General features: G+C 63.8%; 101 protein-coding genes and 2 pseudogenes (1 of these 103 only partly in view). 55 read left to right on the top strand and 48 right to left on the bottom strand.

What is annotated here, in order from left to right:
* The 16 genes from AAEZ08_RS07715 to dctM all read left to right on the top strand — a co-directional run.
* Positions 1-483 carry the 3' end of an ABC transporter permease gene (locus AAEZ08_RS07715; protein ID WP_036991303.1) on the top strand. It extends 666 nt beyond the left edge of the window, so the window shows 483 of its 1,149 coding nt (coding positions 667-1,149); the start codon falls outside the window, past its left edge; the stop codon is at positions 481-483.
* Complete coding sequence (locus tag AAEZ08_RS07710; protein WP_003282449.1) at positions 480-1,265, top strand: ABC transporter ATP-binding protein; 786 nt, start codon at positions 480-482, stop codon at positions 1,263-1,265. The genes AAEZ08_RS07715 and AAEZ08_RS07710 overlap by 4 nt, the downstream gene beginning before the upstream one ends.
* 2 nt (positions 1,266-1,267) lie before the next feature.
* Complete coding sequence (locus tag AAEZ08_RS07705; protein WP_020309177.1) at positions 1,268-2,206, top strand: MlaD family protein; 939 nt, start codon at positions 1,268-1,270, stop codon at positions 2,204-2,206.
* A complete protein-coding gene (locus AAEZ08_RS07700; protein WP_003282446.1) occupies positions 2,203-2,829 on the top strand; it encodes an ABC-type transport auxiliary lipoprotein family protein in 627 nt (208 codons plus the stop codon). The genes AAEZ08_RS07705 and AAEZ08_RS07700 overlap by 4 nt, the downstream gene beginning before the upstream one ends.
* Before the next feature lie 116 nt (positions 2,830-2,945).
* Positions 2,946-4,022, top strand: coding sequence for an HlyD family secretion protein (locus tag AAEZ08_RS07695; RefSeq protein ID WP_045632427.1), 1,077 nt, complete (start codon positions 2,946-2,948; stop codon positions 4,020-4,022).
* The gene (gene rbbA, locus AAEZ08_RS07690; RefSeq protein ID WP_181067027.1) at positions 4,019-6,763 is read left to right on the top strand and encodes a ribosome-associated ATPase/putative transporter RbbA; all 2,745 of its coding nucleotides are present in this window, start codon (positions 4,019-4,021) and stop codon (positions 6,761-6,763) included. The genes AAEZ08_RS07695 and rbbA overlap by 4 nt, the downstream gene beginning before the upstream one ends.
* Before the next feature lies 1 nt (position 6,764).
* Positions 6,765-7,880 carry an ABC transporter permease gene (locus tag AAEZ08_RS07685; protein WP_003282442.1) on the top strand — a complete coding sequence of 372 codons (1,116 nt, stop codon included), beginning with the start codon at positions 6,765-6,767 and terminating at the stop codon, positions 7,878-7,880.
* A gap of 203 nt (positions 7,881-8,083) precedes the next feature.
* The gene (rfbB, locus tag AAEZ08_RS07680) at positions 8,084-9,154 is read left to right on the top strand and encodes a dTDP-glucose 4,6-dehydratase (protein WP_003282441.1); all 1,071 of its coding nucleotides are present in this window, start codon (positions 8,084-8,086) and stop codon (positions 9,152-9,154) included.
* Positions 9,151-10,023, top strand: coding sequence for a glucose-1-phosphate thymidylyltransferase RfbA (gene rfbA / locus AAEZ08_RS07675; RefSeq protein ID WP_181067028.1), 873 nt, complete (start codon positions 9,151-9,153; stop codon positions 10,021-10,023). Before rfbB ends, rfbA begins: the two co-directional genes overlap by 4 nt.
* A complete protein-coding gene (gene rfbC / locus AAEZ08_RS07670) occupies positions 10,020-10,565 on the top strand; it encodes a dTDP-4-dehydrorhamnose 3,5-epimerase (protein WP_049341010.1) in 546 nt (181 codons plus the stop codon). Before rfbA ends, rfbC begins: the two co-directional genes overlap by 4 nt.
* A complete protein-coding gene (gene rfbD / locus AAEZ08_RS07665) occupies positions 10,562-11,476 on the top strand; it encodes a dTDP-4-dehydrorhamnose reductase (protein WP_058063295.1) in 915 nt (304 codons plus the stop codon). The genes rfbC and rfbD overlap by 4 nt, the downstream gene beginning before the upstream one ends.
* A 136-nt stretch (positions 11,477-11,612) precedes the next feature.
* Positions 11,613-13,421: a sensor histidine kinase gene (locus tag AAEZ08_RS07660; RefSeq protein ID WP_500124009.1), complete on the top strand. Its 1,809-nt coding sequence runs from the start codon at positions 11,613-11,615 to the stop codon at positions 13,419-13,421.
* Positions 13,418-14,812 carry a sigma-54-dependent transcriptional regulator gene (locus AAEZ08_RS07655; RefSeq protein WP_013981242.1) on the top strand — a complete coding sequence of 465 codons (1,395 nt, stop codon included), beginning with the start codon at positions 13,418-13,420 and terminating at the stop codon, positions 14,810-14,812. Before AAEZ08_RS07660 ends, AAEZ08_RS07655 begins: the two co-directional genes overlap by 4 nt.
* 345 nt (positions 14,813-15,157) lie before the next feature.
* Positions 15,158-16,153 carry a C4-dicarboxylate TRAP substrate-binding protein DctP gene (dctP, locus tag AAEZ08_RS07650; protein ID WP_500124008.1) on the top strand — a complete coding sequence of 332 codons (996 nt, stop codon included), beginning with the start codon at positions 15,158-15,160 and terminating at the stop codon, positions 16,151-16,153.
* A gap of 264 nt (positions 16,154-16,417) precedes the next feature.
* A complete protein-coding gene (locus AAEZ08_RS07645; RefSeq protein WP_103457624.1) occupies positions 16,418-17,044 on the top strand; it encodes a TRAP transporter small permease in 627 nt (208 codons plus the stop codon).
* Positions 17,044-18,324, top strand: a complete 1,281-nt coding sequence (gene dctM / locus AAEZ08_RS07640; RefSeq protein ID WP_003282430.1) for a C4-dicarboxylate TRAP transporter large permease protein DctM — start codon at positions 17,044-17,046, stop codon at positions 18,322-18,324. Before AAEZ08_RS07645 ends, dctM begins: the two co-directional genes overlap by 1 nt.
* Before the next feature lie 66 nt (positions 18,325-18,390).
* Here dctM and AAEZ08_RS07635 read toward each other — a convergent pair whose 3' ends face one another.
* Positions 18,391-18,999 (bottom strand): 2OG-Fe(II) oxygenase, encoded by a 609-nt coding sequence (locus AAEZ08_RS07635; RefSeq protein WP_058063291.1) that lies wholly within the window; start codon positions 18,997-18,999, stop codon positions 18,391-18,393.
* A 154-nt stretch (positions 19,000-19,153) separates the two neighbouring features.
* Between AAEZ08_RS07635 and AAEZ08_RS07630 the strand changes: the two genes are divergently transcribed.
* Positions 19,154-19,918: a DUF2059 domain-containing protein gene (locus AAEZ08_RS07630; protein WP_003282428.1), complete on the top strand. Its 765-nt coding sequence runs from the start codon at positions 19,154-19,156 to the stop codon at positions 19,916-19,918.
* Positions 19,919-19,936: 18 nt separating this feature from the next.
* Here AAEZ08_RS07630 and bipL read toward each other — a convergent pair whose 3' ends face one another.
* Positions 19,937-20,875 (bottom strand): phospholipase BipL, encoded by a 939-nt coding sequence (bipL, locus tag AAEZ08_RS07625; protein ID WP_500124007.1) that lies wholly within the window; start codon positions 20,873-20,875, stop codon positions 19,937-19,939.
* An 85-nt stretch (positions 20,876-20,960) separates the two neighbouring features.
* Between bipL and AAEZ08_RS07620 the strand changes: the two genes are divergently transcribed.
* From AAEZ08_RS07620 to AAEZ08_RS07595, 6 genes and pseudogenes are all read left to right on the top strand, one after another.
* Positions 20,961-21,530, top strand: a complete 570-nt coding sequence (locus AAEZ08_RS07620; protein WP_003282425.1) for a DUF6436 domain-containing protein — start codon at positions 20,961-20,963, stop codon at positions 21,528-21,530.
* 111 nt (positions 21,531-21,641) lie between these two features.
* A pseudogene (locus tag AAEZ08_RS07615) lies at positions 21,642-23,704 on the top strand (TonB-dependent receptor plug domain-containing protein).
* The gene (locus AAEZ08_RS07610; RefSeq protein WP_500124006.1) at positions 23,704-24,696 is read left to right on the top strand and encodes an ABC transporter substrate-binding protein; all 993 of its coding nucleotides are present in this window, start codon (positions 23,704-23,706) and stop codon (positions 24,694-24,696) included. Before AAEZ08_RS07615 ends, AAEZ08_RS07610 begins: the two are co-directional and overlap by 1 nt.
* Positions 24,693-25,484 (top strand): ABC transporter permease, encoded by a 792-nt coding sequence (locus AAEZ08_RS07605; protein WP_019340816.1) that lies wholly within the window; start codon positions 24,693-24,695, stop codon positions 25,482-25,484. The genes AAEZ08_RS07610 and AAEZ08_RS07605 overlap by 4 nt, the downstream gene beginning before the upstream one ends.
* Positions 25,481-26,305: an ABC transporter ATP-binding protein gene (locus AAEZ08_RS07600; protein ID WP_102821290.1), complete on the top strand. Its 825-nt coding sequence runs from the start codon at positions 25,481-25,483 to the stop codon at positions 26,303-26,305. The genes AAEZ08_RS07605 and AAEZ08_RS07600 overlap by 4 nt, the downstream gene beginning before the upstream one ends.
* Complete coding sequence (locus AAEZ08_RS07595; protein WP_003282417.1) at positions 26,299-27,552, top strand: NnrS family protein; 1,254 nt, start codon at positions 26,299-26,301, stop codon at positions 27,550-27,552. Before AAEZ08_RS07600 ends, AAEZ08_RS07595 begins: the two co-directional genes overlap by 7 nt.
* A 182-nt stretch (positions 27,553-27,734) precedes the next feature.
* Here AAEZ08_RS07595 and AAEZ08_RS07590 read toward each other — a convergent pair whose 3' ends face one another.
* The 3 genes from AAEZ08_RS07590 to AAEZ08_RS07580 form a co-directional block, all read right to left on the bottom strand.
* Complete coding sequence (locus AAEZ08_RS07590; RefSeq protein ID WP_003282415.1) at positions 27,735-28,505, bottom strand: MetQ/NlpA family ABC transporter substrate-binding protein; 771 nt, start codon at positions 28,503-28,505, stop codon at positions 27,735-27,737.
* Positions 28,506-28,703: 198 nt separating this feature from the next.
* On the bottom strand, positions 28,704-29,381 hold the full coding sequence (locus AAEZ08_RS07585; RefSeq protein WP_003282413.1) for a methionine ABC transporter permease: 678 nt from the start codon (positions 29,379-29,381) through the stop codon (positions 28,704-28,706).
* The gene (locus tag AAEZ08_RS07580) at positions 29,381-30,388 is read right to left on the bottom strand and encodes a methionine ABC transporter ATP-binding protein (RefSeq protein WP_003282411.1); all 1,008 of its coding nucleotides are present in this window, start codon (positions 30,386-30,388) and stop codon (positions 29,381-29,383) included. The genes AAEZ08_RS07585 and AAEZ08_RS07580 overlap by 1 nt, the downstream gene beginning before the upstream one ends.
* Positions 30,389-30,614: 226 nt before the next feature.
* On the opposite strand from AAEZ08_RS07580, the gene katE reads away from it, so the two are divergent.
* Both katE and AAEZ08_RS07570 read left to right on the top strand, forming a co-directional pair.
* Positions 30,615-32,789: a catalase HPII gene (gene katE, locus AAEZ08_RS07575; RefSeq protein WP_500124096.1), complete on the top strand. Its 2,175-nt coding sequence runs from the start codon at positions 30,615-30,617 to the stop codon at positions 32,787-32,789.
* A gap of 202 nt (positions 32,790-32,991) precedes the next feature.
* A complete protein-coding gene (locus AAEZ08_RS07570; RefSeq protein WP_003282408.1) occupies positions 32,992-34,476 on the top strand; it encodes a DASS family sodium-coupled anion symporter in 1,485 nt (494 codons plus the stop codon).
* Between the two features lie 41 nt (positions 34,477-34,517).
* Here AAEZ08_RS07570 and AAEZ08_RS07565 read toward each other — a convergent pair whose 3' ends face one another.
* From AAEZ08_RS07565 to zur, 4 genes are read right to left on the bottom strand one after another with little or no spacing between them, the layout of a single operon-like run.
* Positions 34,518-35,039 (bottom strand): YgjP-like metallopeptidase domain-containing protein, encoded by a 522-nt coding sequence (locus tag AAEZ08_RS07565; RefSeq protein WP_003282407.1) that lies wholly within the window; start codon positions 35,037-35,039, stop codon positions 34,518-34,520.
* Positions 35,039-35,824 (bottom strand): zinc ABC transporter permease subunit ZnuB, encoded by a 786-nt coding sequence (znuB, locus tag AAEZ08_RS07560; protein WP_042926635.1) that lies wholly within the window; start codon positions 35,822-35,824, stop codon positions 35,039-35,041. The genes AAEZ08_RS07565 and znuB overlap by 1 nt, the downstream gene beginning before the upstream one ends.
* A gap of 1 nt (position 35,825) precedes the next feature.
* Positions 35,826-36,596: a zinc ABC transporter ATP-binding protein ZnuC gene (znuC, locus tag AAEZ08_RS07555; RefSeq protein WP_102821285.1), complete on the bottom strand. Its 771-nt coding sequence runs from the start codon at positions 36,594-36,596 to the stop codon at positions 35,826-35,828.
* Complete coding sequence (zur, locus tag AAEZ08_RS07550) at positions 36,593-37,078, bottom strand: zinc uptake transcriptional repressor Zur (RefSeq protein ID WP_003282403.1); 486 nt, start codon at positions 37,076-37,078, stop codon at positions 36,593-36,595. Before zur ends, znuC begins: the two co-directional genes overlap by 4 nt.
* 64 nt (positions 37,079-37,142) lie before the next feature.
* Between zur and znuA the strand changes: the two genes are divergently transcribed.
* On the top strand, positions 37,143-38,135 hold the full coding sequence (gene znuA, locus AAEZ08_RS07545; protein ID WP_500124005.1) for a zinc ABC transporter substrate-binding protein ZnuA: 993 nt from the start codon (positions 37,143-37,145) through the stop codon (positions 38,133-38,135).
* Between the two features lie 201 nt (positions 38,136-38,336).
* On the opposite strand, the gene aptA is transcribed toward znuA, so the two are convergent.
* The gene (gene aptA / locus AAEZ08_RS07540; RefSeq protein WP_125023987.1) at positions 38,337-39,662 is read right to left on the bottom strand and encodes an omega-aminotransferase AptA; all 1,326 of its coding nucleotides are present in this window, start codon (positions 39,660-39,662) and stop codon (positions 38,337-38,339) included.
* A 191-nt stretch (positions 39,663-39,853) separates the two neighbouring features.
* On the opposite strand from aptA, the gene AAEZ08_RS07535 reads away from it, so the two are divergent.
* Positions 39,854-41,347: an aldehyde dehydrogenase gene (locus AAEZ08_RS07535; protein WP_500124004.1), complete on the top strand. Its 1,494-nt coding sequence runs from the start codon at positions 39,854-39,856 to the stop codon at positions 41,345-41,347.
* Between the two features lie 101 nt (positions 41,348-41,448).
* On the opposite strand, the gene AAEZ08_RS07530 is transcribed toward AAEZ08_RS07535, so the two are convergent.
* The 10 genes and pseudogenes from AAEZ08_RS07530 to AAEZ08_RS07485 form a co-directional block, all read right to left on the bottom strand.
* Positions 41,449-42,852, bottom strand: coding sequence for a glycosyltransferase family 2 protein (locus tag AAEZ08_RS07530; protein WP_500124003.1), 1,404 nt, complete (start codon positions 42,850-42,852; stop codon positions 41,449-41,451).
* Entirely contained in the window at positions 42,849-43,973 is a 1,125-nt protein-coding gene (locus AAEZ08_RS07525) for a HEAT repeat domain-containing protein (RefSeq protein WP_017245987.1), read from the bottom strand. Before AAEZ08_RS07525 ends, AAEZ08_RS07530 begins: the two co-directional genes overlap by 4 nt.
* Positions 43,963-45,099: a YaiO family outer membrane beta-barrel protein gene (locus AAEZ08_RS07520; RefSeq protein ID WP_279646714.1), complete on the bottom strand. Its 1,137-nt coding sequence runs from the start codon at positions 45,097-45,099 to the stop codon at positions 43,963-43,965. Before AAEZ08_RS07520 ends, AAEZ08_RS07525 begins: the two co-directional genes overlap by 11 nt.
* Complete coding sequence (locus tag AAEZ08_RS07515) at positions 45,096-45,485, bottom strand: response regulator transcription factor (protein ID WP_011911301.1); 390 nt, start codon at positions 45,483-45,485, stop codon at positions 45,096-45,098. The genes AAEZ08_RS07520 and AAEZ08_RS07515 overlap by 4 nt, the downstream gene beginning before the upstream one ends.
* Positions 45,482-48,358: pseudogene (locus AAEZ08_RS07510) on the bottom strand (CHASE3 domain-containing protein). Before AAEZ08_RS07510 ends, AAEZ08_RS07515 begins: the two are co-directional and overlap by 4 nt.
* A gap of 127 nt (positions 48,359-48,485) precedes the next feature.
* Positions 48,486-50,126, bottom strand: coding sequence for a diguanylate cyclase (locus tag AAEZ08_RS07505; RefSeq protein WP_500124002.1), 1,641 nt, complete (start codon positions 50,124-50,126; stop codon positions 48,486-48,488).
* Complete coding sequence (locus AAEZ08_RS07500) at positions 50,119-50,508, bottom strand: response regulator (protein WP_003282388.1); 390 nt, start codon at positions 50,506-50,508, stop codon at positions 50,119-50,121. Before AAEZ08_RS07500 ends, AAEZ08_RS07505 begins: the two co-directional genes overlap by 8 nt.
* The gene (locus AAEZ08_RS07495) at positions 50,505-52,916 is read right to left on the bottom strand and encodes a PAS domain S-box protein (protein ID WP_500124001.1); all 2,412 of its coding nucleotides are present in this window, start codon (positions 52,914-52,916) and stop codon (positions 50,505-50,507) included. Before AAEZ08_RS07495 ends, AAEZ08_RS07500 begins: the two co-directional genes overlap by 4 nt.
* Positions 52,917-52,989: 73 nt before the next feature.
* Entirely contained in the window at positions 52,990-53,376 is a 387-nt protein-coding gene (locus tag AAEZ08_RS07490; RefSeq protein ID WP_058063269.1) for a response regulator, read from the bottom strand.
* Positions 53,377-53,424: 48 nt separating this feature from the next.
* Complete coding sequence (locus AAEZ08_RS07485; protein ID WP_058063268.1) at positions 53,425-56,403, bottom strand: PAS domain S-box protein; 2,979 nt, start codon at positions 56,401-56,403, stop codon at positions 53,425-53,427.
* A gap of 356 nt (positions 56,404-56,759) precedes the next feature.
* Between AAEZ08_RS07485 and desA the strand changes: the two genes are divergently transcribed.
* Positions 56,760-57,950: a delta-9 fatty acid desaturase DesA gene (gene desA, locus AAEZ08_RS07480; protein WP_125023975.1), complete on the top strand. Its 1,191-nt coding sequence runs from the start codon at positions 56,760-56,762 to the stop codon at positions 57,948-57,950.
* Positions 57,951-58,078: 128 nt separating this feature from the next.
* Complete coding sequence (locus tag AAEZ08_RS07475) at positions 58,079-59,080, top strand: GGDEF domain-containing protein (RefSeq protein WP_058063266.1); 1,002 nt, start codon at positions 58,079-58,081, stop codon at positions 59,078-59,080.
* A 44-nt stretch (positions 59,081-59,124) separates the two neighbouring features.
* Here the strand turns inward: AAEZ08_RS07475 and AAEZ08_RS07470 are convergent, their stop codons facing one another.
* From AAEZ08_RS07470 to AAEZ08_RS07450, 5 genes are all read right to left on the bottom strand, one after another.
* The gene (locus tag AAEZ08_RS07470) at positions 59,125-59,529 is read right to left on the bottom strand and encodes a VOC family protein (protein WP_003282377.1); all 405 of its coding nucleotides are present in this window, start codon (positions 59,527-59,529) and stop codon (positions 59,125-59,127) included.
* 49 nt (positions 59,530-59,578) lie between these two features.
* Positions 59,579-60,685 (bottom strand): agmatine deiminase, encoded by a 1,107-nt coding sequence (gene aguA, locus AAEZ08_RS07465; protein WP_500124000.1) that lies wholly within the window; start codon positions 60,683-60,685, stop codon positions 59,579-59,581.
* 66 nt (positions 60,686-60,751) lie between these two features.
* Positions 60,752-61,633 (bottom strand): N-carbamoylputrescine amidase, encoded by an 882-nt coding sequence (gene aguB, locus AAEZ08_RS07460; RefSeq protein WP_003282373.1) that lies wholly within the window; start codon positions 61,631-61,633, stop codon positions 60,752-60,754.
* A gap of 132 nt (positions 61,634-61,765) precedes the next feature.
* Positions 61,766-62,416, bottom strand: coding sequence for a TetR/AcrR family transcriptional regulator (locus AAEZ08_RS07455; RefSeq protein ID WP_500123999.1), 651 nt, complete (start codon positions 62,414-62,416; stop codon positions 61,766-61,768).
* A gap of 59 nt (positions 62,417-62,475) precedes the next feature.
* Positions 62,476-63,852, bottom strand: coding sequence for a glutamine synthetase family protein (locus AAEZ08_RS07450; protein ID WP_085987874.1), 1,377 nt, complete (start codon positions 63,850-63,852; stop codon positions 62,476-62,478).
* A 237-nt stretch (positions 63,853-64,089) separates the two neighbouring features.
* On the opposite strand from AAEZ08_RS07450, the gene AAEZ08_RS07445 reads away from it, so the two are divergent.
* The 9 genes from AAEZ08_RS07445 to AAEZ08_RS07405 all read left to right on the top strand — a co-directional run bounded on the left by AAEZ08_RS07445 (position 64,090) and on the right by AAEZ08_RS07405 (position 73,457).
* Positions 64,090-64,836 carry a gamma-glutamyl-gamma-aminobutyrate hydrolase family protein gene (locus AAEZ08_RS07445; protein ID WP_003282368.1) on the top strand — a complete coding sequence of 249 codons (747 nt, stop codon included), beginning with the start codon at positions 64,090-64,092 and terminating at the stop codon, positions 64,834-64,836.
* 42 nt (positions 64,837-64,878) lie between these two features.
* On the top strand, positions 64,879-66,237 hold the full coding sequence (locus tag AAEZ08_RS07440; protein WP_003282366.1) for a glutamine synthetase family protein: 1,359 nt from the start codon (positions 64,879-64,881) through the stop codon (positions 66,235-66,237).
* An 86-nt stretch (positions 66,238-66,323) separates the two neighbouring features.
* Positions 66,324-67,682 (top strand): aspartate aminotransferase family protein, encoded by a 1,359-nt coding sequence (locus tag AAEZ08_RS07435; RefSeq protein ID WP_003282365.1) that lies wholly within the window; start codon positions 66,324-66,326, stop codon positions 67,680-67,682.
* Positions 67,683-67,901: 219 nt separating this feature from the next.
* Positions 67,902-68,999: a polyamine ABC transporter substrate-binding protein gene (locus AAEZ08_RS07430; RefSeq protein WP_102821271.1), complete on the top strand. Its 1,098-nt coding sequence runs from the start codon at positions 67,902-67,904 to the stop codon at positions 68,997-68,999.
* Between the two features lie 112 nt (positions 69,000-69,111).
* Positions 69,112-69,261 carry a hypothetical protein gene (locus AAEZ08_RS07425; protein ID WP_157999792.1) on the top strand — a complete coding sequence of 50 codons (150 nt, stop codon included), beginning with the start codon at positions 69,112-69,114 and terminating at the stop codon, positions 69,259-69,261.
* Between the two features lie 16 nt (positions 69,262-69,277).
* Complete coding sequence (locus AAEZ08_RS07420; protein WP_181067050.1) at positions 69,278-70,363, top strand: polyamine ABC transporter substrate-binding protein; 1,086 nt, start codon at positions 69,278-69,280, stop codon at positions 70,361-70,363.
* Between the two features lie 150 nt (positions 70,364-70,513).
* Complete coding sequence (potA, locus tag AAEZ08_RS07415) at positions 70,514-71,665, top strand: polyamine ABC transporter ATP-binding protein (protein ID WP_500123998.1); 1,152 nt, start codon at positions 70,514-70,516, stop codon at positions 71,663-71,665.
* Positions 71,666-71,676: 11 nt separating this feature from the next.
* Positions 71,677-72,558: an ABC transporter permease subunit gene (locus AAEZ08_RS07410; RefSeq protein WP_177333326.1), complete on the top strand. Its 882-nt coding sequence runs from the start codon at positions 71,677-71,679 to the stop codon at positions 72,556-72,558.
* Positions 72,555-73,457 carry an ABC transporter permease subunit gene (locus AAEZ08_RS07405; protein WP_181067052.1) on the top strand — a complete coding sequence of 301 codons (903 nt, stop codon included), beginning with the start codon at positions 72,555-72,557 and terminating at the stop codon, positions 73,455-73,457. Before AAEZ08_RS07410 ends, AAEZ08_RS07405 begins: the two co-directional genes overlap by 4 nt.
* A gap of 154 nt (positions 73,458-73,611) precedes the next feature.
* On the opposite strand, the gene AAEZ08_RS07400 is transcribed toward AAEZ08_RS07405, so the two are convergent.
* Together AAEZ08_RS07400 and treS are read right to left on the bottom strand one after the other, a co-directional pair.
* A complete protein-coding gene (locus tag AAEZ08_RS07400) occupies positions 73,612-74,226 on the bottom strand; it encodes an eCIS core domain-containing protein (protein WP_500123997.1) in 615 nt (204 codons plus the stop codon).
* Positions 74,227-74,306: 80 nt separating this feature from the next.
* Entirely contained in the window at positions 74,307-76,376 is a 2,070-nt protein-coding gene (gene treS, locus AAEZ08_RS07395; protein ID WP_181067054.1) for a maltose alpha-D-glucosyltransferase, read from the bottom strand.
* 189 nt (positions 76,377-76,565) lie between these two features.
* Between treS and AAEZ08_RS07390 the strand changes: the two genes are divergently transcribed.
* Complete coding sequence (locus tag AAEZ08_RS07390) at positions 76,566-78,266, top strand: alpha/beta hydrolase (protein WP_500123996.1); 1,701 nt, start codon at positions 76,566-76,568, stop codon at positions 78,264-78,266.
* Here the strand turns inward: AAEZ08_RS07390 and AAEZ08_RS07385 are convergent.
* The 4 genes from AAEZ08_RS07385 to pbpG all read right to left on the bottom strand — a co-directional run bounded on the left by AAEZ08_RS07385 (position 78,245) and on the right by pbpG (position 83,415).
* Complete coding sequence (locus AAEZ08_RS07385) at positions 78,245-79,768, bottom strand: PepSY domain-containing protein (RefSeq protein WP_003282350.1); 1,524 nt, start codon at positions 79,766-79,768, stop codon at positions 78,245-78,247. The genes AAEZ08_RS07390 and AAEZ08_RS07385 overlap by 22 nt on opposite strands.
* A 5-nt stretch (positions 79,769-79,773) precedes the next feature.
* A complete protein-coding gene (locus AAEZ08_RS07380) occupies positions 79,774-81,822 on the bottom strand; it encodes a TonB-dependent receptor (protein WP_500123995.1) in 2,049 nt (682 codons plus the stop codon).
* A 123-nt stretch (positions 81,823-81,945) separates the two neighbouring features.
* On the bottom strand, positions 81,946-82,338 hold the full coding sequence (locus AAEZ08_RS07375; protein ID WP_500123994.1) for a DUF2946 family protein: 393 nt from the start codon (positions 82,336-82,338) through the stop codon (positions 81,946-81,948).
* Between the two features lie 138 nt (positions 82,339-82,476).
* Positions 82,477-83,415 carry a D-alanyl-D-alanine endopeptidase gene (pbpG, locus tag AAEZ08_RS07370; RefSeq protein WP_003282346.1) on the bottom strand — a complete coding sequence of 313 codons (939 nt, stop codon included), beginning with the start codon at positions 83,413-83,415 and terminating at the stop codon, positions 82,477-82,479.
* 235 nt (positions 83,416-83,650) lie between these two features.
* On the opposite strand from pbpG, the gene AAEZ08_RS07365 reads away from it, so the two are divergent.
* Complete coding sequence (locus AAEZ08_RS07365) at positions 83,651-83,959, top strand: ElaB/YgaM/YqjD family protein (protein ID WP_003282345.1); 309 nt, start codon at positions 83,651-83,653, stop codon at positions 83,957-83,959.
* 12 nt (positions 83,960-83,971) lie between these two features.
* A complete protein-coding gene (locus tag AAEZ08_RS07360) occupies positions 83,972-84,583 on the top strand; it encodes an NAD(P)-dependent oxidoreductase (RefSeq protein ID WP_003282342.1) in 612 nt (203 codons plus the stop codon).
* Here the strand turns inward: AAEZ08_RS07360 and aroE are convergent.
* Positions 84,580-85,392, bottom strand: coding sequence for a shikimate dehydrogenase (gene aroE, locus AAEZ08_RS07355; RefSeq protein ID WP_003282340.1), 813 nt, complete (start codon positions 85,390-85,392; stop codon positions 84,580-84,582). The genes AAEZ08_RS07360 and aroE overlap by 4 nt on opposite strands.
* 43 nt (positions 85,393-85,435) lie before the next feature.
* On the bottom strand, positions 85,436-86,353 hold the full coding sequence (gene hemF, locus AAEZ08_RS07350; RefSeq protein WP_122097639.1) for an oxygen-dependent coproporphyrinogen oxidase: 918 nt from the start codon (positions 86,351-86,353) through the stop codon (positions 85,436-85,438).
* A 152-nt stretch (positions 86,354-86,505) separates the two neighbouring features.
* On the opposite strand from hemF, the gene AAEZ08_RS07345 reads away from it, so the two are divergent.
* Entirely contained in the window at positions 86,506-87,483 is a 978-nt protein-coding gene (locus tag AAEZ08_RS07345; protein ID WP_058063249.1) for an NADPH:quinone reductase, read from the top strand.
* Positions 87,484-87,536: 53 nt separating this feature from the next.
* Here the strand turns inward: AAEZ08_RS07345 and tsaC are convergent, their stop codons facing one another.
* The 3 genes from tsaC to AAEZ08_RS07330 all read right to left on the bottom strand — a co-directional run bounded on the left by tsaC (position 87,537) and on the right by AAEZ08_RS07330 (position 90,469).
* A complete protein-coding gene (gene tsaC / locus AAEZ08_RS07340; RefSeq protein ID WP_058063248.1) occupies positions 87,537-88,094 on the bottom strand; it encodes an L-threonylcarbamoyladenylate synthase type 1 TsaC in 558 nt (185 codons plus the stop codon).
* A gap of 165 nt (positions 88,095-88,259) precedes the next feature.
* On the bottom strand, positions 88,260-89,357 hold the full coding sequence (dprA, locus tag AAEZ08_RS07335; RefSeq protein WP_003282335.1) for a DNA-processing protein DprA: 1,098 nt from the start codon (positions 89,355-89,357) through the stop codon (positions 88,260-88,262).
* Positions 89,358-89,443: 86 nt separating this feature from the next.
* On the bottom strand, positions 89,444-90,469 hold the full coding sequence (locus AAEZ08_RS07330; protein WP_500123993.1) for a LysM peptidoglycan-binding domain-containing protein: 1,026 nt from the start codon (positions 90,467-90,469) through the stop codon (positions 89,444-89,446).
* Positions 90,470-90,617: 148 nt separating this feature from the next.
* Between AAEZ08_RS07330 and def the strand changes: the two genes are divergently transcribed.
* From def to AAEZ08_RS07285, 9 genes are all read left to right on the top strand, one after another.
* Positions 90,618-91,124, top strand: a complete 507-nt coding sequence (gene def / locus AAEZ08_RS07325) for a peptide deformylase (protein WP_058063246.1) — start codon at positions 90,618-90,620, stop codon at positions 91,122-91,124.
* A 53-nt stretch (positions 91,125-91,177) separates the two neighbouring features.
* Positions 91,178-92,122 (top strand): methionyl-tRNA formyltransferase, encoded by a 945-nt coding sequence (gene fmt, locus AAEZ08_RS07320; RefSeq protein ID WP_427703423.1) that lies wholly within the window; start codon positions 91,178-91,180, stop codon positions 92,120-92,122.
* The gene (gene rsmB, locus AAEZ08_RS07315) at positions 92,119-93,441 is read left to right on the top strand and encodes a 16S rRNA (cytosine(967)-C(5))-methyltransferase RsmB (RefSeq protein WP_181067058.1); all 1,323 of its coding nucleotides are present in this window, start codon (positions 92,119-92,121) and stop codon (positions 93,439-93,441) included. Before fmt ends, rsmB begins: the two co-directional genes overlap by 4 nt.
* 74 nt (positions 93,442-93,515) lie before the next feature.
* Positions 93,516-94,889, top strand: a complete 1,374-nt coding sequence (trkA, locus tag AAEZ08_RS07310; RefSeq protein ID WP_003284264.1) for a Trk system potassium transporter TrkA — start codon at positions 93,516-93,518, stop codon at positions 94,887-94,889.
* Positions 94,890-95,227: 338 nt separating this feature from the next.
* On the top strand, positions 95,228-96,085 hold the full coding sequence (ehuB, locus tag AAEZ08_RS07305; RefSeq protein ID WP_500123992.1) for an ectoine/hydroxyectoine ABC transporter substrate-binding protein EhuB: 858 nt from the start codon (positions 95,228-95,230) through the stop codon (positions 96,083-96,085).
* A 120-nt stretch (positions 96,086-96,205) separates the two neighbouring features.
* Positions 96,206-96,865 carry an ectoine/hydroxyectoine ABC transporter permease subunit EhuC gene (ehuC, locus tag AAEZ08_RS07300; RefSeq protein ID WP_500123991.1) on the top strand — a complete coding sequence of 220 codons (660 nt, stop codon included), beginning with the start codon at positions 96,206-96,208 and terminating at the stop codon, positions 96,863-96,865.
* Entirely contained in the window at positions 96,862-97,521 is a 660-nt protein-coding gene (gene ehuD, locus AAEZ08_RS07295; protein ID WP_102826947.1) for an ectoine/hydroxyectoine ABC transporter permease subunit EhuD, read from the top strand. Before ehuC ends, ehuD begins: the two co-directional genes overlap by 4 nt.
* A complete protein-coding gene (ehuA, locus tag AAEZ08_RS07290) occupies positions 97,518-98,354 on the top strand; it encodes an ectoine/hydroxyectoine ABC transporter ATP-binding protein EhuA (RefSeq protein WP_500123990.1) in 837 nt (278 codons plus the stop codon). Before ehuD ends, ehuA begins: the two co-directional genes overlap by 4 nt.
* Before the next feature lie 132 nt (positions 98,355-98,486).
* Complete coding sequence (locus tag AAEZ08_RS07285) at positions 98,487-98,804, top strand: tetratricopeptide repeat protein (RefSeq protein WP_003284258.1); 318 nt, start codon at positions 98,487-98,489, stop codon at positions 98,802-98,804.
* A gap of 25 nt (positions 98,805-98,829) precedes the next feature.
* Here AAEZ08_RS07285 and AAEZ08_RS07280 read toward each other — a convergent pair whose 3' ends face one another.
* From AAEZ08_RS07280 to AAEZ08_RS07270, 3 genes are all read right to left on the bottom strand, one after another.
* Positions 98,830-99,096, bottom strand: coding sequence for a PilZ domain-containing protein (locus AAEZ08_RS07280; RefSeq protein WP_003284257.1), 267 nt, complete (start codon positions 99,094-99,096; stop codon positions 98,830-98,832).
* Positions 99,097-99,138: 42 nt separating this feature from the next.
* The gene (locus AAEZ08_RS07275; protein WP_500123989.1) at positions 99,139-100,026 is read right to left on the bottom strand and encodes a lysophospholipid acyltransferase; all 888 of its coding nucleotides are present in this window, start codon (positions 100,024-100,026) and stop codon (positions 99,139-99,141) included.
* 74 nt (positions 100,027-100,100) lie between these two features.
* Positions 100,101-100,658, bottom strand: coding sequence for a DNA-3-methyladenine glycosylase I (locus AAEZ08_RS07270; protein WP_500123988.1), 558 nt, complete (start codon positions 100,656-100,658; stop codon positions 100,101-100,103).
* A 107-nt stretch (positions 100,659-100,765) separates the two neighbouring features.
* Here AAEZ08_RS07270 and glyQ point away from each other — a divergent pair, with 107 nt between their 5' ends.
* From glyQ to AAEZ08_RS07250, 4 genes are read left to right on the top strand one after another with little or no spacing between them, the layout of a single operon-like run.
* Positions 100,766-101,713, top strand: coding sequence for a glycine--tRNA ligase subunit alpha (gene glyQ / locus AAEZ08_RS07265; protein WP_003284253.1), 948 nt, complete (start codon positions 100,766-100,768; stop codon positions 101,711-101,713).
* Positions 101,710-103,764, top strand: coding sequence for a glycine--tRNA ligase subunit beta (glyS, locus tag AAEZ08_RS07260; protein WP_102821257.1), 2,055 nt, complete (start codon positions 101,710-101,712; stop codon positions 103,762-103,764). Before glyQ ends, glyS begins: the two co-directional genes overlap by 4 nt.
* Positions 103,765-103,768: 4 nt before the next feature.
* Positions 103,769-104,311, top strand: a complete 543-nt coding sequence (gene gmhB, locus AAEZ08_RS07255) for a D-glycero-beta-D-manno-heptose 1,7-bisphosphate 7-phosphatase (RefSeq protein WP_003284249.1) — start codon at positions 103,769-103,771, stop codon at positions 104,309-104,311.
* The gene (locus AAEZ08_RS07250; protein ID WP_500123987.1) at positions 104,308-105,057 is read left to right on the top strand and encodes a lysophospholipid acyltransferase family protein; all 750 of its coding nucleotides are present in this window, start codon (positions 104,308-104,310) and stop codon (positions 105,055-105,057) included. The genes gmhB and AAEZ08_RS07250 overlap by 4 nt, the downstream gene beginning before the upstream one ends.
* A gap of 171 nt (positions 105,058-105,228) precedes the next feature.
* Here AAEZ08_RS07250 and ahpF read toward each other — a convergent pair whose 3' ends face one another.
* The 9 genes from ahpF to AAEZ08_RS07205 all read right to left on the bottom strand — a co-directional run.
* On the bottom strand, positions 105,229-106,791 hold the full coding sequence (ahpF, locus tag AAEZ08_RS07245; protein WP_500123986.1) for an alkyl hydroperoxide reductase subunit F: 1,563 nt from the start codon (positions 106,789-106,791) through the stop codon (positions 105,229-105,231).
* A 550-nt stretch (positions 106,792-107,341) separates the two neighbouring features.
* Positions 107,342-109,729 (bottom strand): TOTE conflict system archaeo-eukaryotic primase domain-containing protein, encoded by a 2,388-nt coding sequence (locus tag AAEZ08_RS07240; protein ID WP_500123985.1) that lies wholly within the window; start codon positions 109,727-109,729, stop codon positions 107,342-107,344.
* A 44-nt stretch (positions 109,730-109,773) separates the two neighbouring features.
* A complete protein-coding gene (locus AAEZ08_RS07235) occupies positions 109,774-110,061 on the bottom strand; it encodes a type II toxin-antitoxin system RelE family toxin (RefSeq protein ID WP_500123984.1) in 288 nt (95 codons plus the stop codon).
* On the bottom strand, positions 110,051-110,290 hold the full coding sequence (locus AAEZ08_RS07230; RefSeq protein WP_170050294.1) for a type II toxin-antitoxin system RelB/DinJ family antitoxin: 240 nt from the start codon (positions 110,288-110,290) through the stop codon (positions 110,051-110,053). The genes AAEZ08_RS07235 and AAEZ08_RS07230 overlap by 11 nt, the downstream gene beginning before the upstream one ends.
* Before the next feature lie 399 nt (positions 110,291-110,689).
* On the bottom strand, positions 110,690-111,022 hold the full coding sequence (locus AAEZ08_RS07225; protein ID WP_090506100.1) for a YegP family protein: 333 nt from the start codon (positions 111,020-111,022) through the stop codon (positions 110,690-110,692).
* A gap of 11 nt (positions 111,023-111,033) precedes the next feature.
* Complete coding sequence (locus AAEZ08_RS07220) at positions 111,034-111,219, bottom strand: hypothetical protein (RefSeq protein ID WP_071535975.1); 186 nt, start codon at positions 111,217-111,219, stop codon at positions 111,034-111,036.
* Between the two features lie 91 nt (positions 111,220-111,310).
* The gene (locus AAEZ08_RS07215; RefSeq protein ID WP_500123983.1) at positions 111,311-111,871 is read right to left on the bottom strand and encodes a DNA-binding protein; all 561 of its coding nucleotides are present in this window, start codon (positions 111,869-111,871) and stop codon (positions 111,311-111,313) included.
* A gap of 23 nt (positions 111,872-111,894) precedes the next feature.
* Positions 111,895-112,977, bottom strand: coding sequence for an ATP-binding protein (locus AAEZ08_RS07210; protein ID WP_500123982.1), 1,083 nt, complete (start codon positions 112,975-112,977; stop codon positions 111,895-111,897).
* A 91-nt stretch (positions 112,978-113,068) separates the two neighbouring features.
* Positions 113,069-114,030, bottom strand: a 962-nt coding sequence (locus tag AAEZ08_RS07205) for a Wadjet anti-phage system protein JetD domain-containing protein (RefSeq protein ID WP_500123981.1), incomplete at its 5' end; no start/stop codon positions are given.

Here is a 114,030-nt window from a genome sequence, read left to right as displayed (position 1 = left end):
CTGCTGGCGGCGATTCTGCTTGCCGGGCGCAGCGCCAGCGCCTTCGCTGCGCAGATCGGTTCGATGAAATCGAACGAGGAGATCGACGCGATCCGCACCCTAGGTTTGAGCCCCATCGAGCTATTGGTGCTGCCGCGAGTGCTGGCGATGCTGATCACGCTGCCGATCCTGACCTTCGTCGGCATGCTCAGCGGCATCGCTGGCGGGCTGGTGGTGTGCGTCCTGGCGCTGGACATCTCACCAACGATGTTCTTCAACATCATGGCGCGCGACATCGCCGTCAGCCATTTTCTGGTTGGGCTAGCCAAAGCACCGGTGTTCGCCTTTGTAATCGCGGTGATCGGTTGCCTGGAAGGCTTCAAGGTCACCGGCAGCGCCCAATCAGTTGGCGAGCACACCACTTCAAGCGTGGTCCAGGCGATCTTCATGGTGATCCTGCTGGATGCCATCGCCGCGCTGTTCTTCATGGAGATGGGCTGGTGACGGGCAACGACGCGCTGATACAGGTACGCGGACTGGTCAATCGCTTTGGCAGCCAGACCGTGCACGAGAACCTCGACCTGGATATTCGTCGCGGCGAGATCCTCGGCGTCGTCGGCGGCTCGGGGACCGGTAAATCAGTGCTGCTGCGCAGCATCGTCGGCCTGCGGCGGCCGAATGCCGGCAGTGTGACGGTATTCGGCGAGAATTTGCTGGAGCTGTCGGCCGAGCGCCGTTCCCAGGTGGAGCGGCGCTTCGGTGTGCTGTTCCAGCGTGGCGCGCTGTTCACCTCGCTGAATCTGCAGGAGAACGTTGCCCTCTCGCTGATCGAGCACGCCGGCCTCGAGCGCAAGGATGCCGAGCACCTGGCGCGCTTGAAACTGGCGCTGGCTGGCCTGCCGGCGGACGCCGCCTGCAAATACCCCGACGAGCTGTCCGGCGGGATGGTCAAACGCGCCGCACTAGCCCGCGCGCTGGCGCTCGACCCGGAAGTACTGTTCCTCGACGAGCCCACTGCCGGCCTCGACCCCATCGGCGCGGCCGCCTTCGATCAGCTGATCCTGACCCTGCGCGATGCGCTGGGCCTGAGCGTATTTCTGGTGACGCACGATCTGGATACGCTCTACACCATCTGCGACCGGGTCGCGGTGCTGTCGCGCAAGCGCGTGCTGGTGGCCGATCGCCTGGAGGTGGTGGAAGCCACCGACGACGCCTGGATCCGCGACTACTTCCACGGCCCACGTGGCCGGGCGGCGCAACAAGCCGCCGACTTGCTGGAGAACTGAAAATGGAAACCCGTGCCCATCACGTGCTGATCGGTCTGTTCACCGTACTGGCGGTCGGTGGCGCCTTGCTGTTCGCCCTCTGGCTGGGCAAGTCGAGCATGGATCGCGAGTACAACTATTACGAAATCAGCTTCAATCGGGCGGTCAGCGGTCTGTCCAACGGCAGCGCGGTGGAGTACAGCGGTATCAAGGTCGGTGACGTCGAGGCACTATGGCTCGAACCGGACGACCCGCGCAAGGTGCGTGCACGCATTCGCATCTATTCCGGCACCCCAATCAAGCAGGACACCCGCGCCCGCCTGGCTCTGGCCAACATCACCGGCAGCATGATCATCCAGCTGCACAGCGGCACTCCGCAGAGTCCGCCACTGGAAGGCAAGCGCGGCGAGCCACCGCTGATCGTCGCGGACCCGTCGCCGCTGAGCGCGCTACTGGAGAACGGCGAAGACCTGATGACCAACATCAACAATCTGCTGCGCAGCGCCAACCTGATGCTCTCCGAGGACAATGCCGGGCGCATCGGCCGCACCCTGGCCAATCTCGAGCAGGCCACCAGTGTGCTGGCCGAACAGCGTGGCGACCTCAGCCAGGCGCTGACCCAGCTCAGCCAACTGGGCCAACAGACCAACACCGCGCTGGCGGAGATCACCCGGCTGACGCAGAACGCCAATGGCCTGATCGATGACGAAGGGCGCCAGCTGCTGAGCAGCGCCGGCGAATCCATGGCCGCGCTGGAGCGCGCCACGTCGCGCCTGGACGAGCTGCTGTCGAGCAACCAGGGCGCATTGAACAACGGCCTGCAGGGCTTCAGCGAGCTGGGCCCGGCGATCAACGAGCTGCGCGGCACCCTCGGCGCGCTGCGTCGCGTCACCCAGCGCCTCGAAGACAATCCCAGCGGCTTCCTGCTCGGTCGCGAAAAAATCCAGGAGTTCACCCCATGAGCCGTCTTGCGCTGATCCGCTCTTTTGCCGTGGCAACGCTGCTCGGCACGCTTTCGGCCTGCACGCTACTGCCCGAGGCCGAGCCGATTCGGGTGTTTTTGCTGCCGACCAGCGAGGCCCAGACGAACCAGGCCGCGGGCACGTTGCGCCAGGCACTGCGCATTCATACCCCGCACGCCAGCAGGATTCTCGCTGGGCCGCGTATTGCCGTGGTGCCCGATGGCAATCAGATCAGCAGCTATCAGGGTGCACGCTGGGGCGACACGGCGCCAACCCTGCTGCGTGATCGGCTGATCGAGCAGTTCAGACAAAGCGGGCAACCGACCCCAGTGAGCAATGAGGAAAGCAATCTGTTCGCCGAACTGGAGCTGTTCAGCGATTTGCGGGCATTCCAAAGCGAGTACGTCGACGGCAAACCCCACGTGCGGATTCGTCTGGACGCGCAGCTGGCATCGAGCGCAGATCAACGCATCCTCGCCAGCCGTCGCTTTGAAATCCTCCAACCGAGCGGCAGCCCGCAGCTGGAAAGCGTGGTCGAGGCGTTCGGCCACGCCAGCGACCAGCTCAGCCAACAACTGCAAGGCTGGATATTGCAGATAGCAAAAAGCCAGCCTATGCAGTGAATTGCCGCGAAATGGTCAGATAACGCAATAAGTGCGCTTTTATTGACTCAGGCTAAACGCAACCTTCATGACAATCGCTTAGCATGCGAACTATTGCTTCACGATAAGGAATGCCCATGAAAGCGCCAGCCCAGAAAAACCTCCGCCGCGCACTGTTAGGTCTCGTCGTAGTCGTGATCGTCGGTCTGCTCGCCTGGTCTGAGCTACGCACCGACGGCCTGGGCGAGGGCTTCGCCAGCGGCAACGGGCGCATCGAAGCCACAGAGATCGATGTCGCTACCAAATTGGGCGGCCGCATCCGTGAAATCACCGTTGACGAAGGTGACTTCGTACAACCGGGCCAAGTCATTGCGCGCATGGACACCGAGGTGCTGGACGCCCAGTTGAACCAGGCCCGCGCCCAGGTGCGCCAGGCGGAAAACGCCATCCTTACCGCCCAGGCGCTGGTCACTCAACGCGAGAGCGAAAAGGCCACGGCCGAAGCAGTAGTACTTCAGCGCCGCGCCGAACTGACCGCCGCGCAGAAGCGCCATCAGCGCACCGAGACGCTGGTCGGCCGTAACGCCATGCCGCGCCAGCAGCTGGATGACGACCTCGCCGCCATGCAGAGCGCCCAGGCTGCGCTGGCCGCTTCGCGCGCCCAGGTGCTGTCCGCCGATGCCGGTATCGCGGCTGCCAGGTCGCAGGTGATCGAGGCGCAGTCGGCGCTGGAGGCAGCCCAGGCCAGCGTGGTGCGTCTGCAGGCGGACATCACGGATAGCGAGCTGAAGACCGACCGCGTGGCCCGTGTGCAGTACCGCGTGGCGCAACCGGGCGAGGTGCTCGGCGCCGGCGGCAAGCTGCTCAATCTGGTCGACCTGGCCGACGTCTACATGACCTTCTTCCTGCCCGAGCGCCAGGCCGGCCGTGTCGCCATGGGTTCGGAGGCGCGCCTGGTGATCGATGCCGCACCGCAGTACGTGATTCCCGCCCGGATCACCTACGTCGCCAGCGTCGCGCAGTTCACACCGAAAACCGTGGAAACCGAGAGCGAGCGCGAGAAGCTGATGTTCCGGGTCAAGGCGAGGATCGATCCCGATTTGCTGAGAAAGCACATGGAGCAGGTCAAGACCGGCCTGCCGGGCGTCGCCTACCTCAAGCTGGACGCGGACGCCGAATGGCCGGCCCACCTGCAGATCAATGTCGGCCAATGAACCCGTCATCTGCCCCGGTCGCCGAAATCAGCGGCGTCAGCCTGCAATACGGCAAGACCCGCGCGCTGGATGACCTCAGCCTGAGCCTGCCGGCACGCTGCATGGTTGGCCTGATCGGCCCGGACGGGGTCGGCAAGTCCAGCCTGCTGGCGCTGATCGCCGGTGCGCGCAAGCTGCAGCAGGGCCATGTGCAGGTGCTCGACGGCGACATGGGCGATGCCGGCCACCGCCGCGCGGTCTGCCCGCGCATCGCCTACATGCCCCAGGGCCTGGGCAAGAACCTCTACCCGACGCTGACGGTGTTCGAGAACCTCGAGTTCTTCGGCCGACTGTTCGGCCAGGACGCCGCCGAGCGCCGCTGGCGCATCGCCGAGCTGACCCGCAGCACGGGCCTGGCGCCCTTCGTCGAGCGCCCGGCGGGCAAGCTCTCCGGTGGCATGAAGCAGAAGCTCGGCCTCTGTTGCGCGCTGATCCACGACCCCGACCTGCTGATCCTCGACGAGCCCACCACCGGCGTCGACCCGCTGTCGCGCGCGCAGTTCTGGGAGCTGATCGAGCGCATCCGTGGCGAGCGCCCACAGATGAGCGTGCTGGTGGCCACCGCCTACATGGACGAGGCGCAACGCTTCGATCATCTGGTGGCGATGGACGCAGGGCGAATTCTCGCCACCGGCACGCCGGCTGAACTGCTGACGCGCACCAACAGCGACAGCCTGGAGGAGGCGTTCATTCGCCTGCTGCCGGAAGAGAAGAGTCGACGCCATCGCGCGCTGGAAATCCCACCGCGCCAGGCCAGCGACAGCATCGCCATCGAAGCCCACGACCTGACCATGCGCTTCGGCGACTTCGTTGCGGTGGATCGCGTGAATCTGCGCATCGAGCGCGGGGAGATCTTCGGCTTTCTCGGTTCCAACGGCTGTGGCAAGACCACCACCATGAAGATGCTCACAGGTCTGCTGCCGGCCACCGAGGGGCAGGCCCTGTTGTTCGGCAAGCCGGTGGATCCACATGACATGCAGACCCGCCAGCGGGTCGGCTACATGTCCCAGGCCTTCTCGCTGTACAGCGAATTGACGGTACGGCAGAACCTCGACCTGCATGCTCGGCTGTTCCACCTGCCGGCCGAGCGCCGTGAGCCGCGCATTCGGGAAATGCTCGAACGCTTCGAGCTCGTCGAGGAGGCCGACAGCCTGCCTGAAGCCTTGCCGCTGGGCGTGCGCCAGCGCCTGTCGCTGGCGGTGGCGGTGATCCACGCACCGGAAATGCTGATTCTCGACGAGCCCACTTCGGGTGTCGATCCGGTGGCCCGCGACGGCTTTTGGGAGCTGCTGGTGCAACTGTCGCGCGAAGACGGCGTGACCATTTTCATTTCCACCCACTTCATGAACGAGGCGCTGCGCTGTGACCGCATGTCGCTGATGCACGCCGGCCGCGTGCTCGACAGCGATACACCGCAGGGCCTGATGGACAAGCGCGGACTGCCGACTCTCGAGGCAACATTCATCGCTTATCTCGAAGACGCCATGGCCGAAAGTGCGGCAAAGGCGCCACCGAGCACCATTGCTACACCCGATAGCCAGCGCCCGGCACAAGTCGCGAGCAGCGGAGCACCGCAGGCACGCTTCAGCATGCGTCGCCTGCTCAGCTATACCCGCCGCGAATCCATGGAGCTGCGCCGTGATCCGATCCGGGCAACGCTGGCCATGCTCGGCACGGTGGTATTGATGTTCATCATGGGCTATGGCATCAGCCTGGACGTCGAGGACCTGACCTACGCGGTGCTCGACCGCGATCAGACTACAGCCAGTCAGGCCTATGCGCTGAACATCGCCGGCTCACGCTATTTCATTGAAAAGACGCCGCTGACGAGCCCCTCTGACCTCGACCAGCGCATGCGCAGCGGCGACATCGCTCTGGCCATCGAGATCCCGCCCAACTTCGGCCGTGACGTCAAACGCGGTGCCGTGCCGCAGATTGCGTTCTGGATCGACGGCGCCATGCCGATGCGCGCCGACACCATCAAGGGATACGTACAGGGTCTGCACATGAGCTACCTGCAAGACCTGGCGCGCAGCGCCGGCGTGGACAGCAGGGCGGCGGCCAACGTGGCCATCCGTTATCGCTACAACCCCGATGTGCAGAGCCTGCCGGCGATGGTGCCGGCGATGATCCCGATCCTGCTGATGATGATTCCGGCAATGCTGACGGCACTCGGGGTGGTACGCGAGAAGGAGCTGGGTTCGATCACCAATTTCTACGTCACGCCAGTCACCCGCCTGGAATTTCTGATTGGCAAGCAGCTGCCCTATATCGCCCTGGGCATGATCAATTTCGTCACGTTGGTACTGCTGGCGGTATTCGTCTTCGGCATTCCAATCAAGGGCAGCCTGTTCACCCTGGTGCTGGGTGCGCTGCTTTACGTCACTTGCGCCACTGGTCTGGGCTTGTTGATGTCATCGGTGCTCAACAGCCAGATTGCGGCGATCTTCGGCACCGCCATCGCCACCCTGCTGCCAGCTGTGCAGTTCTCCGGACTGACCTATCCGGTTTCGGCGCTGGAAGGCTTCAGCGCTTTTCTCGGCCAGATCTACCCGACCAGCCACTTCCTGGTAATCAGCCGCGGGGTCTTCTCCAAGGCCCTGGGCATGGCCGACCTCTATTGGTACTTCATCCCCTTGCTGCTGGCGATCCCACTGCTGACCCTGCTCAGCGTCGCCGGCCTGCGCAAGCAGGAAAAATGACATGCGTACACTCAGCAACGTCTTCCAGCTGGGGCTCAAGGAGCTACGCAGCCTGTACCGCGACCCAGCGTTGCTGGTACTGATCGTCTACGCCTTCACCCTGGCCATTTACACCGCTGCCACCGCGTTGCCCGAAGCGCCTCACCGCGCCACGCTCGGGGTGGTCGACGAGGATCAGTCCCAGGCATCGCGGCGCATACTCAATGCCTTCCAGCTGCCCTATTTCCTGCCACCGGTGCCCATCGACCTGCGGCAGATGGACAGTGGTATGGACGCGGGCCTGTACACCTTCACGCTGAACATTCCGCCAGGGTTTCAGGAAGACCTGCTGGCCGGACGCAATCCGACCATTCAGCTCAACGTCGATGCCACCCAGGTCAGCCAGGCCTTTACTGGCGCCGGGCATATCCAGCAGATCATCAACGACGAAGTCACCGCTTTCGTTAAGCGTTATCGCGCCAACACCGCCCTGCCGGTCGAAGCCGTGGTGCGCACCGCGTTCAACCCCAATCTCACGCGTTCCTGGTTCGGTGCCGTCAACGAGGTGATCAACCAGATCACCATGCTCTCGATCATTCTCACGGGCGCGGCGCTTATCCGTGAGCGCGAACACGGCACCATCGAGCACCTGCTGGTCATGCCGGTCACACCGTTCGAGATCATGCTGGCCAAGGTCTGGGCGATGGGGCTGGTGGTGCTACTGGCGTCAGCATTCGCTCTGCGTTTTATTGTCGAGGGCTGGCTGCAGATTCCGATCCAGGGTTCGCTGATGCTATTTGTGGTTGGCGCAGCGCTGCATCTGTTTGCCACCACATCCATGGGTATCTTCTTCGGCACCGTGGCACGCTCGATGCCGCAACTGGGCCTGCTGATCATTCTGGTGCTGATGCCGCTACAGATTCTCTCCGGCGGCATGACCCCACGCGAGAGCATGCCCCAGCTGGTGCAGAACATCATGCTCGCGGCCCCCACCACGCACTTCATCGAACTGGCCCAGGCGATTCTGTTCCGTGGTGCGGGCGCATCGGTGATCTGGCCGCAATTGCTCGCGCTGGCATTCATAGGCACGGTGTTTTTTCTTGGCGCACTGTCGCGCCTGCGCCAGTCCTTGCGATAGCCGCATCAGGTCGTCCGACGGCTGCCCGAGCTCTCTATCCTGCGCCTTTCTGGCATTACGCCAGTACCGTATGGTTACCTTGGTAACCATACGGTTACCCAACACCACGAGGCGCTCGGGAATTTTTGTATCAGAGGCCGGTCTATCGTGCCGACATGCTAAGAGCCTGACGCTCGACAGCGCGCCAAGGAAGCCACATCACTATGCGCATTCTCGTTACCGGTGGAGCCGGATTCATCGGCTCCGCACTGATCCGCCATCTCATTCTCGATACCGAGCACAGTGTGCTCAACCTGGACAAACTGACCTATGCCGGCAACTTGGAGTCGCTGGCAACTGTGGAAGACAACCCACGCTATCAGTTCCTTCAGGCCGACATCGCCGATCGTGAGCGGGTCAGCGAGGCGCTGCTGGAATTTCAGCCGGACGCCATCATGCATCTGGCCGCCGAGTCCCACGTCGATCGCTCCATCGACGGTCCGGCCGAATTCATCCAGACCAATATCGTCGGCACCTATCAGCTGCTGGAAGCTACCCGGGCGTATTGGCAGAGCCTGCCCGCCGAGCGGCGCGAGGCCTTCCGCTTCCACCATATTTCCACCGACGAGGTGTATGGCGATCTGCACGGTGTCGACGATCTGTTCACCGAAACCACGCCCTACGCGCCCAGCTCGCCCTACTCGGCCAGCAAGGCCTCATCGGATCACCTGGTTCGCGCCTGGCAGCGTACTTATGGGTTGCCGGTGCTGATCACCAACTGCTCGAACAACTATGGCCCGTATCACTTCCCCGAGAAGCTGATCCCGCTGGTCATCCTCAATGCCCTGGACGGCAAGCCGCTGCCTGTTTACGGCGATGGCTCGCAGATTCGCGACTGGCTATTCGTCGAGGACCACGCCCGCGCGCTGTTCAAGGTGGTCAGCGAAGGCAAGGTCGGTGAGACCTACAACATCGGCGGCCACAACGAGCAGAAGAACATCGAGGTAGTGCGCGGCATCTGCGCACTGCTGGAAGAACTGGCGCCGAGCAAGCCTGCCGGGCTTGCGCGCTATGAAGACCTGATCACCTTCGTCAAGGATCGTCCTGGCCACGACCTGCGCTATGCGATCGATGCCAGCAAGATCGAGCGCGAACTGGGCTGGGTACCGGAAGAGACCTTCCAGACCGGCCTGCGCAAGACCGTGCAGTGGTATCTGAACAACCTCGAATGGTGCCGTCGCGTTCAGGACGGTAGCTATCAACGCGAGCGCCTTGGCGCACTGGAGAACGCATGAAAGGAATCATCCTCGCCGGAGGCTCCGGCACACGTCTGCACCCCATTACCCTTGGCGTATCGAAGCAGCTGCTGCCGATCTACGACAAGCCGATGGCCTATTACCCGATTTCGGTGCTGATGCTCGCTGGCATCCGCGACATCCTGCTGATCTCCACCCCGCAGGATCTGCCGCAGTACAAGAACCTGCTGGGCGACGGCAGCCAGTTCGGCGTCAATTTCACCTATGCCGAGCAGCCTTCACCGGACGGCCTGGCGCAGGCGTTCCTGATTGGCGAAGAGTTCATCGGTGATGACTCGGTTTGCCTGATCCTCGGCGACAACATCTTCCACGGCCAGCACTTCACCGAGAAGTTGCAACGTGCCGCGGCCCAGCCGACCGGCGCCACCGTATTCGGCTACTGGGTCAAGGACCCGGAGCGTTTCGGCGTGATCGACTTCGACGAGACTGGTAAAGCCCTGTCCATCGAAGAGAAGCCGAAGAAGCCCAAGTCCAGCTATGCGGTGACCGGCCTGTATTTCTACGACAACGACGTAATCGGGATCGCCAAGTCGATCAAGCCTTCGCCACGCGGCGAGCTGGAGATCACCGACGTCAACATGGCCTACCTCGAGCGCGGCGACCTCAATGTCGAGCGCTTCGGCCGCGGCTTCGCCTGGCTCGATACCGGTACCCACGACAGCCTGCTGGAAGCCTCGCAGTACGTGCAGACCATCGAGCATCGCCAGGGTCTGAAGGTCGCCTGCCTGGAAGAAATCGCCTACCAGAACAAGTGGATCGACCGCGAGCAGCTGCTGCGCCGCGCCGACGCCCTGGGCAAGACCGGCTACGGCCAGTACCTGTTCAAATTGGCGGGTGAAGACGCATGAAAATCATCGAAACCAGCATTCCCGACGTACTGATCATCGAGCCCAAGGTCTTCGGCGACGAACGCGGTTTCTTCTACGAGAGCTTCAATGCGGCCGCCTTCGAGGCGGCCACGGGGCTCCAGCGGCAGTTCGTCCAGGACAACCACTCCAAGTCCCAGCGCGGCGTGCTGCGCGGGCTGCATTACCAGATTCAGCAACCGCAGGGGAAACTGGTGCGCGTGGTGGCCGGCGAAGTCTTCGACGTCGCCGTCGATCTGCGCAAGAGCTCGCCGAGCTTCGGCCGTTGGGTCGGGACTCACCTGAGCGCGCAGAACCAGCGTCAGCTGTGGATCCCAGAGGGCTTCGCGCATGGTTTCGTGGTACTCAGCGAAAGCGCCGAGTTCCTCTACAAGACCACCGACTACTACGCGCCAGAGCACGAGCGCAGCCTGTTGTGGAACGATCCGGAGCTCGGCATCGAATGGCCGTTCGACGAACCGCCACAGCTGTCCGCGAAGGACCAGGCTGGCAAGTGCCTCAGCGATGCGGAGCTCTTTGCATGAAAATCCTGATCACCGGCAGCAAGGGGCAACTTGCCCGCGAGCTGCAGTTGGAGCTGGCGAGTGCCGGCAAGCTGCTGGCGCTTGGGCACAACGCACTGGATCTGGCTGATCCGGAACAGATTCGCGAACAGGTGCGCCTGTTGCGGCCGGACCTGATCATCAATGCGGCGGCCTACACCGCCGTCGACCCGGCGGAAAGCCATCGCGAGCTGGCCTTCGCGGTCAACGCGCGAGGGCCGCAGGTGCTCGCCGAAGAAGCTGCGCGCCTTGGTGTACCGCTGATCCACTATTCCACCGACTACGTGTTCGACGGCCGCAAGAGCGAACCCTACAGCGAAACCGACGTGCCCCAGCCGCTGAGCGTTTATGGCGCCAGCAAGCTGGCCGGCGAACAGGCGATTCAGGCGGTCGACGGTGAGTACCTGATCCTGCGGACCAGCTGGGTGTATTCGCAGCACGGCAAGAACTTCCTGCTGACCATGCAGCGCCTGCTGCAGGAGCGCGACGCGCTGTCGGTCGTCAGCGACGAGATCGGCGCACCGACCTGGGCCGCCACCATCGCCCGCACCACGGCAGAAATGGTGCGCAAACGAAGTGCAGGCGAAGCAGGCCCGAGTGGGCTGTATCACCTCACCGCCAGCGGCGAGACCTCCTGGTACGGCTTCGCGTGCAGCATCGCTGAACAACTGCGCCAGCAGGGCCTTCTGCGCGCAGAGATCACACCCATTCAGTCGAAGGACTATCCGACTGCGGCGCAGCGCCCACTCAACTCCCGCCTGAACTGCTCACGCCTGCAAAGCGACTGGGGTATCCGCTTGCCGGACTGGGAAACAGCACTGCACGAGTGCCTTGCCCAATCACACCGCTTCGGCACCACGAATGCCCCGCAGGCCGCAGCTGCCGGCCGCTGACCCGAGCAGCGGTCGGGCTGCGCACAGAAGCCGCCACAACCGGTCCTACCCTACCCTCGCGATCGGTACGGAAATCGACGGCTGAACGCAGGCATGCTCTGCGTGCATAATGCGCCCGACATCCAGGCGCCCTCGCATGACTGCAATGCATCCTCCTCGCCGCCCCCGCTGGCGCAACCTCGCCCTGCTGGCCTTGCTGCTCGCGCCTCTGCTCTGGCCGCTGCAACAGCTCGCCGAGCGCTATTACCGCAATGAACTGATCGAACAGAACCGGCAGACCCTCGACCTCTACGTGGCCAACCTGCTCGGCACCCTGAACCGCTACGAGGTGCTGCCACGCATCCTGGGCGACCTGCCGGCATTGCGCGCCGTGCTGCAGCAGGGTGATGCACCGGCCATACGGGACAACGCCAACCGGCTGTTAAAGCGCCTGCGCAACCAGACCGGTGCCGACGTGATCTACCTCATGGGTACCGACGGCAACACCCTGGCTGCCTCGAACTGGGACGAGGAAGACAGCTTCGTCGACCGCAACTTCGCCTTCCGCCCCTATTTCCGTCAGGCCATGGACGGTCACCTCGGACGCTTCTTCGGCCTTGGCACCACTTCCGGCAAGCGCGGCTACTACTTCGGCGCCGCCGTACGTGACGACAATGGCATCCTCGGCGTACTGGTGGTCAAGGTCGACCTGGACCACACCGAGACGCTCTGGGGCAGCACGCCGGAGCAGCTGCTGGTGACCGACAATTTCGGCGTGGTGATCCTCACCTCGCGGCCCGACTGGCGTTTCCGCGCCACCCGCGGGCTGGGCGTGGACGAGCGCGAGCAGATCGCCTTCGATCAGCCCTACCCGACGCTCTACCCGCAGGACCTGACGCTGAACATCGACGCCTGGCTGATCCAGAGCCGCGAGCTGAAGGAGACCGGCTGGACGGTGCGCATCCTCGCGCCGGTCAGCCTGGTCGAGCGCCCGGTGCGCACCGTGGTCGCGATCGGCGCCGCCACCCTGCTGGCGCTGCTGCTCTGGCTCGGCCTGCTGATGCAGCGTCGCCGACATTTCCTCGAACGGCTGGCGCTGGACAGCCAGGCACGCCAACAGCTGGAGCAGCGCGTGCTCGAGCGCACCCGCGACCTGGAGGCGCTGAACAGCCGACTCAAGGTCGAGGTGCTCGAGCGCGAACAGGCCCAGCAGGAGCTGGTGCGCGCCCAGGACGAACTGCTGCAGGCCGGCAAGCTATCGGCGCTGGGCACGATGTCGGCGAGCATCAGTCACGAACTCAACCAGCCGCTGGCAGCGATCCGCAGCTATGCCGACAACGCCCGCGTACTGCTCGACCATGAGCGTGTCGACGAGGCGCGCGACAACCTGCGGCTGATCAGCGAGCTGACCGCGCGCATGGCCTCGATCATCGCCCACCTGCGCGCCTTCGCCCGTCGCGATCAGCACGCACCGGAACGGGTCGCGCTGCAGCCCGCGCTGGACGATGCGCTGGCACTGCTGGCCAAGCGCCGCCAGGCCATGGGCGTCGAGCTGATCCGCGACCTGCCGGAGGCGACGCTGTGGGTGCAGGCTGGCGAAACGCGGCTGCGGCAGATCCTCGCCAATCTCCTGGCCAACGCTCTCGACGCCCTCGGAGAACGGCCCCAGCCGCGACGCATCTGGCTGCGCGCCGAGCTGGAGGGTGACGGCGTGCTGCTGACCCTGCGCGACAACGGCCCGGGCTTCTCCGCCGACGCGCTGCAGCGCGCCCGCGAACCCTTCTTCACCACCAAGACCAGCACCCAGGGCTTGGGCCTCGGCCTGGCGATCTGCGATACCCTCACCCGCGCCCTGGGCGGCGAGCTGCGCATGAGCAATCATGCCGAGGGCGGCGCCCAGCTCGGTCTGTTCCTACGTAGCGCCGAACCCGGCGTGGCCTTTCCCACCGAGGACCATTTCCAATGAGCAGCGACACCCCGATCAGTACCCAGGCCCAGGTGGTGCTGATCGACGACGATCCGCATCTGCGCCAGGCACTGAGCCAGACCCTCGACCTGGCCGGGCTCAAGGTGGCCAGCCTGGGCGACGCCCGCGATCTGGCCGCACGTCTGCCGGCGGACTGGCAGGGGGTGGTGGTCAGCGACATCCGCATGCCTGGCATCGACGGACTGGAGCTGCTGCAACAGTTACGGGCACGCGACAGCGAGCTGCCGGTGATCCTCATCACCGGTCACGGCGACATCCAGCTGGCGGTGCAGGCCATGCGCGCCGGTGCCTACGATTTCCTGGAAAAGCCCTTCCCCAGCGAGGCGCTGCTGGACAGCGTGCGGCGTGCCCTGGCGCTGCGCCAGCTGGTGCTGGACAACCGCTCGCTGCGCCTGGCCCTGGCCGACCGCCAGCAGCTGTCGGCACGCCTGCTCGGCCAGTCCCGGGCGATGCTGCGCCTGCGCGAGCAGATCGGCGCATTGGCCGGAACCCAGGCCGACGTGCTGATTCTTGGCGAGACCGGGGCCGGCAAGGAGGTGGTGGCGCGCGCACTGCACGACCTGTCGAACCGCCGCAACGGCCCGTTCGTGGCCATCAACGCCGGTGCCCTGGCCGAGTCGGTGGTGGAGAGCGAGCTGTTCGGCCACGAGCCCGGCGCGTTCACCGGCGCGCAGAAACGCCGGATCGGCAAGTTCGAGTTCGCCAACGGCGGCACCCTGTTCCTCGACGAGATCGAGAGCATGAGCCTGGATGTGCAGGTCAAGCTGCTGCGCCTGCTGCAGGAGCGCGTGGTCGAACGCCTCGGCGGCAACCAGTCGATCGCCCTGGATATCCGTGTCATCGCCGCAACCAAGGAAGACCTGCGTGTCGCCGCCGACCAGGGCCGCTTCCGCGCCGACCTCTATTACCGGCTAAACGTCGCACCCTTGCGCATTCCTTCGCTGCGTGAACGCAGCGAGGACATCCTTCTGCTGTTTCAGCACTTCGCCGAGGCCGCCGCCCAGCGCCACGGCCTGCCGGTTCGCGAACTGCAGCCCGAGCAGCGTGCCACGCTGCTGCAGCACACCTGGCCGGGCAACGTGCGCGAGCTGCAGAACACCGCGGAGCGCTTCGCCCTCGGGCTCGGCCTGGGCCTGGAGCGGCCAGGCAGCGAGCCGAGCGCCAGCCTGGCCGGCGGCGGCAGCCTGGGCGAGCAGGTCGAAGCCTTCGAGCGCGCGCTGATCGCCGCTGAACTGAACCGTCCCCACGGATCGCTGCGCAGCGTTGCCGAAGCCCTCGGCCTGCCGCGCAAGACACTGCATGACAAGCTGCGCAAGCATGGCCTGAGCTTTACCGATGCTGGCGGAAGCTCGCCCGACGAAAACGACTAGATGGCGGAAATCCGCCATCCTTGACCGCCGCATCGAGCCTCGACTGCCAATCCCGTCCCTCCCTGCAATGCCAACCGCGGATGGCCTGCTCACCCCGCGCAAAGGTGCGACCTAGACGCGCTTGTTGGCAATTGGCCATTCAAACCTTCATCTATTGCTGGGTAAACTCGCTGGCTTCAGGTGCCTGTGCCAGCGGTTGGCACAGGCATTGCTCCTGAAACCCGATGAACCGGATGGATCGAGTCGCGATCGTGCATCGCATCCAGGCCATTGCGCCTAGACTTGCCCAGCTGGTTACTGCCGGGATGCCCCGAGGCCTCCCACCCACAACAAGAGGAAACATCAATGTTCAAACTGACTGCCAAGGCGCTGGCATGCGCCCTGTCGCTGAGCATCGCTGGTCTGGCCCACGCGGCTGACCCGATCACCATCAAGTTCTCTCACGTGGTCGCCGAGAACACGCCGAAAGGCCAGGGCGCCCTGATGTTCAAGAAACTGGTGGAAGAGCGTCTGGCCGGCAAGGTCGAGGTACAGGTTTACCCGAACTCCTCGCTGTTCGGCGATGGCAAGGAAATGGAAGCCCTGCTGCTGGGCGACGTTCAGCTGATCGCGCCGTCGCTGGCCAAGTTCGAACACTACTCCAAGGGCGTTCAGGTCTTCGACCTGCCGTTCCTGTTCGACGACATCGCAGCGGTCGACCGCTTCCAGCAAGGTGAAGCCGGCCAGAGCCTGCTGCGCTCGATGGAAGACAAGAACATCACCGGCCTGGGCTACTGGCACAACGGCATGAAGCAGCTGTCGGCCAACAAGCCGCTGCGCGAGCCGAAGGACGCCCGTGGTCTGAAGTTCCGCGTACAGGCTTCCGCCGTACTGGACGAGCAGTTCAAGGCCGTGCGCGCCAACCCGCGCAAGATGAGCTTCGCCGAGGTCTACCAGGGCCTGCAGACTGGCGTGGTGAATGGTGCCGAGAACCCCTACTCGAACATCTACTCGCAGAAGATGCACGAAGTGCAGAAGTACATCACCGAGTCCAACCACGGTCTGCTGGACTACATGGTGATTACCAACACCAAGTTCTGGAACGGTCTGCCGGCTGACATTCGCAGCGAACTGGAGACCATCCTGGACGAAGTGACCGTCGCGGTGAACAAGCAGGCTGAAGAGCTGAATCAGGGCGACAAGCAGCGCATCGTCGATGCTGGCACCACTGAAATCATCGATCTGACCCCAGAGCAGCGCGAAATGTGGCGCGAAGCCATGAAGCCGGTCTGGAAGAAGTTCGAAGGCGAAATCGGTGCTGACCTGATCAAGGCTGCCGAAGCTGCCAACCAGGCTCAATAAGCCTTTGCCGAGGGGCGGTTACTCCCGCCCCTTTGCTGCACCACCAGAGAAACCCGACAGCTCAGTGAAAAAACAAAGCAGCTAGCGAAGACCAAGCCCGCACCCAAGGGCAGAAAGGCCAGGCCGAGGTGATCCCGGGCCACGCCGCTTCGATGGCGACAACAAGAGTTTTTCATTGCTCTGTCCCCCAGCCTGCCCCGGCTGGTCCACGGCGCACCTCCGTGCTGCCTTCGCACAACAGCAGTCCATCGGGAGATGTCATCCATGAACGCCCTCTGGCGCGTCTGGGATCGCTTCGAGGAAGGTTTTATCGCCTTTCTGCTGGCCGCCATGACATTGGTGACCTTCGTCTACGTGATCCTCAACAATCTCTACACGCTCTTCTACGATCTGGGCGACCGGTTCGAAGGAAGCGCCGACTTCTGGTTCGGCATCGGCGACTTCATCATCGGCCTGGCTCAGGCCATGACCTGGAGTACCGCGCTGACCAAAGCACTGTTCGCCTGGCTGATCTTTTCCGGCCTTGCCTACGGCGTGCGCACCGCTGGCCACATCGGTGTCGACGCCCTAGTCAAGCTGGCGCCGCGCCACATTCAGCGCGTCATCGGCATCGTTGCCTGCCTGTTCTGCCTGGGTTACGCGGGCCTGCTGACCGTCGCCAGCTTCGAATGGATCCAGGCACTGTTCATCGCCAACATCGGTGCGGAAGACCTCGGTCATGTCGGCATCAAGCAATGGCACATAGGCATGATCGTCCCGTTTGGCTTCGCCATGGTGTTCATCCGTTTCGCCGAGATCTTCGTGCGTATCCTGCGCAACGAGCAGACCGGCCTCGGCCTCGCCGATGAAGCGGCCGATGCCATCAAGCTCGGCGAAGAGGAGCCCAAGTAATGACCATTCTGTTCCTGTTCGTCGCCCTCTTCGCACTGATGTTCATCGGTGTGCCGGTGGCCGTTTCCCTGGGCCTGGCCGGTTCGCTGACGATCATGATCTTCAGCCAGGATTCGGTGCGCTCGCTGGCGATCAAGCTGTTCGAGACCTCCGAACACTACACGCTGCTGGCGATCCCGTTCTTCCTGCTGGCTGGCTCATTCATGACGACGGGCGGCGTAGCCCGTCGCCTGATCGATTTCGCCAACGCCTGCGTCGGCCACATTCGTGGCGGCCTGGCAATCGGCGCAGTACTGGCGTGCATGCTGTTCGCCGCGTTGTCCGGTTCGTCACCGGCAACCGTGGCCGCAGTCGGTTCCATTGCCATTGCGGGCATGGTGCGCTCCGGCTACCCGCAGGCTTTTGGCGCCGGCATCGTCTGTAACGCCGGCACCCTGGGTATCCTCATCCCACCATCGGTGGTGATGGTGGTCTACGCCGCTGCTACCGAGCAGTCCGTGGGCAAGCTGTTCATGGCCGGCGTGATACCGGGCGTTCTGCTCGGCCTGGCACTGATGGTGGCGATCTACATTATCGCGGTGAAAAAGAACCTCCCGGCCCTGCCGCGCGCATCTTTCCGCGAGTGGCTCTCGGCTGCACGCAAGGCGCTCTGGGGCCTCCTGCTGATGGTGATCATCCTCGGCGGCATCTACTCCGGCATGTTCACACCCACCGAGGCTGCAGCCGTGGCGGCGGTGTACTCGGCATTCATCGCGCTGTTCGTCTATAAAGACATGACGCTGCGCGAATGCCCGAAGGTGATTCTGGAGTCGGGCAAGCTGAGCATCATGCTGATGTTCATCATCGCCAACGCCATGCTCTTCGCCCACGTGCTGACCACCGAGCAGATTCCGCAGGCAATCACCGCTTGGGTGATCGAAGCAGGCCTGCAACCCTGGATGTTCTTGCTGGTGGTGAATATCGTCCTGCTAGTGGCCGGTGCTTTCATGGAGCCGTCGGCAATCATCCTGATCCTGGCGCCGATTCTGTTCCCGATCGCCATTCAGCTGGGCATCGATCCGATTCACTTGGGCATCATCATGGTGGTGAACATGGAGATCGGATTGATAACACCACCCGTGGGGCTAAACCTGTTCGTCGCCTCGGCGGTGACGGGTATGCCGGTTACCCAGGTCATCCGCGCGGTGATGCCGTGGCTGGCGCTGATGCTGAGCTTCCTGGTGGTCATCACCTACGTGCCATCGATTTCCTTGGCACTGCCGAACTGGCTGGGCATGTAACCCACAACGCTTACTTCCCTTTAGCCCGGCGTATGCCGGGCTTTTTTTCGGCTGGAGAAAGGTTCGTCAGATCGCCAGCACATCCGCCGGGCGCCGCCGGAACCAGCCGGTCAACGACAGACGATCGGCCTGGGTGACCAGCACCTCATGGGGGAATTCACCGGAGAGGAAGACCACCAGGTTGCCGGCCAGCGGCGGCACATCCATCTGCCTGCCGTCGGGGAAGTGCATGCGCAGCTCACCGGCGTGGCTGGGCTGCCAGTCCGGATTCAGGTACAGCACTGCAGTGACCGCACGACTGTCGTCATCGCGAAAACGGTCCAGATGCGTCTGGTAGAAGGCGCCAGGCGGATAGAAGGCAAAATGGCACTCGAACTCCTCCAGACCGAGGAACAGCTCGCGATTGAGCGTCTGACGCAGCTCATCCATCACCGTGAGGTAGTGATCGCACACCACAGCCTGGCCCGGCTCCAGCCACTGAATATGATCGCTGCGAATGCCCTCGCGCACTGCCTGCGCTTCGCCACGGCCAACTCCCGCAGGCGCCAGCGCCCCTTCGGCCTCACGCTTGCGGCACTCGTCGGCCAGCTTGTGGGTCACATCACTGGGAAGGAAAGAACTCTTTAGCGACCAGCCGCGCTCGGCCAGGTCGTCGATGATCGAAGAGAACTGCAAGGAAGTGACTCCGAAGGGATACCGCAGGAGTCTAGGGTCTGTTGAGACTCCGCCACAAGCACCGTCGCTGCGCCAGATGTCTGCAGCACTTGTACGCCTCGACAAGCATGCGCCGGGGCACGGAAAATGAACCGCCCGCCAGACAGGAGCTTCCATGCGCACCCTCTTAGCCTGTGTACTGCTGACATTGAGCTTCACCAGCTTCGCCGACACCTACAACGAACTCTACGAAACCGCCGGCTGGACCGAACAGCGAGCCAATTTCGCCGATGCGCTGACCGCAGCCCAACAGCGCTACAAGGACACCCTGCCCCCAGCGGTATTCCAGGCCCTGGTGACCAACAGCAATCGCCGCTTCGCCTCCCATGCAATCGACCAACGCGCACAACGGGCGTTGCGCGAAAACCTGGCCGAGCCGCAACCAGCGCTGGAGTTCTTCCAGAGCCCGCTGGGCCGCAAGATCGTTTCCGCTGAAGTGCTCGCCGCACGTCGGGAGCAACTGGCACAGCATGCCAATGGCCTGCCGCGGATGGAGGCAGGAAGCAATCGACAACTGCTGATCCGACACCTGGCGACGGCCATTCCAGCCAGCGAAGCGGGTGCCGAGGTCAGTCTGGCGCTGGCCGGTGTCGCCGCCGACAGCCTCAGCCAGATGATTCCAGGCTTGCTCGGCGGCAATCAGGCGCAAGGTCTGCTGAGCAGCCAACGCCAGCGCTTGATCGAGCAGGCCGAGGCCGAGCTCGATAACACCCTGCTCTACGTCTACCGCGATTTGTCCGATGCAGAATTGGAAGAATACGTGGCATTCGCCCAATCGGACGAGGGCCAAGCCTACTACCAGGCTGCGCTGAAAGCGTTGCGCGCGGGACTTGCGGTGGGTATGAGCGGAACCGAGCTGGAACCGCAGCAAGGCATCTGATTGGCGACGTGCGCGGCGCTAGTTCAGGCGCTCGCGCAGAAAGTCGAAATACGCCTGGCGCAACTCTTCACGCTCGTTCACCAGATGGTGGCGAGCACCGGGCAGACGCAGAACCTCCGCGCCGGCGAACTTGCGCTCGAGGATCGGCAGGTTGTACTGCCAGTCCACCGTCATGTCTGCCTCACCTTGAATGATCAACGGCGAGTGCGCACTGTCAGCCGCTCCCTCGATACGTGGGATCCAGCGTGACAGCGCACCGACCCAGGCCGTGGGCAGGATGTCCGGCTGCAGCGGATCCCGGCTCTGAACGAACTCGAGGAAAGCGGGATCACTGGAGTTCTCGCTGAACGTCCGCGGGATCTGCTGCACGAAACGCCGCAACAGTTCGTAGCTGACACGCGAGCGCAACCATGCGCGCGGTCGAACCAGCGGAGCGAGCAGAATGGTGCGGCCCAGGTCCGGATTGTCGGCCTGGTGCAGCAGGTGATCCAGCGCGATGGCACCACCAGTGCTCTGGCCAAGCAGATGCCACGGCCGCGGCAGATCCAGCTGGCGCGCCTGCTCGAACAACCCGGTCAGCACGGCCTGATATTCGTCGAATTCGTTGATACTGGCGCGCGGGCCGCTGGACAGCCCGTGGCCCGGCAGGTCGCAGGCGAGCACGGCGAAACCCATCTCCAACCCCCAGTCAACCACATGCCGGTACAAGCCCATGTGATCGTAGTAGCCATGCAGGATCAGCAGGCTGGCGTGGGGCTGCTCTGGCCACCAGGCCTGGGCAACCACATCGTAGTCATGCACGCGAAAACGCCCGAGTCGCCGCTGCACATTGCCCCGATGCGGCATGTCCAGGCCGTAATAGGCCTGGTAGTGCAACGTTTCGGCGGATGCGTCAGCTGCTTCGCGCAGGGCGGGCAGGCTGTTACGCAGGCGATCGGGCTGGATACGCGCGGGCATGGACTTTCTTCGGTTGGCAAGGACTCGGGATATTCAGCTCTGCGCCGCGCCATGGCAAGCTTGCGCACCCACATCGGAGCCAGCCATGAGTGCTCGTCGCAAATACCTGATCGCTGCACTGATCGCCCTGCTCTGGGGCGGCGCCATGCTGGCTGCGTTCTGGTGGTTCGAGGCGCGCTATCTGCGCACCTTCGATGGCGAACGTGCCGAGCTGTTCTCCGGCGACGCACTGCGCCTGCCCGCCGAACTACAGGGCCCGGGGCCGGTGCGCTTCGTGCATTTCTGGGACCCAAGCTGCCCCTGCAATGTCGGTAACCAACAGCACCTGGAGGAGTTGTTGAAGCGCTTCGCCGGGCAACCCGTCGACTTCTACGAAGTACGCAAGCCGGGCAGCAAGGGCCGCCTGCCGCAGCCGCTGTTATCGCTCAAATCCCTCGGCGCCCTGCCCGGCTCCGATCAACTGCCGGCCAGTCCTGCTGTGGGCATCTGGGACCAGAGCGGCGAGCTTGTCTATATCGGGCCTTACAGCGAGGGCGCTGTGTGCAGCTCGGACAACAGCTTCGTCGAGCCAATCCTCGACGCGGTACTCGCCGGCCGTAAGGTGCGCGCTACGCATTCGCTGGCCGTGGCCTGCTTTTGCGACTGGCAACAATAAGGCGGCGAGCGGCAAACTTGATCCCGATCAAATGATAATTATTATCAACTAAACGAGAATCGCTCCCATCCAGTCGGTTTCGCAGCCGACGAACCACCTGGGAGCCGCTCGATGATTCTCCGCCTTCACCCGCTAGCCCTGGCCTGCCTGGCCGTCAGCACCTCTTCCGTACTCGCCGCCCCCTGGAGTTGCAGGAAACGGTCGTCACCGCCAAGGGCTACGAGGCCGCGACGCAGGACATTCCGCAAGCCATCGAGGTCCTGCAAGCACAGCCAACTGAAACGGCAGCACCGGCCGGCAGCCTGTTCCGCGGAAAGCCGGGCCTGGCCGTGCACAGCGACGGCGCTTGGGGCCAGAACCCGGTGCTACGCGGTATGAAGAAGGAAAGCGTGGTGCTGATGGTCGACGGCGTACGGGTCAACTCCGGCCAGCCGCAGGGCTCGCTGGCCTCCATGCTCGATCTCGGCCTGCTGGAACGCGCCGAGGTGGTCAAGGGGCCGGGCTCGGTGCTGTACGGCAGTGGGGCCATGGGCGGGGTGGTCAACCTGATCACGCCGCAGGCACGCTTCACCGAGCAGGACGAGCGCAGCGGACGTTTCTCCACCAGCGCCAGCAGCGTCGACAAGGGCTTCACTGGCGCCACGCTGCTGCGCGACTCCAGCAGCGATCATGCGCTGGTGCTGGGCGTTGCCGGGCGCAAGGTCAACGACTACAAGAGCCCCAACGGTACCGAAGAGAACACCGGCTACAGCTCCGATACCCTGCTGCTCAAGTACAAGCAGCGCCTGGCCGAGGATGTCAGCGTCAACCTGAACGTCCAGCGCCACACCGACCGCGACGTCTGGTACCCGGGCTCGGCGCGTACCGGTGGCCAGCCGGGCGGTGCCGGCATCCCGGTACCACTCGGCACCGCGACCATCCATTCGCCGGAACAGCAGCGCGAGCTATTCCAGATCGGCCTGGAAAACGGCCTCGGGGAAGGCACCCTGACCACCGAACTCTATCGTCAGGAGGTCTACCGGGAGATACGTGCCTACTCCGAACGGCTCGATCGCGACTACGTACGCAATAACGTCAGCTTCATCACCCACGGGCTGCGCTCGAGCTGGGTCGTGCCGGTCGCCGATCACCTGCTGACGGTGGGCGTCGACGGTTGGAAGATGACCGGCGATCCGGAGCGCTACGTGGATGGCCCGCCGACCTTCAACAACAACCAGCGCAACGACCCCTTCAAGGATGCCGAGATCGAGTCCTACGGACTGTTCGTGCAGGATGAATTCGACCTCGGCCAGACACGCCTGACGGCCGGCGCCCGCTACGACCGCATCAGCGCCGACGCCCGAGCCAAAGGCAACGGCCCGTCGTTTAGAACCAGCGGCCTGGACAGCACCGACCACAACCTGTCGTGGTCGCTGGGCGCGCTGCATCCGCTGACTGACACCCTGAACCTCTACGCCAACGTCGGCCAGGCCTACCGCGCCGCCGACATGCGCGAGCGCTACGACGATGCGCCGCGCGGCGACGGCTACTTCCACGTCGGCAACCCGCAGCTGGACCCGGAGCGCTCCACTAGTTTCGAGCTCGGCCTCAAGGGTAACGATGGCGATTTCACCTATCAGCTGGCGGCCTTCCACACCCGCATCGACGATTACATCGCCGGTCGTGTGACCGGCACCAACGCCCCGAACGGGCTGCCGATCAAGCGCACCGAGAACCTCGACAAAGTGGTGATCTACGGCCTTGAAGGCAGCGCCAGCAAGGGCGTCGGCGCGTTCGTGGTGGACGGCAGCTTCACCTGGCTGCGCGGCGAGAACAAACAGGACGACGAACCACTGCACCAGATGCCAGCCCACGAGTTGACCCTGGGCATCGGCCAGCCAGCCGAGCGCGGCCTCTACTGGCATGCGCAGCTGCGTGCCGTCGCCGAGCAGGATCCTGTAGCGACCGAGTTCACCCGCGGCGGCGAGGACCGTACCGCAGGCTTCGTTACCGCCGATGCCAGCCTCGGCTGGGGCTTCGGCAGGATCGGCGTGCTGCAGACCGCCAACCTCGATGCGCGCCTGAGCAACCTGTTCGACAAGGCCTACCACGAGCATCTGGCTGACGGCATCAGCGGCAACGAGCTGCAAGCACCCGGGCGCGGCATCACCGTCGCGCTGAGCGGGAGCTTCTGATGCTCCGCCATCTGCTGATGGTCGTCCTGCTGGCTGCCGGTACACCGGCACTGGCGGACAAGCTGCCGCGCCTGGTCCTGGCCGGCCCTTCTTCGTCGGTATCGAATCCGCTGATCCACATGGTCGAATCCGGAGCACTGGACGACCTGGCGGACAAGGTGGAATTCGTTAGCTGGCGCGACCCCGACCAACTGCGCCTGCTGGCGCTGAACCAGCAGGCGGACGTGCTGGCCATGCCGGTCAACGTCGCGGCCAACCTCTATAACCGCGGCGCCAAGCTGCGCATGCTCAACGTTTCGACCTGGGGTCTGCTCTGGCTGGTGTCCCGCGAACAGGGCCTGAGCACCCTCGACGACCTGCGCGGCAAGGAAATCGCCATGCCGTTCCGCGGCGACATGCCGGACATCCTCTTCGGCCTGCTGGCCGAGCGTGCCGGCATCGATGTGCGCAAGGACCTGCGTTTGCGCTACGTCGCCACGCCCATCGACGCCATGCAGCTATTGCTGATGCGCCGTACCGACCACGCCCTGCTCGCCGAGCCGGCCATCTCCATGGCCCTGCGCAAGGCCAGCGAAGGGCCGCTGGGACTGGTCGCGCCGGATCTGTATCGCAGCGTCGACCTGCAACAGGAATGGGGCCGTCTGTTGCAACGCGAAGCACGCATCCCGCAGGCTGGCATCGCGCTGATGGCCAGCGTGAAAGACCAGCCGCAAATCGCCGCGCGAATCGCCCAGGCCTACGCCGACTCGCTGCAATGGTGCGGCGCCAACGCCGAGCGCTGCGGCCAGCTGGTCGCCAGGCATCTGCCGATGCTCAGCGCCGAAGCGGTGAGCGATTCGTTGGCCGTGGCGCAGATGGAGGCCGTGCCCGCCGCCGAGGCGCGGGCGGAAGTGGAGTTTCTGTTCGAGCTGCTGTTGCAAAAGAATCCGGCGCTGATCGGCGGCAAGCTGCCGGCCGATGACTTCTACTCGCCAGTCAGCGATCAGCCATGAGCCTCCTGCGCAGCTGGCTGACCAGCCTGCCCGGCTATCTGTGGAGCGGCTGGGGCGCGCTGGCCAGCCTGTTTCTGTTGCTGGCCGCCTGGGAGGCAGTGGCCAGTCACTATGGCGCGCTGGTGCTGCCGGCGCCGCTGGAGACCTTTTCCCGCCTGCTCCAGCTGATCGATGAAGGTGCCGCCTGGCCGGAGCTGCTGGCCACCAGTCGCCGGGCGCTGCTCGGCTTTGCCCTGTCCGTGGCAGTCGGCAGCGTGCTCGGGCTCGCCGCCGGTGTCTCCATGACCGCCTCGATGATGGCGCGGCCGCTGGTCACCGTGCTCATGGGCATGCCGCCAATCGCCTGGCTGGTACTGGCGATGCTCTGGTTCGGCGCCAGCGACGGCACTCCGGTGTTCACCGTGTTCATCGCCAGCTTTCCGCTGGTGTTCGTCGGCGCACTGCAAGGCACCCGCACGCTGGATAACCAGCTCAAGGACATGGCCCTGGCATTCCGTCTGCCGCGGCGGATGCTGTTGCTCGATGTCTATCTACCGCACGTCGTCTCCTACCTGTTCCCCGCGTGGATCACCGCGCTCGCCATGGCCTGGAAGATCGTGGTGATGGCCGAACTGCTGGCCACCCAGGATGGCGTCGGCGCCGCCCTGGCGGTGTCACGCTCGCACCTGGACACCAGCGCGACCATGGCCTGGATCACCGCGGTGGTCGGCCTGCTGCTGGCGGTGGAGTACCTGCTGCTGGAACCGATCAAGCGCGAAGTCGAGCGCTGGCGCGAGGTGCCTTCATGACGCAATTGCATATCCACGGCCTGGCCCACGCCTTCGGCCGCGACGAGATCTTCAGCGGCATTGACTTCAACCTGGCAGCGGGTGAAGTGGTCGCCCTAGTCGGCCCCTCCGGCTGCGGCAAGACCACCCTGCTGCACCTCTGTGCCGGACTGCTGGACGTACAGCAAGGACGCATCGACAACGGTTTCGGCAACCCCGCCAGCATGTTCCAGCAACCGCGGCTGCTGCCGTGGAAGACCACGCTCGACAACATCGCCCTGGGGCTCAAGGCGGCCGGCATGGCGCGGCAGCAACGCCTGCAGCAAGCCAGTTCCCTCGCGCTGCGCCTGGGCCTGGCCGCGGGCGATCTCGGCAAGTTTCCGCACCAGCTTTCCGGCGGCATGCAGAGCCGCGTCTCCCTGGCGCGGGCGCTCGTGCTGCAGCCGGATCTGCTGCTGCTCGACGAACCCTTCGCCGCGCTGGATATCGGCCTCAAGGAAGACCTTTATGCCCTGCTGCTGGCCGAGCAGGCCGCACGCGGCATGGGCGTGCTGATGATCACCCACGACCTGATGGAAGCCGTGCGCCTGGCCGACCGCATCCTGGTCATGGCGGCGGCGCCGGGGCGCATCGTCAGCCACCTGGAGCTGGATCTGCCAGCCGTGCAGCGCAGCGATGCCTGGATCTACCAGCACACCGCCGAGCTGCTGCAGTTGCCGGCCGTAAGAGAGAGTTTCGGCCTGGCCACCCGCGCGCCGCAGACCTTGCCTAACGCTGCCAAAGTCGCCATTCGCGAGGCGGCACCCTTACCCCTCGCCAGCAGAGCACGCTCACGATGCTGAAAACCTTATTGCCGCGACTCGCCAACTGGTCGCTGCTGCTGTGCAGCTTCCGCCCGCTGTTTCTCGCCACCGTGCTGCTGGCTGCGGTGGGTGTTGCACTCTGGCTGGGGTTTCTCGGTTTCGGGATACCGCTGCCAGGCGTGCCGGGCGGTCCGCTGGTCTGGCATGCCCACGAAATGCTGCTCGGCTTCGGCCTTGCGGCAGTCGCCGGCTTCGTCCTCACTGCGGTGCCGGAATTTACCTCCACCGCGGCATTCGGTCGGCAGGTAGGTTTCGGCTTTCTACTGCTGTGGCTAGCGGCTCGGCTGAGCTTCTGGCTTTCCGGCGTCATCGGGCCGTGGCCGGCGGCGCTGTTCAACAGTGCCTTCGCCATCGCCCTGGTTGTGCTGCTCGCCCCGCGCCTGCTGGGCGACCCGCTACGCCGGCAGTACGGCTTTTTCGGTGGACTCGGCGCGCTGGCGCTGGTGACTGTGGGCTTTCATGTCGACGCCGTCGCCGGCCAGTACCCGATGCGCTGGCTGTATGCTGGCATCGGCGTGATGATGGTGCTGATCGTGGTGGCCATGAGCCGAATCTCCATGCGCATCCTCAACGACGCCATTCAGGCACGCCGGGATGCCGGGCACGAAGTGGACGAGGACTACCGCGCGCGCGCGCCACGACGCAACCTGGCGATCTTCTGCATCAGCCTGTTCACCCTCGCCGAATGGCTGGCCCTCCCGGCGCCGCTGAACGGCTGGCTGGCCCTGGCCGCAGCCGCCGCGATGTTCAACCTGCTCAACGACTGGCACATCGGCCGCGCGCTGCTGGAGCGTTGGTCGCTGATGCTCTACAGCGTGTACTGGCTGATGGCGCTGGGCTATGGCGCACTGGGTGTCTCGCTGCTCGCTGACGGTTTTGCCAGCAGCGCCGGGCGCCATCTGCTGACACTTGGGGCCATGGGCGTATCGATTCTGGCCGTGCTGTGCATCGCGGGGCGTACTCACAGCGGTTACGCACTGGATCAGCGGCGCTGGGTACCGATCGCAGCCTGCCTGCTGGTGCTCGCCGCGCTGCTGCGTGCCCTCGCCGGGCTGCCCGGCGCTCCCGTACCCCTGCTGAACATGCTCGCCGGGCTTGGTTGGCTGACAGCCTTTGCCCTGTCCATGGGCTACTTGGCGCCGATCTGGCTGAAAGGTCGGCCTGATGGTGGGCAGGGTTGTGACGAGCCGGTGGGAGCGGATGCAGGAGGTGGCTGCCGCGTCTGATGGTCTTGTCCCGGTCTCGCATGATGATCTGGAGCGAAACGCAGCTTGGTATTGGCGTTGCAGCTTGCCCCGCCAAGCACGGCACCCACGGCTCGGTCAGCCCAGCTTCGCGACGGCGACCCGCTGGATATAAAAAACCCCGCCGAGGCGGGGTTTTCTGTCACTGGGCAATGCTGTCGCGGTCAGAAGGCCGGAACGACGGCGCCCTTGTATTTTTCCTGGATGAACTGACGCACTTCCTCGCTGTGCAGCGCGGCGGCCAGTTTCTGCATGGCGTCGCTGTCCTTGTTGTCCGGACGGGCCACCAGAATGTTCACGTAGGGCGAGTCGCTGCCCTCGATCACCAGCGCGTCTTCAGTGGGATTCAGCTTGGCCTCCAGCGCGTAGTTGGTGTTGATCAGCGCCAGGTCGACCTGGGTCAGCACGCGCGGCAGGGTCGCGGCTTCCAGCTCACGCACCTTGATGCGCTTGGGGTTGTCGGCAATGTCCTTCGGCGTGGCAGTGATGCCGGCGCCATCCTTGAGGCTGATCACGCCGGCCTTGGCCAGCAGCAGCAGGGCGCGGCCGCCGTTGGTGGCGTCGTTGGGGATGACCACGTTGGCGCCATTGGGCAGCGCATCCAGCGACTTGTGCTTGCTGGAATAAGCACCGAAGGGCTCGATATGCACGCCGGCTACGCTCACCAGATCGGTGCCCTTGCCCTTGTTGAATTCATCCAGGTAAGGCTGATGCTGGAAGAAGTTGGCGTCCAGGCGCTTCTCGGCGACCTGGATGTTCGGCTGCACGTAGTCGGTGAAGACTTTCACGTTCAGCGTTACGCCTTGCTCGGCCAGTTGCGGTTTGACGAACTCCAGCAGCTCGGCGTGCGGTACTGCGGTGGCAGCCACGTTCAAGGTTTCGGCCTGCGCGGAAAATGCGGCAACGGCGGCCAGGGCGACAATCAGTTTCTTCATCGTTCGGTTCCTTCGTAGGTAGATCAGGGTGCGAAGTTCGCTCGCCCTAGCAAGCCGTCGAAAAACTAGCTGCGTTGGCAATACTGCGTTAAAAACAGGCTCGGACTGCTCATTTAGAGTACTAAACTCCGCGTCCTCGCCTGTTTTTGCCTTGTCTTGCCTGCCTCGCCTACGTTTTTTCAACGGCCTGCTGATGGTTCATTTGCGCGAAAAATGGGTGACCAGCCTGTCGCCGACGCTTTGCAGCACCTGCACCAGCACCAGCAGCAGGACCACGGTGACAACCATCACGTCGGTCTGGAAACGCTGGTAGCCAAAGCGGATGGCCAGATCACCGAGGCCGCCGGCCCCCACCACACCGGCCATCGCGGTGTAGGAGACCAGAGTGATGGCAGTGACGGTAATGGCGGCGATGATGCCCGGACGCGCTTCCGGCAGCAATGCGCTGAATATGATCTGCCGCGTCGTCGCGCCCATGGCCTGGGTCGCCTCGATGATGCCGCGGTCCACTTCGCGCAGTGCGGTTTCCACCAGGCGGGCGAAGAACGGAGCGGCGCCCACCACCAGTGGCGGGATGGCCCCAGCGACGCCCAGCGAGGTGCCGGTGATCAGCACGGTGAACGGAATCATAACGATCAGCAGGATGATGAACGGCAGCGAGCGCAGCACGTTGACCACGAACGACAGCGCGGCATACAGCGGGGCATTCTCGAACAGCTGGCGCGGGCCGCTGAGAAACAGCAGCACGCCCAGCGGCAGGCCAAGCAGGATGGTGAACAGCAGCGAGCCGCCGAGCATCAGCAAGGTGTCCAGCGTGGCCAGCCAGATCTCGTACCAGTCCACATTCCCCAACAAAGAGCTGAAAAGGGCTTCCATCAGCGCAGCACCTCCACATGCACATCAGCGGCCTGCAGTCGCGCCATTGCCGCGGTCATGTCACCGCCGATCAGCGCCAGGGTGAGCTGGCCGTAGGGGGTGTCCTTGATGCGGTCGATGCGCCCGGAAAGGATGCTGTAGTCGACGCCGGTTTCGCGGGCGACGGTGCCCAGCAGCGGCTTGTAGGTGGAATCGCCCTGGAAGGTCAGACGCAGGATGCGGCCCGGCACGTGGGCGAAGTCATCGTGCATCTCGCTTTCGTCCATCGCCTCGTCTTCCAGCACGAAGCGCTGGGTGGTCGGATGCTTGGGGTGCAGGAACACCTCGGTCACCGGGCCCTGTTCGACGATGGCACCGGCATCCATCACCGCGACGCGGTCGCAGACGCGGCGGATCACGTCCATCTCGTGGGTGATCAGCACGATGGTCAGCTTCAACTCGCGGTTGATCTCGGCCAGCAGTTGCAGCACCGATGCGGTGGTCTGCGGGTCGAGGGCGCTGGTGGCCTCGTCGCAGAGCAGGATGCTCGGCTCGGTGGCCAGCGCGCGAGCGATGCCGACGCGCTGCTTCTGGCCACCGGAGAGCTGCGCAGGATATTTGCGTGCGTGGTCCTTGAGGCCGACGCGGTCAAGCAGGGCGGCGACGCGGGCGTCGATCTCGCTGCGCGAGCGGATGCCGGCCAGGCGCAGCGGCATGGCGACGTTGTCGGCCACGGTCTTGGACATCAGCAGGTTGAAGTGCTGGAAGATCATCCCGACGCGCTGGCGAAAGCGCCGCAGACCGTCGGCATCGAGCGCGGTGACATCTTCACCGTTGACCAGGATGCGCCCGCCGGAGGGTTCCTCGAGGCGGTTGATCAGACGCAGCAGCGTGCTCTTGCCGGCGCCAGAGTGGCCGATCAGGCCGAAGACTTCACCGGCGGCGATCTCCAGCTGCGTCGGCTGCAGGGCAGGGACGTCTCTGCCGCCGGTCCGATAGGTTTTGTGGACTTGATGGAATTCGATCACGGGCGAACCTTGTGGGTGCGGCGTTCGTTGCCGGGATATTCGGCGAAAGCCGGGCATTCTACCCGTTTGGCGGCGAGGTCGCTTGCCTGACCCGCTGCCATTGACTAAGTGCATGGCAGTGATAGTCAAAGCAAATCGAATATTTGGGCAACCATGCAGGCGATGTTGGGGTCATTAACCGGGTACGCCGTGAAAAGATCGTGTAACTGGCCTCGATTGTGGCCCGATCGCTCGCGGTTCAGCTCACCGCAAATGGAGGCCCATCATGACCGACAAGACCCCTAAACAGAGCGAACTGGCCGGCACCGATACCGTCGACCGCGCCAATCACAACGCCAAGCTCGATCAGCTGGAAGAGTTTCGCAGCGACGCCACCGGCGAGGCGCTGCGCACCAATCAGGGCGTGAAGATCGCCGACAACCAGAACACTCTCAAGGCTGGCGATCGTGGGCCCTCGCTGCTCGAAGATTTCATCATGCGCGAGAAGATCACCCATTTCGACCATGAGCGCATCCCCGAGCGCATCGTGCATGCCCGCGGTGCCGCGGCGCACGGCGTGTTCCAGAGCTACGCCGATCACAGCTGGTTGACCAAGGCCTCGTTCCTTTCCGCCGAAGGCAAGGAAACCCCGGTCTTCACGCGCTTCTCCACCGTGCAGGGTTCGCGCGGCTCGGCGGATACCGTGCGCGACGTGCGCGGCTTCGCCACCAAGTTCTACACCGACGAGGGCAACTTCGACCTGGTCGGCAACAACATGCCGGTGTTCTTCATTCAGGACGCGATCAAGTTTCCCGACTTCGTGCATGCAGTCAAACCTGAGCCGCACAACGAGATCCCGCAGGCGCAGTCGGCCCACGACAGCTTCTGGGACTTCGTCTCGCTGACGCCGGAATCGGCGCACATGGTGCTCTGGACCATGTCCGACCGCGCCCTGCCGCGCAGCTACCGGGCGATGGAAGGCTTCGGCGTACACACCTTCCGCCTGATCAATGCCGAGGGCATCAGCCGCTTCGTCAAGTTCCACTGGAAGCCGGTGGCCGGCGCCTTCTCGCTGGTCTGGGACGAAACGCTGAAGATCGCCGGCAAGGACCCGGACTTCAACCGCCGCGACATGTGGGAGTCCATCGAGATGGGCGACTACTTCGAGTGGGAGCTGGGCGTGCAGGTGGTGGAAGAGGCCGACGAGCACAAGTTCGATTTCGACCTGCTCGACCCGACCAAGATTATCCCCGAGGAGCTGGTGCCGGTGCAGAAGCTCGGCAAGATGACCCTCAACCGCAACCCGGACAACTTCTTCGCCGAAACCGAGCAGGCCGCCTTCCACATCGGCCACATCGTGCCGGGCATCGACTTCACCAACGATCCGCTGCTGCAGGGCCGGTTGTTCTCCTACACCGACACCCAGCTGCTGCGTCTCGGTGGGCCGAACTTCCACGAGATCCCGATCAACCGTCCGCTGTGTCCGTTCCACAACAACCAGCGCGACGCCTTCCATCGCCAGACGATCCACAAGGGCCGCGCCAACTACGAGCCGAACTCGATCGACAGCGGCTGGCCCAAAGAAACCCCGCCGGCAGCTCAGGGCGGCGGTTTCGAGAGCTATCCCGAGCGCGTCGAAGGCCACAAGATCCGCAACCGCAGCGAGTCCTTCGGCGACCACTTCTCCCAGGCCACGCTGTTCTGGAACAGCATGAGCGGCCCGGAGAAGGAGCACATCATCGGCGCCTATACCTTTGAGCTGGGCAAGGTGGAGCGGGTGTTCATCCGCGAGCGTCAGGTCAATGAAATCCTCGCCAACATCGACCTGGAGCTGGCCCGCCGTGTCGCCGAAAACCTGGGTCTGCCGGCGCCGAGCGCACCGACCGTCACCACCAAGGCTTCCAGCGTGCAAAGTTCGCCGGCACTAAGCCTGATGAACCATGCGCCGGGCAATATCAAGTCGCGCAAGGTGACCATCCTGGTAGCCAACGGCGTCGATGGTGCGGCGATCGACGCCTTCAAGGCCAAGTTGGCCTCGGAGGGCGCGCTAGCCAAGATCATCGGGCCGTCACCGGCTCCGGTGAAAACGGCGGACGGCAAGATGCTGCCGGTGGATGCCGCGATGGATGGTATGCCCTCGGTGATGTTCGATGCCGTGTTCGTCCCGGGCGGCGCCGATGCGGCGGCAGCCATGGCCAAATCCGGCGAGGCCAAGCACTACGTGCTGGAGGCCTACAAGCACCTGAAACCTATCGTCATGCTCGGCGCCGCGCGTCCGCTGCTGGCGACCCTGGGCCTGCAGCCCGACGCTGGTCTGCTGGAAGGCGATGATGTGGATGGGGTGTTCGGCAACTTTGCCCAGGCACTCGGTCAGCATCGCGTCTGGGCGCGCGAGACCGCCGCGGAGGCCATCCCCGCCTGAGGTTTGCGCCAGGTTCGAGCAGGCGCCAGCCCGCTCGAACCTGGCTGTGAGCCATCGACCACAGAACGCCGGCGCATGCCGGCGTTCTGCTTTTTTTATTTGGTTAACTCGGCGCAAGGGCCTGCAATAGACCCAGGTCATGGTTGCGGCTGCCTGGCTTGCCCATGCTGTAAGCGTATCTGTCAGCGGATGGAGCCTTACCATGAGCGATACCCAAAATGCAGCCCGTCAGGGACTGCTCGGCATTCCCATCGGCCTACTGGTCGCCGTACTGGCCTTGATTGGCGTGCTGCTGATGCCGTTGCCTGCCGATCTTCCCGTGGCTGGCCAGCGGGTGCTGGCCATCCTTGTGTTTGCAGTGGTGGTGTGGATCACCGAAGCGGTGTCCTACGAGGTCAGCGCGATCATGATCACCGCGCTGCTGGCGTTTCTCGTCGGCACGGCGCCTACGCTGGAAAACCCTGAGGTGGTCTACGGCACCTCCAAAGCGATTAGCATGGGGCTTTCCGGTTTCGCCAATCCGGCATTGGCGCTGGTCGCGGGCGCCCTGTTCATCGCTGCGGCGATGACGCTTACCGGGCTCGACCGTCGCATTGCGCTGATGACCCTCTCCAGGGTCGGCACCAGTTCGCGGCACATTCTCGGCGGTACGCTGGTGGTCATCGTCCTGCTCAGCCTGGTGGTGCCCAGCGCCACGGCGCGCGCCGCCTGCGTGGTGCCGATCATGCTCGGCATCATCACCGCGTTCGGCATCGACAAACGCTCGAATTTCGCCGCCGGCATGATGATCATCGTCGCCCAGGGCACCAGCATCTGGAACATCGGCATCCAGACCGCGGCGGCACAGAACCTGCTGCTGGTGGGCTTCATGGACAAACTGCTAGGTGAGCGAGTCAGCTGGATCGACTGGCTCATCGCCGGCGCACCCTGGGCCGTGCTGATGTCCTTCGTGCTGCTGTTCATCGTGCTCAAGCTGCTGCCGCCGGAAACCGAGCGGATAGCCGGTGGCAAGGAAGCCGTGGCCCGCTCGCTCGCCGAACTCGGGCCGATGACCTCGGCGCAGAAGCGCCTGCTTGCCGTGTCCATCGGGCTGCTGCTGTGCTGGGCCACCGAGGGCAAGCTGCACAGCTTCGACACCACCAGCACCACCTACGCCGGCCTGGTAATCCTGATGCTGCCGCGCATCGGCGTGATGAACTGGAAGGAGGTCCAGACGCGGGTGCCATGGGGTACGGTGATCGTCTTCGGTGTCGGGATCAGCCTCGGCACGGTATTGCTCACGACCCAGGCCGGACAGTGGCTCGGCGCGCAGGTGGTAGCCCACACCGGGCTTGGCGTGGTGGGGCCGCTGGGCATCTTCGCCATCCTTGGCGCCTTTCTCATCGTGATCCACCTGGGCTTTGCCAGTGCCACGGCGCTGACCTCGGCGATGCTGCCGATCCTGATTTCGGTGTTGCTGAGCCTGCCGGGCGACTTCAGCCGGCTGGGGATGACCATGCTGCTCGGTTTCGTCGTCAGTTACGGCTTCATCCTGCCAATCAACGCACCGCAGAACATGGTCTGCCTGGGCACTGAAACCTTCAGCGCCCGGCAGTTCGCCAAGGTCGGCGTGCTGGTGACGCTGATCGGTTATTTGACCATGTTGTTGTTCGCGGCAACCTGGTGGCGCTGGCTGGGCTGGATCTGAGCGCTGCCGGCATGCAACCGCACGCCTGGCGCCATTGGGCGTCAGGCGTAGCCGCCGGGTTCGGCATCCTGGGCCCGCAGCTCGCGCCAATGCAGGAACAGCCGCAGGTCGAACTCGATCTGCCCGTAGCCCGGCAGCATGTGTTCGCACAGCTTGTAGAAGGCGCGGTTGTGCTCGCTCTCGCGCAGGTGGGCGAGCTCGTGCACGACGATCATCCTGAGAAACTCCGGAGCCGCGTCGCGGAACAGCGCGGCGACGCGGATCTCCTTTTTCGCCTTGAGCTTGCCGCCCTGCACCCGTGACACCGCGGTATGCAGGCCCAGCGCCCGATGGGTCAGGTCCAGCCGATTGTCGTAGAGCACCTTGTCGATTGGCGGCGTGCTTTTCAGGTATTCCTGCTTGAGCGTCTGCACGTAGCCGTACAGCGCCTTGTCGTTCTGCACCTCATGCCGTGCGGGGTAACGCCGCTGCAGATAGTCGCCCAGACGCTGCTCGGCGATCAGCTGACGCACCTGAGCCAGCAGCGGCTCGGGGTAGCCGCGCAGGTATTTCAGGTCGCTCATCAGGCGCGTTTCGGCCAGGCGAAGCTGAGCAGGAACAGTGCGGCGGCGCTGACCACGATGGACGGGCCGGCCGGGGTGTCCTCGTACCAGGACAGCGTCAGCCCCAGGCACACGGCGACGATTCCCAGGATGCTCGCGCCCAGCGCCATCTGCTCCGGCGTGCGCGCATGGCGCTGTGCGGCGGCGGCAGGAATGATCAGCAGCGAGGTGATCAGCAGCACGCCGACGATCTTCATCGCCACGGCGATCACCACGGCGATTAACAGCATCAGCGCCAGGCGGATGCCCGCCACCGGCAGGCCTTCGACCTTGGCCAGCTCCTCGTGCACGGTGATCGCCAGCAGCGGCCGCCACAGCGGGATCAGCATCAGCAGCACCAGGGCGCTGCCGCCAACGATCCAGGCCAGATCGCTCGGCCCGACGGCGAGCAGGTCGCCGAACAGATAGCCCATCAGGTCGACGCGCACATCCTTCATGAAACTAAGCGAGACCAGGCCGAGCGACAGCGTGCTGTGGGCCAGGATGCCAAGCAGGGTGTCGGAGGCCAGCGGCTGGCGCTGCTGCAAGGTCACCAGCAGCAGGGCGAGCAGCACGCAGCCGACAGTCACCGCCAGCGTCAGGTTGACGTCCAGCATCAGGCCGAGGGCGACGCCGAACAGCGCGGCGTGGGACAGGGTGTCGCCGAAATAGGCCATGCGCCGCCAGACGACGAAGGAGCCGAGCGGGCCGGCGACCAGCGCCAGGGCGAGGCCGGCGAGCAAGGCGTTGAGTAGGAAATCGGGCATGTCAGTGCTTGCAGTTCGGGCCGTGGACGTGGGGTTTGCCGATCACCACGCTGCCGTGCAGGTCGTGGCTGTGATCGTGCTGATGGTGGTAGATCGCCAGGCTGCGCGCATCCTGGCCGAACAGCTCGACGAAGGCCGGGTCGCTGCTGACCTGCTCCGGATGCCCCGAGCAGCAGACGTGCCGGTTCAGGCAGACCACCTGATCCGTAGCGCTCATCACCAGGTGCAGGTCGTGGGAGACCATCAGCACGCCGCAGCCATAGCGGTCGCGCAGCACGCCGATCAGCCTGTACAGCTCGGCCTGGCCGGAAACGTCGACACCCTGCACCGGTTCGTCCAGCACCAGCAGCTCCGGTTCGCGCAGCAGGGCGCGGGCGAGCAGCACACGCTGCATTTCGCCGCCGGAAATCTTCTGCAGCGGGCTGTCGATGACGTGTTCGGCACCGACTTCACCCAGCGCTGCGAGGGCGCGGACGCGGTCGACGCCGGGGACCAGGCGCAGAAAGCGCAGTACCGACAAGGGCAGGGTGGGATCGACGTGCAGCTTCTGCGGCATGTAGCCGACACGCAGCTTCGGCTTGCGCCAGACCTGCCCCTGATCGGGTTTGAGCAAACCGAGCACGGCACGCACCAGGGTGGTCTTGCCAGCGCCGTTAGGGCCGATCAGGGTGACGATCTCGCCGCGATGCACCTGCAGTTGCGCGCCTTCCAGCACGTTCTGATTGGCAAAGCGCACGTGGATGTCATCCAGCCTCAGCAGCACTTCGCTCATGCGGCTTTCCGGCAGTTCGAGCAGAGCCCGACGACTTCCACGGTCTGGCCCTCGACGGCAAAACCGACGCTGCCGGCGGCGCTGTCGATGGCGGCGGCGATGGCCGGCTGCTCAAGCTCGATGGCGGTGTGGCAATTGCGGCAGATGAGGAACTGGCCCTGGTGCGGATGCTCCGGGTGGTTGCAACCCATGAAGGCATTGAGCGACGCGATGCGATGCACCAGGCCGTTTTCCAGCAGGAAATCCAGCGCACGGTAAACGGTGGGCGGCGCTGCACGACGGCCATCCTGCTCGCTCAGCACGGCGAGAATGTCGTAGGCGCCGAGCGGCCTGTGGCTTTGCCAGACCAGCTCCAGCACGCGCTTGCGCAAGGCGGTCAGGCGTACGCCCTGGCGTGCGCAAAGGCTGTCGGCTTCGGCCAACGCATGGCTGACGCAGTGGTCGTGGTCGTGGGGCGTGCAGGCCAGTGGAGTCTTGGACATGGGCGGCGACGTGTAAGGGGAGAGACGTTATTATGTACCAATTCTTTCCGTTCGAGTGATGCCCGTGAATCGTCTTTGCTCCCTTCCGTTGCTGGCGGCGCTGCTCGCTGGCGCCGCCTCTGCCCAGGCTGAAGTCCGTGTACTGACCAGCATCAAGCCGCTGCAGCTGATCGCCGCAGCGGTACAAGACGGCGTAGGCGAACCCGATGTGCTGCTGCCGGCCAGCGCTTCGGCGCACCATTACTCGCTGCGCCCGTCCGACGTACGGCGGCTGCGCGATGCCGAGCTGTTCTACTGGATCGGCCCTGATCTGGAGAGCTTCCTGCCGCGTGCGCTGAGCGCTCGCGAAGGCACGACCGTGGCGGTGCAGGACCTGCCGAAGCTGACCCTGCGCCGCTTCGGCGATGCGCATGTCCATGCTGAGAACGATCACGACGAGCACGGCCATGACGACCACGGCACGCATGAAGGTCATGATCATGACGAGCATGACCATTCCGCTCACGCCGACGAGCACGATCACGACCATCGCCCTGGTTCACTGGATGCGCACCTGTGGCTGTTGCCCGCCAACGCTCTGGTGATCGCCGAGCGCATGGCGGAGGATCTGGCTGCAGCCGATCCGGCGAACGCAGAGCAGTATCACGCCAATACGGCGATTTTCGCTCAGCGCATCGCGGCGCTCGATGCGCATCTGAAGCAGCGCTTCGCCAAGGTGCAGAACAAACCATTCTTCGTCTTCCACGAAGCCTACGACTACTTCGAAGCCGCGTACGGCCTGCGCCACGCTGGCGTGTTCAGCGCCGGCGGCGAGGCTCAGCCGGGTGCACGCCACGTCGCGGCGATGCGCGAGCGCCTGCAGCAGGCCGGGCCGAGCTGCGTGTTCAGCGAACCGCCAGCACGACCGCGTCTGGCCGAAACGCTGACCGCCGGCCTGCCGGTGAAGATGGCGGAACTGGACATATTGGGCGTCGGCCTGCCGACGGACGCCAAGGGTTACGAGCGCTTGCTCGAAGGCCTCGGCGACACCCTCGCCGACTGTCTGGAGTCGCTGTGACGTTTTGCGGCCGCTTCGGCTGACCCCTCGCTTCACGGGCAGACCTGCGGCCTGCATCGCCGCGAGGGGCGCCTCCCACGATGAGTGGTTGGCGCAGGCTATTTATTGAGCGGGAGGCATCACTGCGACACAAGCCTTTCGGTTTTGTGCAAACCTGCAGCATGCGAGCGTTGCGGGACGATGCCTCCTCACAAGTGAGCCTCAGCCCGCCTTGCGGATGCCGTCGGCGAGCAGCTCCATCATCTGGTCGATCTCGGCCTTCTCGACGATCAGCGCCGGCGACAGCGCAATGGTGTCGCCGCTGGCGCGTACCAGCAGCCCCTTCTCGAAACACTCGCGGAACACTTCGTAACCGCGCTTGCCGACGCCATCGGCATGGGCGGCGAACTGGATACCCGCGACCAGCCCGACCGTGCGGATATCGATCACGTTGGGGAGGTCGCGCAGGCTGAAAAGCGCTTCCTGCCAGTAGGGCTCCAGGTCGATGGCCTTCTGGAACAGGTTTTCCTGCTGATAGATCTCCTGCGTTGCCAGCGCCGCCGCGCAGGCCACCGGGTGCCCGGAATAGGTGTAACCGTGGAAGAACTCGATGACGCTTTCCGGGCCCTTCATGAAGGCATCGAACAGGTGGTCGGCGACCAGTACCGCCCCCATGGGGATCGCGCCGTTGGTCAGACCCTTGGCGCAGGTGAGGATGTCCGGCGTGACGCCCCAGCGCTGCGCGGCGAAGGCCTCGCCGACACGGCCGAAGCCGGTGATGACCTCATCGAAGATCAGCAGGATGCCGTGTTTGGAAGTGATCTCACGCAGCCGCTGCAGATAGCCAACTGGCGGCAGGATCACCCCGGCCGAGCCGGACATTGGCTCGACGATCACCGCGGCGATGTTCTCCGCACCATGCAGCGTCACCAGCCGCTCCAGCTCATCGGCGCGCTCCACGCCATGCTGCGGCAGGCCCTTGCTGAAGGCGTTGCGCTGCAGATCGAGGGTATGCGGCAGGTGATCGACACCCGGCAGCATCGGGCCGAAGGCGCGGCGGTTGTTGGCCATGCCACCCACCGACATGCCGCCGAAACCGACGCCGTGATAGGCCAGCTCGCGGCCGATCAGCCGCGTACGCGAGCCCTGACCGATGGCGCGCTGATAGGCCAGGGCGATCTTCAGCGCGGTATCCGCCGACTCCGATCCGGAGTTGGTGAAGAACACCCGGTTCAGTCCTTCGGGGCTGATGGCGGCGAGTTTCTCGGCCAGCTCGAAAGGTAGCGGATGGCCCATCTGAAAGGTCGGCGCGAAGTCCATCTTGGCGATCTGCTTGCTCACCGCTTCGCTGATCTCGCGTCGGCCATGGCCGGCATTGCAGCACCAGAGCCCGGCCGTGCCGTCGAGTACCTGGCGGCCGTCGCTCGCCGTGTAATACATGCCCTCGGCGCTCTCCAGCAGGCGCGGCGTGGCCTTGAACTGGCGGTTGGCGGTGAAGGGCATCCAGAAGTGATCGGGCGAGGCGTTGGGATGGAAATCCTGTGACATGGGGCTGGCTCCGGGTGGCGAGCGGCTATGCTGCGACGGCGAGCCGCAGGGTTTTCATCGAGTCTATGTTTAATAAAACGAACAAAACAAGGCGATTGACCGGCCGTTCGTAAAAAATATTGATAGGGTCCGCGCCGCTGGTTTAGGGTGCCTTTTCCACAGCCCGAAGACCTGACTAGAGAGGATGCACCATGCCCACCCTGACCCTCGCCGACTGGCAACAGCGTGCCCGCGACCTGCACATCGAAGGTCGCGCCTTTATCCAGGGTGAGTATTGCGCCGCGGCGGACGGAGGCCAGTTCGACTGCATCAGCCCGGTGGACGGGCGAGTGCTGGCCCAGGTCGCGAGCTGCGACCAGGCCGATGCCGAGCGTGCAGTGGCCAGCGCCCGTGCCGCATTCGAGGCAGGCAGCTGGGCGAAGCTGGCGCCGGCCAAGCGCAAGGCGGTGCTGATCCGCTTCGCCGATCTGCTGGAAGCGAACCGCGAGGAACTGGCCCTGCTGGAGACCCTCGACATGGGCAAGCCGATCGGCGACTCGCAGGCGGTGGACATTCCCGGTGCCGCGCGGGCGCTGCGCTGGAGCGGCGAGGCGATCGACAAGATCTACGACGAGGTAGCGGCTACGCCCCATGACCAGCTCGGCCTGGTCACCCGCGAGCCGGTCGGCTTGGTGGCGGCCATCGTGCCGTGGAATTTCCCCCTGATGATGGCCTGCTGGAAGCTCGGCCCGGCGCTGGCCACAGGCAACTCGGTGGTGCTCAAGCCCTCCGAGAAGTCGCCGCTGACGGCCATCCGCATCGCCCAGCTGGCGATCGACGCCGGCATTCCGGCCGGCGTACTGAATGTTCTGCCGGGCTACGGCCACACCGTCGGCAAGGCGCTGGCGCTGCACATGGACGTCGATACCCTGGTCTTCACCGGCTCCACCCGCGTAGCCAAGCAGCTGATGATCTATGCCGGCGAGTCGAACATGAAGCGCGTCTGGCTGGAGGCGGGCGGCAAGAGCCCGAACATCGTCTTCGCCGACGCGCCCGATCTGCAGGCGGCAGCGCAAGCCGCGGCCGGCGCCATTGCTTTCAACCAGGGCGAGGTCTGCACCGCCGGCTCACGGCTGCTGGTGGAGCGATCGATCAGGGAGCGCTTCCTGCCCATGGTGGTCGAGGCGCTCAAGGGCTGGAAACCGGGCAATCCACTGGACCCGGCGACCAACGTCGGCGCGCTGGTGGATACCCAGCAGCTGAATACCGTGCTCGGCTACATCGACGCCGGGCGTGAGGCGGGGGCGCAGGTGCTGATCGGCGGTCAGCGTACGCTGGAGGAAACCGGCGGGCTGTACGTCGAGCCGACCATCTTCGATGGCGTCGACAATGCGATGAAGATCGCTCAGGAGGAAATCTTCGGCCCGGTGCTGTCGGTGATCACCTTCGACAGCGCCGAGGAAGCGGTGGCGATCGCCAACGACACGCCCTACGGCCTCGCTGCGGCCGTGTGGACCGCTGACCTGTCCAAGGCACACCGCACCGCGCGGGCGTTGCGCGCCGGCAGCGTGTGGGTCAATCAGTACGACGGCGGCGACATGACCGCGCCGTTCGGCGGCTTCAAGCAGTCCGGCAACGGTCGCGACAAGTCACTGCATGCCTTCGACAAGTACACCGAGCTCAAGGCGACCTGGATTCAGCTCTGACGGCATCCGTAGGGTGGATGTCGCTTTTTACATCCACCTTGTTGCACGGCCATGGTGGATCGATGAAGCGTGATCCACCCTACGGTTTTTTGAGCGTTCAGCTAGCTTTGCCCCCACTGCCCGCTGCGACGCATTGCGCCCCAGTGGTGCTTGCGTCGCGAGAACCATTGCCAGAGCCCGCGGCAGCGCCAGACGGTATTCAGCTGGCGGTAGCCGAAGTTCTCCAGCACGGCCATCAGAAACAGCTGCAGCATGTCACGTCGGCGGCTGTAGACGCGGAACGACATGGTCTCCAGCAGCAGGCCGTTGACCGACAGCAGGATGCCCATGCCGATCGCCACCAGCAGGAAGGCTGCCAGCGCGGCGTAGGACACCGCACCAAAGGCAAAGCCCCCGAGCATGAAGCCGTAGCCGACCAGTTCGATCAGCGGGCCGATCCACTCGAACAGTGCCATGAACGGCCAGGCCAACCAGCCCGGCGTACCGCCACGCAGGCTGAAGGCCAGCCGCGCATGCCGGCTCAGGCTTTCGGCCAGGCCGCGTTGCCAGCGGCTGCGCTGGCGGCCGAGGGTGCCGAGGTCTTCCGGGCATTCGGTCCAGCAGATCGGATCGGGCAGGTAACGAATGCGGTATGGGATGCGTCTTTCGCGGTGATAGCGGTGCAGCCGCACCACCAGTTCCATGTCCTCGCCGACGGTATCGGTGCGATAGCCGCCGACCGCCATCACCCGTTCGCGGTCGAACAGGCCGAAGGCCCCGGAGATGATCAGCACGGCATTGAGCGGCGACCAGCCGAGACGGCCGAAGAGAAACGCACGCAGGTATTCGACGATCTGGAAACGCGCCAGCCAGTTGCGGGGCAACCCGGCCTGGATAAGAAAGCCGCCACGCACCTGCGAGCCGTTGGCGATGCGCACGGTGCCGCCGGCGGCAATGGTGCGCTCGTCTTCGAGGAAGGGCTGCACCACGCGCAACAGGCTGTCGCGCTGCAGGATCGAGTCAGCGTCGACACCGCAGAACAGGCCGTAGCGCGCGGCATTGATACCGGCATTCAGCGCATCGGCCTTGCCGCCGTTGGCCTTGTCCACCACCCGCAGATTGGCGTAGCGGCGCGAGCGATAGATGGCCTGCACCGGCTGGTGGGCGACGGCCTGGCGCAACGGCTCGGGGTGCGGCACCAGGTCGAATTCCTCGATGAGCACGGCCAGGGTGCGGTCCTTCGAACCGTCGTTGATCACCACGATCTCGAATTCGGGGTACTGCAGCTGCAGCATCGAGCGCACCGAGGTGCGGATCGTCGCCTCTTCGTTGAAGGCCGGCATGAGCACCGACACCGGCGGTTCGACGCCGAGATAAGGCGCCAGCTCGCCGGTTTCTGCGCGCTGGCGGATGTAACCCATCAGGCTGCCCATCGACAGCAGGTTGAGCAGCAGGTACATGCCGTTGAGCAGCAGGAAATAGAGGATGAAGGCGACCTGCAGCCACCACAGCCAGTCGACCGTCACCGGCGCACCTCCGCGATGGCCCGGCGCAGGGCGTCCCTGCCGTAGCGGTCGTGCACCTGCTCGAGCAGCTGCTGCAGCGCGTCCGGGGATGCGCCGGGCAACGTCGCCAGGCTGTCGGCGGCGGCCTGGCGCACCCACCAGCTGCGGTCGGCGAGCAGCGGCAGGAACAGCTCGCTGTCTTCCCGACGTGCCTGCTTGTGCAGCGCCAGCAGGGCGGCCAGGCGTACGCCCTCCTGCTCGTGGCCGAGGGCGCGCAGCAGGCGCGGGCGGTCGCGTGGGTCGCCAAGCTCGCTGAGGCAGCGCAGCGCCACCTGCAGCTGCTCGACAGGCGCCCCCTGGTCCAGCCGTGCCCGCGCCCAGGGCGCGGCATGGCGCGGGTCGCCATGCACCAGCAGGCCGACCAGTCGCTCGCGGCGCGGGTCTGGCGAGCTGGACAGCACGATCAGTAGCGGCGTGGTCACTGCCTGCTCGCCGGCCTGCTGGCACAGGCTGACCAGGCGCGGCAACGCCCAGTCGGGGCGTTCCACCGCCGCCGGCAGGATCAGCTGCATGGCCTTTGCCGGGTCCATGGCCACCAGCGTCTGCGCGGCGGCCAGGGCGACGATGGCGTTGCGGCTGAGCAATAGCGGCTGCACCGCGTCCCAATGGGTAGGGTCGGCCAGATGGCGCAGGCAGGTGAGGCCGATCAGCTTGCTTCGCACCCGCCCCCGTAACAGGAGCAGCGCCTGACGATCCATCCCCAGGGCGACCAGTGCGCGGTTCATGCGCTCGCGGGCGGCGCCGCGCAACTGCAGCTGGGTGCGGTTCCACTGCAGCAGAAACCAGAGCTGATGCCGCCGCGGCAGCGACGCGTGGGATGTCGGCACGTCATCGCTGAGGCTGCAGAGGGCGAAGTAGGGGCGCCACTGTTCGTTGAACTGCTGCCGGCGCACCGCTCGCCGGCGCGACAGTTCGCCGAGCAGCAGCACCTGCAGCAGCACCAGCAGCGTCAGCGCCCCGAGGCCGAAGGCGCAGTACAGCGCCAGCTGCAACATGCGGTCTTCCGGCCAGACGTGCAGCCAGAGCCGAGCGGGCGCCTCGCACAGCCAGGGAGGGCAGCCGGTCAGCAGGTCAGAACGCATGGCGCAGGCCGATCTGCAGCCACTGTCGGTCGTAGTAGCTGCCCTGCTGGTGATAGCCGACTTCCCAGCTCAGCGCCCAGCGGCTGTCGAACCAGTGGCGGCCCTGCAGGCTGATGGCGCGCACGTCGCTGGTGATCAGCTGCTGCTCTTCCACCGCTTCTTCCTCGCCCACGGTCAGGCGCAGGCCGGCGTAGCTCAGCCCCCGGTAGTAGTAGTCCAGCGCCAGATCGTGGCCGATCGGCGTGCCGGCGTTGGCCACGTCGGTCACGTTCAGGGTGTAGCCGGCGCGCCAGGCGTTCCAGTAACGCTCGGCGCTCAGCGCGAGGCGGTCGACGCGGGTGGTCTCGTACTCGGTGCGGCGAACGCTGACGGCACCGAGGTAGCCGTCCGGCAGGCGCCGTTGCAGGCGCAGATCGGCATGCCACTCGGGCAGGAAATAGGGTGAAGGCTGATAGCCGACCTCCGGCTGCAGCGTCCAGTTGTCGTCGAGCGGAATCACCGCGCCGGCCTCGACGCCTTCGTCCCATTCGCCGAAGCGCTGCTCACGCAGCAGCGCACCGTACCAGCCAAGGCTTTCCGGCCGGGTCGAGGTGTAATCCAGGCGCTGGCTGCGCCAGTTGTCGAAGCCGCTGTCCAGCCAGTCCTGACGCGCCGAGATCTCCAGCTCGTGACGGCGCTTGGTCGCGGCGGCCGTCACGGGTAGCGGGGCGGTCGCCGTGGTGGGCACGGTCAGCGCGGCGCGTGCCTGCTGGATCACCTGCTGCACCTCGGCGTAGTCCGGCGCGATCCTGGCGGCCCGTTCCAACGACGCCAGCGCGCGTTGCGGGCGCCCGGCCCAGAGCAGTGCCTGGCCCTCGCCGAGCAGGTAGTCGGCATTGTCCGGCTGCTGGCGCAGCAAGCGCTGGTAGATCGGCAAGGCCTGTTCCGGCCGGCCCTGCCAGCTCAACACCCGGGCCAGCAGGAACTGCGCGTCGGCGTCTTCCGGGTGCTGCGCCAGGTGTGCGCGCAGGGTCGCTTCGGCAGCGTCCAGTTGCTGCGCCTGCACCTGTCGCTCGGCCGTGGCGATATCCGCCAAAGCCGTGGTGCAGGGTATCGCCAGGGCAAGCAGCAGCAGCGCGCGCTTCACCGGCGCCCCCTCAGCAAGCGACGAATGCGTGCCAGCAGTTCCTCCGGCTGGAAGGGTTTGGTCACGTAGTCGTCGGCGCCCAGTTCCAGCGCGCGGACGATATCCACCTCGCGTGCCTTGGCGGTCAGCATCAGCACCGGCACGCTTTCCCAGCCGGCCTGTGCCCGTAGCCGTTCGATCAACTCCAGGCCGTCGTGATAGGGCAGCATGATGTCCATCAGGGTCAGGTCCGGTGGGGCGGCCTGGGCGAAGTGGTCGAGCGCCTGGCGGCCATCGGCGGCATGGTCGACGACGAAACCGTGGCGTTCGAGCATGTAACGGATGAGGAAGGCGATGTCTTCTTCGTCTTCCACCATGAGGATGCGCTTGCTGGCGGATTCGCTCATGCATGAACCTCGTCAGAGTGAGTGTGGCCCGGTGGCCAGTGCTGCAACAGGTGCTGAATCAGCCTGGCCAGCTCGTCGCCGTCGTGACGGGACTTGACCAGCTGGCGCAGCGCCAGGCGGTTGTCCTGGATTGGGGTGTCGAGCGCGGAAAAGATGATCACCGGTGGGGGCGGAATGCTCTGCGCCAGCTGGTCGAACAGCTCGGTGCCGTCGCCGTCGGGCAGCATCAGGTCGATGATGGCGAGATCGAAGGGCTGCGCGCTGATCAGCTGACGCGCCTCCTGCAGGGTGGCGGCGCCGGCCAGCTCGACGTCGAGCATGGCGATCTGCCTGGCCAGCAGCACGCGCAGGTCGTCGTCGTCCTCCACGTGCAGGATGCGCGGTTTCGACCCGCCGAGCTGCAGGCAGGCGCGAATTACCTCCATGACGCGGGAAGGGTCGATCGGCTTGTGCAGCCAGTCGATCACGCCTACCGCACCGCCGCGCAGCAGGCCGTCATCCTCATCCCGGCGCTGCGGCTGCACGCTGACGATCAGCACCGGCAGGTTGCGGTAGTGGTGTTGGCTGCGCAGGCTCTGCAGGAAGGCCACGCTGTTCTCATCGTCCAGCGCCGGGCTGAGGGTCAGCGCCTGGACACGGTGCTGGCCGAGCAGTTCGCGTGCTTCGGCGGCAGCATGGGCGATCAGCGTGGCATAGCCGTGCTGGTGCAGCGCCTCGGCCAGCTGCTCGGCGGCGTGGCAGTCGGGTTCGAGGATCAAAATAAGGGGCGTCTGCTGCGGCGCCGAGCCGAGGCTGAGTGGCTGCGCCGGTGCCTGCGGCTGGAGCGGCTGGGCGTGTTCCTCCAGCGGCAGCTGCAGCCAGAAGCGCGTGCCCTGGTCCGGCTGGCAATCGAAGCCGATCTTGCCGTTCATCTGCTGGACCAGCGAGCGGGTAATGGCCAGCCCCAGCCCGGTACCGCCGCGCTGACGGGCATCGGACGAATCGGCCTGGGCGAAGCGCTCGAAGATGCGCGAGCGGAAGGCTTCCGGTATGCCGGGTCCGCGATCCTGCACCCCGATCTCGAGCCTTTCGCCGCTGCGTCGCAGGTCGACCGTCACGCGTCCGCCGGCGGGGGAATGCTTGATCGCGTTGGACAGTAGATTGGCCATCACCTGAGCGAAGCGGTCAGGGTCGAGGGTTGCTTCACTGGAGGCCAGCTCGGGGGGGTCGAGGAATTCCAGGGTGACGCCGTAGTCCTGCCCGTACGGCGTGATGTCCGACAGCGCCTGCTGGACGAGCGGCCACACGTCGTGTCGGCCCAGGTTGAACGCCAGGCGGCCCGCTTCCAGCTTCTCGATATCGAGGATGTCGTTGATCAGGCGCACCAGCCGCTCGCTGTTCTTGTGAGCAATGGTCAGCAGCGGACGGGCCTCGTCGCTGAGCTGCCCGGCAATACCGCCGATCAGCATGCCGAGCGCGCCGCGAATGGCGGTCAGCGGGGTACGTAGCTCGTGGCTGACGGTGGAGATGAATTCGGTCTTCATCTGCTCCATGCGCCGGCGCAGGGAGACGTCCACCGCCACCGTGACCACATGGCAGGTGCGCGCGGAGATGCGCAGCGGTCGCTTGACCACCTGGAACCAATGCTCGGTGCCGTGGGCGTCGGTCAGGGCGACCTCGGTGGTGCGCAGCTCCCCGCTGCCGCTCGCCAGGGCCGCCAGTTCGTCGTCGCCCAGCAGCAGCGGTCGCAGCAGGCGAGCGGAAGCCACCTCGTCGGGGTGGCGCTGCTCGATATCCTGCGGACGCACGTCGAGCAGGGCGGAGAGCGCGGTGTTGCAGAGCAGGAAGCGGCCCTGGGCGTCGCGGACGAAGATGAGGTTGTCGTCGGTGTCCACCACCCGGCGCAGGAACAACTGCTGGTCGTGGAGGCTGTCACGGCTGCGCTGCAGCTCGCTGATGTCCCGCGCGATCGCCAGGTGGTCGCCCAGCCCGGTGGGCATCAGGCGAACCTCGAAGGTGCGCCGGGTCTGCACCTAGCACCAGGTGTTCTGCCGCAGACCGCTGTCTTCGTGCTGCTGGAGCAGGTCGTGCAGCAGGGGTTCGATGGCCGCGGGCTGGGGCGCCCGGCGAGCCGTTCCCGCGGCCAGGCTGGATATCTGCTGTCGGTGGTCCACCGCATAGAGGTAATCCGGAATGGCCTGCAGCAGCGCTCCGAGCCGGGCCTCGCCTGCCTGCGCCGCGCCGGCCAGCTGCTGGCGGATGCGCAGATTACGGTGTACCGCCCAGAAGGCGATGAGAAGCAGCGCGACCACCACCAGGCTGCCGATGAGGGCCAGACGCTGGGCGCGCTCGGTCGTCTGGGCAACGGCGTTGCTGGCTGCTTTCAGCTCGCGCCGCTCCTGTTGTTCCACTGCGTTGAGCAGCGCCCGCAGGCGATCCATCAGCAGGTTGCCGCCGGCGCCGCGCAAGCGCTCGGCGGCCGCCTGCAGGCCGGCGTCGCGGCGTGCCTGGACATTGCCGGCAGCCACCTGCAGGCGTTCGGCGATGGTTGCATCCAGCGTGCGGAACCAGCGCTGGTCGGGATAGCTGCGGCCTTCGACCAGTTGTTCCAGGCTCCGCCGATAGCCCTCCAGCTGATTCAGGCCGCGCTCGTAGGGTTCGAGGTAGCTGGCATCGCCGGTCAGGATGAAACCGCGCGAGCCGGTTTCGATGTCCTGCAGGGAGGAGAGGATGGCCTGGACCGAGGTGATGACCTCCAGGCTATGGCTGACGGCCCGATTGGTCTGCAGCAGCGTTTCCTGGGTCCGCTTGCCCTGCCAGCCAAGGGCGGCGAGCAGCGCGAACGCAGCCAGGAATGCGATTGAATGCCAACCGATCGCGAGTCTTGCGGGCAAACCGGACTCCTTCCGCGGGGGAGACTGCATGGAACCCTGGCCGCCGCGCGATAGCGGAAACACCGGGACTCCCGAATATAGTCAGACCCCACAGACGCGGAGCGGTTCGCGACGAACGGTAGCGCCCTCAGCGCTCGGCGACCTGCACCTGATTACGGCCCTGGTGCTTGGCCAGGTACAGCGCCTGGTCGGCGCGCTCCAGCAGGACGCTGGCGGCGCTGTGCTCATCGGTTTCGCAGATGCCGGCGCTGAAGGTGACGCGAAACTCCTGATGGTCGCCCGCATTGAACGTCAGGGCGGCGAAGCGCACGCGGATCTCGTCGAAGATGCGCCTGGCCTGCAGCGCGCTGCATTCCGGCAGTACCGCGACGAACTCCTCGCCGCCGTAGCGGCCGAGGCTATCGATGCGACGCAGGCGCTGGCGCAGCAGGTTGGCCAGGGCGCGGATCACGTTGTCGCCGGCGGCGTGCCCATAGGTGTCGGTGACCTGCTTGAAGTGGTCGAGGTCGAGCATCACCACGCTTGCCGGTTTGCCGCTGCGGCTGCTGCGCTGCACCTCCAGTGCCAGCTGTTCCTTGATGTCGGCGTGCTTGAGCAGGCCGGTCAGGCTGTCGCGGGCCAGCGCGGTGCTCAGCGAGCGGGCACGCTGGGCATGCGAATAGACACCGGCCACCAGCGCGCTGTCGCTGATCGGCTTGGTGATGAAATCGTCGCCGGCCTTGAGCAGGGCGGCCATCTGCCGGTGGGTGTCGGTTTCCGCCGACAGGTAGATGATCGTCACCCGCAGCCACTCGTCATGCAGGCGGATCATCTGCGCCAGCTCCGGGCCCGAGCATTCCGGCATGTTGACGTCCAGCAGCACGACCTCGGGGTTGAAGCTGCGCATGGCGTCCAGCACGCGGGTCGGTTCGGTGAGGGTCTGCACCTGCATCTGCGCGTTGCGCAGCACCAGGCTGTAGCGCGCCGCCAGCTCGGCGTCGTCGTCGACGATCAGCACACGGAAGGGCTCGCCCTGCTGGCGGTCGAGGCAGCGTTCCAGGCTGTTTTCCAGCTGGGTAATGTCCAGCGGGCGGACGAAGAAGCCCTGGGCACCGGCGCGCACCGCGGCCAGCTGGCTGGCGAAGTCGTTGCGATCGTGGATCACCAGCAGCGGCAGGGGTTGCTCCAGGCTCTGCTGCAGCGCCGCCAGTGCATCGAACTCGCCTTCATGTTCGATGCCGACGATCAGCGCATCGGGCAGCTCGTTGGCCAGGGCCTGCTCGAGGGCGGCGAAATCATGCCACTGGCTGACCATGTAGCCGAAGTTGCGCAGGGTCACCGCCATGCTGGTGGCGGCGATCGGGTCGCGCTTCATCAGGTAGATGCGGCAGCCCGGCGCCGGCTCTTCGTGGTGCACCGGCAGCGCCGCTGCGCCTTCGCGCTCCTGCCCGGGTGTCTCGCTGGCCAGTTGCAGCAGGGCGGCGGCGAAGGCATCGGCGGCGCGACTGCCGGGCTTGGCCGAGTCCAGCCAGCGATCGGCGCGCTGTTCGAGCTGCCGGGCGTTGTCCCCGAGGCTGGCGAAACCGAAGGTCCCGGCCGCGCCCGCCAGGCGATGGAGTCGCTCGCGCACGCTCAGCATCAGCTGGCGGCGACTGCCGGTGGCGCGGGTCTGCTGCAGGTCACGGGCGAGCGTTGCCAGTTCCGCCAGGTCCGCCTGCAGGCGTTCGCCAAACTGCTGCTCAAGCTGGGTGAGCTGTTCCTGCAGCGCCAGGCGGGCACGCTCATCCATGCTCGGCCTCCCACACCTGCTGCAGCTGGGAGGCCAGCTGCAGGGGGTCGAAGGGTTTGTTCAACACCTGGCGCACACCGAGCTGGCGCAGCTCCTGCAGCCGCTCGGGCTGCAGATGGCCGGTGAGAAAGACCACCGGAATCTGCTGCAGGTCCACCAGATCGCCGAGTTGGCGGACCAGCTCGATGCCATCCATCTGCGGCAGCATCACATCGAGCAGGATCAGGTCGGGGGCGAACGCCTGAACCTGGTCCAGGGCCGCCTGTCCGGACGGACAGCTGAGCACCTCGAAGCCGCCGATCTTTTCCAGGGCGATGCGCGTCACCACCTGAATGGAAGGAACGTCCTCGACGTGCAGGATGCGCTTGAGCTGTCTGTTCACGAACTCTCCTTGGTCTCGCCCCGGACGGGCAGCTCGAACCAGAAGCAGGCGCCCTGGCCGGGTGCGGATTCGAAGCCGATCTGTCCGCCCATGTGCTCGATCAGCTCCTTGCTGATCGCCAGACCGAGGCCGGTGCCGCCCTGCTGGCGGCTGTCGGCCGAATCGGCCTGGGCGAACTTCTGGAATACCCGTTCACGGAATTCGTCGGAAATCCCTGGGCCCCGGTCTCGGACGCTGACCCGCACATGGCCGTCACGCATGCGGGCCGACAGTTCGACCTGCTCGCCGGGCGGCGAAAACTTCGCGGCGTTCGACAGCAGGTTGCTCAGCACCTGCTGCAGGCGCATGGCGTCGATTTCCACCTGCACCGCCGGGCAGTCGCCCAGGCGCAGCTGCACGCCATGGCGTTCGGCGTAGCTGCCATTACTGCGCAGGGCCAGCTCCAGCTGCGGCAGTAGCGGCTGCTCGAGCAGGTCGAAGCGCATCTTGCCGGCGTGCAGCTTGTCCATGTCCAGCAGGTCGTCGATCAGTGCCCCGAGGCGCTGGCTGTTCTGCTGGGCGATGTCCAGCAGCTCGCGCATCTGCCCGGGAACCTCGCCCATGACATTGGAGCAGACCAGCGCCAGCGCGCCGGTGATGGAGGTCAGCGGCGTGCGCAGCTCGTGGCTGACCGTGGAGATGAATTCGCGCTGCAGACGCTCGATGCGCTTGCGCTCGGTGATGTCGTGCAGCACGGCGACAGCGCCCAGCAGCTGGCCATCGGAGGTGTACAGCGGATCGGCGTTGGACAGCACATGGCGCGGCGTGCCCTGGCTGAGCAGGACCATCTCGTGATCGATCACGTGTTCGCCGCCAAGGGCGCGGCGCAGCGGGATCTCTTCCGGCTGCAGCGGCGTGACGCCATCGGCCCGGTACAGCTGGTAATGGCTGGCCCATTCGTCCGGTGACACCGGCGCGGCATCGGCGCCGTGCCATTGCTTGGCCTTCTCGTTGAACAGGGTCAGATTGCCCTCGGCGTCGCAGGCGATCACCGCCTCGCTCAACGCTTCGAGCAGACGCCGGTTCATTTCCTGCTGCTTGTCCAGCTCCAGCTGCTCGGCCTTGCGTGCGGTGATGTCGGTGACGAAACCGTGCCAGAGCACCGAGCCATCGACCTGGCGCAGCGGTGTGGCGCGCGCCTCGACCCAGATCAGGCCCTTGCGTGGGTGGTCGACGCGGTGCTCGCTGTGCCACGGCGTGAGCTCGGCGGCGGCCTTGCGGATGCTGCTCAGCAGGGTGCTGCGATCGAGTGCGTGCACGCGCCCGACGATGGGCGCGAAGCTGCTGGCCAGCTGCCCTGGGCTAAGCCCGTAGATCTGCTCGACGCCTTCGCTGACATAGGGAAAGCAGGCCGCCCCATCGGGGCGCCAGTGGAACTGGAAGAGCATACCCGGCACCTGCGCGGCGATCTGCTGCAGGCGCAGCTGCAATTGCTCCTGATAGGCCAGATCGTACGCATTGACCAGATAGCCACGCAGCAGCTCCTGCTCGTCATGAATCGCGGAAACACCGAGCAGCACAGGCACCTCGGCGCCGTTGCGATGACGCAGCCGCCACTCGGACATCTCCCGCCGGCCGCGGTGAAGCGGAGCGGCGAGCACGGCGAAATCGGCCGTGATCGGCACCTGCAGTTCGCTGGAAAGGATTGCTGCGCGGCGCTGCAGGGTTTCCGGGTTGAACAGCGCTACGGTCAGCGGATGGCCGACCAGCGCCTGTTCGCTGTAGCCGAGCAGGCGCTCTGCAGTGGGGTTGACACTGGTGATGACGCCGTCCGGGCGCGTCACCAGCACGGCGCTGGATGCGCTGTCGAAAATGGCCTGCTGCAGGGCTGCCTGCTCGGCATGACGGTGCGCCAGTAAGTGCTGCTCGAACAACCGAATGACCTGGCGGGCAAGACGCTCAAGCGTTTCGCGTTGCCCCGCACTAAGCTGTCTTGGGCGACGGTCGATCACACAAAGCGTGCCGAGGTTGTAACCGTCCGGCGAGGTCAGCGGTGCCCCGGCATAAAAACGAATTTTCGGGTCGCCGATGACCAGTGGGTTAGCGCTGAACCGTGCGTCCTGCAGCGTATCCGGGACCTCGAAGATCGCCTCACCGAGGATGGTGTGGGTACAGAAGGAAATCTCCCGTGGGGTTTCGCAGACATCCAGGCCGACGCGACTCTTGAACCACTGGCGCCGGTCGTCGACCAGCGAGATCAGCGCAATGGGCGTGTCGCATATCTGCGCAGCCAGCTCGGTGAAATCGTCGAAAATGCTCTCTTCGGGCGTATCGAGGATCTCGTAGCGCAGCAATGCCGCCAGGCGCGAAAGCTCGCGGGGCTGGGCGGAGAATGGCGTCGACGCTGGGCTTGCTTGCGGTGACTCCATCGTCGGTGCCTTGCTGGTTCAGTGAATGTTGGCCAGGTCGGACGGCGAGTCGCGACTGGACATCGGCGTCTGGCTAGTATCGGCCAGCAAGCCAGATGCTGCGAATCTGCTCGGCCAGCAGCATCGGATCGAATGGCTTGACGATCACGTCGCGCGCACCGAGCTTGCGCAGATGCTCGATCTCACTCGGCTGAACCTTGGCCGTCATGAATGTTACCGGAATCTGCTCGAGGTCGATCCGTTCACGCAGCTTGAGCAGCGTCTGCGGGCCATCCATACCCGGCATCATCACGTCCAGCAGGATGAAATCGGGGGCGAAGGCTTCGACCTCTTCCAGCGCCTGTGCGCCGGAGGAGCAGGACAGCACTTGGTAACCGCCAATAGCTTCCAGGGCGAGTTTGGTCACCGCCTGAATCGATGGGTCGTCTTCAACGTGAAGGATGCGCCTGAGCTCGGCCATTGTGTCTCCGTGGGTCGGTTTGCATGCGCGTCCGCAACAACGGAAGCATCAGGGTTGTTCGCTGGCCGCCGACGCGAGCGGTAGCTCACACCAGAAACAGGCGCCATGGCCGGGTTCGGAATCGAAGCCGATGTGGCCATGCATGTGTTCGATCAGCTCCTTGCTGATGGCCAGGCCTAGCCCGGTACCGCCTTTCTGCCGCGTATCAGACGAGTCGGCCTGGGAAAACTTCTGGAATATCCGTGTGTGGAATTCGGGCGCGATGCCCGGGCCCTGATCACGCACGCTGATCCGCACCCAGTCGCCGCGGCATTGCGCGCCGAGCGAGACGGTGCCGCCTTCAGGCGAGAATTTGACCGCATTGGAGATGAGATTGGCCAGTACCTGCTGTAACCGGTCGTCGTCTGCTATCAGCTGCAGCTCGGGCATTGGCAGCAGCTCCAAGTACACGCCGAGCGTGGCCGCATACGCATGATTGGCCCCCATAGCCAGCTGCAGCTGTGATGCCACCGAATGCTCGCGCAGCTCGAGCGTCATCTTGCCGGCGACGAGCTTGTCCATATCCAGCAGGTCGTCCACCAAACGGCCCAGGCGCTGGCTGTTCTGATGGGCGATGCTCAGCATCTGCAGCATGGCGGGCGATGGCTCGCCCAAGGCGCCACCGACGATCAGACCGAGCGCGCCGGAAATCGAGGTCAATGGCGTGCGCAGCTCATGACTGACGATGGACACCAGCTCGCTTTTCATCCGCTCGATGCGTTTGCGCTCGGTGATGTCGCGCACCAGCCCGATGAACTTGCGCTCGCCGTGGTGGCTGATCTGCGAAACCCGCAGCTCGATGGTGAAGGTTTCGCCGGTGCGGCGCAGGGCGGTGAGCTCGCGGTTCTGTTCCAGTGCGTGGGAAACGCCGCGGCGATCGTAGGCCTCGAGATAGCCGTCATGGGCCCCGCGGTCGGGTTCGGGCATGAGCATCGACAGGTTGCGACCGATCATTTCCTCGCTGCTGTAGCCGAAAATCTGCTCGGCGGCGTGGTTGAAGGTCTCGATGACACCGCGCGCGTCGATGATGATGATGGCGTCGATCACGTTGTCGATCAGCATGCTCAGGTAACGCTCGCGCTGCAGCATCTCCTCCTTGGCCAATGCCTGGTCGGTGACGTCCCAGATGAAGCCGTCGCACCAGCCGACCGGGTCGTCGCGCTCGTGCAGCACGCGGGCTTTCTCGCGCACATACACGGTGCGGCCCTCGGCGTTGGTGAGCCGGTAGATACTCTCGAACGTATCCTGCTCGGGATGTTGTCGGGCCAGCGGCAAGTCGTCGGCGTGGATCAGGCTGGCGAAGCTGCGCACGCGGTCGCCGACGAAATCGCTGGCCGGATAGCCGGTCAGGCGTTCGATGCCGTCGCTGAGGTAGCTCATGCGCCGGCGACCATCGTTGCGACAGCGGTAGACCACGCCCGGCAGGTTGCCAACCATGGCGCGGAAGCGGCTCTCGCTCTTCTGCAGCGCACGGGTTGCCTCCATCAGCTCCGTGATTTCGGTGACGAAGCCATGCCACAGCACCGTTCCGTCGGGCAGCCTTTCGGCCGTCGCACGGCCTTCGGCCCAGAGCAGGCCGCGCTGCGGATGCTGAATGCGAAATTCGACCGCGCCGGTGCCCGGATCGGCTGCCAAGCGCAGCAATGTGACCTTCAGGCGAGGCAGGTCATCGGGATGAACATGAGCCAGTGCTTGGGGCGCATCCTCGAGCAACCGCTGCGGGTCGATACCGTATAGCTCCCGCGCACCTTCGCTGGCGTATAGGAAGGCGTAGCGACCACTGGGGAAGCGCTTGAGCTGAAACACCACGCCTGGCAGCAGGCTGGCAATCTTCTGCGCCCGATCCAACAGCCGCTGGCGCCGACGGCCTTGCTGCTGTTGAGCGAACTGATACTGCTGCTGCACGCTGGCCCGTCGCTGCAGCAGGAACGCCAGCATTAGCAACAGCGCTTCGACGACCAGCCAGGCCAGGCCCCATTTGATCAACAGCCGACGCTCGGCCTGCTGATGTTCACGCTGCATGGCGCTGATATCACGCCAGACCAGCGCCGCCGCCAGCAGTGGCCGCGATGGCGCGGCCTGACGCTCACCGTGAAGCGGAATCTGGTTGAGCATGTAAGTGCGCCCGTCAGCGCTGAGCAAGCGCGAGGCCGGGCCGCTTTCCGGCTCCGGCAGCATGCCCGTCTGTGACCAGTGCAGGATCTGCGTCGCCGAGTGGCCGATCAGCAGCCAGCGCCCGTCACCGCTCATCTGGACGCCACTGGGCGGCGTACGCTGAGCGGCATGCACGGCATCGCGATTGACGATCAAGGCCAACCCAGCGGCGAGTTGATCGCTGAGATCAGGCAACTCCGGAAGCACGTTATAGCCAACCTCCAGGGCGCCAATGACGTCGCTGGAAGGATCATCTGCTGCCCGCAGCGCAATGATGGCGCGACTGCTGACGCCCCGGTCGTCGACCTCCATGCCGAACTGCCCGACACCCTCGTCGAGCACACGCTGCAGCAACGGCCGCTGCGTTGCGGCAGCATCGCCGAAACGTTCCGGTTGCTGCATGCGCAGCAGAGCAATTCCGGCTTCGCCCCAGAAAACCTGCAGCTGCAGGGCCTGGTGGCGCTGCATGGCGCTCCAGGCCGGTGTCAGCGTCGTGCGCAGCCGCTGGCGCAGCAATTGGACTTGCGGATCGTCCAGCGTCAGTCCATCGCGCAGGGCAGTATCGATCTGACGAACATGGCGCAGGAGTTCGGCATTTCCGGCCAAGGCTGCGGCGACCATATCGGCCTGTCGACGCTGACTTACCTGCGCACTCTGCAGCGCCATGCTCTGCAGCTCACCATGGTTTTCGATTTCCAGATGCCAAGCCGCGTCGCGGGCGCGAAAATCATTGAAGGCCAGACCGCCAAACAGCAGCACCAGTAGCAGGCTGCCAAGGGCGAAGATCCGGTGGGGGGTCGAGATGCCGGCGTTACTCATCAGCGGGCCGGCCATAGCCTGAAATGCAGCGCTCGACGTGGCCTGGCAGTACGCTGCATTGAGGCTGCGCAGAGCGGTACCCGACGCACGACGTTTGCATGAGCCACAACTTTCCAGAGCGAAAAGAAAACGATGATAGCGCTATGCCAGCACAGTCGATAGCGAGTCTTGCTGACATGATGTGAATTCGATGCAAACTCAGGTCTGAAAAACGTAGAGATTTCAGCCGAATCTGGCTAAAAAATCACCAGCTTTTAGACGGTCGGTCAGCCGAGTTTCTAGACTCCCCACAGGGTGATGTTAGGCTGCAGGAAGGCTCACGCTGGCGAAAGCCTCGTTGCCGCACACCTATTCAAGAGGCACCCGATACTATGTGGCACACCGGTTTACTCGACCTTTCCGTCTGGCAGCTCATCGCGACCACGCTGTTGCTGACTCACGTCACCATCGTCAGCGTCACGGTTTACCTGCATCGCTATTCGGCGCATCGCTCGCTCGAGCTGCATTCAGCGCTCAAGCACTTCTTCCGCTTCTGGCTGTGGCTGACCACGGCGATGAACACTCGCGAATGGACCGCCATCCACCGCAAACACCACGCCAAATGCGAAACCCCGGATGACCCTCACAGCCCTGTTCACAAGGGTTTGAGCACGGTGGTGCGCAAAGGCGCCGAGCTGTACATGGAGGAGGCGAAGAACGAGGAGACGCTGCGTATCTACGGCAAGAACTGCCCGGACGACTGGATCGAGCGCAACCTGTATTCGCGCTTTCCCAATGCCGGCATCGTGCTGATGCTGCTGATCGATCTGGCACTGTTCGGCGTCGTCGGCCTGAGCATCTGGGCCGTGCAGATGATCTGGATTCCGTTCTGGGCCGCCGGTGTGGTCAATGGCCTCGGTCACGCGGTCGGCTACCGCAACTTCGAGTGTCGCGACGCGGCGACCAATCTGGTGCCCTGGGGCATCATCATTGGCGGCGAAGAGCTGCACAACAATCACCACACCTATCCCAACTCCGCCAAGCTATCGGTACGCAAGTGGGAGTTCGACATGGGCTGGGCCTGGATACGTCTGTTCAGCCTGTTCGGGCTGGCCAAGGTGAACCGCACCGCACCCATCGCTCACCGCATCGAAGGCAAGCAGCTGCTGGATATGGACAGCGCCATGGCAATCCTCAACAACCGCTTCCAGATCATGGCGCAGTACCGCAAGTTGGTCATCCTGCCTCTGGTGCGCCAGGAAATCGGCCGTGCCGACGCCACCCTGCGTCACCAGTTGCGTCGCGCCAAGCGCCTGCTATCGCGCGAGCCAAGCCTGCTGCAGGAGGAGCAACAGGCGCATATCGACGTCATGCTGGAGCAAAGTCAGGCACTCAAGGTGATCTACGAAAAGCGCCTGGCACTGCAGCAGATCTGGACGCGAACCAGTTCCAACAGCCACGACATGCTTGCCGCCATCAAACAGTGGGTCACCGAGGCCGAAGCCAGCGGCATCCAGTCGCTGCGCGAATTTGCCGAACATCTGCGGACCTACTCGCTGCGCCCGTCCGTCGCCCCTGTTTGACCTTCGATCAGCTCAAGCACCGGGCGCAGCGGCGCCCGGAACTTTGCGGCCTGGCGCCCCTCTGAACAGCATTCTTTACTCTATGCAGTACCGCTGCCCTGCGCAGCGGTCGTTTCAGGAAGAAGGCTATGCGGCTGGCAAGCAATCAGGGTGATTCGGGAATGAGAATGCTGCCGGGCGGCGGGGATGCGCAGACTTTGCTTGCGCTGATGCACGCGCGGGCAGAGGCAGCGCGTCTGGGCGAGCGAGAGCAGCTCTTCAGTACGTTGCTGGGCGGCGTCAATGCGGTGCTCTGGGCCTTCGACTGGCAGGCGCAACGGATGATCTACGTCAGCCCGGCCTATGAGCGCATCTTCGGCCGTTCACCGGCCCTGTTGCTGGCCGATTACGGCGAGTGGCGCAACGCGATCTATCCAGACGACGTCGAATATGCCCAGAAGAGCATGCTCGCCGTGCTCGACGAGGGCGCGGTGGAAACCCGTGAGTACCGCATCATTCGTGGCGACGGGCAACTGCGCTGGCTGAGCGACAAGTGCTTCATCGGACGCAAGGCCGAGCATGGCCAGGGGCCGATCATCGTCGGCATCGCCGAGGACATCACCGAGAAGAAGCAACTCGAAGGCGAGTTGCAGCGCCTGGCGACGACCGATGTGCTGACCCAGAGCAGCAACCGCCGGCACTTCTTCGAGTGTGCCCGTGCCGAATTCGAGCGCGCCCGGCAGTTCGCTTCACCCCTGGGCTTCCTGCTACTGGATATCGATGACTTCAAGCGCATCAATGACACCCACGGGCACCAGATGGGCGATCAGGTGCTGCAGAAAGTCGCCCGTTGCGGGGCCTCCGTTCTGCGCCAGAGCGATCTGTTCGGGCGCATCGGCGGTGAGGAATTCGCCGCTGTGCTGCCTGGCTGTCAGCCGGACTTGGCCGAGCAAATCGCCGAGCGCCTGCAACGCGAAATCGAGCGCGTGGTGTTCACCGCCGAAAACGGCGATCGCTTCCGGGTTACGGCCAGTTTGGGCCTGACCTACCTCAAGGCCAGCGATCCCGAGCTGAGCACGGTATTCGCCCGTGCCGACGCGGCGATGTATACCGCCAAGCGCCTGGGCAAGAATCAGGTAATTATCGGCTGAGCTACGGCTGACCAGACCGGGCTGAAAGCTGCCCGGTCTGCGCTTTAGATCGCCAACTCATCGTAACCCTGACCAACGAACTGCAGCAGGCAGAAGCCATGGCCGAATGGATCGGCCATCAGCGCGAGCATGTGCCCAGCCTTGGTTGCTATCGGCTGCTCCAATCGCGCGCCGTGGGCTACAGCCCTTGCTGTCGCGGCCTCGATATCTTCGACGACGAAATCCAGGTGGATCGGTGTCCAGTGCCGCTCGTAGCTGCGCTGCTGGGCCTCTCCCGGGGTTGCGGCGCTGCCCGCGTCCTTGAGCAATAGATAGATCGGTGTCGGGCCACCGAGCATTTCCACCGCGAAGCTGCCGAGGCGGCGACCCTCACGAAGGTCGAACACCGACTGGTAGAAATCGACGGCCCGCTCAAGATCGTCGACGTCCAGATTTACCAGAAACTCCATCGGGCCTCCTCGTGCCTGAAGCAGGCATCGGGTTTCGATGCAGCGCGGATCAGCGCGCCAGCGGCGCCGGTTGCTGCTGGGTGATGCAGTGGATGTTGCCGCCGCCGAGCAGGATCTCGCGGCCCGGTACCATCACCACCTGATGCTCCGGAAAGACCTGCGTCAGGATGCGCTCGGCTTCGGCGTCCAGCGGGCCACCAAAGGCCGGGGCAATGATGCCGCCGTTGACGATGAGAAAGTTCACGTAGCTGCCGGCCAGGCGGATCGACGGGTCGCGCGGCTGGCTGCCATCCAGCGCGACGACGCCGGCGCACTCTTCGGCGCTCGCGTGAAGCGGGCCGGGGATTGGCATCTTGTGCACGGTCAGCGTGCGGCCCCTGGCGTCGCGAGTGGTCTGCAGCACGGCCATGGCCGCCTGACAGCGCTCGAAGTTGGGGTCGTTCGCGTCGTCGGTCCAGGCCAGCAGCACTTCGCCCGGGCGCACGAAGCAGCAGAAGTTGTCGACGTGGCCATCGGTTTCATCGTTGAACAGGCCGTGCGGTAGCCAGATGATGCCGTCGACCGCCAGATGCTTGCGCAGCACCGCCTCGATCTGCTCGCGGGACAAATGCGGGTTGCGGTTGCGATTGAGCAGGCACTCCTCGGTGGTGATCAGCGTGCCTTCGCCGTCGACATGGATCGAGCCGCCCTCGAGCACGAAGCCCTCGGTGCGGTAACGATCGCAGTACTCGATCTCGAGGATCTTGCGCGCCACTTCGTCGTCGCGCTGCCAGTCTGCATAGAGCCCGCCGTCTTCACCGCCCCAGGCGTTGAACGTCCAGTCCACGCCGCGCAGGCCACCGTTGTTGTCGACAACGAAGGTCGGCCCGGTGTCGCGCACCCAGGCATCGTCAGTGCTGATTTCCACCACGCGGATGCGCGGATCGTCCAGTGCCGCGCGGGCGGCCAGGTACTGCTCGGCGCTGGCGCAGACGGTGACCGGCTCAAAGCGTGCGATGGCCTTGGCGACAGCGGTGAACGCGGCCTGCGCAGGCGCGCCGTTGTCACGCCAGTTGTCCGGGCGTTGCGGCCAGACCATCCAGGTCTGGCTGTGCGGCGCCCATTCGGCAGGCATGAAGTAGCCATCGGTACGCGGCGTGGTCGTCAGAGTGGTCATCGTGCATCTCTCATGAAACGGGAAAGGGCAGGCCTTTCCCGTAGTTCGTATCGGCGTGTGCGCGGTTCACTCGGACGGCTGCGAGCCGTCCAGGGTCCTGATTGAGCCGTAGAGATTCGGCCGGCGATCGCGGAACACGCCCCAGGCGCTGCGGATATGCTCAAGCTGATCGAGATCGAACTGATGCACCAGCACGCCTTCGCTGGTTTCGTCCATTTCCTCAACCTTGGCGCCGAACTGGTCGGCGATGAACGACGAGCCGTAGAAGGTGATGTCGTAGCCGTCCTGCTCCTCGCGGCCAATGCGGTTGCTGGCGATCAGCGGCATCAGGTTGGCGCCGGCATGGCCTTGCTGCACACGCTGCCAGTGGTCGCGCGAGGTGATGTTCGGGTCATGCGGCTCGCTGCCGATGGCGGTCGGGTAGAACAGCAGTTCGGCGCCCATCAGCGCCATGCTGCGTGCGGTCTCGGGGAACCACTGATCCCAGCAGATGGCCACGCCGATCTTGGCGTAGCGGGTGTTCCACACCTTGAAACCGGTGTCGCCCGGGTTGAAGTAGTACTTCTCGTGATAGCCAGGGCCGTCCGGAATGTGGCTCTTGCGGTAGACGCCGAGCAGCTTGCCGTCGGCATCGATGATGGCGATGGAGTTGAAGCGTGCGCGGCCGGCGAGCTCGAAGAAGCTGATCGGCAGCACCACCTGCAGCTCTGCGGCGACCTTCTGGAAATGCTGGATGGCCGGATTTTGCTCGACCGGTGTAGCCAGCTGCAGGTATTCGGCATTCGGCTTCTGGCAGAAGTAGGGCGTCTCGAACAGCTCCTGGATGAGGATGATCTGCGCGCCCTTGGCGGCAGCCTCACGCACCAGCTTGTCGGCATTGGCGATGTTGGCCTGGCTATCCCAGGAACAGGCCATCTGGGTGGCGGCAACGGTAACGACTCGGGACATGGAAACCTCGCGGCTGCGGTTGAAGGGACGGCGGCTATCGAAGACGCAAATTTATTCGATAGTTATCCGGATTGATAGTGGTCACATGATCGAAACGCCGATGGTGAACGACCATTTATCGATATTTATCGATCAGCTTTCGGTTTGTTCCCGCTTGGGCAGGTACGGCGGCAGATACAGGCCGAGGTAGGCGTCGAACACCCGCATGCCTTCCTCGGCCATCCGTGGCGTCAGACTGCCGTACAACTGTATGGATCGAGCATAGACGCGGTCGCCGAGCTCCAGGGCCAGCGCAAAGACATCAATGTCCTGCGGCAGCGGTGGCAGGGCGAAATGGCGTTCGAACACCGCCTGCATCGCCTGGCCGAGTTCCAGGTCCAGACGCTGATCGATCTGCGTAACCTCGCCGAGGCCGTGTTGCACGAGGATCAGCTGGCGGGCGGCGCTGTCCTGCTGATAGATCGTCAGCATGCGTTGTTCGATCAGTCGCGAGAGGTCACGCCAGGAACCCAGGCTGTCGTGATCGATAGGCTGTTCGAGGCTGGCTCTGAAGGTCGCGTGGACGTCCGCCGTCAGCGCTGCGAGCAATGCCGGCACGCCGGAGAAGAAGTGATAGACGGAAGAAGGCGGAATGCCGGCATGCTCGGCCACCGCATACACGGATAGTGTCGCAGCGCCCTGCTCGGCGAGCAGTTCGCGGGCGCTGGAAAGAATCTGGCGGATGCGCGTCTGGCTGCTGGCGCGCGGACGGCGACTGGGCGTCGCGGGGCTGGGTTTGGTCATCGGCCTATTTGATGCCAGCACGGCGGCGGATGCAAACCGCCGTGCCCACTGCCGTAGCGCTAGACGGTATGCAGATACCAGTTGTACTCCAGGTCCGAGATCGAGTGTTCGAACTCGGCCAGCTCACTCTCCTTGCAGGCAACAAAGATGTCGATGTAATCCGGGCTGATATAACGCGCCATGATCTCGCTGTCGTCCAGCTCGCGCAGGGCATCGCGCAGGTTGGTCGGCAGGCTCTGCTCTACCTGCTCGTAGGAGTTGCCTTCGATGGGGGCGTCCGGTTCGATCTTGTTGGTCAGGCCGTGATGCACCCCGGCGAGAATCCCTGCCAGAAGCAGATAGGGGTTGGCGTCCGCACCCGCAACGCGATGCTCGATGCGCACCGCATCCGGGCTGTCGGTCGGCACGCGCAGTGCCACGGTACGGTTGTCCATACCCCAGCAAGGAGCATTGGGTACGTAGAACTGCGCACCGAAGCGGCGGTAGGAGTTCACGTTCGGGCAGAGGAAGGCCATCGACGCTGCCATGGTCTCCTGGAGACCGCCGATGGCGTGGCGCAGTGTCTGGCTTTCCAGCGGGTTGTCGGTGGCAAATATATTGTTGCCATTCTTGTCGAGCAGCGAGATGTGCACGTGCAACCCGTTGCCGGCCTGGCCCGGATAGGGCTTGGCCATGAAGGTAGTATCCATCTCGTGGTCGTAGGCGATGTTCTTGATCAGCCGCTTGAGCAGCACTGCGTAGTCGCACGCCTTGATCGGGTCGGCGACGTGGTGCAAGTTGACTTCGAACTGCGCTGGAGCGCTTTCCTTGACGATGGCGTCCGCCGGGATGCCCTGCTCCTTGGCACCTTCGAGGATGTCCTGCAGGCAGTCGACGTACTCGTCGAGATCGTCGATCAGGTACACCTGCGTCGAGTGCGGGCGCTTGCCGGAAATCGGCGACCGAGGCGGCTGCGGCCGGCCGTTGATGTTCTCCTGATCGATCAGATAGAACTCGAGTTCGAAGGCGGCGCAGATGGTCAGGCCCAGCTCGTCGAACTTGCTCACTACCTGACGCAGTACCTCGCGCGGATCGGCGAAGAACGGGTCGCCGTCACGTTCGTGCATGGTCATCAGCAGCTGCGCCGTGGGACGCTTCTGCCAGGGCTCTTTGCACAGCGTATTGGGAATCGGGAAGCAGGTGCGGTCGGAGTCGCCAATGTCCATGCCCAGCCCGCTGCTTTCAACGGTGATGCCGTTGATGTCGAGGGCGAACAGCGAAGCAGGGAGATTGATACCCTTTTCGTAAACCTTGTGCAGGCTGGCGCGCTCGATGCGCTTGCCGCGCACGACTCCATTCATGTCGGTGATCAGCAGATCGACGTACTGGATCTCCGGATGTTCCTTGAGAAATGCGTTAGCTTCGTTGAGCTGAACGGCACGCGGCGGGGCCATGATGAATTACCTTAATTGTTAAAAATTTCAATCATCAGATGCTTGTCTGGGAGTCAATCGAAAAGCCTGTTCACTGTCAATAGTAGCCCGCCAGCGCCCCATGAGTGCCCACAATGGGCCTTTTTTGGGGCATCTCGGTCGCGCTGGGGATATAGCGCGCCGGGCTAATGCTCGGGCTATTGTCTATAAAAATGAACAAGACTACTCTCCGGTATGCCCCATTCGAACGACGAGTATCCCATGTCGCGCAAGCCCCTGATCGGCGTTTCCGCCTGTACCAAGCAGATCGGACACCACAGCTTCCATATCGCCGGTGACAAGTACCTGCGTGCTGCGGCGATCGCCGGTGTGCCACTGGTGATCCCGGCGCTGGATGAGCTGATGGACCCGGCGACACTTCTAGATAGCTTCGACGGTCTGTTGTTCACTGGCTCACCGTCGAACGTCGAACCCCATCATTATGGCGGACCGCCAAGCGAGGCGGGCACCCATCATGACCCTTTGCGCGACCACCTTACCCTGCCGCTGATTCGTGCGGCTGTCGAGGCGGGCATCCCGGTATTCGGCATCTGCCGGGGTTTTCAGGAAATGAACGTGGCCTTTGGCGGCACGCTGTACCAGAAGGTTCACGAAGCCGGTCCCTATAAGGATCACCGTGAACGGCCGGATGATCCGCTGGAGGTGCAGTACGGGCTCAGTCATGCCCTGCATGTACAGCCCGGCGGCTTGCTCGAGCGCCTGGGCCTGCCGGCGCAGATCCAGGTCAACTCGGTACACGGTCAGGGTGTCGAACGACTTGGCGGCGGCTTGCGCATCGAAGCGCTGGCGCCGGACGGGCTGATCGAGGCATTTTCCGTCGAGCAGGCGCGCAGCTTCGCCCTTGGCGTGCAGTGGCACCCGGAATGGAAGGTTCACGAGCATCCGCACTATTTGACGCTGTTCCGCGGCTTCGCCGAAGCCTGCGAGGCGCGCGCCCGACAACGCTGACGGCCGACCCAGGCGGCCCTCCCCAGCAACCCCGAGGTCAACATGAGTATCCAACTCGACCAGCTCACCGGCTGGCTGAAAGAACACAAGATCACCGAAGTGGAATGCCTGATCAGCGACCTGACCGGGATCGCCCGCGGCAAGATTTCACCGACCAACAAGTTCCTCGGTGAGAAAGGCATGCGTCTGCCGGAGAGCGTGCTGTTGCAGACCGTGACCGGCGATTACGTCGAGGACGAGATCTATTACGAGCTGCTCGATCCGGCTGATATCGACATGTTCTGCCGACCCGATCCGAACGCGGTATTCCTCGTGCCCTGGGCCATCGAGCCGACCGCCCAGGTGATCCACGACACCTACGACAAAATGGGCAATCCCATCGAGCTGTCGCCGCGCAACATCTTGAAGCGCGTGCTGAAGATGTACACCGACCGCGGCTGGCAACCCATCGTCGCGCCGGAGATGGAGTTCTACCTGACCAAGCGCTGCGAAGATCCGGACCTGCCGTTCCAGCCGCCGATCGGCCGTTCCGGCCGCCAGGAGACCGGCCGCCAGTCGTTCTCCATCGACGCCGCCAACGAATTCGACCCGCTGTTCGAGGACATGTACGACTGGTGCGAGGCACAAGGCCTGGATCTGGACACCCTGATCCACGAAGAAGGCACCGCGCAGATGGAGATCAACTTCCGTCACGGCGAGGCGCTGCACCTGGCCGACCAGATCCTGGTGTTCAAACGCACCATGCGCGAAGCGGCACTCAAGCACAACGTCGCCGCCACCTTCATGGCCAAGCCGATGACTGGCGAGCCGGGCAGCGCGATGCACCTGCACCAGAGCGTCATCGACCTGCAGACAGGGCGCAACATCTTCTCCAATGAAGACGGCTCCATGAGCCAGCTATTCCTGCACCACGTCGGCGGCCTGCAGAAGTACATCCCCGAGCTGCTGCCGATGTTTGCGCCGAACGTCAATTCGTTCCGCCGCTTCCTGCCCGACACCTCGGCGCCGGTGAACGTCGAATGGGGCGAGGAAAACCGCACCGTCGGCCTGCGCGTGCCGGATTCCGACCCGCAGAACCGCCGCGTCGAGAACCGTCTGGCCGGTGCCGACGCAAACCCCTACCTGGCGATCGCCGCCAGCCTGCTTTGCGGCTACATCGGCATGGCTGAACAGCTACCGCCGAGCCAGCCGGTCAAGGGCCGTGGCTATGAACGCCGCAACCTGCGCCTGCCGCTGACCCTGGAAGCGGCGCTGGAGCGGATGGAAACCTGCCGCGAGCTGGAGAAATACCTGAGCCCGAAATTCATCACCGGCTACGTCGCGGTCAAGCGGGCCGAGCAGGAGAACTACCACCGCGTAATCAGCTCATGGGAGCGGGAATTCCTGATGCTGTCGGTGTAGGGCCGCTTCCGTCGGAGCCGGTCGTAGGGGTGGATGACGCGTTTCTCATCCACCGAACATGCACGAACTTTATCGAGAGGTGACTGATGAGCGATTCGCAAACCCTGCACTGGCAAGCGCTGAGCCGCGACCATCATCTGCCGCCGTTCACCGATTACAAGGCGCTGAACGCCAAAGGCACGCGCATCATCACCAAGGCATCCGGCGTCTATCTGTGGGACAGCGAAGGGCACAAGATCCTCGACGCCATGGCCGGACTCTGGTGCGTCAACCTGGGCTATGGCCGTGAAGAACTGGTCGAGGCCGCGACCAAGCAGATGCGCGAGCTGCCGTACTACAACCTGTTCTTCCAGACCGCACACCCGCCGGCCGTGGCCCTGGCCAAGGCGATCGCCGACATCGCGCCGGCCGGGATGAACCATGTGTTCTTTACCGGCTCCGGCTCGGAAGCCAACGACACCGTGCTGCGCATGGTGCGCCATTACTGGGCGATCAAGGGCCAGCCGGCGAAGAAGGTGGTCATCGGCCGCTGGAACGGCTACCACGGCTCGACCATCGCCGGCGCCAGCCTCGGTGGGATGAAGGCCATGCACGATCAGGGCGACGGCCCGATCCCAGGCATCGAACATATCGACCAGCCCTACTGGTTCGGCGAGGGTGGCGACATGAGCCCGGAAGAGTTCGGCGTGCGCATCGCCGACCAGCTGGAGCAGAAGATTCTTGAGGTCGGCGAGGACAAGGTCGCCGCCTTCATCGCCGAGCCGATCCAGGGCGCCGGCGGCGTGATCATTCCACCCGAGAGCTACTGGCCACGGGTCAAGGAAATCCTTGCGCGCTACGACATCCTCTTCATCGCCGACGAGGTCATCTGCGGCTTCGGCCGCACCGGCGAGTGGTTCGGCAGCAACTACTACGGCCTCGAACCGGACCTGATGCCGATCGCCAAGGGTCTGACCTCCGGCTACATCCCCATGGGCGGCGTGGTGGTGCGCGACGAAGTGGTGCACACGCTAAACGAAGGCGGCGAGTTCTATCACGGCTTCACCTACTCGGGACACCCGGTGGCCGCCGCGGTGGCACTGGAAAACATCCGCATCCTGCGCGAGGAGAAGATCGTCGAGCAGGTGAAGACGAAGACGGCACCCTATTTGCAGTCTCGCTGGCAGGAACTGCTTGAGCATCCCTTGGTGGGCGAGGCCCGTGGCGTGGGCCTGCTCGGGGCGCTGGAGCTGGTGAAGAACAAGAAGACCCGCGAGCGCTTTGCCGACCCTGGCGTAGGCATGCTCTGTCGCGAGCACTGCTTCCGCAATGGTCTGGTGATGCGCGCGGTTGGCGACACCATGATCATCTCGCCGCCGCTGGTAATCAGCGAGGAGCAGATCGACGAGTTGGTCGGCAAGGTGCGTCTGTGTCTGGATGCAACCGCCAAGGATGCGCTGGCTTGAGCCAAGCGGCAGCCCGCGCCAGCTGAGCTAAGGTTGTCGTTTGCAACGCTGTGCGTTCGGCTTGTTGAAAAGAGGGTCCTGACCTTGCCAGACTGCGCGCGTGCTGGAGGCCAGACTTGCCGAGGGGTGTGTCGATGCCGGCACACCACCAGGCCGCCGCGCTGTTCATGGCCTGTTTCACTGCCCCGACAATTAATGATGACAACAGGAGCTGCACGGATGAATCCCTTCGCCAAGACCCTACTTGCCATGACGCTGGCCGGCACCGTTGCCGGGGCTGCTCAGGCTCAGGAAAAAGTACTACACGTCTACAACTGGTCCGACTACATCGCCGAAGACACCCTGGAAAACTTCACCAAGGAAACCGGCATCAAGGTCGTCTACGACGTCTTCGACAGCAACGAAGTGCTGGAAGCCAAGCTGCTGGCCGGCAGTTCCGGTTATGACGTGGTGGTGCCGTCCAACCCGTTCCTGGCCAAGCAGATCAAGGCTGGGGTATTCCAGAAGCTGGACAAGTCCAAGCTGCCGAACTGGGAAAATCTCGACAAGGACCTGCTCAAGGCACTGGAGCCGAGCGACCCGGGCAACCAGTACTCGATCCCCTACATGTGGGGCACCATCGGCATTGGTTACAACGTCGACAAGGTCAAGGCCGTGCTGGGCGACAACGCACCGGTGGACTCCTGGGATCTGGTGTTCAAGCCGGAGAACATCGAGAAGCTGAAGTCCTGCGGCGTCGCCTTCCTCGACTCGCCGACCGAGATGCTGCCCGCCGCGCTGCACTACCTGGGTTATGCACCGGACAGCGGCAAGGCTGACGAGCTGAAGAAGGCCGAGGAGCTGTTCATGCAGATCCGTCCGCATGTCGCCTACTTCCACTCCTCCAAGTACATCTCCGACCTGGCCAACGGCAACATCTGCGTCGCCATCGGCTACTCCGGTGACATCTATCAAGGCAAGTCGCGAGCAGAGGAAGCGGCCAACGGCGTCAATGTCGGCTACAAGATTCCGCAGCAGGGTGCCGGCAGCTTCTTCGACATGCTGGCGGTGCCGGCTGATGCGAAGAACGTCGCGAACGCCCACGTCTTCCTCAACTACCTGATGAAACCGGAAGTGATGGCGTCGATCACCGACTACGTGCAGTTCCCCAACGGCAATGCCGCCGCCACCCCGTTGCTGGATGAGGCCATCCGTACTGACGAAGGCATCTACCCGAGCAAGGACGTGCTGCAGAAGCTCTACACCTTCCCGGATCTGGATCCGAAGACTCAGCGTGCGATGACCCGCAGCTGGACCAAGATCAAGTCCGGGCGTTGATAAGAACGCTCCAGTGCCGGGTCGCATGAACAGTGCAGAGCCCGGTCATGGAGGTCGGTCTACCGACTGCAGCCCCAGCCATGTGCTGGGGCTGACGTTGCGAGGAACAACGATGCAAACACCATCCCCACGATGCCTCGCCCTCTCCCGCTTTTTCCTTTACCTCGCGATTGCACCGGCAATTGCAGCAAAACTGTTGATTTCCAGAGGTTTTTCCAATAAACAGCCCGCCTTTCCCGCCGGGATCACGCGCGGCCTGTAACAAGAGGACTCATCCCATGCGTTCGACACTCAAGTCGCTGATCGTCGCCGCCGCCGTTACCGGTGCGGCTACCGCCCAGGCCGCCTCCGTGCACATCTACAACTGGTCGGACTACATCGGCGAAACGACGCTGGAAGAGTTCGAGAAAGAGACCGGCATCAAGCCCGTCTACGACGTCTTCGACTCCAATGAAACCCTGGAAGGCAAACTGCTGGCCGGCCGCAGCGGCTACGACGTGGTAGTGCCTTCCAACCATTTTCTCGGCAAGCAGATCCGTGCTGGTGCTTTCCAGCCACTGGACAAGAGCAAGCTGCCGAACTGGGAAAATCTCGACCCGGCCCTGCTCAAGCAGCTGCAGAAGAACGATCCCGGTAATGCGCACGCAGCGCCGTATCTGTGGGGCACCAATGGCATCGGCTACAACGTCGAAAAGGTAAAGGCGGCGCTGGGCGTCGATGAAATCGAATCCTGGTCGGTGATCTTCGAGCCGGAAAACGCGGCAAAATTGGCCAGCTGCGGCATCGCCTTCCTCGACTCGGCCGACGAAATGATCCCGGCCATGCTCAACTACCTGGGCCTGGACCCTAACAGCCAGAACGCCGCTGACTATCAAAAGGCCGAGGAAAAGCTCCTGGTCGTGCGTCCGCATGTACGTTATTTCCACTCGTCCAAGTACATTTCCGATCTGGCCAATGGCAATATCTGCGTCGCCGCCGGGTTCTCCGGTGATGTCTTCCAGGCCGCCGCCCGCGCCGAGGAAGCCGGCAAGGGTGTCGAGATCGCCTATGCCATTCCCAAGGAGGGCGCGAACCTCTGGTTCGACATGCTCGCCATCCCCGCGGATGCCAGCAATGTCGAAGAAGCCCATGCCTTCATCAACTACCTGCTGCGCCCCGAGGTGATTGCCGCGGTGAGCGACTACGTCGGTTACGCCAACCCCAATCTCAACGCGGGCGAGCTGATGGACCAGGCAGTGCGTGGCGATGCGTCGGTGTATCCGCCGCAGGAAGTGCTCGACCGGCTGTACGTCTCCGCTGAGCTACCGCCGAAGATTCAACGTCTTTCGACGCGCTCCTGGACCAAGGTGAAATCCGGCAAGTGAACTCCATGGCCTGTTCCCGTTTAGTCTGCGGCATTGCCGGGACGAATCGGAACCGGCCGATCGGGAGCATGTCAGGCGACGCGCTCTCTGCAACGACCATTAGATCCCCGGCCCAGGCCGGCCAACCTTTTTCATTTCGGGAGTTCGCGCATGGCCGTTGCCTCCAGCGCCTACAAGAAAGCCCTCAGTGGCGAAAGCAAGAACAAGCAGGTGCTGCTGAAGATCGACCGCGTCACCAAGAAGTTCGACGAAACGATGGCGGTCGATGATGTCTCGCTGAGCATCCATCAGGGCGAAATCTTCGCCCTGCTCGGTGGCTCGGGTTCGGGCAAGTCGACCTTGCTGCGCATGCTCGCCGGCTTCGAGCGGCCCACCGAGGGGCGCATCTTCCTCGATGGCCAGGACATCACCGATATGCCGCCCTACGAGCGGCCGATCAATATGATGTTCCAGTCCTACGCGCTGTTCCCGCACATGACGGTGGAGCAGAACATCGCCTTCGGCCTGAAGCAGGATGGCCTGCCGAAACAGGAAGTCGAGGCGCGGGTGAAGGAGATGCTCGGCCTGGTGCAGATGACCCAGTACGCCAAACGCAAGCCGCATCAGCTGTCGGGCGGGCAGCGCCAGCGCGTCGCCCTGGCGCGTTCGCTGGCCAAGCGGCCGAAGCTGCTGCTGCTCGATGAGCCCATGGGCGCGCTGGACAAGAAACTGCGCTCGCAGATGCAGCTCGAGTTGGTGCAGATCATCGAGCGCGTCGGCGTGACCTGCGTGATGGTGACCCACGACCAGGAAGAGGCCATGACCATGGCCGAACGCATCGCCATCATGCACCTCGGTTGGATTGCCCAGGTTGGCAGCCCGATGGACATCTATGAGACCCCGGCGAGCCGCCTGGTTTGCGAGTTCATCGGCAACGTCAATCTGTTCGACGGCGAGCTGATCGAGGACATGGGTGACCACGCAGTGATCGCCAGTCCGGGCCTTGAGAACCCGATCTACGTAGGCCACGGCATCAGTACCCGCGCCGAGGACAAACAGATCACCTACGCGATTCGCCCGGAAAAACTCCTGATCGGCACCCAATTGCCGGAACTGGAGCGCCCGGGCTACAACTGGGCCAAAGGTGTCGTGCACGACATCGCCTACCTCGGCGGCCACTCCGTGTACTACATCAAGCTGCCATCCGGCGGCGTGCTGCAGGCCTTCATGGCCAACGCCGAACGTCACGTGAAATTGCCGACCTGGGAGGAAGAGGTGTTCGTCTACTGGTGGGATGACAGCGGCGTGGTGCTGCAGGCATGAGGCGCTCGCCCCTGAATACCGGGCGCCGGCTGGTCATCGGCGTACCCTTCATCTGGCTGATGCTGTTCTTCCTGCTGCCATTCGCCATCGTGCTGAAGATCAGTTTCGCCGAAGCGGATGTGGCGATTCCCCCGTACACCGATATCTTCGCCTATGCCGACCAGCAGCTGCAGGTGCTGATCAACCTGGGCAACTACATCTTCCTCAGCGAAGACGAGTTGTATCTGGCCGCATATCTGGGCTCGCTGAAGATCGCCTTCTTCAGCACCCTGCTCTGCCTGCTAATCGGCTACCCGATGGCCTATGCCATCTCCCGCGCACGCAAGGATCTGCAGACCGTTCTGCTGCTGCTGATCATGATGCCGACCTGGACCGCCATCCTGATTCGCGTCTACGCCTGGATGGGCATTCTCAGCAGCAACGGCCTGCTCAACAGCCTGCTGCTCGGCATGGGGTTGATCGACACACCGCTACAGATCCTCAACACCGATACTGCGGTTTACATCGGCGTTGTCTATTCCTACCTGCCGTTCATGATCCTGCCGCTGTACGCCAATCTGGTGAAACACGACCTGAGCCTGCTGGAGGCCGCCTCCGACCTCGGTGCGCGTAACCTCACCAGTTTCTGGAAAATCACCGTGCCGCTGTCGAAGAACGGCATCATCGCCGGCTGCATGCTGGTGTTCATCCCGGTGGTCGGCGAGTTCGTCATTCCCGAACTTCTCGGCGGCCCGGAGACGCTGATGATCGGCAAGGTGCTGTGGCAGGAGTTCTTCAACAACCGTGACTGGCCGGTGGCTTCTGCGCTGGCGGTGGTGATGCTGGCGATCCTGCTGGTGCCCATCATCCTGTTCAACAGGAACCAAGCGAAGGAACTAGAGGGCAAGCTATGAGGCGCTGGAGCTTTTCCAACATGATTCTGGTGCTCGGGCTGCTGTTCATCTACCTGCCGATGGTGATTCTGGTCATCTACTCGTTCAATGCCTCGCGGCTGGTGACGGTATGGGGTGGCTGGTCGCTGAAGTGGTACACCGGCCTGCTCGACAACTCGCAGCTGATGGGCGCGGTGATGCGCTCGCTGGAGGTCGCGGCCTATACCGCGGTTGCGGCGGTAGCACTGGGTACCATGGCTGCCTTCGTGCTGACGCGCATCCCGGTGTTCCGTGGCCGCACGCTGTTCGGTGGCCTGGTCACCGCGCCGTTGGTGATGCCCGAGGTGATCACCGGTCTGTCGCTGCTGCTGCTTTTCGTGGCCATGGCGCAGCTGGTCGGCTGGCCAGCGCAACGTGGCCTGATGACCATCTGGATTGCACACACGACTTTCTGCTCGGCCTATGTCGCGGTAGTGGTGATGGCGCGCCTGCGTGAGCTGGACCTGTCCATCGAGGAAGCGGCGATGGACCTCGGTGCGCGGCCATGGAAGGTGTTCTTCCTGATCACCATGCCGATGATCGCGCCGTCGTTGGCCGCGGGCGGCATGCTCTCCTTCGCCCTGTCGCTGGACGATCTGGTACTGGCGAGCTTCGTCTCCGGTCCCGGTTCTACCACCCTGCCTATGGAGATCTTCTCCGCCGTGCGCCTGGGCGTGAAGCCGGAGATCAACGCGGTGGCCAGCCTGATTCTGCTCAGCGTGTCGCTGGCGACGTTCCTCGCCTGGTATCTCACCCGTCGCGCCGAGAAGCGCCGCATTCGCGCGATGCAGCAGGCGATGGATGAAACCGCTGGCAATCCCACCTGGCGTCAGGTGATCGACAGCCGTAAGGTGCTGGTACCGCCGTCAGCTCATACCTGACCGCCAGACGCACTGGCTGACGCCCATAGCGGGTGCCATGACTGCAGCGCAGCGCCGCGCCTTTCGAGGTGCGGCGCTGCGCCGACATTGCGCAGCTCCAAGCGCATTCGAGGCTGTTGTCTCTCAGCGCCGGCCCGAAGCGAGGCAAGCAGGCTCAGCGCTGCGCTTCTGCCTCCAGCAAAGCCTCTTCCACCTCGCGCTCCAGGGCATAGGCTGGGCGCTCAACGGCGCGATGGTCCAGCGTGTAGCGCCGTGCGAACTCGGCGACGCCCCATTCCAGATACTGTTCGACGTGCTTGAGCTCATGGGCCCAGAGTGCGACGTTGTCCTGCGCGTCGCTGGCATGGCGGAAGACGATGACGTCGATCAGGGTGACGGCGTTGACGTCGGGGTTGCGCAGCAGGGTGTTGCCGGCATTCAGCGCCACCTCGTCGCCGATGCGGTAGTTCGCGCTTTCCAGCACAGCGAGATCGAAGAAGGGTTCGAGCTGTGAACGGATATGCAGCGGCATCGGCTCGACGCCGCCGGCCATCAGACGATCCCGCGATTGCTGAATCCAGTTCTGCAGCGCCAGCGCGGCCATGCGCTGCACACGGTCGTATACGGCCTGGGTGTCGCTGGCAGAGCCGGGCACGCAGAGGCAGCTGCCGCTCAGGCAGATTGGCTGTTGGCCAGGCGGGCAGGCCGTCTGTGCCAGAGCCGGAGCGCCGGCCCATGCCATGCAGGCGAGCAGCAGGGAAAGGCGGCGAAGAAGCGGGGTGAACGACACGCGAAGTCCTCGAAGGCGAGGGCGAGCCCCGGGCCGGTGCGCACTATAGCCGTGCGCCCGGGGCTCGCGAAGAGGGGCCTTCAGATCACCGGCGATGCCGCGCTCACCACGCGCAGGGCCAGGCCTTCGTAAGGGTCGAGGTTGAAGGTCAGCTCGCAGTTCTCGGTGAGGTCGCCTTCCACGCGCTCGTGGATGATGTCCACCACCGGGCCGGGCGCCACGCCGGGCAGGCAGACGGTTTCGCTGATGGTCTCGGCGCTGAAGTTCAGTGCGGTGATCTGTACGCCTTTGCCGGCCGGCAGCTCGTGAACCATGATCAGCAGCCCCGGCGCCTGCACATCGGGAATCAGGATCTGCTTGCTCGCGGCGATGTCGTAGGCCTGCCGCACGCTAAGGATGCGCTTGAGCTGGCAGGCGAACGAGCCCGTGGTCTGCAGCTGCTCGGCCAGGCTGCCGTATAGCGAACGCGCCTTCGGCAGTCCTTCTGCAGAGACGGAGGTCTCCGGTGCAAGATCAGCCAGGTCATAGCCGCCACGATTGATCCAGCGAGTGTCGCCGTCGCCCATCAGGTGCTCGACCTCTTCGGCGGCCAACGGCAGGGCGCCAACCAGATCCCAGCCGGAGAGGGCGAATACACCGGGCTGCATGGCATTGAACATCACCAGCAGGATATGCAGGCGCTGGATCTGCTCCACTTCGGCCGGACCGATGGCGTCCAGATCGCGAATGTTCAGCGCTGCTGCGATCACGCTGGCGGTGGTGCAGGCCACGCCGTTGGTGACGAACTTGAGGTTGTAGGGCGCATGCTCGCCGGTCAGCCGTTCGTACAGCTCCTCACGGATCAGCTCACGCAGATGCCCGCCGGGCAGCGTCTGGCCCTTGTAGTGGTAGTGGTCGTAGGCGTGCAGGGTCCAGAAATGCACCAGCTCCAGGGTCAGCTCGTCGTGGTTCTGCAGTGCATGGATCAGCGAGGCTGGGTCGATGCCGAAGGCGTGCACTTCGCGCAGCATCATGCGCAGGAACTCGGTGTCGCCGGTGACCAGCGCGTGGTGATAGGCCGGCCGGGTGATGAAGTCGTAGGACAGGTCGGCGCCGCCGTGGGACATGGCGGCGATATCGTCGATGGTCAGGTTCAGCTCTTGGAAGCTGAAGCCACCGGCCTTGCGGATCGCGCCGGCGAGCAGCTGGTTGCCGGTTACCGAGAGCGGATGACCTTCGGACCAGGCAGTGCCCTCGGCGCGCCGCTCGACACCGAGAAAGCCGTTGGCGTCCAGGCGCAGCATGCGCGCCCCAGCCACGTCGATGGCATGCAGGGCATCGCCGATGATCAGCTGCTGAGCGGCGAACGTCGGATCGAGCCAATTCAGCGACGGCTGACCTTCCTTGAAGTAATGCAGGTAGACCCAGCGTCTGACCTTGCCGTCGACCCCGGTGACTTCCCCGGTGACGCTCCAGTCGGTGTCCTTGATGCCGGGCTCGAAGAAAATCACCCGCTGCAGCTGACCTACGATGTAGTGCTTTTCATGCAGACGGTCCACTACCGGCGGCTCCAGGTTGACCGAATCGCGCTCAGGCGGCACATCGGGCAGCAGTTCCCAGTCCTCTTCGCGGATCTCGACCATGTGGTAGAGCCCCGGATAGTCGCCATAGGCCATTTCCGCAAGGCGGAAGTCCGCGCCCTTGCCGGTGTGCGCCGGGACGATATCGTCGATGACGATGGCGTTATGCGCGGCAGCGACACGGCTGAGCTGCAACATCTGCTCTTCGGTGCCCAGCTTCGGGTCGATATCAAAGCTGATGCGGTCGAAGTTGCCATCGATGGTCGGCGTGTACTCGCGTCCGCTCAAGCCACCAGAGCGCTTCATCGGGCCGTTGTGGATACCTTGCACCCCGAGTTCGGACAGCGCGCTCCACAGCCGATCATTTCCCAGCGTTTCGAGCACCGAGCAACCCTCGGGAGTGATGATCGCCGCCGGGTACGCGGTGAACCATACTGAGCCTATGGCGCTGGCATCACGCGGGCGGGACTGGGCGTAGGGCCGCTGCCAGAGCCGCGCCTGGCCGGCGTATAGACGCGACCGCTCACGGGCCGCATGCAACATGGACTGGTCGACCAGCCACTGGATATAGCTATTGTCTGGAGTAGTCATTCGACGTCGGTTCCCGCTGCGCTAAGGGAATAAATGTAGTCGTTTGAGTCGAGCGTCTCGGCATCGTTGCATCGAATTTGCCCGAGCCGAGACTGCCGCTGCCCGGGAACCGAGCCACAGCTGGCGCCTCGAAATGCCCAGGCGATAGCATCCGCTACCCTACTGCCAGCCAATCGTGGAGTTTCGATAGTGCGTGTTCCCCTGCTTTCCGCGTGGCGATCGTTGTCCGGTTTCGGCCTGCTGCTAGGCACGCTGTTCTTCTGCGCGGCGCTGACACCCTCGCTGGTGCCACGCTCGACACTAAGCCAGGGCGTGCTGGCCGGCGCGGCGCTGGCGGTCGGCTATGGCCTCGGTGTGCTCTGGCGCTGGCTATGGCGCTATCTGGGCCTGCCGGAACGCCCCGAGCATCTGCGCGAACGGGTCAATCTAGTGATTGCCGCCATCTGCGTACCCTTGGCGGGGTACTTTCTCAGCCAGGTCGCCGGCTGGCAGAACGCGGTGCGTGCGCTGATGGGCATGGAGCCGGTAAGCAGTGCCCATTTGATCGAGGTGGTCCTCACCGCGCTGGCGACCTTTCTCATTCTGCTGACGTTGGCCCGCCTCTATCGACTGCTATCGCGCTTCATCTCGCGACATGCCGACCGTGTACTGCCGCGCCGGGTGGCCAATGTCATCGGCGTGCTGGTGGCGCTGGCGCTGTTCTGGTCGCTGGCGACCGATGTTCTGGTGGCACAGACGCTGCGGGTGCTGGATGCTTCGTTCGCCCAGTACGACGCACTTATCGAGCCGGAAACGGCGCCGCCCGATTCGCCACTGAAAAGCGGCAGTGCGGCCTCCGCGCTGCGCTGGGAAGAACTGGGCCGCACCGGTCGCGGCTTTATCGGCTCCGGTCCATCCGCGGCAGATATCTCGGCGGTGAGCGGCCAGCCCGCGATGGAGCCGATTCGCGTCTACGTCGGCCTGCGTGCCGCCGAAACGCCGCGCCAGCGCGCCCGGCTGGCGCTTAACGAACTGCAGCGCAGCGGCGCCTTCGAGCGCTCGGTACTGGTGCTGGTGACGCCAACCGGCACCGGATGGATCGATCCCGCTGCGATGAACGCCGTGGAATACCTGCACCATGGCGACATCGCCAGCGTCGCATTGCAGTATTCCTACCTGAACAGCCCACTGGCATTGCTGGTGGAGGCGGACTACGGCCGCGATGTGGCCCGCGCGCTGTTCGCGGAAATCTATGCCTACTGGACGCAGCTGCCGTCCGAACGCCGCCCGCGTCTGTATCTGCACGGGCTGAGCCTCGGCGCCCTGCATTCACAACGCTCGTGGGAGCTGCACGAGCTGCTCGGCGACCCCATCCATGGTGCGCTGTGGAGCGGGCCACCGTTTCGCAGCGACCTGTGGCGCAGCCTCACCGACAGTCGCAACGAAGGCAGCCCGGAGTGGCGCCCGCAATTTCGCGATGGCCGTTTCGTGCGCTTCATGAACCAGCAGGGCACACCGGAGCCCGCCGATGCACCCTGGGGACCGATGCGCCTGCTCTATCTGCAGTATGCCAGCGACCCGATCACCTTCTTCGACCACCGCTATGCCTGGCGCCGGCCGGATTGGATGAGCGAGCCGCGCGGGCCGGACGTGTCGCCGTCGCTGCGCTGGTTTCCTCTGGTGACCATGCTGCAGCTGGCGGTAGACATGGCAGTGACCACACCGACACCGCCCGGCTACGGCCACGTCTACGCACCGGCCGACTACGTCGATGCCTGGCGGATCGTCAGCGCCCCGGCAGGCTGGAGCGACGCCGCGCTGCAGCGCCTGAAGCAGCATCTGGCCCAGGAGCTGGCCCGCGCCAGCGAGGAGGACAGCGAAGAAGCCGCCTACGGTAACCGCGGCGGCTGAACGGCGCGCACTGTCCGCGCCCGGGCTCGCCTTGGTCGAGCGCGCAGGCGGCGCCAGCCCAGCAGTACGCCGCTGACGGCGATCGCCAGCATGCCGGCGCTGAACGCCAGCAGCAGGCCGTCACGCAGCAGCGGCCGTTGCAGCAAGGGCAGCCAGTCCCAGCTGTGCAGCAGCTTGAACACCCAGCGCACCGCACGCCGGCGCTGGTCCAGCTGCTCAATCACGGTGCCGCTGTAGGGATCGATGTGCAGCCAGGTCACGGCCGGATCGTCGAAACGCACCCGCAGCAGCGGCAAGCGGCGCGGCAGATGGCTGTAAAGGCTTGGTTCGCTGCGGGCGTAGTAGTGGAAATCCTCCTGTTCCAGCCAGTCGAAGTGCAGCGGCTGTTCCGGCCAGGCCTCGCGGACCTGGCGCTCCAGCACCGCGCGCTCAAGGTGCTCCTGCGCCGGCCCGGCGGATGCCACGGGCAGAATGCGCGTCTCGCCCCTGGAATCGAGGCCGACCAAATAGGGCTGCTCGCCGAGCATGTGCCACTGCAGCTCCACCGGTTCGATATCGGCCTCGCGGAATCGGGCCAGTGCGGAGACAAGGTCCGTCTTGACCGCCTCTGCGTTCAGCGGCGTACTTCTTAGCGCGGCGGCCTCGATGGTCGAACGTTTCTCGAACAGCCCCCAGGGCTCCATCGACAGCATGCCGCTGACCAGCCAGACCAGCAGCACGACGCCGGCCAGTAGCCCGCCGACGTGGTGCACACGGCCAGCGCCGGTCGGGTAGGGCGAGTGCGAGCCGTTGCGGTAACGCCCGGCGAAGCGCCAGCGCAACAGCCCGATCAGCATGCCCAGCAGCACCAGCACCGCAGCCAGTAACGCGCCGTAGACCAGCGCCACCGACCAGAGCGCCTTCGGCATCACCTCGCGCAACGGATAGAGCCAGTGCAGCCAGGCGCCCAGGAGGTTCCAGGCGCGCTCGTGGGCAGTGGCGTCGCGCACCACCAGCCCGGTGTGGCTGGAAACGTACAGCAGACGCCCTTCGGCATCGTCCGCCTGTACGCGATACAGCGGTCGCTCGCGGGCTAGGGCGTGGTTGCGCGTCCAGGCATCCTCCTCGACCTGATCGAGCAAGCGCACCTCGGCGCCGTCCGCGAACTGCCGCGCGCTGGCCAGAGCCTCGGCAGCACCGATGTGCTCGATCCGCTTGCCGCTGCGCGCATCGACCACCAGCAACGGGCCGTCGCCGTAGTCCAACAGATAGCGCGGCGAGCCACCGGCACCGGTCAGACGCAGGCTGAGCGGCGTGCGCGGGTCTGCGCTGGCGGCAAGCGCTGCGCCTGGTGCGACGCAGCAATCGCCACTTAGCGGCTGCAGGCGTGACAGGTGCTCCTCTGGCGTCAGCTTGGGGTAGCCGACGAAGAGCATCACCACGCCGCTGACGATCCAGAGCAGGACGAACAGGCCCAGGGCGATGCCCAGCCAGCGGTGTGCGAGGTACAGATAGCGTTTCATGCCGGTCAGAAGTCCAGGGTCACGGCCGCATACAGCGCGCGGCCATCACCCGGCGCATGCAGCGTCTGGGCGCCGTCGTACCAGACGTACTCGTAGTAGCGGTCGGTGAGGTTCTTCAGCTGCAGGTCGACGGCCAGCTGCTCGGTCAGCTGGTAACTGGCGCCCAGGTTGAACAGCACGTAGCCGCCGTACTTGCCCTGGGTGTTCTCGCGTTCGAGGTAGTAGTCGGTCTGGCCGTTGAGCCAGGCGCTGAGCTGCAGGTCCGGCGTCGCCTGGTAGGTGCTGCCGGCCGAGTACAGCCGCTGCGGCACGTGGTCGATCTGCTGGCCCTGACTGGCCGGCAGGCTCGGGTCGGCCTTCTCGATTTCGGAGAACTGCCAGGAGTGCGCCAGCCACAGATTCAGATCGCTGGCAGGGTAGAGGTTGAGCTGGGCGTCGTAGCCCCAGCGGCGGGTCTGCCCGAGGTTTTCCGATTCACCGCTGGGGTCATTGAGCCGGCGCCGCACCTCGTCAGTGGCCACCTGTTCCCAGTAGGCGACGCGCCCGTCGATCCAGTGCGCCGGGCTGAACTTGATGCCAGTCTCCCAGCCATCGTTGATCGACGGCGAGAGATCGCTGGTGCGCGGCGGCACCTTGTAGGCGGCCGCGCCGGTGCCGATCTGGAAGGTCCGGCCCCAGTTGCCATACAGGCTCAGCTGCTCGATGGGGGTGTAGATCAGGCTGATCTTCGGCTGCTCGATGCTGCCGTAGTCGTTGATCGCGTAATCGTTGCCACTCAGCTCGTCGGTGAAGTCACCCCGAATGCGGTCGACGCGAAATGCCGGGATGATCTTCAGTGATTCCACCGGCTGGATCACCGCCTGCAGGTAGCCGCCGTAACTGTCGTAGTCGAAGCGCTGGTCGCGGGTCTGGGTCACGACCTGGCGCTCGACGGTGGTGTAGCGCTCGCTGCGGTTGCGCTGCTGCTCGGTGTCGAGCCCACCTTCGAGGGCCAGATCGTATAGCCAGGGCACGTCCGGGCGGTAGGTCAGCGAGGTGCGTGCGCCGTAGTGCTTCTCCTCGCTGGTGCGTCGCTGCTGTGGCGCCGATTGCGAGAAACGCACCCAGCGGTCGTCGTCCAGGGTGTTGAGCCAGACCTTGGTCGCCCAGCTGAGGTCGCTGGCCAGCTGGCTGTCCAGATGCAGGCTGAGCTGGTTCATGCGCCGCTCACCCATGTCGCTGGCCGACAGCGCATAGGACTGGCGGGGCGAGTGCCGTGCGTCCTCACGGGACAGGTACCCCGGCTCGTCCGCTTCGGCCTCATAGTGCCGGGCGATCAGGCCCAGGCGCCAGTTGCCGGCGTCCGGCGAGTAGAACCATTTGCCGGACAGGCTGGTGCGCTCGCTGCCGGCATGGTCGCGGTAGCCATCGCTCTTCTGTTGCCCGATGAAGTAGTTCTGCGTCCAGTTGCCGCTTCCGATGCCTTTGGCCAGCTGCAGCTCCTGCGTGTCGTAGCTGCCGTAGCGCAGCCGCGCCTTGCCGTAGTCGCCACCGATGCGCGACTGCACGGCGACGTTGCCGGCGATGTTGTACAAGCCGTAGCGCGGATCGTTGGTGCCACGCACCACCTCGATGCCGTCGATTTCCAGCGGGAACAGCATGTCCAGATAGGGCATGTTGCCGTCGTTGCTGTTGCTGGGGATGCCGTCGATCAGCAGCTTGACCGCATTGACCTCGCCCTCGCCATTGAAGCCGCGAAAGGACAGCTTGCCGGAGCTGGTGCCCTGGCCGAATTCGGTGAGCATCACCCCAGGCGCACGACGGAACAGCTCCCAGCTGTAGAGCACCGGCTGCTGTTCGAGGATGTCGCCGCCGAGCAGATCGACCGAGCTGATCACGCTGCTGGTCGGCAGGCCACCACCCGACTGGGTCGCGGTGACGGTGCTGCTGCCCAGCGAAAGCGCGGAGGCGGCGGTATCGGCAAGGCTTGCCGGCAGATAGGCAGCGGCGATGACCGCGATGAACAGACGGAGCAGCGCAGGGCGCCGCGAAGGGTGCGCAGGATGGTCGAGCATCTCGCATGTTCCTTGTGCAACAGGCATGGCCATACGGCGAATGGCCGCAGGCAGACGCCAACACGCAACCATCGGCTGGTGCAGGCAGTTCAGGCGTGGCAACGAGGGGTGACGCCAGCGGCGTCAGGCGAGGGGGGAAGCGCGAGGGTTGAGGGCTGGCCACTGTTGCCGTGGCGACGGTCGATGGACGCGTGATTCGGCGGGCCGGGTCAGGTGGCCGGCGGTGTGTTGCGGCAGTTGCGGCGCTGCACCGGACAGCGCCGCCAGTCCCACCGAACCGGCACAGCAGCAGCAAGGCGGCATCCCGCCATGAGCGCTCGGCTCATGCTCGCCATGGGTCGTCGGCTGGTGCAGCGAGTGCGCCTGCTGCACCTGCGCCTGCATCAGCGGGCAATGCCCACTCCAGCCGAGCAGCCGCTTGGTCTCTGCCGGCAGCAGTCCCGACAGCGGCATGCTCAGCAGATGGATCAGCAGGGCCAGGCTGGCGAGCCAGGCAGGGAGGCGGCGGCGTGTCATCGGCAATCCGATCAGGCGCAGGTGCGAATGGCGTTCATGATAGGAACGACTCTCAGCAAAAAGAGTTGAGCAAACTCAAGAATGTCGTCAATCGCGGCGCTACCCGAAGCAATGTTCCGGGTAGCGCGAGACAACAACTCAGCGGGCGTCGAGCAGCGCCTGCGCCGCGTCGGCGGGCTGGCCGGCGAGCTGGCGCTGCGCCTGCTTCTGCTGCTTGTAGGCCAGCGCCGCGGCGGGTACCGGGGTGACGGTACCGGTTTCCAGCCACTTCTTCAGGCGGTTGGCATCGGCCATGTGGGTGTACTTGCCAAACGCATCGAGCACCACGAAGGCCACCGGGCGCTGCTTCATGGTGGTGCTCATCACCAGGCAATGGCCGGCGGCGTTGGTAAAGCCGGTCTTGCTCAGCTGGATGTCCCAATTGTTCTTGCGTACCAAAGCGTTGGTGTTGCGAAAACCGAGGGTGTAGTTGGGTTTGCGGAAGGCCACGGTCTTCTCGTCAGTGGTGCTGAACTGCTGGATCAGCGGGTACTGACGGCTGGCGCGGATCAGCTTGACCAGGTCATTGGCGCTGGAGACGTTGCGCTCGGACAGCCCGGTGGGCTCGACATAGTGCGTGCGGGTCATGCCCAGCGCCCGCGCCTTGGCGTTCATCGCCTGGATGAACGCAGGGTAACCGCCCGGATAGTGGTGGGCGAGGCTCGCCGCAGCACGGTTCTCGGAGGACATCAGGGTCAGCAGCAGCATCTCGCGGCGGCTGATCTCGCTGCCGATGCGTACGCGGGAGAACACGCCCTGCATTTCCTTGGCATCACGGATGGTCACCGGCAGTGCCTGATCCAACGACAGCTTGGCGTCCAGCGCAACCATGGCGGTCATCAGCTTGGTCACCGAGGCGATCGGCACGACCATGTCGGGATTGCTGGAATACAGGATTTCATTGGTATTCAGATCGACTAGCAGCGCACTGCCGGAAGCGAGTTCCTGGACGGTCGGTTTGGCGGCCTGGGCATGGATGGCCGGCAACGAAGCCAGACAGGCAAATAACACACTGGCGAGGGTACGACGAAAGTTCACGATGGTTTTTTCCCCGCGATGGAAGGGCGAAATGCGCTAAATGCGACGTGGTAGACGTTGCGCCAGTATAGGGAATCGCCCGGAAACACGCCTGTTCCCGATGAACGGTTCGTCGGAATGAACAACATCGAGGCCAGTGCGTAATGATCCCGGCCGGTGTGCACTCGAATATCGGACCGCACCTCTGCCTGTTTTCGGAGTCAAACAACCACACTTACCGAGGGGAGGTCCCACCATGTCCCGTTTCAGCAAAGCCACCACCCGCGAAGAAGTCCAACACGAGATCGACAGCCTGATGCGCGCGCTCGATGAGCTCAAGCACGATGCCGCCCACGACTCGCGCAAGCGCCTGAGCGCACTGCGTTCGCGTGCCGAGTCACTCTGGCACGACAACGACTGGGATGAGCACTATGCCGATATCTCCCGACGCACCCGCGAAGCCAGCCGTGCTGCGCGCGAATGCGCCAAGGAGCATCCGCTGGGTACCCTGGCTCTGGCCGCGGGCGCCTTTGCCGTGATCGGCTATCTGATCACCCGTCGCTGATCGGCAGCCGTCATGCTCAATGCCGAAACGCCGCGGTTGAAGTTCGCCCTTTACGGCGCTCACGACGACCTTGGCAGCGCGCTGCTGGTGGAGCTGCTCAGCCGCCAGCATGAGGCCGTGGCATTGCTCGACGACCTCAATTCGATAGTTGCCCGGCCTGGTCTGCGGACCAAGCCGGGCAATCCGTTCGATGCAGTGAGCGTCAGCGAGAGCGCGGCCGGGATGGATGCGGTGGTCTGTCTGTTTCAGACGCCGCGCCTACCGGGTGCCAATGCCACTACCGGCGAGTCGCCCCAGCGCGATTTCTACCAGGCGGTCGAGGCGCTGTTGCTCGGGCTGGAGCGCGCCAAGGTCGAACGCCTGCTGCTGGTTGCCGACTTTCCGGCAATCGAGTTGCAGCCAGAGGTCGAGGCTGCCCTGCAACGACTGATAGCCCATCCGCTGCGCTGGACGCTGGTGGATGCGCCGTCAGCGGGCAATCAGTTGACCGTCGAGGCGCTGGCCGAAGCCGCTGGAAAGGGCGACGCCAATCCCTATCGGGAATTGCAGCGTATTGCCGCCGGCATCGTCGACGAACTGGAAAACCCCCAGCACATCCATCAACGCATTCACTTCAGCGGCTAGCTGAGCTGCCGACGCAATTCGGCGAGTACCGGCGCCGTGTCGGGCCGAACCCCGCGCCAGAGTTCGAAGGCTTCCGCCGCCTGCTCCACCAGCATGCCAAGCCCATCACGGGTGTTCGCACCCAGCGCTGCCGCCCACTGGCAGAATGCCGTCGGCCCGGCCGCGTACATCATGTCGTAGCAGAAGGTATGGCCTGGCTGGATAAGGCTATCGGCGAGCGGTGGCAGTTCGCCGCCGAGGCTTGCCGAGGTGCCATTGATGATCAGGTCAACCGGTTGGGCAAGATCGGTGAACGTGCTGGCCGACAGCGGACCGAGTTCGGCAAATTCCTGCGCCAGCTGTTCAGCCTTGCTCGGTGTGCGGTTGGCGATGATTAGCGCGGCGGGCTTCTGCGCCAGCAACGGCTCAAGTACGCCACGCACGGCCCCGCCGGCACCCAGCAGGAGGATGCGCTGACCACGCAGCGCCACGCCGGCGTTCAGCAGATCGCTTACCAGCCCGGCACCGTCGGTGTTGTCACCGAGCAGGCGGCCGTCTTCGAGCTTTTTCAGAGTATTCACCGCGCCGGCCCGACGGGCGCGCTCGGTGAGCTGATCCGCCATTCCATAGGCCTGTTCCTTGAACGGCACGGTGACATTGGCACCCTGGCCGTCCCGGAAAAATGCCCGGGCGAACCCCGGAAAGTCGTCCAGCGGTGCCAGTAGAGTCTCATAGCAAAGCACCTGCCCGGTCTGCGCCGCGAACAGGGCATGAATCTGCGGTGACTTGCTGTGGCCGATGGGGTTGCCGAAGACGCCGTAGCGATCCATGGGTGATCCTTGCGCGGTGTTGGATACAGGTAGCAATCAACGGTCAGGGCTGCTCGGCGAGCCAGTCGCGGTCCTGCAGGAAATACTCGGTCAGCCGCGCTTCCGGCGTGCCCGGCTCGGGGTGCTTGTCATAGCCCCAGGCCACTTGCGGCGGCAGCGACATCAGGATGGATTCGGTACGCCCGCCCGACTGCAGACCGAACAGCGTGCCGCGGTCATAGACCAGGTTGTATTCGACGTAGCGGCCGCGGCGCAGCAGCTGGAACTGCCGCTCGCGCTCGCCGAACGGCGTGGCCTTACGCCGCTGAACGATGGGCAGGTAGGCGTCGAGGTAGGCATCGCCGACCGCACGCATGAAGGCGAAACTGGTGTCGAAATCCCACTGGTTCAGATCGTCGAAGAACAGCCCGCCGACCCCACGCGGCTCGTGGCGGTGCTTGATGTGGAAATAGCGATCGCACCATTCCTTGTAGCGCGGATAAACATCCGCACCGAACGGCGCGCAGGCATCCCGCGCGACCCGGTGCCAGTGCACGCAATCTTCCTCGGTGCCGTAATAAGGCGTCAGGTCGAAACCACCGCCGAACCACCAGACCGGTTCCTCGCCTTCCTTCTCGGCGATGAAGAAGCGCACGTTGGCATGGGACGTCGGCACATACGGATTGTGCGGGTGGATCACCAGCGACACGCCGAGGGCCTCGAAGCCGCGTCCGGCCAGTTCAGGCCGATGAGCACTGGCCGACGGCGGCAGGCTGTCGCCATGCACGTGGGAGAAGTTCACGCCGCCTTTCTCGATCAGCACGCCGTTCTCGATCACCCGCGTCCGGCCGCCACCGCCACCGGGCCGCGTCCAGGCGTCCTCGGCGAAGCGCGCGCCGCCATCTTCGGCCTCCAGCGCAGCGCAGATGCGGTCCTGCAGATCGAGCAGATAGGCTTTGACGGCTTCGGTCCTGTGGTTCACGAAATCACCTTGCGAATGACCGCACGCAGCCCTTGAGGCGCGGCTGAGCGGTGCTTGAAACGGGGTCGGCCGGCAAGCATAGCATCCAGCCGATTGACGAACGCAGCCCCGGCGGGTTGGATAGGCGCTCTTTCAAAGACCAGGAGCCAGACATGTCCCAGCGCATCCAATTCAGCCAGCACGGCGGTCCCGAAGTCCTGGAACAGATCGATGTGCCGCTCAGCGCGCCGGCTGCAGGCGAGGTGCGGGTGCGCAACCACGCCATCGGCCTGAACTTCATCGACACCTATTTCCGCGGCGGCCTGTACCAGCCGCCGAGCCTGCCGTCCGGTCTGGGCACCGAGGGTGCCGGCGTGGTCGACGCGGTGGGTGAGGGCGTGCAGCACCTGCAGCCGGGCGACCGCGTCGCCTATGCCACCGGTCCGCTCGGCGCCTACGGCGAACACCACACGCTGCCGGCACGGCATCTGGTCAAGCTGCCGGACTCCATCAGCTTCGAGCAGGCTGCCGCGGTGATGCTCAAGGGCCTCACCTGCCAATATTTGCTACGCCAGATCCACCCGTTGCAGGCCGGCGAAACGGTGCTGTTCCATGCCGCGGCCGGCGGTGTCGGATCGATCGCCTGTCAGTGGGCGCGCGCACTGGGCGCGCAGTTGATCGGCGTGGTGGGCTCTGCGGAGAAGGCCGAGCGGGCCAAGGCCCTGGGCGCCTGGGCCACCATCGATCGCACCCGCGAGGACGTGGTGCAACGCGTACTGGAGCTGACCGAAGGCAGGAAGTGCCCGGTGGTCTACGACTCGGTGGGCAAGAGCAGCTGGGAAGTTTCCCTCGATTGCGTCGCCCCGCGCGGCCTGTTGGTCAGCTTCGGCAACGCGTCCGGCGCCGTCACCGGGGTAAACCTCGGCGTGCTGGCGCAAAAGGGCTCGCTGTTCGTCACCCGACCTACCCTGGCCGGCTACGCCGACACGCCGGAGCGTCTGCAGGCCATGGCCGACGAACTGTTCGAGATGATCGGCAGCGGCAAGATCCAGGTCGAGATAGGCCAGCGCTACCCGCTCAGCGAAGCGGCCGAAGCCCAGCGCAAACTGGCGGCCGGGGAAACCACCGGATCGACCATTCTGCTGCCCTGACGCCGCGGCGGCTGCCTTTATAGGGGCAGCCGTACAGCGGTTTCAACGCCGGTTCAGGCCGGACGAATCACTTCGCCCGTGCGCAGATCGCGAATGACGCTGGGGTTGCGCCGCCCACCCAGGGGGCCGGTGAACACGGCGTCGAGCTGACGCGGGAAATACTGCTCGACTCGCAGTCGCGAGCGCGCCGCGGGACGACCGGCAGGATTGGCGGACGTAGAAACAAGCGGGCCGGTCAGCGCACACAGCCGCGTGACCAGTGGGTGATCGGTTACCCGCAGCGCGACGCTGTCGTGTCGCCCAGTGATCCACTCCGGCAAGCGACCGCGATGCGGCACCAGCCAGGTGTTCGGCCCCGGCCAGGTACCGGCCAGGCGGTCCAGCCAACGCTCGGGCACATCCTCCAGCAGGAAATCAAACTGCTCGATTTGGTCGGCGATCAGGATCAAGCCCTTCTCCACCGGCCGCTCCTTGAGCGCCAGCAGGCGCAGTACCGCGTCTTCGTCCCAAGGGTCACAGCCAACCCCCCAGACCGCTTCGGTCGGGTAGGCGATCACTCCGCCGGCGCGAACCACCCGCGCCACTTGCTGCACACGCCAATCGCCGATCATGCCGACCTCTGCCTGACTGAAAAGCCGGCAGTGTACCCAAGGCACCTGCCGTCGAGCAGGGGGCTGGGCGGCCGATTCGCAACAGGCTGCAACAGCCCCCGCCTTTCGAGTGTGCAAACCATAGGACTGGGTCGACAAGCACGCCCCCCAGGCCCGCAGCTCCATCTAGCGGGAGACCACCGTCCAGAGGCCGTTGTCGCTGGCCACCAGTCCGTCGACTTCCAGCTCGGTCAGCTGCGCCAGCACCTGCCCGAGGGGTTGATCGATCGCCATGGCCAGTGCTTCGCTGCTCCGCGGGGCGGCCAGCAGCTCGCGCAGCAGCGGGCTGTCCGGCCCTGTCTGCGTTGGTGTTTCGCCGGCCACCGGTGCAACGCGCTGCCAGCCGCGCAGGGCTTCGAGCACATCCTCGACCGACTCCACCAGCGCCGCGCCCTGGCGAATCAGCTGATGGCAGCCACGGGCGCCGGGATGATGGATCGAACCGGGAATCGCGTAGACCTCGCGGCCCTGCTCGGCAGCGAGTCGCGCGGTGATCAGCGAACCACTGGAGGGACTCGCTTCGACCACCAGCACGCCCAGCGACAGGCCACTGATGATGCGATTGCGCCGCGGAAAGTTGCTTGCCTGCGGCGGGCAGTCCAATGGCAACTCGGACACCAGCGCCCCACCTCCTTCGACGATCTGCTGGGCAAGGCCGACATGACGCTGTGGATACAAGCGTTCCAGGCCGGTACCGAGCACCGCGACGGTCTTGCCGCCGGCGTCCAGCGCGCCCTGATGCGCAGCACCATCGATGCCCAATGCCAGCCCGCTGGTGATGACGAAGCCGGCGCCGGCCAGGCTGCGGGAGAAGGCCCGGGCATTGTCCAGACCGTTGCGCGAGGCGCGGCGGCTGCCGACCATCGCCAGCTGGGGTCGCTCGAGCAAAGTCGGATCGCCGGCAATGAACAGCAGCGGTGGCGCATCCGGCAGTTCAGCGAGCATAGCGGGGTAGTTGGGATCGTCCCAGCAGAGCAGATGCCGGTCCGGCTGCTCCAGCCAGGCAAGAGCCGCGCTGGCACGCTCGCGGATTTCGGCACTACGCCGCGGCTCGGCACAACTGGCCGGCAACCCCAGCGAGCGCCAGGCGCTGGCTGGCGCACTAAGCGCCGAAGCGGCATCGGGGAAGGCACTGAGCAGTTTGCGCAGACGTCGCGGACCGAGATCGGGCAGCAAATGCAGACGCAGCCGGGCATCCACTTCGGCGGGGGAAATAGCAGGCATGGGCGAGCACTCCTTGTCTCGTTGCACCGCATCCTTGCGGTGGTTATCACAGCATGAAAAAGCCCCGCATTTGCGGGGCTCGTGACTCAGGGATTACGGACCTTGTCCTTCACTGCCAGAGAGCGGGTCGCCTGCAGCACCAGGCCGTAGCTGAGCTTGTCGTAGGTGCGGAACACCATCAGCAGACCGGAACGCTCATCCGGAATCTTCACGTTTTCGCCCGTCACACGGTCACGCACGGTTTCACCGGTCTTGTAGACCGCCAGCACGTTGCCGTCCTTCAGGCCGTCGCGAGCCCCCTTGTTCAGCGTGACCACATCGAACTGGCCGATCTGGGTAACACCACGCGGTACGTCAAGGATTACGCCCTCGACATCGGTGGACGGCGCGCTGGGCATAAAGGTGGAATTGACTGCACGCTCTTCGCCCGGGAACAGGCGATCACCGATACGCGCTTCCTGGGTAGTACGGGTCAGCTGCATGGTGGCGATTTCGCCTTCGATCTCGACGATTTCCACCGTGCCGACGTCATCGGCATTGATGCCGAGGAACTCGCCGCTGTCTGGATCGACGTAGGTCTTGCCCTGGCGGAAGATGCCATAAGCCGGCATGTTCGCTTCGAAGCTGCCGCGGCCGTAGATGCGATCGCCCGCGCCGCTGATCACCCGCTCGGCATTGCCGGCGACGATATAGGGCGCGCCCTGGAATTGCTCGGCGGTGTCGATGATGCGGTTGCTCAGCAGGAAGCTGTTGATCGCCTCCAGCGGAATGGTCGGAATGGCTTCGGCCATCGGTGTCGTACGCACGGTCGGCGACAGTTTGATGGTGCCACGCGAAGCACCTCGGTCGAGTACCAGTCGCGGCTGACCGTCGACATAGACCAGGCTCAGGGTGTCACCAGGGTAGATCAGATGAGGATTGGAGATTTGCGGATTGGCATGCCACAGCTCCGGCCATTTCCACGGCTCACGTAGAAAACGGCCGGAAATGTCCCAGAGTGTGTCGCCCTTCACCACGGTATACCGCTCCGGGTGGTTGTCCTTGAGCTGCACCGCGGCCTGGGCGAGCCCGCCGACGGCCACCAGCAGCAGGGCGAGTAGTGATTTCCTCATGTGGTGAATCCCTTTATTATGTGCCTTCACGTAAAGCGCCCTAGCGCCGCGGAACCCTTTTGGATCGCGGCATTAAGCCGTTTTCCATGCTGCTCGGCATCTTAGCAGCGGCTTTTGACTTTATTCCATAAGTGCATCACAAACGCATATGGCCATTCTGAACATCCTTGAATTTCCCGATCCGCGGCTGCGCACCATCGCCAAAACGGTGGATGTGGTCGATGACGGCATTCGCCAGCTGATCGACGACATGTTCGAGACCATGTACGAGGCTCCGGGCATCGGCCTGGCCGCGACACAGGTCAATGTGCACAAGCGCGTGGTGGTGATGGATCTGTCCGAAGACAGGTCCGAGCCGCGAGTCTTCATCAATCCCGAATTCGAATCGCTGACCGACGAGATGGACCAGTACCAGGAAGGCTGCCTGTCGGTACCGGGTTTCTACGAGAACGTCGATCGTCCGCAGAAAGTGCGGATCAAGGCGTTGGATCGTGATGGCAAACCCTACGAGATGGTCGCCGAAGGCCTACTCGCGGTGTGCATCCAGCACGAGTGCGATCACCTCAACGGCAAGCTGTTCGTCGATTATCTCTCCAGCCTCAAGCGCGATCGGATCAAGAAGAAGCTGGAAAAGATTCACCGCCAGCAGGCTTGATTCCCGAACCTCGAAGGCTTGCTACGGCAAGCCTTTTTCTTAGCGAGCTCCCCATGACCCAGCCCTTGCGCATCGTCTTCGCCGGCACCCCGGAATTCGCCGCTCAGCATCTGCAGGCCCTGCTTGATGCGGGCAAGTCGATCATCGCCGTCTACACCCAGCCGGATCGCCCTGCCGGTCGCGGCCAGAAGCTGATGCCCAGCCCGGTCAAGCAACTGGCCGTGCAACACGGCATTCCCGTGTTTCAGCCGCAGACGCTACGTGATCCCGCGGCGCAGACGGAGCTGGCGGCACTGCAGGCGGACCTGATGGTCGTGGTCGCCTATGGCCTGATCCTGCCGCAGGCGGTGCTCGACATGCCGCGCCTGGGCTGCATCAACAGCCACGCCTCGCTGCTGCCACGCTGGCGTGGCGCGGCGCCTATCCAGCGCGCGATCGAGGCCGGTGACGACGAATCCGGCGTCACCGTGATGCAGATGGAAGCCGGCCTGGACACCGGGCCGATGCTGCTCAAGGTCCATACGCCAATATCCGCCGAGGACACCGGCGGCACTCTGCACGACCGTCTCGCCGCGCTCGGCGCGCAGGCAGTGGTGCAGGCGGTCGATGGCCTCGCAGACGGCACGCTCGCAGGGGAAGTACAGGACGATAGTCTGGCCACCTATGCCCACAAGCTGAGCAAGGACGAGGCGCGCATTGACTGGACGCGCCCGGCGGTCGAGCTGGAACGTCTGATTCGCGCCTTCAACCCCTGGCCGATCTGCCACATCACGCTGAACGACGAAACGCTGAAGATTCACGCCGCACGCCTCGACGAAGGCCAGGGCGAGCCCGGACGCATCCTCGAAGCGAGCAAGGCCGGACTGACCGTTGCCTGCGGTGAAGGCGCCCTGTCGCTGACTCGCCTGCAACTGCCCGGCGGCAAGCCGCTCGGCTTCGGCGACCTGTACAACAGCCGCCGCGAGCAGTTCGCCCCCGGTCTGGTGCTCGGTCAATGAACCCGCGCCTGGCCGCGGCCCGTGCGCTGAGCGTCGTGCTGTCCGGCAAGGCCTCGTTGGGCAGCAGCCTGCCAGAAGTGCTGGGCAAAGTGGACGCCCGCGACCGCGGCCTGACCCAGGACCTGGCCTTCGGTACTGCACGCTGGTATCCGCGCCTGGCCGGCCTGGCCGACAAGCTGCTGCAAAAACCTTTCAAGGCTGCCGATCGCGATGTCGAGGCGCTTTTGCTGGTCGGTCTGTACCAGCTGTTCTATTCCCGCATTCCGGCCCATGCGGCCATCGGCGAAACCGTCGGTTGCGTCGACAAGCTGAAGAAGCCTTGGGCCAAGGGGCTGCTCAATGCCGTGCTGCGCCGTGCCCAACGCGAAGGCGAAGCGCTGCTGGCCGAACTCGAACATGACCCGGTGATCCGCGTCGCCCATCCGCGCTGGCTGCAGAAAGCGCTCAAGGCGCACTGGCCGGAGCATTGGGAGTCCGTCTGCACGGCGAACAACGCGCATCCGCCGATGATGCTGCGGGTCAACCGCCGTCAGGTCAGCCGGGATGGTTATCTCGCCGAGCTGCAGAGCGCCGATATCGAAGCCCACCCCTGCGAATTCAGCGAGGACGGCATCCGCCTGGTCACGCCCTGTGATGTGCATCAGCTGCCGGGCTTTGCCGAAGGACGGGTCAGCGTGCAGGACGAAGCCGCACAGCTGGCCGCCTCGCTGCTCGACCTGGCGCCGGGCCAGCGCGTGCTGGACGCCTGCTGCGCACCGGGCGGCAAGACCTGTCATCTGCTTGAACGTGAACCACAGCTGGCCGAGCTGATCGCATTGGACCTGGAGCCCAAGCGCCTGGTCCGAGTACGGGAAAACCTCGATCGCCTGCAACTGAGTGCGCAACTGGTCGCTGACGATGCCCGCGCCACCGAGCGCTGGTGGGATGGCAAGCCATTCCAGCGCATCCTGCTCGATGCGCCCTGTTCGGCCACCGGCGTGATCCGCCGACATCCGGATATCAAGCTGACCCGCCAGGCCGATGACATTGCCCCCCTTGCAGCGTTGCAAGGCGAGATGCTCGATGCGCTGTGGCCGACCCTGGAAGTTGGGGGCGTGCTGCTGTATGCAACCTGCTCGGTGCTGCCGACCGAGAACCGCGAGGTGATCGGCGCCTTCCTCGAGCGCACGCCGGGCGCCCGCGAGTTGGACCTGCCAGGCAGCTTCGGCCTGGCGCAAGCGCATGGCCGGCAGCTGCTGCCGCAGGAGAACGGCCACGACGGCTTCTACTATGCCAAGCTGATCAAGATCGCGGCGCAGCCACGTGGTCGTAATGCCTAAGCCAATCCCTGGCGCCGTGCGCTCGGGCCCAACATGGAAGCGGCGGCAGTCAGCCGCCTCTCAGGAGTGATCGCGTGAAGATCATCATTCTCGGTGCCGGCCAGGTCGGTGGCACTCTCGCCGAACACCTCGCCAGCGAAGCCAACGACATCACCGTGGTGGACACCGACGGCGACCGACTGCGCGATCTCGGCGACCGCCTGGACATCCGCACCGTCCAGGGCCGCGGCTCCTTTCCGACGGTGCTGCGCCAGGCCGGCGCAGACGATGCCGACATGCTGGTGGCGGTGACCAACAGCGACGAAACCAACATGGTCGCCTGTCAGGTCGCCTACACACTGTTCCATACGCCGACCAAGATCGCCCGGGTGCGCGAGTCGGTCTATCTGACCCGTTCCGGCCTGTTCAACAATGAAGCGATTCCGGTCGACGTACTGATCAGCCCCGAACAGGTGGTCACCAATTACATCAAGCGCCTGATCGAGCATCCAGGCTCTCTGCAGGTAATCGATTTTGCCGAAGGCAAGGCACAGCTCGTGGCAGTGCGCGCCTATTACGGCGGGCCGCTGGTAGGTCAGGAGCTGCGCCAGCTGCGCCGCCACATGCCCAATGTCGATACCCGCGTGGCCGCCATCTTCCGCCGCAACCAGGCAATCCTGCCGCAGGGCGACACGGTGATCGAGGCCGATGACGAGGTCTTCTTCATCGCCGCCAAAGGCCATATTCGCGCAGTCATGAGCGAGATGCGCCGGCTCGACGAAAACTACAAACGCATCGTCATCGCCGGCGGCGGCCATATCGGCGAGCGGCTGGCCGAGGCCATCGAGAGCCGGTACCAGGTCAAGATCATCGAGATGAACCCGGCACGCTGTCGCTACCTGTCGGACACACTGGACAGCACCATCATCCTGCAGGGCAGTGCCTCGGATCGCGACCTGCTGGTCGAGGAGAACATCAACGAAGCGGACGTGTTCCTGGCGCTGACCAACGACGATGAGGCCAACATCATGTCGTCGCTACTGGCCAAGCGGCTGGGTGCACGCAAGGTGATGTGCATCATCAACAACCCCGCCTACGTCGACCTGGTCCAGGGCGGCGAGATCGATATCGCCATCAGTCCGCAGCTGGCCACTATCGGCACCCTGCTGACCCACGTACGCCGTGGCGACATCGTCAGTGCCCACTCTCTACGCCGCGGTGCCGCCGAAGCGATCGAGGTGATCGCCCACGGCGATTCGCGCTCTAGCAAGGTCGTCGGGCGGCCCATCGCACAGATCGCCCTGCCGCCAGGCACCACCATTGGTGCGGTGATACGTGACGATCAGGTGCTCATCGCTCATGACATTACGGTAATCGAGTCCGGCGACCACGTGATCCTGTTTCTGGTCGACAAACGCCACATCCGCGATGTGGAGCGACTTTTTCAAGCCGGCCTGACGTTTTTCTGAGGCGCTGCGCGCTTCTGCATGGCCCGCCAACTGGCGGGCCGTTTTGTTTTATCAATCGATTTCGGCCGTTCGGTCAATCCAGCACTGATCGCTTCATCCATTCTGATCGCATCCATTCGATCCAGATGCCCTCCGATTTCCATTTTATGGTCAGCTTTTGTACCCTCCTGGCTTGCCGTCCGTTTGCCTGTTCGATTGAGCCAAGCTATCGACCCCAGTTTTCCGGCAGGTCGTTGCTTCGTTCTAAGGCGTTCGCGGTACGGCTCAACGCAATTGCCCCTCCTAGACAAATAACGATCCGATTCCTCGGGTCTCTACAAGGAACAGGAGAAACTCCCATGAGGAACAGCACCATCCCGACACGCTCCCGCCGGCTGCTGATCAGCTGCGCCGCCCTGGCCAGCATAGGTTTCGCCAGCATTACCCAGGCCGATACCCTGGAAAAGATCAAGGACAGCAGCAGCGTCCGCATCGGCTATGCCAACGAAACGCCATTCGCCTACACCGCCCTCGACGGCAGCGTTACCGGTGAATCGCCAGAGATCGTGCGCAAAGTCTTCGAGCGCATGCAGATCGACACCATAAAACCGGTACTCACCGAGTGGGGCTCGCTGATCCCTGGCCTGCGCGCCGGGCGCTTCGATCTCATCGCGGCCGGCATGTACATCACCCCCGAACGCTGCAAGCAAGTGCTGCTCACCGATCCGCACTACCGCCTGCTCGACACCCTGCTGGTAGCCGAAGGCAACCCGAAGAACCTGCGCAGCTACGAGGACATAGCCGGCAATCCCGACGTAAAGATCGCCATCATGTCCGGCACCGTGAACCTCGGTTATGCACGTAAGGCGGGCATCAAGGATTCGCAAATTCTGCAGGTGCCCGACACCACCTCGCAGCTGCAGGCCGTACGCAGCGGTCGCGCCGATGCCGCCATCGGCACCCAGCTGACCATGAAAGGGCTGGCGGACAAGGCCGGGGACGATGTCGAGGCCATCGCCGACTTCAAGGACGACCCGTCCCGTGCCGGCTACGGTGCGCTGGCCTTCCGTCCACAGGACAAGGCGCTGCGTGACGCGGTCAATGCCGAGCTCAAGCAATGGCTGGGTAGCGAGGAGCATCTTAAGACCATCGAGCCATTCGGCTTCGATCGCTCCAACGTCACCGACAAGACCGCCGCCGAACTCTGCGGTGCCTGACAGCCCGGCGGGCGGTGGGACGGCACCGCCGACCCGCTGTTCCGCCCGTGAACGCTGACCAAGGCTTCGTGGCCCGCTGCGCAGCCTCGGTCAGCGCTCCGGAAAACCGGATAGCGCATCATGATCGAACTGCTTCCTCTGCTGCTGCAGGGTGCCTGGGTCACCGTCAAGGTGACCTTCTTCGGCTCCCTGCTGGCCATCGCCTGCGCGCTGATCGCCGCGCTGGCGCGGCTCTCGCCAGTGGCGCCATTGCGCTGGCTGGCCATCACCTATATCGAGGTCTTCCGCGGCTCGTCGCTGCTGGTGCAGCTGTTCTGGCTGTACTTCGTGCTGCCGATGCCGCCGTTCAATATCGAAATGAGCGCCTTCGCCGTGGCCGTGGTCGGCCTGGGCCTGAACATCGGCGCCTATGGCGCCGAGGTGCTGCGCGGCGCGATCCGCTCGGTGCACCGGGGCCAGCATGAGGCCTGTCAGGCGTTGAACATGACGCCACTGACACGCATGCGCCGAATCATCCTGCCGCAGGCGTTGCTCGCGGCGATTCCGCCCGGCACCAACTTGCTTATCGAACTGCTGAAGAACACTTCGCTGGTCTCGCTGATCACCCTTTCAGATCTGGCCTTCCGTGCCCGTCAGCTGGATCAGGCGACGCTGATAACTATGGAGATCTTCGGTCTGGCATTGGTCATCTACTTCGTTCTGGCCCAGACGATTAACTTCGGCATGCGCCAGCTGGAGCGGCGACTGGCCCGCGGACGGATGCGCGGAGGCCTGTCATGAACTTCTTCGACTGGCAGTTCGCCCGCGAGATCCTGCCGCGCCTGCTGGATGCCTCGCTGACCACCATCGGCATCGCCCTGGCCGGCTTCGCCATCGCCGTGGTGCTCGGCCTGTTCCTCGCCATTGGCCGCCGCAGCCGCCTGCGCTGGCTGTCCTGGCCGATAACCGGGCTGATCGAGTTCATCCGCAGCACGCCGCTGCTGATCCAGGTGTACTTCCTGTTCTACGTGTTCCCCAACTACGGCCTCAACCTCAGCGCGATGCAGGCGGGCATCATCGGTATCGCCCTGCACTACGCCTGCTACACGGCGGAGGTGTACCGCGCCGGCCTGGATGCAGTCCCCCGTTCGCAATGGGAAGCCGTCACCGCGCTGAACATGAAGCCCTGGACCGCCTACCGCGACGTGATCCTGCCGCAGGCGCTGCGTCCGGTGCTGCCGGCGCTGGGCAACTACCTGATCTCGATCCTCAAGGACACGCCCGTTCTTTCGGCGATCACCGTGGTGGAAATCATGCAGCGGGCCAAGAACATCGGCTCCGAAAGCTTCCGCTATCTCGAACCGATCACCATGGTCGGCATCTTCTTCCTCATTCTCAGTCTCGGCCTCGCCTGGTGCGTGCGCCGTCTGGAAAACCGCATGGAGCTGGCCCGATGACTACGCCGATGCAATCCACGGATACCCTGAACCTGACACCACAACAGCCAGAGCAGGCGCAGCCTTTGGTGCGCTTCGCCGGCGTGACCAAACGCTACGGCGAGCTGACCGTGCTCGACGGGCTTGATCTGCAAATCGAGGAAGGCGAGAAGGTTGCAATCATCGGCCCCAGCGGCTCGGGCAAGTCGACGCTGCTGCGGGTGCTGATGACGCTGGAGGGCATCGACGAAGGCGTGATCGAGGTCGACGGCGAGCCACTGACGCACATGCCCGACGCCAGTGGCCAGCTGGTCCCGGCCAATGCCCGTCATCTGCGACGGGTGCGCGGCAAGGTCGGCATGGTATTCCAGAGCTTCAACCTGTTCCCGCACATGAATGCACTGCAGAACGTCATGGAAGCGCCGGTACAGGTGCTCGGCCTGGGCAAGCGCGAGGCCCGCGAGCGGGCAGAGGAGCTGCTGGCCATGGTCGGCCTGGAAGACAAGTTGGAGCACTTCCCGGTGCAGCTATCCGGCGGCCAGCAACAGCGCGTGGCCATAGCCCGCGCGCTGGCGATGCGGCCGAAGGTGATGCTGTTCGACGAAGTGACCTCGGCACTGGACCCGGAGCTCTGCGGCGAAGTGCTCAACGTGATCCGCCGCCTCGGCGAGGCGCACAATCTGACGATGCTGATGGTCACCCACCAGATGGGTTTCGCCCGCGAATTCGCCGATCGTGTGTGCTTCTTCCATCAGGGCCGGATTCACGAACAGGGCAGTCCGGACGAGCTGTTCAACAACCCACAGGAGGAACGCACCCGGGAGTTTCTCAGCGCAGTCAACGAAGCCCATTGATCGCGCACGGAAGCCCCCATCAAACGCCGCGAGCGCTAAGACCAATGGCGTATGCTGCAGCTATTGCCCGGCTGGTGCTTTGCACTAAAGTGAGGAAACGCCCCGGGTACCCTGCACCAAAAAGGTCCGAAGATGCTTGAATCGCTGGAAAAAATGCTTTCCCAAGGGATGGATAATCCAATGCTGCGTCTGGGCCTCGGCAAGGGCTATCTGGATGCCGGGCAGCCGGGTAGGGCGGCTGAGCACCTGCGCCGTTGCGTCGAACTCGACCCCAAGTATTCGGCCGCCTGGAAGCTCCTGGGCAAGGCCTTGCAGGCCGACGGCGATAAGCCAGGTGCCCATCAAGCCTGGGAGCGCGGCATTGCGGCCGCGAGCGCCCAGGGCGACAAGCAGGCGGAAAAGGAAATGAGCGTATTTCTACGCCGTCTCGACCGGCTGACACCAGACTGAGCCAGCACGGCACAGGTTCGCGCGGTCAGTCCCCGCGCAGAAACCGCAGGCCGACCCCTTCGGCATCAACCCGCATCACCACCATCTGCAGTTCGGGCGCTGGAATGGGCAGGTCCTGTACCTGACCGGTCACTGTGTCACCGGGATGCAGCACCACCAATTCCGGATGGCGAACGTAGACGCCGCCATCGGAGAGATCTCGAGTGTGGGCGAAGACCTCGCCAAACGCCGGATGTGCAATCCGGATACGGCACTTCATATTGGTACGCGGATACTGTCTCTGGTTACGCATGCGATCGTCCTTGTCCTTTTATCATTCTTGTTATGAGCCTGATCAGTACCAGCGCTTCTCGCCTGCCGGGCGTTTCTTGAAGCGCTTCATGGTCCACATGTATTGGCTGGGGTAAGCGCGGACATATTTCTCGATCATCGCGCTCATTGCTGCTACGCCAGTTTCCGCATCTTCGCTGTACATCCCGTCAGGCGCGGCCTCGAGCACCACTTTGTAGCCTGAACCATCCTCCAGGCGCAACGCATGAAGGAACACGCCAACCGCCTTGCCGCCAGCCAACATGCCCGGTACGAATTTGCTGGTGAGCGCCTGGGTAGCGAAGAAGGGCACGAAAATGCCGCTACCTTCACTCGGCTCGGGGTCCGCTGGAATGCCCACGGCGCCACCGCGGCGCACTTCCTTGATGACGCTGAGAATGCCTTCACGGGTCGACGGCGCAACACGATTGCCCAGCTGCACACGCTGACGCTGAAGCAACTCGTCCACCGCCTTCAGCTTCGGCGGGCGGTAAAAAATGATTGGCTTGCACTGATCGCAGTAGAAGTGGTTCAGCACCTCCCAGTTGCCCAGGTGGCTGGTAATGCCGACCACACCCTTGCCGGATGCCAGCGCTTCTTGCAGCACCTCGAGTCCTTCGACCTGCCTGACCAAGCCCAGGGTTTTCTCCGCCGGCCAGATCCAGGCACAGGCACTTTCAGTAAAGGTCATGCCGGTCTGGCGCAGCGTTCGACCAAGCAGCGTATCGAGTTCCGCGGGGCTCAGCTCGGGAAAGCACTTTTGCAGGTTTGTTCGAGCTACCTCACGCGAGCGATTCGGCAGCTTCCACATCAACCAGCCGATCATCGAACCCAGGCCCTGGACCGTGCGCCAAGGCAGCCGAGCGAAGAGCCGCAGGGAGCCGACCACTATCGCACCTTTGAACTTTTCCACGCCGAACTCCGAAATATTCAGGTCGCCTAGTCTACCCGCATCCGCTGCACACTTTCAGGCCAGCGCTGCAACGGTCATTCGGCGCCAGCCAGCGGCACATAGCGGTCGCAGTTGGTCAAATGATCCATGACCAGGCCGCAGGCCTGCATGTAGGCGTAACAGATGGTCGGTCCGACGAAGCTGAAGCCGGCTTTCTTCAGTGCCTTGCTCATGGCTTCGGCTTCGGGCGTGACCGCAGGCACCTGATCGATGCGCTCGAAGCGGTTGATATTTGGTTGGCCATCGACGAAAGACCAGATGAAATCCACCGGGTCTTCCAGCTGCAACCAGGCACGTGCGTTGCTGCGCGCGGCCTCGAGTTTGCGGCGGTTGCGGATGATACCGGGGTCCTGCATGCGCTCGTCGATCTCGGCGTCGCTCATGCGCGCCAGGCGCTCGGCGTTGAAGCCGAACAACACCTGCCGGTAGCGCTCGCGCTTGCGCAGCACGGTAATCCACGAGAGCCCGGCCTGGAAGGCTTCGAGCAAGAGGAATTCGAACAGCACCTGCGGATCGCGAGTTGGCACGCCCCATTCGCGATCGTGGTAGTCGATATACAGCGGATCCGTGCCGCACCAGGCGCAACGTGGCATGTGGTCTCCTTGCGCAGGCCTCGTCCAATGGCCGAAACCATCGCAAGCGCGACCATGCGGGGGGTATACTTCGAGGCTTTCTGTCGAAGCCCAGCACAGGTGAAATTTTGAGCCAGACTACGCCTGCCGTGCGCACCTTCCAAGACCTGATCCTCGCCCTGCAAAGCTACTGGGCCGAGCAGGGTTGCGTGGTCCTGCAGCCCTATGACATGGAAATGGGCGCCGGTACATTCCACACCGCCACCTTCCTGCGCGCCATTGGTCCCGAGACCTGGAACGCCGCCTATGTTCAGCCTTCGCGCCGCCCGGCCGATGGCCGCTACGGCGAGAACCCCAACCGCCTGCAGCACTATTACCAATTCCAGGTGGTGCTCAAGCCCAACCCGGACAACATCCAGGACCTGTACCTGGAGTCGCTGCGCCGCATCGGCGTCGACACCTCGGTGCACGACGTACGCTTCGTCGAGGATAACTGGGAATCGCCGACCCTCGGTGCCTGGGGCCTGGGCTGGGAAGTCTGGCTCAACGGCATGGAAGTCACTCAGTTCACCTACTTCCAGCAGGTCGGCGGCGTCGAGTGCTATCCGGTCACCGGCGAGATCACCTACGGTCTCGAGCGCCTGGCCATGTACCTACAGGGCGTCGACTCGGTCTACGACCTGATCTGGGCCGATGGCCCGTTCGGCACCGTGACCTATGGCGATGTGTTCCACCAGAACGAAGTGGAGCAGTCGACCTACAACTTCGAGCACGCCAATGTGCCGAAGCTGTTCGAACTCTTCGATTTCTACGAGAGCGAAGCCAACCGGCTGATGGCCGCCGAGCTGCCGCTGCCTGCCTACGAGATGGTGGTCAAGGCCTCGCACACCTTCAACCTGCTCGATGCCCGTCGCGCCATTTCGGTCACCGCGCGCCAGCAGTACATCCTGCGCGTGCGCAGCCTGGCGCGTTCGATCGCCCAGAGCTACCTGCTGGCCCGGGCCAAACTCGGCTTCCCCATGGCCACCCCCGAACTGCGTGACGAAGTGCTGGCCAAGCTGGAGGCTGCAGAATGAGTGCACTGGATTTTCTCGTCGAACTGGGTACCGAAGAACTGCCACCAAAGGCGCTCGCCAAGCTGGCCGAAGCCTTCTGCGCCGGTATCGAGAAGGGCCTGAAGGACGCTGGCCTGGGCTTCGTCAAGACGCAGGCTTATGCCGCGCCGCGTCGCCTGGCCGTGCTGGTCGAACAGCTGGCGACCCAGCAGCCCGATCGCAGCATCAACCTCGACGGCCCGCCAATGCAGGCTGCCTTCGACGCTGACGGCGAGCCGACCCAGGCCGCCCTGGGCTTTGCCCGCAAGTGCGGCGTCGACCTCGCCGAGATCGATCGTAGCGGGCCGAAGCTCAAGTTCAGCCGTACCATCGAAGGCCAACCGGCTGCCGAACTGCTGCCGGGTATCGTCGCGACCTCGCTGAACGATCTGCCGATCCCCAAGCGCATGCGTTGGGCCGCACGCAAGGAAGAGTTCGTCCGCCCGACCCAGTGGCTGGTGATGCTCTTCGGCGAGCAGGTAATCGATTGCGAGATTCTCGCCCAGCGCGCCGGGCGCGAATCCCGCGGCCACCGTTTCCACAGTCCGGGTCAGGTGCACATTTCCAAGCCGTCCAGCTACCTGGAGGACCTGCGCGGCGCCCATGTGATCGCCGACTTCGCCGAGCGCCGCGAGCTGATCGCCAAGCGCGTCGAGCAGCTGGCGGCCGAGCAGAACGGTACGGCCATCGTGCCGCCGGCGCTGCTCGATGAAGTGACTGCGCTGGTCGAGTGGCCGGTGCCGCTGGTCTGCTCGTTCGAGGAACGCTTCCTCGACGTACCGCAGGAAGCGCTGATCACTACCATGCAGGACAACCAGAAGTACTTCTGCCTGTTGGACAGCAACGGCAAGTTGCTGCCGCGCTTCATCACCGTGGCCAACATCGAATCCAAAGACCCAGCGCAGATCGTCTCCGGTAACGAGAAGGTGGTGCGCCCGCGTCTGACCGACGCCGAATTCTTCTTCAAGCAGGACAAGAAGCAGAAGCTCGACAGCTTCAACGATCGCCTGAAGAACGTGGTGTTCCAGGCCCAGCTCGGCACCGTCTATGACAAGGCCGAGCGCGTCTCGCGCCTGGCCGGGCTGATCGCCGAACGTACCGGTGGCGACAAGCAGCGTGCCGCGCGCGCCGGACTGCTCTGCAAGTGCGACCTGGCCACCGAAATGGTTGGCGAGTTCCCGGAGATGCAGGGCATCGCCGGTTACTACTACGCACTCAACGACGGCGAGCCGGAAGACGTGGCGCTGGCACTGAACGAGCAGTACATGCCGCGCGGTGCCGGCGGTGAGCTGCCAAGCACGCTCACCGGCGCGGCCGTGGCCGTGGCCGACAAGCTCGACACCCTGGTTGGCATTTTCGGCATCGGCATGCTGCCGACCGGCTCCAAAGATCCCTACGCCCTGCGCCGTGCCGCCCTCGGCGTGCTGCGCATCCTCATCGAGAAGCAGCTGGACCTGAACTTGGTCGAGGCAGTGAACTTCGCCATCGGCCAGTTCAGTGGTCAGGTGAAAAGCGCCGGGCTCGCCGATCAGGTGCTGGAATTCATCTTCGACCGCCTGCGCGCACGCTACGAGGACGAAGGCGTCGATGTCGCCGCCTACCTCTCGGTGCGTGCCGTGCAGCCGGGTTCGGCGCTGGACTTCGACCAGCGCGTGCAGGCCGTGCAGGCCTTCCGCACATTGCCGGAAGCGGCGTCGCTGGCCGCCGCCAACAAGCGGGTCTCCAACCTGCTGAGCAAGTTCGATGCAAAGCTGCCGGAAGCGGTCGAGCCACGCTGGTTCGACAACGCCACCGAGTTCTCGCTGTACTCGGCGATCCAGCAGGCCGAGCAGGCGGTTCAACCGCTCGCTGCCGCGCGTCAGTACCGCGAGGCGCTGGAGCGTCTGGCGCACCTGCGTGGCCCGGTGGATGCCTTCTTCGAGGCGGTACTGGTGAATGCCGAAGACGCTTCGGTGCGCGCCAATCGTTATGCCTTGCTGGCCCGGCTGAGAGGATTGTTCCTTGGCGTTGCCGATATTTCCGCACTTGGCTAAGCCTGTGAAGCTGATCGTGCTGGATCGCGATGGGGTGATCAACGAGGACTCCGACGAGTACGTGAAGTCGCTGGATGAGTGGATACCCATTCCCGGGTCGCTGGAAGCCATCGCGCGACTGTGCAAGACCGGCTGGACGGTGGCGGTGGCCACCAACCAGTCGGGTGTCGCGCGCGGCAAGTTCGATCTGAGCACCCTCGGCGACATGCATTTCAAGATGCAGCAGCTGGTGATGGAGCAGGGCGGCCGGATCGATCTGATCGTGCACTGTCCGCACGGCCCGGATGATGGTTGTGAGTGCCGCAAACCCAAGCCCGGGATGTTCCGCACCATCGCTGAGCATTTCGGGCTGACCGACCTGAAGGGCGTACCGGTGGTGGGCGACAGCCACCGTGACCTGCATGCCGGCATGCTACTCGGCGGCGTGCCCTATCTGGTCAGGACCGGCAAAGGCCTGCGCACGCTTGAAGGCACCCTGCCGCCGGGCACTCAGGTCTTCGATGACCTTGCCGCTGTTGTCGATCATCTACTCGAGAGTTCTCGATGAGCCTCCTGTTCTCCGTCCGTATTGCCCTGTTTTATTTTCTGTTGGCGTTCACGGCATTCGCTTGGTGCCTGGTGAGCTTGGTGTTCGCCCCGTTCATGCCGTTCCGCCCGCGCTATCGCTTCGTGGTACAGAGCTGGTGTCGCTGCGCCGTCTGGTTGGGCAAGACGCTGGTTGGCTTGCGCTACGAGGTGCATGGCGCGGAGAACGTGCCGATGCGTCCCTGCGTGATCCTGGCTAAGCACCAGAGCACCTGGGAGACCTTCTTTCTCTCCGCATACTTCGAGCCGCTGACCCAAGTGCTCAAGCGTGAGCTGCTGCGGGTGCCATTCTTTGGCTGGGCAATCATGCTGCTCAAGCCGATCGCCATCGATCGTGACAATCCCAAGGCGGCGTTGCGCCAAGTCGCCAAGCAGGGTCACGAACGCCTGGAGCAGGGCGCCTGGGTGCTGATCTTCCCGGAAGGCACCCGCGTACCGGTCGGCGAAAAGGGCAAGTTTTCCCGCAGTGGTGCGGCATTGGCAGTCAACGCCGGCCTGCCGGTGCTGCCTATTGCCCACAACGCCGGTACGTTCTGGCCAAAAGCGGGTTGGGGCAAGCGACCCGGCACCATCCAGGTAGTGATCGGCCCAGCGATGTTCGCCGACAGCGAAAGTCCTAGAGCCATCGCCGAGCTCAATCAGCGTGCCGAAGACTGGATCAACACGCAGGTCACCCAACTCGAAACACAGGGTCGCCCAACCCTCTGATGCGGACGCTAGGCAGGGCAGGGATGGCCCGCCCATCTTGCATTCCTAGACATCAAGCATCCAACCGCAGCGTCAGCATCACTTTTCTGGCACAGAAGCTGTGGCCCACAGCGGCACAATAAAAAAGGGGAGCAACCTCGCGGCTGCTCCCCTTCTTTATTGCGCTTCGATTCAGGCCGGCGCGGACGACCGGATCAGGTGATCGAAGGCGCTCAGCGAGGCCTTGGCGCCTTCACCCACGGCGATCACGATCTGCTTGTACGGCACCGTGGTCACGTCACCGGCGGCGAACACGCCGGGGATGCTGGTCTGGCCCTTGGCGTCGACGATGATCTCGCCGAAACGGGACAGCTCCAGGGTGCCCTTGAGCCATTCGCTGTTGGGCAGCAGGCCGATCTGCACAAAGATGCCTTCCAGCTCGACCTCGTGCACCTCGTCGCTGGTGCGGTCCTTGTAGACCAGGCCGGTGACCTTCTGGCCGTCGCCTTTGACCTCGGTGGTCTGCGCCATCTTGAGCACGCGAACATTGGGCAGGCTGTTGAGCTTGCGCTGCAGCACGGCGTCGGCACGCAGTTCCTCGCCGAACTCGAGCAGGGTCACGTGAGCGACGATGCCGGCCAGGTCGATGGCCGCCTCCACGCCGGAGTTACCGCCGCCGATCACCGCCACGCGCTTGCCCTTGAACAGCGGGCCGTCACAGTGCGGGCAGTAGGCGACGCCACGGCCGCGGTATTCCTGCTCGCCGGGCACGTTCATTTCGCGCCAGCGGGCGCCTGTAGCCAGGATCAGGGTCTTGGCCTTGAGCTCGCCGCCGTTCTCGAACTGCACCCGGTGCAGGCCGTCTTCGCCCGCTGGGATCAGCTGGCTGGCGCGCTGCAGATTCATGATGTCGACCTCATACTCGCGCACATGCTCTTCCAGGGCGCGGGCCAGTTTCGGGCCTTCGGTTTCCTTCACCGAGATGAAGTTCTCGATGGCCATGGTGTCCAGCACCTGACCGCCGAAGCGCTCGGCCGCGACGCCGGTACGGATGCCCTTGCGTGCGGCGTAGATGGCCGCTGCGGCGCCGGCCGGGCCACCACCGACCACCAGCACGTCGAAGGCATCCTTGGCCTTGAGCTTCTCGGCGTCACGGGCGCTGGAGCCGGTGTCGAGCTTGGCGAGAATCTCTTCCTCGCTCATGCGGCCCTGGGTGAACAGCTCGCCGTTGAGGTAGATGCTCGGCACGGACATGATCTGGCGGGCTTCGACCTCGTCCTGAAACAGAGCGCCGTCGATGGCGACATGCTTGATGTTCGGATTGAGCACGGCCATCAGGTTCAGCGCCTGGACCACGTCCGGGCAGTTCTGGCAGGACAGCGAGAAGTAGGTTTCGAAGCGGTAGTCGCCATCCAGCGCCTTGATCTGCTCGATCACCTCCGGCGCGGTCTTCGACGGGTGACCGCCGACCTGCAGCAGGGCCAGCACCAGCGAGGTGAACTCGTGGCCCATGGGGATGCCGGCAAAACGCAGGCTGATGTTGCCGCCGATGCGGTTGAGCGAGAACGACGGCTTGCGTGCATCGTCGCCGTCGGTCTTCAGAGTGATCTTGTCGCTGAGGCTGGCGATGTCCTGCAGCAGGCTCAGCATTTCCTGGGACTTCTCGCCGTCATCGAGGGACGCGACGATCTCGAAGGGCTGGGTGACCTTCTCCAGGTAGGCTTTCAACTGGGTCTTGAGATTGGTGTCCAACATAAGCGATTTACCCCATCAAATGTGTTTGCGCTAAAGGCGCGGTAAGGTGAGTAACTTGATGGGTTAACCATACGCTTAGCAGGGGCGTGTTCGAAATTGATTAAACCAGTCGCTGCGATTCACTCTGCCTATTTCTGAAACGAAAAACCCCGGCCTGCAAGGCCGGGGTCTGTTTTAGGTCGATGACCGTAAAGAGGTCAGCTTAGGTGTCGAGGGGCGACAAACCTGGCATTCAGAACCACAGGCAAACTCAATTAAATCAATGATTTACGAAGAGCAATGGGCACCATTATTGGCATGATTGAGCCACATAAAGTGGCATTTTCCGCCGAAATTACCGCAATAAATGGCATTTTCCGTAAGCCCCTGAAACGAGCCGGTCGCAGCACTACATTTCGGTAAGACAGCGGACGTGCTGGAGAAAGGCCTCAAGCCACGCCCTGGATTGACAACCTGTCAATGGAACCCAGATTACGGTGAATCCACCGAGTAGGAAACAGCCACTTTCCACCTCCGACAGACGGAAGCTTGGTGGCTGTATGAAGACTCGTTAACCATTTGCTAGCAGCTCCATTGAGCTGGACGAATCAGCAAATCGATAGCCCATAGCCTTGTAACCCGTTTGGCGCTTGCTCCACATACGGAGCAATGCAGGATGTCCAGCATCAATGAAGTCGATGATGCGCACATCAGCCTTACTTGCATGCTCCCGATGCAGGCGGCCCGCATACTGCTGGAGAGTGCCCTTCCAGGAAACTGGCATGGCCAGTACCAAGGTATCCAATGCTGGATGGTCGAACCCCTCTCCGACCAGCTTCCCGGTTGCCAGGATCACCCGTGGGGCATCGGGTGGCAGTGCTTCCAGTTCGCCAATTAGCGCAGCGCGTTGCTTCTTGGACATCCGCCCATGCAGCGTGAATAGGTTCTCGACCCGGCCAACCAGCTGTTCCTCAATGGCACTGAGGTGATCCGTTCGCTCTGTCAGCACCAGGATCTTCCGTCCTTGGTCAAAAACCTTTCCGACCTCGGCAACAACCTTGGCTGTTCGCTCAGTGTCATTACACACCTGCAAGAAGACATCCTGGATGCCTGCTCCTTCAGGCATGACTATCGGTCGAGAAAGCCACAGCGGTGTCACAGCCAGATCGGCTGGAGCACTCTCGGGCCTGCTCGCGGTATGCCGAATGGGCCCGCACTGCATGAAGATAATCGGCTGCTGGCCATCACGACGTACTGGCGTAGCGGTCAGGCCCAACACATATTTGGCCCCAGCAGCCTTGAGGAGGGCCTCGAACGAAAAAGCTGACAGGTGATGGCATTCATCCACGATGATTTGCCCGTAGTTTTTAACCTGCTCGCTGACTTCGCCTTGCCGCGACAAGGACTGCATCACGGCAATATCGATGATGCCTGTCGGCTTGGCCTTGCCACCGCCTATGGTGCCGACCTTGGTTTTGTCTGCGCCCAGAAATGCCTGCAACCGCTCCTTCCACTGCTGGAGCAATTCCGTCCGGTGCACCAGCACCAACGTGTTCACACCACGCCTGGCAATCAGCGCAGCAGCCGTGACGGTTTTGCCAAAAGCAGTCGGCGCACAGAGAATTCCGACGTCGTGCGCCAGCATGCCGTCGAGAGCAGCCTCTTGATCCGGGCGTAGCGTGCCCGCAAAGCGGACATCAATGGACTCTCCTGCGAAGCGCTCATCGTGCAGCACCAACTCAATCCCGTTGTCTTGCAGCAACGTCCTCACGTCATCCAAGCAGCCACGGGGCAAGGCGATATGCTGAGGAAAATTTTCCGCGCAGCCAATGATCCGGGGCTTGTTCCACACAGGCAGACGCATGGCCTGTGCCTTGTAGAACTCCGGATTCTGAAAGGCCGCCAAGCGGATCAGCTTGTTGACCAATGGCTGGGGCAGTTCGGACTTGTCGAAATAGATCTGGTTGGCCAGGGTAACGTTCACGAACTCGGGTAACGGACAAGCCAATTTCTGGGTCTTTTCCGCTGTGCGCTGCCAGGGTTTCGGCTCGTCGTCATCCGCTACTGCGGTGACATCCAACGGATGGCGACCTCCAGTGGCCAGCTGGGTTTTCGGCGCAATATCCTGCACGGGCATAGCCTGAATACTGGCCAGAAATGCCCATTGGTCGGGATAGGCCACCAGCGTCTCATCGACAAAAACGCTGCCGTTGAGCGCGCGGGCTCGCTTCTGCAACGGCAAGGCAATCAAGTTACCAAAGCCGCCCTTAGGCATGCTGTCCTGATTTGGAAAAAATCGGTCATACGAGCTTAGCGTCAGTTGCCGGGTACGCTCGCAGGTATGGCTGATGATTGCGGAGCCGAGCAGGCGCGCCTCATAGGCGGGGACATTGCGCTCGAAGAAAATCCAAGCGTGCGCCCCGTTGCCCGAGCGAGAGACTTCCAGTGCCACCGGCACACCTAACTCACGGCAAGACTGAGCGAACGCCGTGACATCCTCGCGCCAATCGGCTTCGTCAAAATCCACCGTCAGAAAGTAGCAGCTGTCATCCGGCAGCAAAGGGTAAACGCCGATGACAATCTCTCCGGCCAGATGCTTATAGAGCACCTGGTCGGTCAGCGGCAGGTGCTGGCGATACGAGCAGTCTCCACATTTGATCCGTGGCTTCTCGCACACACCGGGTCGCCATTCATTGGCGCACGCGGGCGAGTAGCCCGACTTGCCGGCCTTACTTTCCCAACGCACGGGGAACACATCGGCCCGGCCCCGAAACAGTCGCTTGAACAGTGCCAACTTGGCATCCGTGTCGAGACTCGAACCTATCAGTGGAGGCGGGCCAGCCTGTTCAGCTAGCGGCGGTTCGTCAGGCAAGCGCCACTCAACACCATGCGCTTCCAACAGCGCGATCAAGCGCGCATTTTCGGCCCGTAGATGCTCAAGCAGATCATCACCACTCATCGTGCCGAGACCACCCTTCAGTCATAGAGGAACAGCTGAGCCAGCTATTTAAGGCGCTCGGCTGCCTTGCGATACGCCTGCTCACGCTCACGACGTTCAACCGCCACCACAAACACCACCACCTCGTGGTCAAGCACCTGGTACACCAGGCGATAACCACTGCTGCGCAGCTTGATCTTGTAGCAGTCCGGCAGCGAATGGAGCCGATTGGCTTCAATGCGCGGATTGAGTAAGACCTCAGCGAGCTTTTTCTTCAGCTGCTGGCGAACGGTATCACCCAGCTTTCGCCATTCCTTCAATGCCCGTGCATCAAATTCGAGGCTATAGGTCATCCAGCGAGACCTTCACGCGCTGCGGAGCGGCCAGGCGTTCACGAACCGTGGCGATTAACGCTTCATCTTCCTCGGTCATCAGCACCGGGCGAAATGGCAGCTGTCCGCGCTCGGCCACATACTGCAAAGCCTGGCGCATCAGTTCAGAGGGGGTGACGCCGAGCTTTTCCAGCTCCTGGTAAGCACGCGCCTTAAGCTCGTCGTCGATGCGGATATTGATGGACGCCATGGTGCGGCCCTCACTGTAATGACATTCGTATTTACAGTGACAGGGTAGCCGTCGTTTGGCAAGCGGGTTGGCACCCCCGCCAGTAACACACCGACCAAGTGCCTCCTGACTGCGGCACCACACCCCAGGTGCTCGGTAGCCACATAATGCTGAAGTGGTCGCCAGCACCCTGTCCGCAGCGGGGCACTATTGAACATAGCGCCCGATATACGCACCGCCCGGCTCGGGAATTTATTAACGTTTTTGTTAATAAATTCCCGAGTCTCTCGCCTTGCCAACCCCGTCTACAGAACAGCCGCAACGGTTAGCTCCTTAGGATTGCAGGGAAATGGCCACACGCCCCCCCTTTTTTAGGCAACAAAAAAACCCGCCGAAGCGGGTTTGTACAAGCACGATGTATCAGGTGAGATCTACCACCGGAGCACTCGGGCCGTACGCCTTAACCGCCGTGATACCACCATCACGTGCTTGAGCGGACGTATACATTTCGCTCTTGCCGATTACCTGCCCATTGCTTGCGTGCAGGGTGAAGTAGTACTGGGAGTTAATGGACGTCAGCTTCTTGTAGTTGGCATCGTAAGGGGAGTTGGTCTTCACCGACTGGATACCATTCTGGCAGTTCGCCTTGGTGGTATAGCCTTCGCTGGCAAGAATTTTCTCGCCATTAGGTGCCTTCAACCGGAAGTAATACTGACGATCCGCTCCCAGGAAAATCTCGTATTTCGCACTCATGAGCTGTTCTCCTATTTCTCTTTCCGCACGCCTTTGAACGGCGTTTTATCCGACGTTTTCACGTCCATGAACTGGCCGGTTTCCGTATCACGTTTGACCCAATGACCAGACGGAGTCTGGGTTTGGGAACGCTGACGCACCGCACCATTTCGATGCCCATCACCTGCCGGAGGATTCGTTGCCATATCGATCACCATTCTGCTTTATTTATCCAGTTTAACCAGGGTTACACAAATCCCTTGGAGTCAAAGCAAACGTTACGCCTCTATTCTGATTATGTAAAGCTGTTTAAGCAGATTCGCCAATGGCAAGGTAGACGTACTCGATCCCGCCAGACTCAGCCGTCTCCTCGTCTCTGAGGATGTACCCTTGATCCTTGAGCTTTTTGAGCTTGGTACTGGCATTGGCGACCGAAATTTTCAGCGTTTCGGCCACCTTGGCGGCAGTAACCGAACGCTGAGACAGCACGCACTCCAACAGTTCCTTCGTGGACGAGCTGATCTCAGGCCCGATAATTTGGTAACCGTCATCGGCCCAGACAGTCAGAGGAATGTCTTTGGCCTGGGCCGCATAGCTCCAGTTGTCCAGCAAGTCTCGACTTTTGACATCCTTGAGGAAGAAGCCACGCTCCCCCCTGAAAAACTTCGCGACTGCAACCACGCTTTCTCTCGGAAAGGATGCGTCCGTCGCCTCTATGCCGGTGAGGGAGACTCCAAAAACGGAATACTGCGGATGGGAGTGAACGAAGTCGAGCAGCTTCCCAAAGGTTGCCTTTCCCTGGACATTGCCAAATGGATGGTCGTCCTCGGTGAAGTCTTTTAGCTTGACCGTGATTGATTTCTGATTCATTTGCTCAGTTTAACGAGAGGGCTCTAGCTGTCAATTAAGAAGTCGAAGCAGATATGGGTTCCCAGGATGGTTGGCATGTCCACGCGATGGTGGCTGCGATTGAATCGACCATCGCTGTAGACCATTGTCAGCTCGAAATTTTTTTGTCTCACCGTAACCGTTGCGTTGAAATCAGCGGCCACCTCACCACTTCGTTTCAACCCGAGCCCCCGACCATCGTCATCAGAACTGGAGACTCGCCCCTGCTTGATGACGTGCAAGACCAGTTCCGGCCCTGCCTCTGACTTCGAGAAATCGAGCTGTTGAAAAAGCTCCGGATACCTCCGCTCCAGAACGGGCTGAAGGCTTCCAACAATGCCAATCCCGCTGTCAGAGATCACTGTCTGGATCTTGCCACCTTTCGGGTAGTGCTGAAGAGCTGCAAAACCCGGAATCGCTGACTTCGCATGATCCCCCACGTTACCAAATAACTCAGAAATGAACGTAAACGCGGACTGCGAATAACGTTCACCTGCACACCTCACGAGGCTGTTTTTCAGACGCTTGGGGATCGACTCATCGGGAATGCGAGGGTCAATAGAAGCAAGCTCAACCACACCGTCGTTGTTACCACGGTAGGTTGCCGCTCCAGACTGAGAGGGGCGCTCCGGAATCACATCCACCGCCCCGGCTAGGTGGTCAAAAAAACCTAGTCGATTGAAATAGGTCAGCGTCGCTTTACAGGCACTGAAATCAATCGACACTGTTTTGCCAACCATTACGAGCTGATTGCACAACGCCAAGATTCGCGCAGCCGCGTCGATCATAATCTTGCAGCCTTTGGGCACAACGAACTCAGCGCCTGAGCAGACCGAATCCAAGGGCGATCCAACAGCAGCCAGCACATCCTCGAATGAGGCGCTGTCCACCCATGCCTCCTTTTTCAGGACAACCGTCAGCTTATCCATCACCACTGACCAGCGATGATCGGGATCATGGACGAATGAATCGGGATTCTTATAAAGAAGCGAATTGATCTCCCCCTTACCCACTCCAAAATGCTTGGCAATATCCTTTGCCTTTGAGCCTGGGTTTTCCCGCAGAAAACGTTCAACGTCAGCAATCAACCACCTATTCTCCTTGGCTTTTTGGCATCCAGAGGCTCTATCAGACCTCTCCGAACACCACGACTCATTCTTTGCCTTCCCGAGCTGATGCTCATTTGCACGGCATCATCGCCCAGCTTTGCAAAACATCCACCACATAGTCTTGGGATAGTCGTTCCTGCTCCAGACGCCCAATTCCGTACTCTCCAGAGCGGAGGCTTTCGAAAAGTTCGGTCTCAGCATAACTTAGACCTAGCTCAGGCAAGTTTGCTGGTCGCACCTCGCTTACCCCACGGTCTCTGTAAGCAAGCAGCGTGGATTTATCCATCATCAATGCTTCGGCGTGCGGCTGCATGACTCTAACGTCAGCTAAGAATTTTAGCCCCCAGGTATCCAAATCTCCCCAGTAACCAATGCGCTTTTCCTTTAGCCAGCGCGCCTTAAGCCAGACCGTGTTGCGCCCTCCGCCAAATACCGCAACCGTGCCCGGCATATCCGGCAACCCGAATCCAGACTGTAAATTCTCCACAACAAGCACCCGCTCACCGGGTAGGGGATGCTCTAGAAGTTGCTCCAGCGGGATGCGCAAGACGTCGAATCCCGCCAACTGCATCCGTACCTGCGGGCACAGTGGCCTTACATAAAACCAATTCGCAGGTACCGGAATGCACGCCAACCATTGCTCTAGCCCTCCGCAGCTGGAGACTTGCTGCTCGTGCAATCCGTCCAGAAGCGCAGTAATCAAGGACTGGTTGACCTCTAGAAACTTGGTATCCACACCCTGAAGCGGTAATGCTCTGAAGTACCGTCCTTCACCCATACCACGCCGGAGCTGGGGAAGCACATGCGCAAGCAGTTGGGTTTCGACAACAGACAGCTTTTCCAGCTCTAAAATTTGCTTGATCAGTGTCGGGTACAAGCTCTTGTTGAGGGCGAGAAGAGGCTCCATCCGCGCCGCCCATCCCGCACTTCGTTCAATGGCCAGCGATCCCAATACTGTTGGCGCTGATGGAAAATTGACCCACCCTGCCGATTGAAATTTGACCCAGGGCGGATTGCTGATTTTGTTACCAG

The sequence above is a fragment of the Pseudomonas sp. E45-MNA-CIBAN-0222 genome (assembly GCF_040310405.1).
In the GTDB taxonomy this organism is placed as follows: Bacteria; Pseudomonadota; Gammaproteobacteria; order Pseudomonadales; family Pseudomonadaceae; genus Stutzerimonas; species Stutzerimonas stutzeri_AC.
The sequence above is the reverse complement of the archived record's forward strand: the minus strand, read 5'-3'. Positions and strand labels throughout refer to the sequence as shown.

What these genes read in the sequence shown, in the direction of transcription:
- AAEZ08_RS07220 (WP_071535975.1), bottom strand. Translation starts at nt 111,219, where the DNA reads ATGGTGATCGATATGGCAACGAATCCTCCGGCAGGTGATGGGCATCGA.
- AAEZ08_RS07620 (WP_003282425.1), top strand. Translation starts at nt 20,961, where the DNA reads ATGAGTGCTCGTCGCAAATACCTGATCGCTGCACTGATCGCCCTGCTC.
- AAEZ08_RS07705 (WP_020309177.1), top strand. Translation starts at nt 1,268, where the DNA reads ATGGAAACCCGTGCCCATCACGTGCTGATCGGTCTGTTCACCGTACTG.
- AAEZ08_RS07515 (WP_011911301.1), bottom strand. Translation starts at nt 45,485, where the DNA reads ATGAGCGAATCCGCCAGCAAGCGCATCCTCATGGTGGAAGACGAAGAA.
- AAEZ08_RS07595 (WP_003282417.1), top strand. Translation starts at nt 26,299, where the DNA reads ATGCTGAAAACCTTATTGCCGCGACTCGCCAACTGGTCGCTGCTGCTG.
- AAEZ08_RS07565 (WP_003282407.1), bottom strand. Translation starts at nt 35,039, where the DNA reads ATGAGCGACCTGAAATACCTGCGCGGCTACCCCGAGCCGCTGCTGGCT.
- fmt (WP_427703423.1), top strand. Translation starts at nt 91,178, where the DNA reads ATGACCCAGCCCTTGCGCATCGTCTTCGCCGGCACCCCGGAATTCGCC.
- potA (WP_500123998.1), top strand. Translation starts at nt 70,514, where the DNA reads ATGGCCGTTGCCTCCAGCGCCTACAAGAAAGCCCTCAGTGGCGAAAGC.
- AAEZ08_RS07455 (WP_500123999.1), bottom strand. Translation starts at nt 62,416, where the DNA reads ATGACCAAACCCAGCCCCGCGACGCCCAGTCGCCGTCCGCGCGCCAGC.
- AAEZ08_RS07485 (WP_058063268.1), bottom strand. Translation starts at nt 56,403, where the DNA reads ATGGCCGGCCCGCTGATGAGTAACGCCGGCATCTCGACCCCCCACCGG.
- ehuB (WP_500123992.1), top strand. Translation starts at nt 95,228, where the DNA reads ATGAGGAACAGCACCATCCCGACACGCTCCCGCCGGCTGCTGATCAGC.
- AAEZ08_RS07430 (WP_102821271.1), top strand. Translation starts at nt 67,902, where the DNA reads ATGAATCCCTTCGCCAAGACCCTACTTGCCATGACGCTGGCCGGCACC.
- AAEZ08_RS07700 (WP_003282446.1), top strand. Translation starts at nt 2,203, where the DNA reads ATGAGCCGTCTTGCGCTGATCCGCTCTTTTGCCGTGGCAACGCTGCTC.
- AAEZ08_RS07285 (WP_003284258.1), top strand. Translation starts at nt 98,487, where the DNA reads ATGCTTGAATCGCTGGAAAAAATGCTTTCCCAAGGGATGGATAATCCA.
- AAEZ08_RS07490 (WP_058063269.1), bottom strand. Translation starts at nt 53,376, where the DNA reads ATGGCCGAGCTCAGGCGCATCCTTCACGTTGAAGACGACCCATCGATT.
- znuB (WP_042926635.1), bottom strand. Translation starts at nt 35,824, where the DNA reads ATGCCCGATTTCCTACTCAACGCCTTGCTCGCCGGCCTCGCCCTGGCG.
- tsaC (WP_058063248.1), bottom strand. Translation starts at nt 88,094, where the DNA reads ATGATCGGCGATTGGCGTGTGCAGCAAGTGGCGCGGGTGGTTCGCGCC.
- AAEZ08_RS07445 (WP_003282368.1), top strand. Translation starts at nt 64,090, where the DNA reads ATGTCGCGCAAGCCCCTGATCGGCGTTTCCGCCTGTACCAAGCAGATC.
- znuC (WP_102821285.1), bottom strand. Translation starts at nt 36,596, where the DNA reads ATGAGCGAAGTGCTGCTGAGGCTGGATGACATCCACGTGCGCTTTGCC.
- rfbB (WP_003282441.1), top strand. Translation starts at nt 8,084, where the DNA reads ATGCGCATTCTCGTTACCGGTGGAGCCGGATTCATCGGCTCCGCACTG.
- AAEZ08_RS07630 (WP_003282428.1), top strand. Translation starts at nt 19,154, where the DNA reads ATGCGCACCCTCTTAGCCTGTGTACTGCTGACATTGAGCTTCACCAGC.
- AAEZ08_RS07225 (WP_090506100.1), bottom strand. Translation starts at nt 111,022, where the DNA reads ATGAGTGCGAAATACGAGATTTTCCTGGGAGCGGATCGTCAGTATTAC.
- AAEZ08_RS07360 (WP_003282342.1), top strand. Translation starts at nt 83,972, where the DNA reads ATGCTCAATGCCGAAACGCCGCGGTTGAAGTTCGCCCTTTACGGCGCT.
- ehuD (WP_102826947.1), top strand. Translation starts at nt 96,862, where the DNA reads ATGAACTTCTTCGACTGGCAGTTCGCCCGCGAGATCCTGCCGCGCCTG.
- dctM (WP_003282430.1), top strand. Translation starts at nt 17,044, where the DNA reads ATGACCATTCTGTTCCTGTTCGTCGCCCTCTTCGCACTGATGTTCATC.
- AAEZ08_RS07600 (WP_102821290.1), top strand. Translation starts at nt 25,481, where the DNA reads ATGACGCAATTGCATATCCACGGCCTGGCCCACGCCTTCGGCCGCGAC.
- AAEZ08_RS07535 (WP_500124004.1), top strand. Translation starts at nt 39,854, where the DNA reads ATGCCCACCCTGACCCTCGCCGACTGGCAACAGCGTGCCCGCGACCTG.
- AAEZ08_RS07440 (WP_003282366.1), top strand. Translation starts at nt 64,879, where the DNA reads ATGAGTATCCAACTCGACCAGCTCACCGGCTGGCTGAAAGAACACAAG.
- rfbC (WP_049341010.1), top strand. Translation starts at nt 10,020, where the DNA reads ATGAAAATCATCGAAACCAGCATTCCCGACGTACTGATCATCGAGCCC.
- AAEZ08_RS07660 (WP_500124009.1), top strand. Translation starts at nt 11,613, where the DNA reads ATGACTGCAATGCATCCTCCTCGCCGCCCCCGCTGGCGCAACCTCGCC.
- AAEZ08_RS07590 (WP_003282415.1), bottom strand. Translation starts at nt 28,505, where the DNA reads ATGAAGAAACTGATTGTCGCCCTGGCCGCCGTTGCCGCATTTTCCGCG.
- AAEZ08_RS07475 (WP_058063266.1), top strand. Translation starts at nt 58,079, where the DNA reads ATGCGGCTGGCAAGCAATCAGGGTGATTCGGGAATGAGAATGCTGCCG.
- AAEZ08_RS07380 (WP_500123995.1), bottom strand. Translation starts at nt 81,822, where the DNA reads ATGCTCGACCATCCTGCGCACCCTTCGCGGCGCCCTGCGCTGCTCCGT.
- aroE (WP_003282340.1), bottom strand. Translation starts at nt 85,392, where the DNA reads ATGGATCGCTACGGCGTCTTCGGCAACCCCATCGGCCACAGCAAGTCA.
- def (WP_058063246.1), top strand. Translation starts at nt 90,618, where the DNA reads ATGGCCATTCTGAACATCCTTGAATTTCCCGATCCGCGGCTGCGCACC.
- rfbD (WP_058063295.1), top strand. Translation starts at nt 10,562, where the DNA reads ATGAAAATCCTGATCACCGGCAGCAAGGGGCAACTTGCCCGCGAGCTG.
- AAEZ08_RS07470 (WP_003282377.1), bottom strand. Translation starts at nt 59,529, where the DNA reads ATGGAGTTTCTGGTAAATCTGGACGTCGACGATCTTGAGCGGGCCGTC.
- dctP (WP_500124008.1), top strand. Translation starts at nt 15,158, where the DNA reads ATGTTCAAACTGACTGCCAAGGCGCTGGCATGCGCCCTGTCGCTGAGC.
- AAEZ08_RS07420 (WP_181067050.1), top strand. Translation starts at nt 69,278, where the DNA reads ATGCGTTCGACACTCAAGTCGCTGATCGTCGCCGCCGCCGTTACCGGT.
- AAEZ08_RS07375 (WP_500123994.1), bottom strand. Translation starts at nt 82,338, where the DNA reads ATGACACGCCGCCGCCTCCCTGCCTGGCTCGCCAGCCTGGCCCTGCTG.
- AAEZ08_RS07240 (WP_500123985.1), bottom strand. Translation starts at nt 109,729, where the DNA reads ATGAGTGGTGATGATCTGCTTGAGCATCTACGGGCCGAAAATGCGCGC.
- AAEZ08_RS07610 (WP_500124006.1), top strand. Translation starts at nt 23,704, where the DNA reads ATGCTCCGCCATCTGCTGATGGTCGTCCTGCTGGCTGCCGGTACACCG.
- AAEZ08_RS07215 (WP_500123983.1), bottom strand. Translation starts at nt 111,871, where the DNA reads ATGAATCAGAAATCAATCACGGTCAAGCTAAAAGACTTCACCGAGGAC.
- AAEZ08_RS07695 (WP_045632427.1), top strand. Translation starts at nt 2,946, where the DNA reads ATGAAAGCGCCAGCCCAGAAAAACCTCCGCCGCGCACTGTTAGGTCTC.
- aguB (WP_003282373.1), bottom strand. Translation starts at nt 61,633, where the DNA reads ATGTCCCGAGTCGTTACCGTTGCCGCCACCCAGATGGCCTGTTCCTGG.
- rbbA (WP_181067027.1), top strand. Translation starts at nt 4,019, where the DNA reads ATGAACCCGTCATCTGCCCCGGTCGCCGAAATCAGCGGCGTCAGCCTG.
- AAEZ08_RS07685 (WP_003282442.1), top strand. Translation starts at nt 6,765, where the DNA reads ATGCGTACACTCAGCAACGTCTTCCAGCTGGGGCTCAAGGAGCTACGC.
- rfbA (WP_181067028.1), top strand. Translation starts at nt 9,151, where the DNA reads ATGAAAGGAATCATCCTCGCCGGAGGCTCCGGCACACGTCTGCACCCC.
- bipL (WP_500124007.1), bottom strand. Translation starts at nt 20,875, where the DNA reads ATGCCCGCGCGTATCCAGCCCGATCGCCTGCGTAACAGCCTGCCCGCC.
- AAEZ08_RS07645 (WP_103457624.1), top strand. Translation starts at nt 16,418, where the DNA reads ATGAACGCCCTCTGGCGCGTCTGGGATCGCTTCGAGGAAGGTTTTATC.
- dprA (WP_003282335.1), bottom strand. Translation starts at nt 89,357, where the DNA reads ATGCCTGCTATTTCCCCCGCCGAAGTGGATGCCCGGCTGCGTCTGCAT.
- AAEZ08_RS07505 (WP_500124002.1), bottom strand. Translation starts at nt 50,126, where the DNA reads ATGGATGAGCGTGCCCGCCTGGCGCTGCAGGAACAGCTCACCCAGCTT.
- treS (WP_181067054.1), bottom strand. Translation starts at nt 76,376, where the DNA reads ATGACTACTCCAGACAATAGCTATATCCAGTGGCTGGTCGACCAGTCC.
- ehuA (WP_500123990.1), top strand. Translation starts at nt 97,518, where the DNA reads ATGACTACGCCGATGCAATCCACGGATACCCTGAACCTGACACCACAA.
- glyS (WP_102821257.1), top strand. Translation starts at nt 101,710, where the DNA reads ATGAGTGCACTGGATTTTCTCGTCGAACTGGGTACCGAAGAACTGCCA.
- AAEZ08_RS07250 (WP_500123987.1), top strand. Translation starts at nt 104,308, where the DNA reads ATGAGCCTCCTGTTCTCCGTCCGTATTGCCCTGTTTTATTTTCTGTTG.
- zur (WP_003282403.1), bottom strand. Translation starts at nt 37,078, where the DNA reads ATGTCCAAGACTCCACTGGCCTGCACGCCCCACGACCACGACCACTGC.
- AAEZ08_RS07405 (WP_181067052.1), top strand. Translation starts at nt 72,555, where the DNA reads ATGAGGCGCTGGAGCTTTTCCAACATGATTCTGGTGCTCGGGCTGCTG.
- AAEZ08_RS07270 (WP_500123988.1), bottom strand. Translation starts at nt 100,658, where the DNA reads ATGCCACGTTGCGCCTGGTGCGGCACGGATCCGCTGTATATCGACTAC.
- ehuC (WP_500123991.1), top strand. Translation starts at nt 96,206, where the DNA reads ATGATCGAACTGCTTCCTCTGCTGCTGCAGGGTGCCTGGGTCACCGTC.
- AAEZ08_RS07655 (WP_013981242.1), top strand. Translation starts at nt 13,418, where the DNA reads ATGAGCAGCGACACCCCGATCAGTACCCAGGCCCAGGTGGTGCTGATC.
- AAEZ08_RS07330 (WP_500123993.1), bottom strand. Translation starts at nt 90,469, where the DNA reads ATGAGGAAATCACTACTCGCCCTGCTGCTGGTGGCCGTCGGCGGGCTC.
- AAEZ08_RS07230 (WP_170050294.1), bottom strand. Translation starts at nt 110,290, where the DNA reads ATGGCGTCCATCAATATCCGCATCGACGACGAGCTTAAGGCGCGTGCT.
- AAEZ08_RS07435 (WP_003282365.1), top strand. Translation starts at nt 66,324, where the DNA reads ATGAGCGATTCGCAAACCCTGCACTGGCAAGCGCTGAGCCGCGACCAT.
- desA (WP_125023975.1), top strand. Translation starts at nt 56,760, where the DNA reads ATGTGGCACACCGGTTTACTCGACCTTTCCGTCTGGCAGCTCATCGCG.
- AAEZ08_RS07235 (WP_500123984.1), bottom strand. Translation starts at nt 110,061, where the DNA reads ATGACCTATAGCCTCGAATTTGATGCACGGGCATTGAAGGAATGGCGA.
- AAEZ08_RS07570 (WP_003282408.1), top strand. Translation starts at nt 32,992, where the DNA reads ATGAGCGATACCCAAAATGCAGCCCGTCAGGGACTGCTCGGCATTCCC.
- AAEZ08_RS07425 (WP_157999792.1), top strand. Translation starts at nt 69,112, where the DNA reads ATGCAAACACCATCCCCACGATGCCTCGCCCTCTCCCGCTTTTTCCTT.
- AAEZ08_RS07495 (WP_500124001.1), bottom strand. Translation starts at nt 52,916, where the DNA reads ATGGAGTCACCGCAAGCAAGCCCAGCGTCGACGCCATTCTCCGCCCAG.
- ahpF (WP_500123986.1), bottom strand. Translation starts at nt 106,791, where the DNA reads ATGTTGGACACCAATCTCAAGACCCAGTTGAAAGCCTACCTGGAGAAG.
- AAEZ08_RS07585 (WP_003282413.1), bottom strand. Translation starts at nt 29,381, where the DNA reads ATGGAAGCCCTTTTCAGCTCTTTGTTGGGGAATGTGGACTGGTACGAG.
- aguA (WP_500124000.1), bottom strand. Translation starts at nt 60,685, where the DNA reads ATGACCACTCTGACGACCACGCCGCGTACCGATGGCTACTTCATGCCT.
- aptA (WP_125023987.1), bottom strand. Translation starts at nt 39,662, where the DNA reads ATGTCACAGGATTTCCATCCCAACGCCTCGCCCGATCACTTCTGGATG.
- AAEZ08_RS07365 (WP_003282345.1), top strand. Translation starts at nt 83,651, where the DNA reads ATGTCCCGTTTCAGCAAAGCCACCACCCGCGAAGAAGTCCAACACGAG.
- AAEZ08_RS07385 (WP_003282350.1), bottom strand. Translation starts at nt 79,768, where the DNA reads ATGAAACGCTATCTGTACCTCGCACACCGCTGGCTGGGCATCGCCCTG.
- AAEZ08_RS07605 (WP_019340816.1), top strand. Translation starts at nt 24,693, where the DNA reads ATGAGCCTCCTGCGCAGCTGGCTGACCAGCCTGCCCGGCTATCTGTGG.
- rsmB (WP_181067058.1), top strand. Translation starts at nt 92,119, where the DNA reads ATGAACCCGCGCCTGGCCGCGGCCCGTGCGCTGAGCGTCGTGCTGTCC.
- AAEZ08_RS07280 (WP_003284257.1), bottom strand. Translation starts at nt 99,096, where the DNA reads ATGCGTAACCAGAGACAGTATCCGCGTACCAATATGAAGTGCCGTATC.
- AAEZ08_RS07345 (WP_058063249.1), top strand. Translation starts at nt 86,506, where the DNA reads ATGTCCCAGCGCATCCAATTCAGCCAGCACGGCGGTCCCGAAGTCCTG.
- AAEZ08_RS07525 (WP_017245987.1), bottom strand. Translation starts at nt 43,973, where the DNA reads ATGCGTTCTGACCTGCTGACCGGCTGCCCTCCCTGGCTGTGCGAGGCG.